This window comes from Barnesiella sp. B2-R-119 (assembly GCF_023656675.1).
Classification (GTDB): Bacteria; Bacteroidota; Bacteroidia; order Bacteroidales; family Barnesiellaceae; genus Barnesiella; species Barnesiella intestinihominis.
In genome coordinates this window covers 575,970-691,312 of record NZ_JAMOKL010000002.1, presented here as the reverse complement: position 1 = coordinate 691,312, position 115,343 = coordinate 575,970, and the positions used below count along the sequence as shown (strand labels likewise).

Annotated in this window: 89 protein-coding genes, 2 tRNA genes, 1 other RNA gene and 1 pseudogene (2 of these 93 cut by a window edge); 50 read left to right on the top strand and 43 right to left on the bottom strand. The window is 43.3% G+C overall.

Annotated features, from left to right (window positions below; genetic code table 11):
* Positions 1-210: the start of a CDP-alcohol phosphatidyltransferase family protein gene (locus NBH06_RS06140; protein ID WP_195491053.1), read on the bottom strand. The gene continues 486 nt to the left of window position 1, outside the view; the window shows 210 of its 696 coding nt (coding positions 1-210); its start codon is at positions 208-210; its stop codon lies beyond the left edge, outside the window.
* Between the two features lie 140 nt (positions 211-350).
* A complete protein-coding gene (locus NBH06_RS06135) occupies positions 351-1,199 on the bottom strand; it encodes an MORN repeat-containing protein (RefSeq protein WP_195491055.1) in 849 nt (282 codons plus the stop codon).
* Positions 1,200-1,505: 306 nt separating this feature from the next.
* On the opposite strand from NBH06_RS06135, the gene NBH06_RS06130 reads away from it, so the two are divergent.
* Positions 1,506-2,507, top strand: coding sequence for a malate dehydrogenase (locus NBH06_RS06130; RefSeq protein WP_046417125.1), 1,002 nt, complete (start codon positions 1,506-1,508; stop codon positions 2,505-2,507).
* A 95-nt stretch (positions 2,508-2,602) separates the two neighbouring features.
* On the opposite strand, the gene NBH06_RS06125 is transcribed toward NBH06_RS06130, so the two are convergent.
* The 3 genes from NBH06_RS06125 to NBH06_RS06115 all read right to left on the bottom strand — a co-directional run bounded on the left by NBH06_RS06125 (position 2,603) and on the right by NBH06_RS06115 (position 7,348).
* Positions 2,603-4,006, bottom strand: coding sequence for an arylsulfatase (locus NBH06_RS06125; RefSeq protein ID WP_195554952.1), 1,404 nt, complete (start codon positions 4,004-4,006; stop codon positions 2,603-2,605).
* A gap of 17 nt (positions 4,007-4,023) precedes the next feature.
* Complete coding sequence (locus NBH06_RS06120) at positions 4,024-5,604, bottom strand: GEVED domain-containing protein (RefSeq protein WP_250793338.1); 1,581 nt, start codon at positions 5,602-5,604, stop codon at positions 4,024-4,026.
* 70 nt (positions 5,605-5,674) lie between these two features.
* Positions 5,675-7,348 carry a T9SS type A sorting domain-containing protein gene (locus NBH06_RS06115; RefSeq protein ID WP_250793337.1) on the bottom strand — a complete coding sequence of 558 codons (1,674 nt, stop codon included), beginning with the start codon at positions 7,346-7,348 and terminating at the stop codon, positions 5,675-5,677.
* A 410-nt stretch (positions 7,349-7,758) separates the two neighbouring features.
* On the opposite strand from NBH06_RS06115, the gene NBH06_RS06110 reads away from it, so the two are divergent.
* Genes NBH06_RS06110 through NBH06_RS06090 form a run of 5 tightly spaced genes read left to right on the top strand, consistent with a single transcriptional unit; the run spans position 7,759 to position 11,802 of the window.
* The gene (locus NBH06_RS06110) at positions 7,759-8,961 is read left to right on the top strand and encodes a dTDP-glucose 4,6-dehydratase (RefSeq protein ID WP_250793336.1); all 1,203 of its coding nucleotides are present in this window, start codon (positions 7,759-7,761) and stop codon (positions 8,959-8,961) included.
* A gap of 22 nt (positions 8,962-8,983) precedes the next feature.
* Positions 8,984-9,862, top strand: a complete 879-nt coding sequence (gene rfbA, locus NBH06_RS06105; protein WP_250793335.1) for a glucose-1-phosphate thymidylyltransferase RfbA — start codon at positions 8,984-8,986, stop codon at positions 9,860-9,862.
* A complete protein-coding gene (locus tag NBH06_RS06100) occupies positions 9,852-10,271 on the top strand; it encodes a sugar 3,4-ketoisomerase (protein ID WP_008861506.1) in 420 nt (139 codons plus the stop codon). The genes rfbA and NBH06_RS06100 overlap by 11 nt, the downstream gene beginning before the upstream one ends.
* Positions 10,264-10,680, top strand: a complete 417-nt coding sequence (locus tag NBH06_RS06095; RefSeq protein WP_008861507.1) for a sugar 3,4-ketoisomerase — start codon at positions 10,264-10,266, stop codon at positions 10,678-10,680. The genes NBH06_RS06100 and NBH06_RS06095 overlap by 8 nt, the downstream gene beginning before the upstream one ends.
* Positions 10,681-11,802 (top strand): DegT/DnrJ/EryC1/StrS family aminotransferase, encoded by a 1,122-nt coding sequence (locus NBH06_RS06090; RefSeq protein WP_250793334.1) that lies wholly within the window; start codon positions 10,681-10,683, stop codon positions 11,800-11,802.
* Positions 11,803-11,875: 73 nt separating this feature from the next.
* Here NBH06_RS06090 and NBH06_RS06085 read toward each other — a convergent pair whose 3' ends face one another.
* Complete coding sequence (locus tag NBH06_RS06085) at positions 11,876-12,757, bottom strand: hypothetical protein (RefSeq protein ID WP_155012738.1); 882 nt, start codon at positions 12,755-12,757, stop codon at positions 11,876-11,878.
* A gap of 200 nt (positions 12,758-12,957) precedes the next feature.
* Here NBH06_RS06085 and NBH06_RS06080 point away from each other — a divergent pair, with 200 nt between their 5' ends.
* Genes NBH06_RS06080 through NBH06_RS06070 form a run of 3 tightly spaced genes read left to right on the top strand, consistent with a single transcriptional unit; the run spans position 12,958 to position 16,265 of the window.
* Entirely contained in the window at positions 12,958-14,331 is a 1,374-nt protein-coding gene (locus tag NBH06_RS06080; RefSeq protein WP_250793333.1) for a DUF5690 family protein, read from the top strand.
* 29 nt (positions 14,332-14,360) lie between these two features.
* On the top strand, positions 14,361-15,164 hold the full coding sequence (gene phnX, locus NBH06_RS06075; RefSeq protein ID WP_250793332.1) for a phosphonoacetaldehyde hydrolase: 804 nt from the start codon (positions 14,361-14,363) through the stop codon (positions 15,162-15,164).
* 12 nt (positions 15,165-15,176) lie between these two features.
* A complete protein-coding gene (locus NBH06_RS06070; RefSeq protein ID WP_250793331.1) occupies positions 15,177-16,265 on the top strand; it encodes a 2-aminoethylphosphonate--pyruvate transaminase in 1,089 nt (362 codons plus the stop codon).
* Between the two features lie 96 nt (positions 16,266-16,361).
* On the opposite strand, the gene tpx is transcribed toward NBH06_RS06070, so the two are convergent.
* The 3 genes from tpx to NBH06_RS06055 all read right to left on the bottom strand — a co-directional run bounded on the left by tpx (position 16,362) and on the right by NBH06_RS06055 (position 18,628).
* Positions 16,362-16,862 carry a thiol peroxidase gene (gene tpx / locus NBH06_RS06065; protein WP_021892744.1) on the bottom strand — a complete coding sequence of 167 codons (501 nt, stop codon included), beginning with the start codon at positions 16,860-16,862 and terminating at the stop codon, positions 16,362-16,364.
* A gap of 22 nt (positions 16,863-16,884) precedes the next feature.
* Positions 16,885-18,087, bottom strand: coding sequence for a thioredoxin domain-containing protein (locus tag NBH06_RS06060; protein ID WP_250793330.1), 1,203 nt, complete (start codon positions 18,085-18,087; stop codon positions 16,885-16,887).
* A gap of 73 nt (positions 18,088-18,160) precedes the next feature.
* Positions 18,161-18,628 (bottom strand): hypothetical protein, encoded by a 468-nt coding sequence (locus NBH06_RS06055; RefSeq protein WP_250793321.1) that lies wholly within the window; start codon positions 18,626-18,628, stop codon positions 18,161-18,163.
* A 296-nt stretch (positions 18,629-18,924) separates the two neighbouring features.
* On the opposite strand from NBH06_RS06055, the gene NBH06_RS06050 reads away from it, so the two are divergent.
* Positions 18,925-19,068 (top strand): hypothetical protein, encoded by a 144-nt coding sequence (locus NBH06_RS06050; protein ID WP_250793320.1) that lies wholly within the window; start codon positions 18,925-18,927, stop codon positions 19,066-19,068.
* Positions 19,069-19,381: 313 nt separating this feature from the next.
* Here the strand turns inward: NBH06_RS06050 and metH are convergent, their stop codons facing one another.
* The 3 genes from metH to NBH06_RS06035 form a co-directional block, all read right to left on the bottom strand.
* Positions 19,382-23,065: a methionine synthase gene (gene metH, locus NBH06_RS06045; RefSeq protein WP_250793318.1), complete on the bottom strand. Its 3,684-nt coding sequence runs from the start codon at positions 23,063-23,065 to the stop codon at positions 19,382-19,384.
* Positions 23,066-23,517: 452 nt separating this feature from the next.
* Positions 23,518-24,105, bottom strand: coding sequence for a crossover junction endodeoxyribonuclease RuvC (ruvC, locus tag NBH06_RS06040; protein WP_008861519.1), 588 nt, complete (start codon positions 24,103-24,105; stop codon positions 23,518-23,520).
* Positions 24,106-24,414, bottom strand: coding sequence for a DUF4286 family protein (locus NBH06_RS06035; RefSeq protein ID WP_008861520.1), 309 nt, complete (start codon positions 24,412-24,414; stop codon positions 24,106-24,108). It abuts the gene before it with no gap.
* A 192-nt stretch (positions 24,415-24,606) separates the two neighbouring features.
* Between NBH06_RS06035 and NBH06_RS06030 the strand changes: the two genes are divergently transcribed.
* Positions 24,607-24,680: transfer RNA gene (locus NBH06_RS06030), tRNA-Ala, on the top strand.
* 741 nt (positions 24,681-25,421) lie between these two features.
* Here the strand turns inward: NBH06_RS06030 and NBH06_RS06025 are convergent.
* Together NBH06_RS06025 and NBH06_RS13700 are read right to left on the bottom strand one after the other, a co-directional pair.
* Complete coding sequence (locus tag NBH06_RS06025) at positions 25,422-26,903, bottom strand: GEVED domain-containing protein (protein WP_250793373.1); 1,482 nt, start codon at positions 26,901-26,903, stop codon at positions 25,422-25,424.
* A gap of 937 nt (positions 26,904-27,840) precedes the next feature.
* A pseudogene (locus tag NBH06_RS13700) lies at positions 27,841-27,972 on the bottom strand (IS5/IS1182 family transposase); the annotation flags it as partial.
* A 434-nt stretch (positions 27,973-28,406) separates the two neighbouring features.
* Here NBH06_RS13700 and NBH06_RS06020 point away from each other — a divergent pair.
* Positions 28,407-29,252: a glycerophosphodiester phosphodiesterase family protein gene (locus NBH06_RS06020; RefSeq protein ID WP_407934817.1), complete on the top strand. Its 846-nt coding sequence runs from the start codon at positions 28,407-28,409 to the stop codon at positions 29,250-29,252.
* 79 nt (positions 29,253-29,331) lie between these two features.
* Here NBH06_RS06020 and NBH06_RS06015 read toward each other — a convergent pair whose 3' ends face one another.
* Genes NBH06_RS06015 through NBH06_RS06005 form a run of 3 tightly spaced genes read right to left on the bottom strand, consistent with a single transcriptional unit; the run spans position 29,332 to position 32,606 of the window.
* Positions 29,332-29,805, bottom strand: coding sequence for a hypothetical protein (locus NBH06_RS06015; RefSeq protein WP_250793314.1), 474 nt, complete (start codon positions 29,803-29,805; stop codon positions 29,332-29,334).
* Positions 29,792-31,270, bottom strand: coding sequence for a hypothetical protein (locus NBH06_RS06010; RefSeq protein ID WP_250793312.1), 1,479 nt, complete (start codon positions 31,268-31,270; stop codon positions 29,792-29,794). Before NBH06_RS06010 ends, NBH06_RS06015 begins: the two co-directional genes overlap by 14 nt.
* The gene (locus tag NBH06_RS06005; protein WP_250793310.1) at positions 31,155-32,606 is read right to left on the bottom strand and encodes a glycoside hydrolase family 16 protein; all 1,452 of its coding nucleotides are present in this window, start codon (positions 32,604-32,606) and stop codon (positions 31,155-31,157) included. Before NBH06_RS06005 ends, NBH06_RS06010 begins: the two co-directional genes overlap by 116 nt.
* A 362-nt stretch (positions 32,607-32,968) precedes the next feature.
* Between NBH06_RS06005 and NBH06_RS06000 the strand changes: the two genes are divergently transcribed.
* Together NBH06_RS06000 and lgt are read left to right on the top strand one after the other, a co-directional pair.
* Positions 32,969-33,865, top strand: coding sequence for a diaminopimelate dehydrogenase (locus tag NBH06_RS06000; protein WP_250793308.1), 897 nt, complete (start codon positions 32,969-32,971; stop codon positions 33,863-33,865).
* A 291-nt stretch (positions 33,866-34,156) separates the two neighbouring features.
* Entirely contained in the window at positions 34,157-35,005 is an 849-nt protein-coding gene (gene lgt, locus NBH06_RS05995) for a prolipoprotein diacylglyceryl transferase (protein WP_040296064.1), read from the top strand.
* 278 nt (positions 35,006-35,283) lie between these two features.
* Here lgt and NBH06_RS05990 read toward each other — a convergent pair whose 3' ends face one another.
* Genes NBH06_RS05990 through NBH06_RS05965 form a run of 6 tightly spaced genes read right to left on the bottom strand, consistent with a single transcriptional unit; the run spans position 35,284 to position 44,436 of the window.
* Positions 35,284-36,852, bottom strand: a complete 1,569-nt coding sequence (locus NBH06_RS05990; RefSeq protein WP_008861530.1) for a PCMD domain-containing protein — start codon at positions 36,850-36,852, stop codon at positions 35,284-35,286.
* A 7-nt stretch (positions 36,853-36,859) separates the two neighbouring features.
* Positions 36,860-37,714 carry a hypothetical protein gene (locus tag NBH06_RS05985; RefSeq protein ID WP_021892730.1) on the bottom strand — a complete coding sequence of 285 codons (855 nt, stop codon included), beginning with the start codon at positions 37,712-37,714 and terminating at the stop codon, positions 36,860-36,862.
* Positions 37,711-38,448, bottom strand: coding sequence for a hypothetical protein (locus tag NBH06_RS05980; RefSeq protein WP_008861532.1), 738 nt, complete (start codon positions 38,446-38,448; stop codon positions 37,711-37,713). Before NBH06_RS05980 ends, NBH06_RS05985 begins: the two co-directional genes overlap by 4 nt.
* Complete coding sequence (locus NBH06_RS05975) at positions 38,441-40,549, bottom strand: PCMD domain-containing protein (protein ID WP_250793306.1); 2,109 nt, start codon at positions 40,547-40,549, stop codon at positions 38,441-38,443. Before NBH06_RS05975 ends, NBH06_RS05980 begins: the two co-directional genes overlap by 8 nt.
* Position 40,550: 1 nt before the next feature.
* A complete protein-coding gene (locus tag NBH06_RS05970) occupies positions 40,551-41,822 on the bottom strand; it encodes a DUF4493 domain-containing protein (protein ID WP_250793304.1) in 1,272 nt (423 codons plus the stop codon).
* A 13-nt stretch (positions 41,823-41,835) separates the two neighbouring features.
* A complete protein-coding gene (locus tag NBH06_RS05965) occupies positions 41,836-44,436 on the bottom strand; it encodes a DUF4493 domain-containing protein (protein WP_250793302.1) in 2,601 nt (866 codons plus the stop codon).
* 710 nt (positions 44,437-45,146) lie between these two features.
* On the opposite strand from NBH06_RS05965, the gene NBH06_RS05960 reads away from it, so the two are divergent.
* The 3 genes from NBH06_RS05960 to NBH06_RS05950 all read left to right on the top strand — a co-directional run bounded on the left by NBH06_RS05960 (position 45,147) and on the right by NBH06_RS05950 (position 48,106).
* Positions 45,147-46,469, top strand: coding sequence for a UDP-glucose dehydrogenase family protein (locus NBH06_RS05960; protein ID WP_250793300.1), 1,323 nt, complete (start codon positions 45,147-45,149; stop codon positions 46,467-46,469).
* Between the two features lie 384 nt (positions 46,470-46,853).
* A complete protein-coding gene (locus NBH06_RS05955; RefSeq protein ID WP_250793298.1) occupies positions 46,854-47,489 on the top strand; it encodes a DUF4923 family protein in 636 nt (211 codons plus the stop codon).
* 119 nt (positions 47,490-47,608) lie between these two features.
* A complete protein-coding gene (locus tag NBH06_RS05950) occupies positions 47,609-48,106 on the top strand; it encodes an outer membrane beta-barrel protein (RefSeq protein WP_046411418.1) in 498 nt (165 codons plus the stop codon).
* Positions 48,107-48,762: 656 nt separating this feature from the next.
* Here the strand turns inward: NBH06_RS05950 and NBH06_RS05945 are convergent.
* The 4 genes from NBH06_RS05945 to NBH06_RS05930 form a co-directional block, all read right to left on the bottom strand.
* Positions 48,763-51,387: a valine--tRNA ligase gene (locus NBH06_RS05945; protein WP_250793296.1), complete on the bottom strand. Its 2,625-nt coding sequence runs from the start codon at positions 51,385-51,387 to the stop codon at positions 48,763-48,765.
* A gap of 178 nt (positions 51,388-51,565) precedes the next feature.
* Complete coding sequence (locus tag NBH06_RS05940) at positions 51,566-52,750, bottom strand: MalY/PatB family protein (protein WP_155012706.1); 1,185 nt, start codon at positions 52,748-52,750, stop codon at positions 51,566-51,568.
* 41 nt (positions 52,751-52,791) lie between these two features.
* Complete coding sequence (locus NBH06_RS05935) at positions 52,792-54,069, bottom strand: porin (RefSeq protein WP_021892721.1); 1,278 nt, start codon at positions 54,067-54,069, stop codon at positions 52,792-52,794.
* Positions 54,070-54,389: 320 nt separating this feature from the next.
* Positions 54,390-54,476, bottom strand: a tRNA-Ser gene (locus NBH06_RS05930).
* 156 nt (positions 54,477-54,632) lie between these two features.
* Between NBH06_RS05930 and mltG the strand changes: the two genes are divergently transcribed.
* Complete coding sequence (gene mltG, locus NBH06_RS05925) at positions 54,633-55,673, top strand: endolytic transglycosylase MltG (protein WP_250793288.1); 1,041 nt, start codon at positions 54,633-54,635, stop codon at positions 55,671-55,673.
* Positions 55,674-55,976: 303 nt separating this feature from the next.
* Here the strand turns inward: mltG and NBH06_RS05920 are convergent, their stop codons facing one another.
* From NBH06_RS05920 to NBH06_RS05910, 3 genes are all read right to left on the bottom strand, one after another.
* On the bottom strand, positions 55,977-56,126 hold the full coding sequence (locus tag NBH06_RS05920; RefSeq protein WP_195331743.1) for a hypothetical protein: 150 nt from the start codon (positions 56,124-56,126) through the stop codon (positions 55,977-55,979).
* 52 nt (positions 56,127-56,178) lie between these two features.
* The gene (dnaB, locus tag NBH06_RS05915) at positions 56,179-57,735 is read right to left on the bottom strand and encodes a replicative DNA helicase (protein WP_250793285.1); all 1,557 of its coding nucleotides are present in this window, start codon (positions 57,733-57,735) and stop codon (positions 56,179-56,181) included.
* 106 nt (positions 57,736-57,841) lie between these two features.
* Entirely contained in the window at positions 57,842-59,140 is a 1,299-nt protein-coding gene (locus NBH06_RS05910; protein ID WP_046411431.1) for a histidine-type phosphatase, read from the bottom strand.
* 141 nt (positions 59,141-59,281) lie between these two features.
* Here NBH06_RS05910 and ispE point away from each other — a divergent pair, with 141 nt between their 5' ends.
* The 6 genes from ispE to dnaJ all read left to right on the top strand — a co-directional run bounded on the left by ispE (position 59,282) and on the right by dnaJ (position 66,670).
* Positions 59,282-60,100, top strand: coding sequence for a 4-(cytidine 5'-diphospho)-2-C-methyl-D-erythritol kinase (ispE, locus tag NBH06_RS05905; protein ID WP_046411433.1), 819 nt, complete (start codon positions 59,282-59,284; stop codon positions 60,098-60,100).
* Between the two features lie 45 nt (positions 60,101-60,145).
* Positions 60,146-60,712, top strand: coding sequence for a Crp/Fnr family transcriptional regulator (locus tag NBH06_RS05900; RefSeq protein WP_046411465.1), 567 nt, complete (start codon positions 60,146-60,148; stop codon positions 60,710-60,712).
* Between the two features lie 110 nt (positions 60,713-60,822).
* Positions 60,823-61,974 carry an acyltransferase family protein gene (locus NBH06_RS05895; RefSeq protein ID WP_021892716.1) on the top strand — a complete coding sequence of 384 codons (1,152 nt, stop codon included), beginning with the start codon at positions 60,823-60,825 and terminating at the stop codon, positions 61,972-61,974.
* 69 nt (positions 61,975-62,043) lie between these two features.
* The gene (locus NBH06_RS05890; protein WP_486831104.1) at positions 62,044-64,617 is read left to right on the top strand and encodes a glycoside hydrolase family 84 protein; all 2,574 of its coding nucleotides are present in this window, start codon (positions 62,044-62,046) and stop codon (positions 64,615-64,617) included.
* A gap of 271 nt (positions 64,618-64,888) precedes the next feature.
* Positions 64,889-65,500: a nucleotide exchange factor GrpE gene (locus tag NBH06_RS05885; RefSeq protein ID WP_046411438.1), complete on the top strand. Its 612-nt coding sequence runs from the start codon at positions 64,889-64,891 to the stop codon at positions 65,498-65,500.
* Positions 65,501-65,518: 18 nt separating this feature from the next.
* A complete protein-coding gene (gene dnaJ / locus NBH06_RS05880; RefSeq protein ID WP_008861551.1) occupies positions 65,519-66,670 on the top strand; it encodes a molecular chaperone DnaJ in 1,152 nt (383 codons plus the stop codon).
* A gap of 78 nt (positions 66,671-66,748) precedes the next feature.
* Here the strand turns inward: dnaJ and NBH06_RS05875 are convergent, their stop codons facing one another.
* From NBH06_RS05875 to bla, 3 genes are read right to left on the bottom strand one after another with little or no spacing between them, the layout of a single operon-like run.
* Positions 66,749-66,946, bottom strand: a complete 198-nt coding sequence (locus NBH06_RS05875) for a hypothetical protein (RefSeq protein WP_008861552.1) — start codon at positions 66,944-66,946, stop codon at positions 66,749-66,751.
* A 13-nt stretch (positions 66,947-66,959) separates the two neighbouring features.
* On the bottom strand, positions 66,960-67,601 hold the full coding sequence (locus NBH06_RS05870; RefSeq protein ID WP_046414651.1) for a hypothetical protein: 642 nt from the start codon (positions 67,599-67,601) through the stop codon (positions 66,960-66,962).
* A 5-nt stretch (positions 67,602-67,606) separates the two neighbouring features.
* On the bottom strand, positions 67,607-68,509 hold the full coding sequence (bla, locus tag NBH06_RS05865) for a class A beta-lactamase (protein ID WP_250793283.1): 903 nt from the start codon (positions 68,507-68,509) through the stop codon (positions 67,607-67,609).
* A 485-nt stretch (positions 68,510-68,994) separates the two neighbouring features.
* Here bla and NBH06_RS05860 point away from each other — a divergent pair, with 485 nt between their 5' ends.
* The 7 genes from NBH06_RS05860 (at position 68,995) to NBH06_RS05830 (ending at position 83,491) form a co-directional block, all read left to right on the top strand.
* The gene (locus tag NBH06_RS05860; RefSeq protein ID WP_229090843.1) at positions 68,995-72,231 is read left to right on the top strand and encodes a SusC/RagA family TonB-linked outer membrane protein; all 3,237 of its coding nucleotides are present in this window, start codon (positions 68,995-68,997) and stop codon (positions 72,229-72,231) included.
* Positions 72,232-72,263: 32 nt separating this feature from the next.
* A complete protein-coding gene (locus tag NBH06_RS05855; protein WP_250793281.1) occupies positions 72,264-74,027 on the top strand; it encodes a SusD/RagB family nutrient-binding outer membrane lipoprotein in 1,764 nt (587 codons plus the stop codon).
* Between the two features lie 19 nt (positions 74,028-74,046).
* Positions 74,047-75,975 carry an Ig-like domain-containing protein gene (locus NBH06_RS05850; protein ID WP_250793279.1) on the top strand — a complete coding sequence of 643 codons (1,929 nt, stop codon included), beginning with the start codon at positions 74,047-74,049 and terminating at the stop codon, positions 75,973-75,975.
* A 116-nt stretch (positions 75,976-76,091) separates the two neighbouring features.
* Positions 76,092-79,838, top strand: coding sequence for a LamG-like jellyroll fold domain-containing protein (locus tag NBH06_RS05845; protein WP_250793278.1), 3,747 nt, complete (start codon positions 76,092-76,094; stop codon positions 79,836-79,838).
* Between the two features lie 139 nt (positions 79,839-79,977).
* Positions 79,978-81,648 (top strand): T9SS type A sorting domain-containing protein, encoded by a 1,671-nt coding sequence (locus NBH06_RS05840; protein WP_250793275.1) that lies wholly within the window; start codon positions 79,978-79,980, stop codon positions 81,646-81,648.
* 504 nt (positions 81,649-82,152) lie between these two features.
* Positions 82,153-83,097 carry a tRNA-dihydrouridine synthase family protein gene (locus NBH06_RS05835; RefSeq protein WP_195632536.1) on the top strand — a complete coding sequence of 315 codons (945 nt, stop codon included), beginning with the start codon at positions 82,153-82,155 and terminating at the stop codon, positions 83,095-83,097.
* A 157-nt stretch (positions 83,098-83,254) separates the two neighbouring features.
* Positions 83,255-83,491 carry a putative signal transducing protein gene (locus NBH06_RS05830; RefSeq protein WP_008861561.1) on the top strand — a complete coding sequence of 79 codons (237 nt, stop codon included), beginning with the start codon at positions 83,255-83,257 and terminating at the stop codon, positions 83,489-83,491.
* 56 nt (positions 83,492-83,547) lie between these two features.
* Here the strand turns inward: NBH06_RS05830 and nhaC are convergent, their stop codons facing one another.
* The 3 genes from nhaC to NBH06_RS05815 all read right to left on the bottom strand — a co-directional run bounded on the left by nhaC (position 83,548) and on the right by NBH06_RS05815 (position 87,075).
* Positions 83,548-85,032: a Na+/H+ antiporter NhaC gene (gene nhaC, locus NBH06_RS05825; protein WP_250793273.1), complete on the bottom strand. Its 1,485-nt coding sequence runs from the start codon at positions 85,030-85,032 to the stop codon at positions 83,548-83,550.
* Between the two features lie 218 nt (positions 85,033-85,250).
* Complete coding sequence (locus tag NBH06_RS05820) at positions 85,251-86,528, bottom strand: outer membrane beta-barrel protein (protein WP_250793271.1); 1,278 nt, start codon at positions 86,526-86,528, stop codon at positions 85,251-85,253.
* Positions 86,515-87,075 (bottom strand): RNA polymerase sigma factor, encoded by a 561-nt coding sequence (locus NBH06_RS05815; protein ID WP_046413092.1) that lies wholly within the window; start codon positions 87,073-87,075, stop codon positions 86,515-86,517. Before NBH06_RS05815 ends, NBH06_RS05820 begins: the two co-directional genes overlap by 14 nt.
* A 161-nt stretch (positions 87,076-87,236) precedes the next feature.
* Between NBH06_RS05815 and NBH06_RS05810 the strand changes: the two genes are divergently transcribed.
* The 7 genes from NBH06_RS05810 (at position 87,237) to NBH06_RS05780 (ending at position 93,551) form a co-directional block, all read left to right on the top strand.
* Positions 87,237-87,989 carry a NigD1/NigD2 family lipoprotein gene (locus tag NBH06_RS05810; RefSeq protein WP_021892697.1) on the top strand — a complete coding sequence of 251 codons (753 nt, stop codon included), beginning with the start codon at positions 87,237-87,239 and terminating at the stop codon, positions 87,987-87,989.
* A gap of 658 nt (positions 87,990-88,647) precedes the next feature.
* Positions 88,648-89,604: a methylenetetrahydrofolate reductase [NAD(P)H] gene (gene metF / locus NBH06_RS05805; RefSeq protein WP_250793269.1), complete on the top strand. Its 957-nt coding sequence runs from the start codon at positions 88,648-88,650 to the stop codon at positions 89,602-89,604.
* A 15-nt stretch (positions 89,605-89,619) separates the two neighbouring features.
* The gene (locus NBH06_RS05800; RefSeq protein ID WP_046413090.1) at positions 89,620-90,741 is read left to right on the top strand and encodes a DNA polymerase III subunit; all 1,122 of its coding nucleotides are present in this window, start codon (positions 89,620-89,622) and stop codon (positions 90,739-90,741) included.
* Positions 90,742-90,760: 19 nt separating this feature from the next.
* Complete coding sequence (locus NBH06_RS05795; RefSeq protein WP_021892694.1) at positions 90,761-91,129, top strand: MmcQ/YjbR family DNA-binding protein; 369 nt, start codon at positions 90,761-90,763, stop codon at positions 91,127-91,129.
* 96 nt (positions 91,130-91,225) lie between these two features.
* Positions 91,226-91,623, top strand: a transfer-messenger RNA (tmRNA) gene (gene ssrA / locus NBH06_RS05790).
* Between the two features lie 251 nt (positions 91,624-91,874).
* Positions 91,875-93,074, top strand: a complete 1,200-nt coding sequence (locus NBH06_RS05785; RefSeq protein WP_250793267.1) for a site-specific integrase — start codon at positions 91,875-91,877, stop codon at positions 93,072-93,074.
* Positions 93,075-93,281: 207 nt separating this feature from the next.
* Positions 93,282-93,551: a hypothetical protein gene (locus tag NBH06_RS05780; RefSeq protein WP_250793371.1), complete on the top strand. Its 270-nt coding sequence runs from the start codon at positions 93,282-93,284 to the stop codon at positions 93,549-93,551.
* 67 nt (positions 93,552-93,618) lie between these two features.
* Here NBH06_RS05780 and NBH06_RS05775 read toward each other — a convergent pair whose 3' ends face one another.
* Complete coding sequence (locus NBH06_RS05775) at positions 93,619-94,230, bottom strand: hypothetical protein (protein ID WP_250793265.1); 612 nt, start codon at positions 94,228-94,230, stop codon at positions 93,619-93,621.
* A 51-nt stretch (positions 94,231-94,281) separates the two neighbouring features.
* Between NBH06_RS05775 and NBH06_RS05770 the strand changes: the two genes are divergently transcribed.
* From NBH06_RS05770 to NBH06_RS05730, 9 genes are all read left to right on the top strand, one after another.
* Entirely contained in the window at positions 94,282-95,172 is an 891-nt protein-coding gene (locus tag NBH06_RS05770) for an AAA family ATPase (RefSeq protein WP_250793263.1), read from the top strand.
* 34 nt (positions 95,173-95,206) lie between these two features.
* On the top strand, positions 95,207-96,181 hold the full coding sequence (locus tag NBH06_RS05765) for a DUF3871 family protein (RefSeq protein WP_502800948.1): 975 nt from the start codon (positions 95,207-95,209) through the stop codon (positions 96,179-96,181).
* Between the two features lie 798 nt (positions 96,182-96,979).
* Positions 96,980-97,618: a hypothetical protein gene (locus NBH06_RS05760; RefSeq protein WP_250793259.1), complete on the top strand. Its 639-nt coding sequence runs from the start codon at positions 96,980-96,982 to the stop codon at positions 97,616-97,618.
* A 4-nt stretch (positions 97,619-97,622) separates the two neighbouring features.
* Entirely contained in the window at positions 97,623-97,841 is a 219-nt protein-coding gene (locus tag NBH06_RS05755) for a hypothetical protein (protein ID WP_250793257.1), read from the top strand.
* A gap of 15 nt (positions 97,842-97,856) precedes the next feature.
* On the top strand, positions 97,857-98,246 hold the full coding sequence (locus NBH06_RS05750; RefSeq protein ID WP_250793255.1) for a hypothetical protein: 390 nt from the start codon (positions 97,857-97,859) through the stop codon (positions 98,244-98,246).
* 144 nt (positions 98,247-98,390) lie between these two features.
* Positions 98,391-99,053 (top strand): hypothetical protein, encoded by a 663-nt coding sequence (locus NBH06_RS05745; RefSeq protein ID WP_250793253.1) that lies wholly within the window; start codon positions 98,391-98,393, stop codon positions 99,051-99,053.
* A gap of 72 nt (positions 99,054-99,125) precedes the next feature.
* Complete coding sequence (locus NBH06_RS05740) at positions 99,126-100,226, top strand: hypothetical protein (protein WP_250793251.1); 1,101 nt, start codon at positions 99,126-99,128, stop codon at positions 100,224-100,226.
* A 369-nt stretch (positions 100,227-100,595) separates the two neighbouring features.
* The gene (locus NBH06_RS05735) at positions 100,596-101,633 is read left to right on the top strand and encodes a hypothetical protein (protein ID WP_250793249.1); all 1,038 of its coding nucleotides are present in this window, start codon (positions 100,596-100,598) and stop codon (positions 101,631-101,633) included.
* Positions 101,634-101,640: 7 nt separating this feature from the next.
* Positions 101,641-103,797, top strand: a complete 2,157-nt coding sequence (locus NBH06_RS05730) for a hypothetical protein (protein WP_250793247.1) — start codon at positions 101,641-101,643, stop codon at positions 103,795-103,797.
* A gap of 255 nt (positions 103,798-104,052) precedes the next feature.
* On the opposite strand, the gene NBH06_RS05725 is transcribed toward NBH06_RS05730, so the two are convergent.
* Together NBH06_RS05725 and NBH06_RS05720 are read right to left on the bottom strand one after the other, a co-directional pair.
* Positions 104,053-105,264 (bottom strand): VapE domain-containing protein, encoded by a 1,212-nt coding sequence (locus NBH06_RS05725; protein WP_250793244.1) that lies wholly within the window; start codon positions 105,262-105,264, stop codon positions 104,053-104,055.
* On the bottom strand, positions 105,258-105,530 hold the full coding sequence (locus tag NBH06_RS05720; protein ID WP_250793242.1) for a helix-turn-helix domain-containing protein: 273 nt from the start codon (positions 105,528-105,530) through the stop codon (positions 105,258-105,260). The genes NBH06_RS05725 and NBH06_RS05720 overlap by 7 nt, the downstream gene beginning before the upstream one ends.
* Positions 105,531-105,967: 437 nt before the next feature.
* On the opposite strand from NBH06_RS05720, the gene NBH06_RS05715 reads away from it, so the two are divergent.
* Positions 105,968-106,333, top strand: coding sequence for a hypothetical protein (locus NBH06_RS05715; RefSeq protein WP_046413088.1), 366 nt, complete (start codon positions 105,968-105,970; stop codon positions 106,331-106,333).
* Between the two features lie 90 nt (positions 106,334-106,423).
* On the opposite strand, the gene NBH06_RS05710 is transcribed toward NBH06_RS05715, so the two are convergent.
* The 4 genes from NBH06_RS05710 to NBH06_RS05695 form a co-directional block, all read right to left on the bottom strand.
* Entirely contained in the window at positions 106,424-108,010 is a 1,587-nt protein-coding gene (locus NBH06_RS05710) for a glycoside hydrolase family 31 protein (RefSeq protein ID WP_250793240.1), read from the bottom strand.
* A gap of 440 nt (positions 108,011-108,450) precedes the next feature.
* Entirely contained in the window at positions 108,451-111,855 is a 3,405-nt protein-coding gene (locus NBH06_RS05705) for a LamG-like jellyroll fold domain-containing protein (protein ID WP_250793239.1), read from the bottom strand.
* Between the two features lie 658 nt (positions 111,856-112,513).
* Positions 112,514-113,068, bottom strand: coding sequence for a 30S ribosomal protein S16 (locus NBH06_RS05700; RefSeq protein WP_046413082.1), 555 nt, complete (start codon positions 113,066-113,068; stop codon positions 112,514-112,516).
* 103 nt (positions 113,069-113,171) lie between these two features.
* Positions 113,172-113,540, bottom strand: a complete 369-nt coding sequence (locus NBH06_RS05695; protein ID WP_046413080.1) for an arsenate reductase family protein — start codon at positions 113,538-113,540, stop codon at positions 113,172-113,174.
* Positions 113,541-113,858: 318 nt separating this feature from the next.
* On the opposite strand from NBH06_RS05695, the gene NBH06_RS05690 reads away from it, so the two are divergent.
* Together NBH06_RS05690 and NBH06_RS05685 are read left to right on the top strand one after the other, a co-directional pair.
* Positions 113,859-114,743, top strand: a complete 885-nt coding sequence (locus tag NBH06_RS05690) for an AraC family transcriptional regulator (RefSeq protein WP_008861579.1) — start codon at positions 113,859-113,861, stop codon at positions 114,741-114,743.
* Between the two features lie 297 nt (positions 114,744-115,040).
* Positions 115,041-115,343, top strand: the 5' portion of a protein-coding gene (locus NBH06_RS05685) for a glucose-6-phosphate isomerase family protein (RefSeq protein WP_046412676.1). The gene runs 261 nt beyond the window's last position; 303 of the gene's 564 nt are visible here — the first part of the coding sequence; its start codon is at positions 115,041-115,043; the stop codon falls past the right edge of the window.

Genomic DNA, 115,343 nt, shown 5'->3' with positions numbered 1-115,343 from the left:
CAACCCGAGAGAAGAAATCCACAGGTAGTTTTTATCTATATGAGCCAATACGAATCCCACTGCGCATACGAGAGCTCCTACTACGCCGGTATATGTGAGGAAGTCCGAAGTAACCCATGCCGGTTGTCGTTGAGCCAGCCAAACCAAAACTTTTTTCTCTGCTGCATTGAGCACGGAAGTCTGTATTCTTTCAGATGTTTCTTTTCCCATTTCCTAATTTTTGTACAAAAGTACAGATTATTTAGCAAACCGAGTAAAAAAAGTGTATTAAATTATTCATGTTTTTGAAAGATTCGGGTATTCTGCGGAGAGCAAGGCGGGTAACTAAAACAAGTTCTTGGGTTCTGTTTTTATCCCATGAAGTTGTCGTCATGCCATCGACCGGTGTCATATCGACCGTCCGGGTAATACATGGTTCCATAGCCTTCTTTACAGCCGTTGACGAAATCACCTTCGTATTGTTCTCCGTTTTTGTAGAAGAATACACCCTTTCCGGTAAGTTGCCCGTTTACGAAGTCGCCTTCGTATCGCTCTCCGTCAGTCCATATATAGATTCCTTTTCCATGACTTATCCCTTCTACGAAATCGCCGTAGTAACAGTCCCCGCCTTTGTGAATGAAAACACCTTTTCCGGTACGTTTTCCTTCGATAAAATCTCCTTCATAGCGATCTCCGTCGGCCCAGAAAAAGAAACCTCTTCCAGAGGGTAAGCCGTCGACAAAGTCTCCTCTGTAATATTCTCCGTCTCTCTGGGTATAGATCCCTTTCCCGGTCTGTTTCCCGTGATCGTAATCTCCTTCGTAACAACTGCCGTCCGACCATGTAAAAACGCCTTTCCCATGTTGTTCCCCGTTTACGAAATCACCTTCGTAGCGTTCTCCGTTTGCCCACGTGTAGATACCGCGACCTTCGAATTTGCCGTTTGCAAATTGGCCCTCGTATCGGTTTCCGTTTGGCCAAGTATACATACCGGATCCCTCGAACTTTTCATTGACGAAATCTCCTTCATATCGTTGTCCTTCCGGGAATGTCATTATACCTTTGCCTTGTATTTTTCCGTCTTGAAATTCTCCTTCGTATATAATCCCGCAGAGGTCGGTAAGTGTGCCCCAACTGGGTTTGCCATCTTTGAGAACTCCTTTGAATGTACCGTCCGGGAGGCTGATACCCTCTCTCGGTGTTTCGCTGTAATAAGTCATGGTATTCTTTTATTATGATATCTTCAATCGCGTATTCGAGATAACGATATGCGAATATAGGAAAATACAGTCGATTTTCCAAACCTCTCGGCAGAAAATTATATGGGTCGCGTGACGGATAAAATGATTGTGATTTAATATGTATATATCTTATAATGAATGTATTGTGTCCGGTTTTAACCGCAGGGCTGTTTATGCCGATAACCTTTTGTTATGAATGGTAAAAAAGAATGATAATCAAAATCAGGTTTCGCTTGTTATATTTGTAACGGAATAAAGAAAACTCATCATTTAAATATAACGAATATGGAATTTTTGACGAATGAAAAACTCACGATCGTGGGTGCTGCCGGTATGATCGGTTCGAATATGGCACAGACTGCATTGATGATGCGTTTGACTCCCCATTTATGTTTGTATGACCCTTATGCTCCGGCTTTGGAAGGTGTTGCCGAGGAATTACGTCATTGTGCATTTAAAGGGGTAGATATAACCTTCACGAGCGATGTGAAAGAAGCTCTTACGGGAGCTTCGTATATCGTATCTTCCGGAGGGGCTGCTCGCAAAGCAGGAATGACAAGAGAGGATTTATTGAAAGGAAATGCCGAAATTGCCGCTCAATTCGGTAAGGATATACGCAGCTATTGTCCCGATGTGAAACATGTGGTCGTCGTTTTCAATCCGGCCGATATTACGGGGTTGATCGTATTGCTTTATTCGGGTTTGAAACCGTCTCAGGTATCCACGCTTGCGGCGCTCGATAGTACGCGTTTGCGGAGCGAGTTGGCAAAATATTTCCATGCGGTAGCCGATGAAATCGAAAATTGCCGTACCTATGGAGGGCATGGCGAGCAAATGGCGGTTTTTGCTTCGACGACAAAAGTAAAAGGAACTCCGCTCGCCGAGCTTATCGGAACGGAAAAATTACCGGCCGAAGACTGGGAGAAGATACGCCAGCAAGTCGTTCAAGGAGGCAAACACATTATCGATTTGCGAGGACGCTCTTCTTTTCAGAGCCCGGCCTATCTTTCTATCGAGATGATTGCTGCGGCAATGGGTGGAAATCCTTTCACGTGGCCGGCAGGTGTTTATTTGTCTGACGGGAAATTCAACCACATACTTATGGCGATGGAGACGATTCTCGATCGTTCGGGAGTACATTATAACCCGGTGTATGGTACGCCGGAAGAAGATAAAGAATTGGAGCGCAGTTATAAGCATTTGTGCGATTTGCGTGATGAGGTGATAGCGATGGGAATCATTCCCCCGGTTTCGGAATGGAATAAACTGAATAAAAATATCGAATAAACAGCGTTGTCGAACCTGTGGGATCCTGTTATAAAAATAGCGGCTTCTTACGAGAAGCCGCTATTTTTATCTTTATATTATACAGGACCGGTAAATCAACGTCCGAAGTTAAATATGTCGGAGTGTATATGCTCCCGATCCATAATGACTTTCAACTCTTCCACTTTGTCGGGATAAGTATTAGCTAAATTATTGTCTTCATGCGGGTCTTCGGCAATGTTGTACAACTCATGAGTCGGGTTTCCGTTTTTGATATTTTGTCGAATCAGTTTCCAATCTCCGGCTCTTACGGCTTGGCGTCCGTTTTCCTCGTGAAACTCCCAATACAAGAAGTCATGTTGCCGTTGTTCTCCCTTTCCGGTCAGAGTAGGGAGTATGGACAATCCGTCCATCGCCTCTTCGCGCCAATCCGTATCTTCACCCAACAATTCTACGAAAGTAGGCATCATATCCCAGCCGGCTGCCATCAAGTCGCTTATAGAGCCGGCCTCGATAGTCCCCGGCCAATAGGCGATATAAGGCACGCGCATACCGCCCTCGTACAAAGCTCGTTTCAATCCTCTCAGTCGTTCCTCTGTGTTGAAGAAAGTCGGATCTGCTCCTCCCTCGTTATGAGGGCCGTTATCGCTCGTGAATATAAATAAAGTCTTTTCGGCGATACCCAGCTCTTCCAGTTTATCGATGATTTGTCCCACATACGTGTCCAATCGGGTAATCATAGCCGCAAATTGTGCGCGGGGATTAGTTGCTGTGCCATAATCTCCATTGTCGTACCACGGGTGGGGCTCTTGAAATTTACCTTTATACATATCGACGATACTGTCTTGCGGTTGGCACAGTTCGGCATGGGGAATCGTATATGTGAAATAACCGAAAAATGCCTTGTCCTTGTTGTCTTCGATGAATTTCATCGCATGTTCGTGTATGGCATCTTGCGAATAACGTCCGTTTTGATACTCTTTTTCTTGGTTGTTCCACAAATACTCCGGGTAGTAAGAGTGCGCTTTACGCTGACAGTTGTATCCGTAAAATACGTCGAATCCCATCTTGTTAGCTTCTCCGCCCGAACCGGGATAACCCATACCCCATTTACCGAAACAACCTGTCACATATCCGTTTTGTTGAAACAGATGTCCCAACGTTTCTACGTTCGGATCGAGAGGCTCTTGTCCTTCGGGTTGTATTTCTTTATTTCCCCGTATTTTGGTATGTCCGGTGTGTTGCCCGGTCATCAACGAAGCTCTTGATGGAGCGCTTACGGCTGTACTTGCATAAAATTGAGTGAAACTCATGCCTTTATTTACGAGCCTGTTCAGATTGGGAGTCGATATCATTTGTTGGCCGTAGGCCTCTATATCGCTGTATCCCATGTCGTCGCAAAGCAAGTAAATGACATTGGGGCGTTCTGTTGTGGCGACAGCATCTCTTTCTTGGGCGAAGCACAAACCCGAAGTAAGGAGCAGGCTGCTTGCAGGGTATATAAATTTATTGGTATTCATACGTTTTATAAAGGTGTTTAAAGTTTGCTATCGAGAAGTTTGAGTGTGGTCGTTTTCCCGTTTTCCGGTTCGATGACTAAGACGATAAATCTTTCGGGATATTTCAATTCCCCTTCGAAGACGGTATCGGCAGAAAAGTAATTTCCTAACAGTTGGCCGGAGAGGCTCACTGCTTTGATCGTGTTGCGTCCGTCCAGTCCGGTTATGCTCAGTCGTCCGTCGTAGAGGTGGGCTTTGGGTGCTACGCTTCTGTCTCCGTTTTCAATTCCTGTGGGGGTTTTTAAAGGCACTCGATAAAAATACCACCCCGAACCTGTTCCTATACCGGCGTTGTATAGAACGACTCCCCATGTACCGTCTTGGGCGTTTAACAGATAGGAATTGTCGCCTTCGTACTTGATAGAGTAGCTCCCGTTTTCATGACCGCTGGATTCGATTGTGAATTGACTCCCGAGAGTAGAAGCGGTAAAATATTCTTTTTCTAAGACTTTCGACCCGGATATTTGCAAGTTCGTCCCTTTGTTTACGATATATACCCGATTATTTCCGGCATCTTCCAACCGCCAGAGAAATTTGTCTGTTTGGTTCGCCGGTTTTTCCACCCTCAGTGCGGTGGAATAATCCCCACCTGTGTTCGTATCATAGGCGATATATCTCTCTTTTCGGTTGGCGTCGGTGTGAGCATTCATGATTTGATACCAAATCGGGTCTTCGGCCGTGCTTATTTCGGGGGTGGCTAATACGGGAACAGCGGCTTCGAATACGGCTATCAGGCTCGTACTTTTCGTTACGGTAAATGTGTAGACCGATTCTTCACTCACGATTTCATTTCCCTCTTGCCAACCTTTGAATTCTATGGCAGACTCCGAATTTTCATTGATAATAGCTTTTACGGTGACTTGTGTCCCTATTTCGTAACGGCCGGCGTCGTTTGCCGGTGTTTCGATAATGGCAGTTCCCAGTTCGTCGTTGTTCGATGATACGCTTATAAAGCGGTCGGTTCTATCCGATGCTTCCAAAACATACACTACGAAATCATATACCCGTCCGCTAATCGAGGCATCGGCCGAGGAGGGGGTTGTCGATTCTATTCTTATGCGTATGAGAGTTTTTCCGAGTTCTGCGTTTTCGGGTATCGCTATGGTCTGTACGAAACTTTTGGTGGAGGCTGCTACTTGGGCGGGTCGTGATTCCTTTTCGAATACACCGTCGCGGTTCCAGTCGGTGTAAGTCGAGAGGGTATAGTTCGACGGATCGACGGTCATAGTCGCATTGAACTCGAAAGTTTCGCCCGCGATCAATAAGGAAGTCTCTTTCGACACTATGGCGAAATAACTGCCGGGAGAGTTCGGTTTTGCATATCCCAACGGGTAGATGACTGCATCGCCCGAGGTCGTTGCCGAAGAGATATAGCCTCCGTTGGCAGATCCGGCCGGCATTTGGTATATGGGGCTTTTTTCGCTGATACGTCCCAGCCGTATCATGGTTTCGAAAGGGTTCGATGAAATGTAGTCGTTACTCGAATCGTCGGCGGCTATTGCCGGTATTGTCATTGTAGCAACGGTGGCCGCTGCCAGAAATTTAAAGAATATATTCATGTCTTATCTATTGGATATAAATACAAAAGCATAGGACAATATAATTTTATCCTATGCTTTTATATCAGAGTTATTTAATGAATTTGATCATTTCTCCGCCTACATTTGCGATATACACACCTTTTTCGAGGGCCGATACAGAGATTTCCGTTGCATTGTCTACTTGCAAGACAATCTGTCCCGACAAATTATAAACGGTGGTTTGGGTGGGATTGGGGGAAATCAAGAGTCCGGCGTGAGCATCGTAATAAACTTTACCGGAAGCTATTCCTTCGATTCCCGATGCCGGAGAGATGGCGATTTCGAAATCATAGGCAATACCGTTTCTTATCTCGTTATAGAATTCGGTAAAGACTTTCGAGGGCCAGTCGTTGGACCAGGGATCGGGCCCCATGTAAACGACGCGCATGCGATAGGTTCCGGGAGCGGTTTCGGCCGGAACGGTTATCGTTCTGTCCCAACCTTCTGTAACATTGCCGTCAGGATCGTCGAAAGTATTGTCGCCTGAGTTATTGCCTACGGCAGCGTAAATCTCGTTTTCGCCGCTGAATTCTTTATCGTTGTTCCAGTCTATGTAGAGTGTTTGGTAAGACCAGACGATTTCAGGCTCGCATACGATGTCTCTATATCCGTTGTTATAGGTGATATCCTCGTTATACTGCTTGAAATTCATGGAGAAGTTTTCAACACCCTCTTCGAGGCGGATCGGATTTTCGGTCTTGTCGATAACAGCTCCTTCTACTTGTGGTGTATGTAGTTTTTTATATTCGGTGAAGGGGAGTTCTTCTTGGGTTGCGCAGGTGAACAGAGTCTCGGTATTATCGCCTGCGGTATAAGAAACAGAGCCTAAATAACGGTTCTGTTGATTAAGGTCTGTGACGTAGAAACGGGTCATGATGGGATAATCCTTTTCGACGAATTCGGCGACGAGAGTTTTATCTTCTGTCCCTTCGTAAGAATAAGTGTGTCTGTAACTTATAACAGTTTCAGTTCCCTCTTCCACCCATCTGTAAAACATATAGTTGTCGGCTGCGGTCGCTTTTACGATAAGAGCTTCCGTTTCAGGAACCTCTACACTTGTCGACTCTTTTCCTTCTATGGATACCGATCCTTTTGCCGAGTCTGCCGATTTTACTGAGACGGTTTTGGTAGCCGTTGGAGGGGTGTATTGAGCCGGATAGAAAAACCAGCCCGAGGCTTGGTGTGTTCCCATTTCATAAACGGTTACACCGTAATCCCATGACGTATCTGCGGCGTTCAGATAAGCGGCTTCCGAAATCCCTGTGTAATCCAGACAGTATTGTTTATCGGCACACTGCTGTTGTCCTGTGGAAGCAGATGTGGCCAGTACCCAAACAGCACCCTCGTCTGCACTCATCTCTAACATCGTATTGTTGATAGCGGTAGCTTCTACTGGAACAACAATGCGCATACCGCTCGAATGAACCAGTACGCAGTAATTGTCGCCTCCGTCCGCTTTTTCCAAACGCCAGATGTAAGCAGCATCGGTTGGCGGTGTGGTTAGCTGGTCGGTACATAAATTCGAACCGTCCCATTTCATAAATCGGTTTTGTCGATCGGAAGCCGTGAGGTGGGACGACATCATTGTATACCATTTGGGGGATTCCGCTGTGCTTATTTCGGGTTCGACAACCCCTGAAATAGGAGTAACCTGTGCTACGGATAGATTTGAAACAAGTAGACCTGCTAAAAGCAGTAACGGATTAAATAAAGATTTTTTCATACATAAAGTGTTTTTAATGGGTAATTAAATGTGTTTGTTTATTTTTTAATGATATTAGTAACGAACGGTTGTCTTTTATATAATTTTATTATGGGTTATTTCTAACGGTATGTAATCGCTTATATATTTTATAACTAATATGAAGGTTTAATCCCTAGTGAGAAAATTGGTTTTTTATGATTTATCTCATAAATAGTAATATTATACTATAATTAATTATATATTTATAAGGTGAATTTCTCCCATCGACTGCTAAAAGTATTACTATATTGGAGGGGGAAGTCTGAGTGAATACCCTCGTAGAGGTTCTCGAATGTCGCTTGAAAAAAATTAAAACAGTTTCTAAATATTTCGTATTGGATTATTTCTTAAAAAAGTTGTAAATTGCAGCGAATTTTAAATTTCAGGTTATGAAAAGATATTTGGTCACCGGTGCGGCCGGATTTATTGGGGCGAACTTTTTGAAATATTTGTTGAAAAAGTACGAAGAAGATATATATGTGGTCGTTTTAGACAAACTTACGTATGCCGGGAATCTGGGTACTATTAAAGACGAAATAGCCGATTCGAGAGTGCGGTTCGTGAAGGGGGACATACGCAATGCCGAATTGGTAGCGAACATTTTTGCCGAAACCGATATAGATTATGTGGTCAATTTTGCGGCCGAATCGCACGTAGACCGCAGTATAGCCAATCCGCAGCTCTTCTTGGAAACGAATATATTGGGCACGCAGAATATGCTCGATTGCGCCCGCAAGGCTTGGTATAAGGGAAAAGATTCCGAAGGGATGCCTCTCTATGCCGAGGGAAAGAAATTCTTGCAAGTATCGACCGACGAGGTCTACGGCTCGTTGTCTAAGGATTATATCGACCCGCAGCCGTTGGAAATTACCGATGCCGATGTGCGCAAAGTGGTGACCGGACGTACCGACCTGCATACTTATGGCAAACGGTTCTTTACGGAGACGACACCACTCGATCCCCGTTCTCCTTATTCGGCTTCGAAGACGAGTGCCGATATGTTCGTGAGGGCTTACCACGAAACCTACGGCATGCCGGTGAATATTACCCGATGTTCCAATAATTACGGTCCCTATCATTTCCCGGAAAAATTGATACCTCTGATTATCAAGAATATATTGGCCGGTCAGAAACTCCCGGTCTATGGTAAGGGCGACAATGTGCGCGACTGGCTCTATGTGGAAGACCACGCTAAGGCTATCGATGCCGTATTGGAACGCGGCCGTATCGGCGAAGTCTATAATGTGGGCGGATTCAACGAAGAACAGAATATCAATATCGTGAAGCTCATCATCGGTATTATTGCCCGTATCATGCGGGAAGAACCGGAATATCGTAGGGTATTGAAGACCGATGTGAAGAATATTAACGAGGATTTGATTACTTTCGTGGGCGACCGTCCGGGGCACGACATGCGTTATGCCATCGATCCGTCGAAGATTGCCCGTGAATTGGGCTGGTATCCCGAGACCCCCTTTACCGTGGGGATAGAGAAAACTGTGCGTTGGTATCTCGATCATCAAGATTGGGTGGACGAAGTAGTCAGCGGCGATTACCAGAAATATTACGAACAAATGTACGGCAATCGTTGATTGCCCTAATAAGATACGAACGATGAAAGGCATAGTATTGGCCGGAGGCTCCGGCACGAGATTGTATCCCATTACTCGGGGAGTATCGAAGCAGATGCTTCCGGTGTATGACAAACCTATGATTTATTACCCCATATCGGTATTGATGTTGTCTGGTATTCGTGAGATACTTATTATCAGCACTCCTACCGATTTGCCCGGATTCAAGAGATTGTTGGGAGACGGCGGACAGTTCGGCGTGCGTTTCGAGTATGCCGAGCAGCCATCGCCCGATGGACTGGCGCAGGCGTTTATCATCGGGGAGAAGTTTGTGGGGAACGACACCGTGTGCTTGGTGTTGGGCGACAACATCTTTTACGGGCAGAGCTTTACCCGCATGCTGAGACAGGCCGTTGCCGATGCCGATAAAGGAATGGCGACGGTGTTCGGTTACCGGGTGGGGGATCCCGAACGTTACGGTGTAGTCGAGTTCGACGAAAGCGGACGGGCGATCAGTATCGAGGAGAAACCGGCAAAGCCTCGTTCCAACTATGCCGTGGTCGGTCTTTATTTTTACCCTAATCGGGTCGTGGAGGTTGCCAAGCAGGTGAAACCATCGGCACGGGGAGAATTGGAAATAACCTCGGTGAATCAGGTCTTTCTCCAATCGCAGGCTCTTGGCGTACAGTTGATGGGACGAGGTTTCGCTTGGCTCGATACCGGTACGCATGAATCGCTGTACGAGGCATCGAACTTTATCGAGACCATCGAACACCGACAAGGGCTGAAAGTGGCCTCTTTGGAAGAAATCGCTTATCGCATGGGGTGGATAGACAAGGAACATTTGCTCGGACTCGCCGAGCCGATGAAGAAAAACCAGTATGGACAATATTTGATAAGACTGGCGAACGATGAGCTTTGACCGGGTGAGATGGATCGAGTTGCCCAAAGTGGCAGACAAGCGGGGAAACCTGTCGTTCATCGAGAGTGCACGGCATATTCCGTTCGAGATAGCGCGTACTTACTGGCTGTACGATGTGCCGGGCGACGAGCATCGCAACGGCCACGCTTTCAAAGAACAGGAGGAGTTTATCGTGGCCTTGTCGGGCAGCTTCGATATCGTGTTGAATGACGGCACGGAGACTCGGCGCTATCACATGGCACGTTCGTATTACGGCTTGTATGTGCCCCGCATGATGTGGCGCGAGCTGGATAACTTCTCGACCAATTCGCTGGCGTTGGTATTGTCGTCGACTTTGTACGATGCCGGCGATTATATAGAAGATTTTGAAGAGTACCGCACTTTATTGAAAGGAAGGAATGATGAGTAAAAGAGCTTCGGTGGACGATTGCCGACTGATACGATTGCCCAAGCACGAGCGAGAGAATGGAAACATCACTGTGGTGGAGAATGACATCGACCTGCCTTTTGCCGTGAAACGGGTGTACTATCTGTATGATGTGCCGGGCGGAGAGGAACGGGGCGGTCATTCACACAAGCAACTTTACCAGTTGTTGGTGGCGGCCGGTGGATCGTTCGATGTAATTCTCGACGACGGCATCTCCACCCGTACGGTGACTTTGAACCGACCCTCCTACGGGCTGCTTATCGTGCCGGGTATCTGGCGGGTACTCAATAATTTCTCTTCTGGGTCGGTCTGTTTGGTGCTGACTTCCGATTATTACGAAGAGTCGGATTATATTCGCGATTATCAAGAGTTTAAAGAAATTAGCCGATAGATGAAATATCCCCAATTATCCCTACGAGAATCCAATGCTCCTTATATGGAGGAGATGAAGACTGCCGCCGCCGAAGTTATCGAGGGCGGGTGGTATATCCGGGGGAAGTACGTGTCCCGGTTGGAAGAGCAATTATGTGCATATCTGGGTTGTCGCTATGCGGTAGCTACGGGAAACGGGTTGGATGCCTTGCGTTTAATGTTACGTGCATACATCGAGATGGGAGTCATGCAGCCGGGTGACGAGGTTATCGTGCCCTCGAATACCTATGTGGCTTCGGTTCTCGCCATTACCGACAACGGGCTAGTACCTGTGTTCGTCGAGCCGTCGGTACACACTTACAATCTCGATACTTCTTTGGTGGAGCGGGCTGTAACAGCTCGCACGCGGGCGATTATGGTCGTCCATCTGTACGGTCGGGTTTGTTGGGACGAATGTCTGAAAGACGTAGCTGCCCGTTACGGGTTGAAAATTGTAGAGGATAACGCTCAGGCTTTCGGTGCGGTTTCGCCGGTGGCGGGATTGCAGGGCTCGTTTCACACCGGAGCTTTGGGCAATGCCGCCGGATTGAGTTTCTATCCGACCAAAAATTTGGGCGCATTGGGCGATGCGGGGGCAGTGACGACCAATGACGGGGAACTGGCCGAAGTGGTCCGAGCATTGGGTAATTACGGCTCGGCAGAGCGGTATGTGAATCTTTATAAGGGGGTGAACAGCCGCATGGACGATTTGCAAGCTGCATTCTTATCGGTGAAATTGAAATATCTCGATGAGGATAATCGCCGTAGGGTCGCTGTCGCAAAGGCATATTCCGAACATATACATGGCAAGGAAATCGTACTTCCCGAACCGGGAGGTGAGGGAGAACACATTTGGCATCAGTATGTCGTACGATGTTCCGAGCGGGACCGGCTGAAAAACTATTTGGAATCGGAAGGGGTGGGCACTCTCATTCATTATCCCATACCTCCACACAAACAACAGTGTTATCGAGAATACAATCAATTGCCTCTGCCTATTGCCGAACAGCTTGCCGATGAGGTATTGAGTCTGCCGATGTCGGCTTATCTAAACGAATCCGATGTGCTTGAAATAGCGAGGATTATCAATCGATTTTCTTAAACTTTTTGTTTTTAATCACTCTTCGAAGCAATGGAACAGAGAGATAAAAACTTTTTTTCGTGTGTACCGGATACTAAATTTCCAACATTCTTTTTTCTCTGTCCAGATCTTTTGCATTCAGTAATGGAGAAGGGACATTGCATGTTTTGATGTAGTCTCCCGGTTGACAAGTATAATCGTAATAAGGACGTATCTCGTCTGTTAATTCTTCGGGTGATACGAGGCGACCTTTTAAAAGCAGGAAATCGTCGATGTTAGTACTGTCGGAATGCTTGATGAAAAGGATGCGCCGTGCAATAGGATTGCGGTTATAATCTAAACATAGATAGAGACCTTTCAGCATATGGGGAAAATCATACATAGGTAATTGTAGATAAATGGTAAATAAAGCCATTTGCGGCATTTCCCGTTCATTGAACATAATGTAGGCATTTTGGTGATTGCTGAACATACCTATGCCGCAATGAGTCGTATTATATGTGTTCATGTGCATTACTCTTACGTAAGAGTTGTTTTCGGAAGCAGAGATTAGATAAGGCTCTACTTTCAATGAGTGCGATGAGGACGATAAACTGTAACTGATATAAATTCCGCTGTAATTATATACCTCTTGCACCGAGTTTTGCATTTCTTCGGTTAGCATGTTTAAAAAAGGATTTGCTTTTTCTTCTGCACCGGTATTGGGTTCCAATCGGAAAAGTTGTGTTTTCAGTTCTTGTAAATTGCCTAACAACCTCTTTTTTGATATATTGTTCACTTGTGAAAGGGCATAATCCAACGCATCTTCTTCATTTTCTCCTTTATTGATGCCACTCAAATAGGTGGGTAATACGCTGGAATATAAAGAAGATAATACGCTGGCTGCCATGTTGGTATAGTCGGCGATTTCCTTCATTTTTACACCTTGATTCCGCAAATACTCTATTCGTTTATATATGTCAAGCAAATCGTTCATAAGCATTGAAATTTCTATCGAACCTTAAAATAATTATACAAAGAAACTAAACTTTTATTATGTTTTCATTGCATAAATATTTCATTAATGTTACGTTATAAAACTCTGAAAATATGGTGTTTATAAATAATAGAAATTCATTTTTGGGCTTTTGAAGTTGCGTTACATTTGTCGATGAAATCAAGAATATAAGAGATCTGATGAATATAAACGGACTAAAAAAAGGTATTTCTTCTAACCGAAAGTTATCCGATGTACTTTTTATCTTTTGGGCGGGCGGTGCGGCTTTGTTGTCTTATTCGTTAGTATATGCTTTACGTAAACCGTTTACGGCGGCAACATTCGATGGACTCGATTTTTTTGGCATGGATTATAAAACCGTAACAAGCATTGTACAGATTTTTGGTTACTTTCTATCGAAATTAATAGGTATTAAGGTAATTTCGGAACTGAAAAAAGAAAACCGGTTACGATTTATCATTTTGTCGGTAGCCGTTGCCGAATTATCTCTTGTGTTGTTTGGTTTGCTTCCCCGGCCATTCAATGTATTCGCTCTCTTTTTTAATGGACTTTCATTGGGTTGCATGTGGGGGGTGATATTCAGTTTTTTAGAAGGTCGCCGTGTCACCGACCTGTTGGCCAGTCTTATGGGATTGAGTATCGCTATTAGTTCGGGTACGGCAAAATCCATTGGTTTGTTTGTTATGGAAAATCTGCATATTAGTGAGTTTTGGATGCCTGCTTTCATCGGTGCTTTTGCATTTCCTTTGTTATCGTTATTGGGCTGGTTGATGACACGTCTTCCTCAACCGACAGAGGAAGACAAAAAGTTACGAACCGAGCGAGTGACGTTGAACCGGGAGGGGCGCATGCATATTTTCAAAAGTTTTATGCCGGTATTGTTACTGCTATTTTTCGCGAACTTGTTTATCACTGTTTTACAGGATATCAAAGAAGATTTTTTAGTAAAGATCATTAATGTGGAGGCCAGCGGTTTATCTTCGTGGGCTTTTGCCAAAATAGATGCGACAGTGACACTTGTTATTTTTTGTGTTTTTGGTATAATGTCATTGATAAAGAACGATATGAAAGTATTGTGTGCACTGCTTGTATTAGTTACTTGCGGTACATTGACACTTAGTTTCATAGCCTTCAATTACAATACGCTCGAATTGTCTACTACTACATGGCTGTTCCTGCAAAGTTTGTCCCTTTATACGGTATATCTCAGTTTTCAAACGCTCTTTTTCGAACGTTTCATCGCTTGTTTCCGTATTAGAGGAAACGTAGGTTTTTTTATTATAACACTTGACTTTATCGGTTATATGGGTACGGTATTGGTATTGGTGTTGAAAGAGTGTTTTAAGCCAAATATCGATTGGTTGCATTTCTATAATCTGATGTCGGGATATGTAGGAGTTACTTGTGCTATGGCGTTTATGGGGGCACTCGTCTATTTGCTGGCACGTTATCGCCGTGAACGTACAGTTTGTGTTGGAAAGAACAGATTATTTATTACGCAAAACTGTTTCGGACTATCACCCAAGATAGCGAATACTCAACAGGTAAAATAAATAAAAACAATCATAAATCACTAAGAATCATGAAGAAAGTAGAGTGTATTATCATGGATTGGGCAGGGACCTCCGTCGATTATGGTTGCATGGCTCCCGTTGCTGCTTTTGTCGAAAGTTTCAAAAACATTGGTTTGGAGGTCACCCCGGAAGAAACGCGGGCATTTATGGGGTTGACGAAAATAGAAGAAATTCGAGCTTTATTTGCGATAGAACGAGTGGCCGAGGATTTTCGCTTGAAGTTTGGACGAGATTATGACGACAGTGATGTACAAGGTCGTTATAATGATTTTCAGCGTGTATTGTTTGCTACTTTGGAAGATTATTCGGAACCTATTCCCGGCGTCGTCGAAACCATTATGCAGTTGCGGAGTCAGGGCATCAAGGTTGGCTCGACAACCGGATATACCCAAGCAATGATGGACGTGGTAGTCCCTGCTGCGGCTCGGAAAGGTTATGTGATAGACAATTGTGTAACCTCAGATCGGTTACCTGCTGGGCGTCCTTACCCGTATATGGTTTACCAAAACATGATAGGTTTGGCTGTCTCTTCGGTCGACTGTGTATTAAAATATGGCGATACGATAGCGGATATTAAAGAAGGTGTCAATTCGAAGGTGTGGACAGTGGGTGTTATTCTGGGTAGTAATGAATTGGGGCTTACCGAAGACGAGATTTCTAAATTACCTATGGCGGAACTGGAAAACAGGAAAGCTGTTGTTCGTACTCGTATGTTAGATGCAGGAGCTCATTATGTAGTGGACGACATTACCGGGTTGCCCTCTGTAATACAAGATATAAATCGAAGAATGAATGATTCCAATAATTTTTAAAAACTAATTGATATGAAACCGTACATATTATTAACTCCCGGTCCTCTTACTACTACCGAAACTGTGAAGGAAGCTATGATGACCGATTGGTGTACATGGGACGAGGATTACAATGTACATATTGTGGAAGAGATACGAAATTCGCTTGTGGCATTGTCTTCTCGGCAACCCGATGAATATACCTCCATTTTGTTGCAAGGTAGCGGCACATATTGTGTGGAGGCAGTTATAGGAAGTACTATTAAGCCGGGAGATAAGCTCCTTATATTAAGCAATGGAGCTTATGGAGATCGCATGGGAAACATTGCCGAATATCATGGGATAGATTATGATCTGTTGGCTTTTGATGAAACAGAGCAGATATCGGTAAGTTATGTAGACGACTATTTAGCCCACAATGCCGATATTACTCATGTAGCCATAGTTCACTGCGAAACAACAACGGGCATTTTCAATCCGTTAGAGGACATTGCTCACATAGTCAAGATGTATGGCAAGCGACTGATTGTAGATGCAATGAGTAGTTTTGGAGGCATTCCCATCGATTTGCAAGAGTTGGGTGTCGACTTTATGATAAGTAGTGCTAATAAATGTATACAAGGAGTTCCCGGCTTTGGATTCATCATCGCTCGTAAATCTGAACTGATGCGTTGCCGTGGGGTGTCTAAATCCCTTTCTCTCGATATTTACGATCAGTGGGAAACGATGGAGAAAGGTCATGGTAAATGGCGCTTTACTTCTCCTACTCATGTGGTGCGGGCATTTAAACAAGCTATGGAAGAGCTTACGGAAGAAGGGGGCGTAACCGCACGCTATAAACGATATTGTGAAAATCACGATGTATTGGTAAACGGTATGCGTACACTCGGATTCGAAACCTTGTTACCCGATGAGGTACAGTCGCCTATCATTACTTCGTTCCTTTATCCACATAAAGGATTTGATTTCAAATCGTTTTATGTGCAGCTGAAAGAAAAGGGTTTTGTTATTTACCCGGGGAAGATTTCTAAGGCAGATACATTCCGTATCGGTAATATCGGTGATGTATATCCAGATGATTTTGTACGTTTGATAGAAACGATCAGAGGTTGTCGGTATTAAAACAGCAGGTCTGAAACAGAATAACATTGTGATCCCTTCCTTTATATCGTTTTACATTCGATATAGAGGAAGGGATTCAGTTGTGTGGGTCGAAGTTTATTTCAACGCTTTTATAGCGGCTTCATAGTCGGGTTCTTGTGCGATTTCGGGGACGAGTTCGGCGTGAATGACTTTTCCATTTTCGTCAATGACTACGACCGCACGGGCCAATAGTCCGGCTAACGGGCCGTCTACCATTTCCACACCGTAATCTTTTGAAAATTCGGGCGAACGGAATGCCGATGCGGCAATTAAGTTTTTAATGCCTTCGGTCGTGCAAAAGCGTGATTGGGCGAAAGGTAGATCTTTGGAGACGGCCACGACGGTCGTATTGTCCAGAGATGCTGCCAGCTCATTGAATTTACGCACCGAAGTAGCACAGACCGAAGTGTCGAGACTTGGAAAGATGTTCAGTACAATGCGACGTCCTTTGAGGTCGTGACAATAAAGTTCAGTCAAGTCGGATCGAGTAAGTGTGAAGCAGGGAGCTTGGCTTCCTACTTTCGGCAATTTACCGTAAGTGTGTACGGGTGTGCCTTTGAAAGTGATTTTTTCCATTGTTGTTAATTTATAGATGAAACTATTTGTTTTTCTGCGCTTGTATGGGCCGGTCGTGTAGTATTTGCCTGACGGCGAGTTCGAGTTCTTCGGCCAGTAGCGGGGAATATCCTATTTTTACGAATCGTATCGTGCCTTCGGGGTCGAGCAGGAAGAGGGTGGGGTAGCCTGTCACGCCATACTCGCTGGCTGTTTTTCCGGTATATTCCAGTATGATGGCTCCCGAACGGTTTTCTATGTTCTCGGGTTGTTTCTCTATGTAGAGTATAACCGGCGTCAGATTTTCTTGCAAGGATACGGATTCGGCTATTTGCAGGGCTTGTTTGCAAAATTCGCCTCGTTCGTCGAGGAATAAGAGCAGGCAGTTTTGTCCTTTCAACTGATCGGAAGAAAACCGATGTTCACCCCATTTGTGGGAAAACTCCGGACTTTTCTGTCCTACCCGGTCGGAGGCTGCATAAGTGCCTTCGCGGAATCGGAGGAATATTTCTCCGTAATTTTTCAGCAGGTTGGTCTCACCGAAATAGTCGGAGGGGAATTTCGTATCCGTATCGTTTCCCGAATATTTTACAGTAACGGTTTGCGAACCTAAATGACCCGGATTATTTTCGGTTTCCCGATATATGGGCATTCCGTCGTGGGTGTCGAATGTATAGAGTATGGTTCGGGACAATTCGCCCTTTATGGAGTCATTCACGAGTATGGCGTCGCACAGACGGTCCTGCACGAGCGTGTCGGGGAAAAATTGTACGAGACAATCTTTTTTTCCGACGAATGTTTTTAATTGTCGGGATATTTCAACCGGGAAAAGTTCGGTGAACAGTCCCGAACGGTGTACTCCCGGATTGTTACCTTTATGTGCGAACGGTTCTTTGTCTTCGCGATGATGATATTCTCGTAGCCGATCACGGTCGAACCGGAAGTAATCGCCGTTGTCGTAAGCCATAAAATTGGCATACGGGCATGTATCGTTCTCGGCTTTGTAATCGATTAAGTATGAATATCCGCAAAGTGTGTCGATTGGATTTTTTCGATAGGAGAGTTCTGCCCGATAGTTTATTTCCGAATCGGTGAGTGGTAATGTCACTGTATATGTGAACTCGGTCCGATAGTTTTGAATGGAATCGAGTTTATGCCATATTTTGTCCGGGGATTGTCGAGCCGAACCGGGGAGGAGACCCATGAATAATATTCCAAAGAGGAGAACGAAAAGACGGTGTGGCATAATTTTATACTGTTATATCTATTGCAAGATAACAATTATTTCTCGCATTTTGTTCTCGGTCTTTACACTTTTTTCAAGGTTGAGAATCCTCTAATTGCGGGTGAGCCGGATTGTTTTTCTCTTTATTTTCTTTTTGTTTCAGATAACGGGCATAACCGGCTCTTAAAAAGTCGTCTATGTCGGTGGGTAACACATCGGCTTCGGGAGGGTACATCTCGTCGCTGTCCTCCAACAAGTCGAAAAGGTTGCCCGGATTGTCGGGCGTGTAATCCGTTTCTTCGCTTCCGGTATTTTCATCGGTTACCGGTATTTCGTCGATATACTCTTTTCGCTTTTCCGATTTCTTTTTAACGGGTTTTGTTTCATACTTTTTGGCGTAGCGTTCGAGTGTGTTGATATACCCCATCAATGTTTTCACTTCGTTGGGTTGTGTCATTACATCTAATGTGAGCAGTAGCTCGTAGTATCGTAACAGGATTCGATACCGGAGTGTTTCTATCTTCAACCGTTGTTTTTTCAAAATTTGTTCTTGTGTTTCCATACTTCTGTTTTTTAGGCAAATGTATGGTCTTGCCATCTTTGATTTATGGCATGATTGAACTTTCTTCGGAGGGTTTGTTCTTGGAATTTGTGTGCCTTTTGTTTTATCCTCTTGTCCTGCGGACACTCCCCCTATATTTCCTTACGGAAACACTGCTTTCCTTGCCGATATTTTCTAATCCCTCTATTAATTAACCCCTCCGTCACTTCGTGCCACCTCCCCTATATTTTTGCGTTGCAAAAACACAGAGGAGGAGGGTAAATAACCCTCTATTCATTGCAGAGAAGTGCGCCTATATGGCATTACGACAACTCGTAAGGCTACGGGACACGGCAGGGGGATTGAAAGTGGCGTTTCAGTTTCGGTATAAGGATAGCATTTGTACTTCTCCTCTGTGTGGCGGTAGCCATACAATAAGAGAGACACCGAAGGAACGGTAGTTTCTGTGGAGAGGGGTTGGGTAAGATTACAAAAGTTTTGCTTGTGGGGGCTAATCCCTCCGCCTTTCAGCACTCCTTCTATATTTCCTTACGAAAACACTGCTTTCCTTGCCGACATTTTCTAACCTCTATATTAAATTAACCCCTCCGTCACTGCGTGTCACCTCCCCTATATTTTTGCGTTGCAAAAACACAGAGGAGGAGGGTAAATAACCCTCTATTCATTGCAGAGAAGTGCACCTATATCGCATTACGACAACCCGTAAGGTTTACGGGACACGGCAGGGAGGAGTTTAAGAGTACCCCTCTATTATTATACCGATAGCCATTTGCCGGTCTCTTCGGGGGTGAAGCCTCTTTGGTGGGCATAGTGTTCGCGCTGGGTTTCGTCGATGTGCCCGATGTGGAAGTAGCGGGCATCGGGGTGTGCGATGTAGAGTCCGGCGACAGAGGCATTGGGCATCATGGCGCCGTTTTCGGTGAGGGTTATTCCGATACGCGAGAAGTCTAACGCTCTGTCCCAATCGAAGAAAAGGGAATGGTCGGGCAGGGAGGGATAGCCTACTGCCGGACGTATACCCCTATACCGGCCGGAGAGGAGGGACTGCAAGTCGAGGTCGGGTTCATCGGGGGCGTAACCCCAAAATTCTCGACGTATTTGCCGGTGCAGCCATTCTGCGGCGGCCTCGGCAAGACGATCGGCGAGAGATTGGAGCAGGAGGGCGGTATAGTCGTCTCCGTCCCTACGCAAGAGCTCTATGCGACGTTGTATCTCGTTTCCGGCGGTGATGGCGAATAGTCCGGCATAATCGGGTTTCCCGTCGTTGGCGGGGCGAATGAAGTCGCTTAAAGAATAGTAGCTGGCATTGGCTTCGGATTTACGCACTTGTTGCCGCAGGCAGGGTATGTCGAAATCGCCGTCGGGTAGCCGCAGTCGTATGATATTGTCGTAAGAGGCGGCTTCGGCAAGTAGATAGCAGGCTTGTGGAGAGGTGTTGTTTTCTGCTTCGAGGGTGTCGAGCAGACGATTCGCCTCTTTGTAGAGCTGCATGGCTTCGGCGGCTTTGGCTCTCTCGGCCGATGGGAAAGAGGCGAGCCAGACGGCTTTGCAGTGGTCGCACCCTTGCATGTCGGCTATGGAGGCATAGCCTGCGCCTATTTTCCATACGGAGAAGAATGCCCGCCAGTTGATGAAAGGTCGTATGTCGCCGACAGTGACGGGGACGGTGTGCAATCCCATTTGTCGAGGCCGGGGGGCGGTATATGTGTCCCAATCTATGCAGGGGGCGTATCTTTCGGCTTCGGATAGGGTGACTAAATCGACCGGTTTCAAGGAGTTGCGCAGTGCTTCTTGTTCGGTGCGTATGCTGCGGATAAACTCCTCACGAGTTTGGGGATTGAGCAGTTGTGCGGCGATGAGCGGATTTTGCGATGCGTCGCCGGCATGTATGACCGCACCGCTATAACACGGGGCGATTTTGACGGCCGTGTGGAGTTTCGAGGTGGTAGCTCCGCCTATGATGACCGGTGTGTGCAGTCCTGCTTTTTCCATTTCGGAAACGACGTGGCACATTTCTTCGAGGGAGGGGGTGATGAGTCCGCTCAACCCTATGAAATCGGCTTGTTCGGCAATGGCTCGCTCCACGATTTTTTCGGCCGGAACCATCACGCCGAGGTCGATTACCTCGAAGTTGTTGCAGGCGAGAATGACGGCGACGATGTTTTTACCGATGTCGTGCACGTCGCCCTTAACTGTGGCTACAATGAATTTTCCCCGTTTGGAGGTTTCTCCATTGCGGGTATTTTCCTGCTCGATGAGTGGTTGCAATATGCCCACTGCCTGTTTCATGGTGCGGGCGCTCTTGACGACTTGGGGAAGGAACATTTTCCCGTCGCCGAAAAGTTGTCCCACCCGGTTCATGCCGTCCATGAGAGGTTGCTCGATGACAGCGAGTGCCGAGCCGTATTGACGGACGGCCTCTGCGAGGTCGGTTTCGAGGTGTGTCGATATGCCTTTGACGAGAGCTTGTTTCAGTCGGTCGGCGACAGGTTGCCGATGGCGGTCTTCGTCGATATTGTTTTCTTTTTTGACTGCTTCGTCCCGATGTTTCTCGGCGAAGTCGATGAGGCGTTCGGTCGCATCCGGCCGACGGTTCAATACGACATCTTCGATGAGCGCAAGAGTTTCGGTCGGCAGATCGTCGTAGGTAATCGATGTGGCGGGATTGACAATCGCCATGTCGAGCCCGTTGCGGATAGCATGATAAAGAAAGACGGCGTGCATGGCTTCGCGTATGAAATTGTTGCCTCGGAACGAAAAGGAGAGGTTGCTCACGCCTCCGCTCACTTTCGCTCCCGGCAGGTTTTCGTGTATCCAAGCCGTAGCCCGAATGAAGTCTACCGCATAGTTGTCGTGGCTGTCGATTCCGGTAGCTATCGCCAATACGTTGGGATCGAATATAATGTCGCAAGGCGCTAATCCTGCTTCTTCGATGAGGAGTTTGTAAGCCCGGGCGCAGACTTCGATTTTCCGCTCATAGGTATCGGCTTGGCCTTTTTCGTCGAAAGCCATGACGACTACCGCTGCTCCTAACCGTTTGATTTCACGGGCATGCGCGAGGAATATTTCTTCTCCTTCTTTCAGACTGATGGAGTTGACGATGGCTTTTCCTTGCAGACATTTCAAGCCGGCGGAGATAACCTCCCATTCGGAAGAGTCTATCATTACAGGAACCCGATAAATATCGGGCTCGGAGACGATGAGATTCAAGAAGTCTACCATCTCTTTGCGGGCATCGAGCATAGCATCGTCCATGTTGATGTCGATGATTTGTGCGCCGGCCTCGACCTGTTTGCGTGCGATGTCGAGCGCTTCGGTATAGTTCTTTTCGTGAATGAGCCTCAGGAATTTGCGAGAGCCTGCCACGTTGCAGCGTTCGCCTATGTTGACGAAATTGTTTTCGGGGCAGACAACGAGGCCTTCGAGCCCGCAGATGTGCAGACGATTGTCTTTCGCGATGGGACGGCGGGGCGAGGCATTTTGTGTGATTTCCCGATAGCGGGCTATGTGCTCGGGTGTCGTTCCGCAACAACCACCCACGATATTTACCAGTCCCTCGTCGATAAATTCTTTTATTTGTGCAGCCATCGATGCGGGCGTTTCGTCATATTCGCCCAACCGATTGGGCAGTCCGGCATTGGGGTAAGCACTGATGTAATAGGGGGAGATCGATGCCAACCGATGTAGATAGGGTTTCATTTCTCTTGCTCCGAACGAACAGTTCAAACCTACCGAGAGAATTTCGGCATGGGAGACTGCCGTAAGAAAGGCTTCGAGTGTTTGTCCCGATAGCGTTCGCCCGCTTTCGGTGACTGTTACCGAGAGCATGACAGGAAGCTCTCGTCCTGTCGCTTTCATAGATTCCTGTGCAGCAAAAAGGGCGGCTTTGGCATTGAGCGTGTCGAAAATGGTTTCGATGAGCAGAAGATCCACGCCACCTTCTATCAAGGCCGTGATTTGCTCCCGATAGGCTGTCGCGAGTGTGTCGAAGTCGAGATTTCGCAAAGCGGGATTCTCCATATCGGGGGACATGGAACAGCTTTTGTTCGTGGGCCCTATCGAACCGGCCACGAATCGGGGTTTATCGGGTGTTGAATAGTCGTCGGCAGCCTTCCGGGCTATGCGGGCGGCTGCCCGGTTTATTTCCTTTACCTGACTTTCCAAACGGTAGTCTGCCATCGATATGGCGTTGGCATTGAAACTATTCGTCTCGATGATGTCGGCTCCGGCTTCGAGGTAGGCACGGTGTATCTCGTCGATGAGGTGTGGCGCGGTGAGACAGAGCAAATCGTTGTTCCCTTTTAATTCCACTGCCGAATCGGGGAACAACGAACCTCTGAAATCTTGCTCGTTCAGTCCGTAACGTTGTATCATCGTTCCCATAGCTCCGTCGAGAATGAGAATGCGTTGGTCGAGTAGTTGTTTCAATGTCTGCATATATCTCGGTCTATGATTGTCATATAACGAAAGATAAGAATCGGATAAAATGAATATGTTCGTTTTTTACCGAACCGTAGTCTGCTTTTCGCATTTGCCGAAGATACGGAAAGCTGGGAACAGCGACAAACGAAAATCTCATTTCCGACTTGGCTATGCCGAACCGTGTCCTATCTTCGCAGTTACAAATATAGGGATAATTGTTGTTTTGTCTACCGAAATATTTGTTGTTTGAAGTGGAGTATGCAGTGGATTATTCTATTTTTGACCTTATTTTGTAGAGAAAATATTTGAATTTTCTTTTGTGTTTAGATATAATGTTCGTGGGCTACTGATTCGTGTCACAGAAGGCAAGAGGGGCACGCCGTTGTATCGGACGTATATTTGTTTGAAAGAAAATCGAGGTGAGGAGATGCCGGTCGTTTGTCGTTCGATAAAATGATAGCTCCCTGTTATTTTGGGTCGGATTTCTTTCCAGACGATACTTTATCGGGATTTTTGTTGATGAAGTCTTTCCAACTGTTGTAGCTTTTTTCGAGATGAGGCCGGTTGGTCTGGTAGAAATGGCAGAGAGCGGCGGCCAATCCGTCGGTGGCATCGAGAAGGGGTGGCATATTTTCATCGGGGATATGCAGAATGCGCTGTAACATGGCGGCGACTTGTTCTTTCGATGCACTTCCGTTTCCGGTAATCGACATTTTGATTTTTAACGGAGCGTATTCGGTAATGGGAATGTCGCGGGAGAGCGCGGCTGCCATAGCGACTCCTTGCGCTCGTCCGAGTTTCAGCATGGATTGCACGTTCTTTCCGAAGAATGGAGCTTCGATAGCCATCTCGTCTGGAAGATATTGTTCGATGAGGCCTAAGACCCGCTCGAAAATGCGACGTAATCGCAGATAGTGACTTTCGAATTTGTTTAATTGAATCACGCCCAGAGTCATCAGTTCGGGGGTGTTACCGACGATACGCAAGACTCCGTAGCCCATGACGTTGGTCCCGGGGTCGATGCCGATAATAATTCTATCGTTTGTCGTGTTCATTTATAAGTCGATTACTTCCAATAGGGTACTGAATCCCAATACTTGCTTGCCGAATTTCTTTTGCATATCGCAGAGTAGTGTTTCTCCGCACTCTTCGTGCCAACGTTCGAGCGTATCGGTATCGGGCGATTTGAATTGCAGGGAAAGACTTATGCCTTCTTCCTCATTCTCAGCGAAAATACGGGTCAGTTGCGGTTCTTGTAAAGCTCCGTGTTCCAGTACAGCCGGAATATAGAAATTTTTTAACCAACTTATAAATTCATCTTTCCGAGAGTGATCGGCGTGGTATGTGGTGTTGAATATAATCATAGTGGTATGGGGTTATCTTGTTGTTCGGAGAACCATATTATTCTTTTGACAAAGGTAAAAAAAATGGGGGCAGGAGCCAAATAAATTTGGCTCCTGCCGAATGCCTGTTGCCTCGGTCTATCGTGAAGGTAAAAAAACTTCTCAATATTTTGTACAGTCGTAAAAATAGTTTTATCTTTGCACCGCATTAAGGGGGTATTAGCTCATCTGGCTAGAGCGCGACACTGGCAGTGTCGAGGTGAGCGGTTCGAGTCCGCTATACTCCACATCGTTATCCGTCTTTTGAGGTACAACAGTTTATTCCCCGGTAAAACGGGGTTTCTTTTTTTATGGGGGGCAAAAGAGATAATACAAAGCAATAGGGGTAATCACATAGTTTCTGTCGAATGTGGCTTGCAATTATTGTATGCTTTTGCTGTACTGCTCATCGAGTTGTTCTTTATCTGTATGTTTATCATGCTTTTGTGCGTATCAGACAAAACCACATGGACAGTCTTCACTTGGTCGTGTATGGTTTTCCGTGTATATTCCAACCCCTCTCCCCCAGAAACGGTAGTTTCTGGGGGAGAGGGGTTGAGGAAAGTTTCATAGTAATTTCTGATTATGAGATTAACCCCTCCGTCCTTCGGACACCTCCCCTATATTTTGCGTTGCAAAACACAGAGGAGGAGGTTTAAAATATCCTTCCGATAGTAGAACATAAATCCTTATTCAAAGAGTCGACTTTCTTATTTTCAGAATATAGGGAAGAAGGGTATATGTCTGATATAAACCGGCTGATGAGATACCGTTTTCAACCCCTCCGCCACTTCGTGCCACCTCCCCTATATTTTTGCATTGCAAAAACACAGAGGAGGAGGGTAAATACAATCCATTTCGTTCGTTAAAATTTGGGTCTATCCCTACTAAATTTCTACTGAGTTTTATACCCGATCAATAAAAAAATCGTATCAGCTTATTCTATCAATAAGCTGATACGATTTTTAACCTATTATGATCTTCCGGGGCTATCGAACGACCGGTATTTTTACATTCTCTCGGCTTCCATCGGCATGTACAATACAACAAATATAAATGCCTGTTTGCAAATTGTCAAGGCTCATATTCGTCGTATAACCATCGACATTTTGCATTTTCATTACAGCACCGTTCATATTCACCAAAGATATACTCGATAAAGCTTTGTCAGTTTGTACCACCAAGTAGCCTCCATATGTATAAACTACTGTCGAAGCTAATGTTTGGAGTTCTACTTTTGACTCCCGGTCGTTATTCAGATATACTGGTATCTTCACAATTCTACTTACAGCATCGTTATTGGCTAACACGATTTGTGCTTCATATAAAGTATTTCTCTGTAATTGGGTTGCATCTAATGATACGGTGAGCGTTTCCATCACAGAAGGAGCGACAGAGAATTCATATTTATCAAGCGAGAGCCAGTTGATAGTCGGGGTGCGATTACCCGTTACATTCGCGCGAATACAGAAGTTACTATTTAAACCTAAGTCTCCTGCTGACCACCATGTATTGCCAAGTTTAACCATATCGCCGAAGCCATTTTGTACATGACCGCCGTCGATACCAATCACGAAGTCTGTCGGTTCAAAGCCATCTATATTAACACCTATCCATAAATCGGTATTCCCTATCGTCAGAGGTTGTTCGAGCACAATATGATTCCAAGACTGTGCTATTGGGGAAAAAGTCTGTCTCATCAATTCATTTCCGGCATTTGACTGTGAGCCTTGACCGAAAATTACCACTTGAGCTTTGTCAGGTACGTCGTTTATATATACATCGACACTACTGATTTGCATACCCGACAATCCAGCAAGCATATTGCCCGGAAAATACTGTGCATATACAGCCGAAGAACCACCGCTGAGCGATACTTCGCTTTCGAGCCCGTTGTCATAGCGCAATACGAATTCTGCCTGCGACTCGGTTTCTTTCGCTTTAACCGAATGGGATTTTGCAGATTTTGTAAATCTCCAAGAAGGTTTGCTATTTTTTGTAGCAAAAGCCGACTGTTTGCTGCCCGGAGAGTGAGGTAGAGCATAAAGTACCGATGCTGTTCCTGTAAGCTCTGCACTACCTTCGTTCTTTATTTCTAGCGTTACCGGTCGTACGTCGAACGATTGGTACGAATCGATGATACTTAATCCGGGTATAATGATCGGTGAATTGTCGGAATGTTCCACGACCAGTGTATAGTCTTCTGTTTCTCCATAACCATATTGACCGCAAGCGCTAAGAATGTCTTCATAAGAAGCTATGATTCGTAGGCGTCTTTCTCCCGGCACGACTACCGCCTCGTCTGGAATGGATACTTTAATAGTTCCCTTAGGAAGATAACCGATAAACTCGCCCGCTTCATCGAACGAACCGTTTCCATTCCAATCTACCCATGCACCTATATATAGACTTCCGCCTTCACACTCTACGTTCAAATCTAGCACTTCACCGGGTTTAATGCTTGTCTTCATATCAGAAAAATCGCTGTATACGTTACCCTCGCTTGGGTTGCTAATGCTTCCAATTTTGACTGAGGTAATGTATTCGTAACTTGCATCCGTCGAATACGATTCGCAAACTATCCCTTCTTCCCTTTTTGTAATAGAGAAAAACATGGATTGATGGGCTGTTTGTTCATCGCCTTCCGTGACATTGCGTATTTCGATATTATGTTTACCCGGTTGCGAACAATCGATCCGTTGGTCAAACGTGTGTTTGTAGCTCTCCATAGAAGCTAGTGTCACACCCAGTTCTTCGGTTGCCAGTAATTTATCGTCTAAATATAATTGAAGTTTCGCATCGGATATAGCTTGCTCACCGATATTCATTACTTCCACCTGTACCTTTTCATATTTGTCGCTTGCTGTTTCCAAAGGAGATAATAAACGTTCGAACTTCAATGCTTTTTGTGCAATGTAGTCGCCGTCGCCCGTTAAACAGTAACACATGGATAACTGAGAGGTCATATATTCTTCGTAAGCCTCCATCCAAATTAAACCTATTCCGGGGACATTGCTACATGTGAACACACTGAAAGCACAATTATGCGTTTCGTTGTCTACTTTGGCGGCTGCTACCGAAAAGAAACCGCTTTCTAGACAGATTGTTTCGTCCAATTCAACCGAAAATTCGTAAATACGTGCCAAATCATCATATTCGCTTGCACTCACTCCGGTGAATTTGCCCAAGACATCGAATTCTTTGCGGTAGACTTCTTTGCCGGGGTAACCATCGGCTCCCATTTCATAAAACGCCACTTCAAAACGGATCGATTCTGTCATTTCTCCATCTTCGCCGATGCCGCCACGGTCGGCGCAAGACAACCAATTATAATTTCCTTCGTCCCAAGACAAGAATCTCCCTAACCAGCGAATTCCGTTCACTTTCTGATAGCATCCAGAAAAGGATTGGTAAAATTTGGTAGCTTTCATTTTTTATCGTATCTTTGTCAAGCATAGGGTACATAGGACTTTCACTATATATGAGTTTGGTCACCCATAATATAGGGAATAATTCTATTTGTACGCTGTGCTTTAACATTTTGATACGATTTTAAGAGAATGAAATAAGTTTAAATCACTTCAATATAAATATGTCTGTATAAAAGGAAAGGTATGTACAAAAAACTCTTATGAAACCTTATTTATGGGGTAAGTTTTTTGTGTAAAATTGTATGCTGTCTAACAAATTTCTGTAACTTTGAATTTTAAGAACGATAATACTAATCGTTAAATATTATAATTGAGTATTATGAATAGATGTTTTTATCACTGGATTTCTAATATTTAATGAAATAGTTTATCTCTCATGTTGGGTTTACGTCGTTTTCTGCTTTTTTTCGTAAGCGGGAAATCTATGATATGGGTATATAACAATTATCGTAAAGAAAATAATAACCATAAATTGAAATGAAGGTGAAACATTCGAGATTTTCGGTCGGAGTGATCCTGTTTGCATTAGCGATGCTTCCGACAATGGCGCAAGAAAGAGCAGCCCAAATTCGGGAAAAATTGTTGAATCGGAATCTCCACTCTGTAATCGTGGTATCGCATCGAGCAGACTGGCGTAATTTCCCTGAGAATTCGTTGGAAGCTATCGAGAGTGCAATTCGCATGGGGGTCGATGTCGTTGAACTCGATTTACAGCGGACGAAAGATGGAAAATTGATATTGATGCATGATTCTAAACTCGATCGTACGACGACCGGGAAGGGTAAGGTCTCGGATTGGACGCTCGATTCTATTAAAACATTACGGTTAAAGAACGGTTGCAATATCAAAACAATACACAAGGTTCCCACTTTGGAAGAGGCTTTACTTGCCGCAAAGGGGAAAATAATGATTAACTTGGATAAAGCCGACCGTTATTTCGACCAAGTTTATGAATTATTGCAAAAGACCGGTACGACCGAACAGATAATCATGAAAGGCGGTAAGCCGGCGAAAGAAGTGAAAGCCCGATTCGGGAAATATCTCGATGAGGTAATTTATATGCCTATTGTGAATCTCGATAAAGAAGATGCAAAACGACAGATAGATGTGTTTGTCGAGGATATGCGGCCGGTCGCTTTCGAATTGTTGTTTGTCAAAGACAGCAACCCATTGCCCCGAATGCTTGCCGATTCGTTGAAAGGGGAGTCCCTTATCTGGTATAATACTTTGTGGGACACAATGGCGGGAGGACATGACGACGATATGTCGCTTGCCAATCCTGACGAGGGGTACGGTTATTTGATCGATGTACTCGGCTGTCGTATCATACAGACCGACCGTCCGGCATATTTGCTCGATTATCTGCGGAAACGAGGGTTACACGATTGATTTTTGTTTATTGGTAAAAAATAAATCCATGAAGATTCCGGATTCTTCATGGATTTGTGAGAATGAATAGAAGTTTTATTTATTCCCAGAGATCGGGTATGGGAGAGTGTCCAACGGCGTTAGGCGCTTGATGGAAAGGTGTTTTTGTACCGGAATGTATTTCATATAGCGATTTGGCTGCTTCGATAGCCGCATCGACCATATAGGGATAGGGCCTGTCGGTAACGTCGATAAAACCGCAATTGTAATTCTCCCCGTCGGTGCGTCCGTTGATGTTCTGATCGATCCATCGGAACCAGCCTGTACCGATGAGCCCTCGGTGAGCAAAGGCGTTTTCGGTATAATACTGAAAAGCATCTCCTCTTTCTTTTTGTGAGTTCACTTGCCACAGGGATTGTGCGAGTCCTCTGTCGACTGTCCCGAAGTGGTACTCCCCGATAATCATCGGTAACCCAGAGATTTCCAAAGCATGATTCATTTTTTCGTGGTCGGGAGATAGAGCGTAGCAGTTGAAACTCAAAGCATCGAACGACTCTTTACTAATTCGTAGCAATTCGTCGTCTAATTGCTCTATGTAGCCATCTTATTCCTAAGTTCAGATGATTGGGATCGTTCTTCTTTAACGATTTGGATATGGCTTTCATGAGTTTCTCGAATGTATTGTATATAAAAGTTTTGCGGGTGTCGGGTGTATCGCCGGATTCTTTCAGAAAATTTTGTAATTCTGTTTTGATGGGGCGATCTTTTCCATTCAGAATTAAGGAACACAGGCGATTTTCTTTCGAAATCCAAGCAGGTTCGTTTCCGATGAAATAGCCTATTAACCAATGATTGTTTTTGTATTTTGCCACATTACGGGCAATCGCTTCGTCCATCTTTTTTTCAATTCCGTTGTCATATACGTCCATCAATCCCATCAGTTCGTTTTCGAACCCTATGTTTTCCAAAGGTAGAATGAATGCTTTTCGATTCTTGTCATATATAGTTTTATCCGACCGGTTTGCAAGGGTATTCAATCCCCACTTGTCCATTCTTTTGATTGTCATTTCGGCAGCTCGGTCGAGATAATTTTTTCCGTATCGACGATATAGGTTCCAGATACCGAAAGAGGCTGTATGTGTTTCGGGCGATATATTCTCGGATTCGATGAAAAGTTCTCTGGACGGAAGTTCTTGAAACATATTTGTGCATTTGTCGGTGTTTTTCGTGTAGTAGTCTCCGACGGGGGCGACGCAATCGACCCCATAGGAGAGGAACAAATATCCGTCCGGGTCGATGAGCCACCAACGATCGTCGATCTGTTCTGTCCTGAAAAAGCCCGTCGATTTTACTCGTTTGTTCAAATAGCCTCCATAACGGGAATAGTTGAAATTTTCTGTTTCGTTAATTTCGGTTTCTTCTTGTAGCCATTCTTTTTGAAGTTGTTCTTCGGAGTAAATTTTTCCTTCATAGTCGCCCAAGTTCCATTGACCGAACTTGTCGAAAGCGGGCTTATTCTCTAAGTACCTGTCGCCGGGATCGTCTTTTGACAAAGCGATCGATCGCAGTTCGATCGTAGGGTTATCGATAGGGGCTCTCATGCGTATGCCTATTGAATCTACTCCTGTCAAAGAGCCTCTTTTCCCTCCCAAGTTGATCCAGCCTGTTATTCTCGGTTGATTGGAAGTTGCTGCTATATCGTGTTTGGCAACGGGTAGTTCTCTGAAAAATCTCAGTGGAATGGTTAATTTGTTCCATGCGTTGGGAACATATGATATAAGTCGTAGTTCGTTGTATCCTGAGTCGGTGGTGAATCCTAATTGAAATCGCTGTGGCGTGGTGGAACGAAATTCTATGGTTACATAGTCATACTCGTCCCAATCGGCAGGTAGTTGGGGTACGATGTCTTTTATCGCGATTTTTTTACCCGACACGATTTTCTTGCTGTCGAATTGGAATTTTACAGAATCGTTGGTATGGCATGATGTCAAACCGAGAACGAGGGAAATGATTCCGTAGGATAACAGTCTGTTTTTCATGATTGATGGGATTTGTGATTTTTATTTTTTTTTTTTTTTCGGGAAGTGGTATGGAATATTGAATGTCGTTTTCGGCGAATACTCGTACGTAATCTACATACATATCCGATGCATTCCCGAAGCGTTCGAGGTCGATAGGCCAACCGCTTATTCCTCCAATTGCGTAGTTTATCAGGAAGAAAAGCGGTTTTTCTTTTGATATGTCGTTCGTTGTATGCCTCAGTACTTCGATACCGTCGAAATAGTATATCGTTTCGTCTCGTCCTACATATAGACCATAGGTGTGGAAGGTGGTGGACCAATATGATTTTCCACCCAGTTCTATGATGGGAACTCGTTTATTAAAGCGTTTTTTATATGTCCCATCGGGTTCTTTTTGTCCCCAAAAATGGCTCGTGATGGAGTAGCCCGGGTGGTTGGGGTTACCTTTTCCTACCCCTCCATAGGCTTCGACAATATCCAGTTCGTCTCCATTGAGGCCTCGGTCGATACTGGTGAGAGTCCAAAATGCAGGCCAAGTACCGGGTGCAGACTGGGCGGTAAACCTACATTCGAGATAACAGGGGGCTTTTGTGAAAAATCCTTCACCGTCCATATTTACAGACGATATTAGTCCTGAGCTTCCTTTTGTTCCGGCTCTTTTACGGGCTTTAATTTTCAAATAGGTGTCGACTTGTTCGAAAGGATTATCAGAACCGTCGACATCGGAAAATGGCCAACCGCTGAAATCTCCGTATCGGGGCTTGTGAGCGCAGTACCGGGCGTTTTTGCCGTCATTGGATATGGATAATTCATTATCGAAGTCATCTTCAAATACGAGTTTCAGTACTTTGGCCTGAGAGGGAACGGTATCCGGTATACCGTAATTCCATTTTTTACCGGCTTTGTTGTAGAGCTGTAACTCAAATACATCTTTTTTCCCCTCGTTGTTACTTGCGTATATGCGGATATTTGTAGGGCCGTAGGGGAAGTCCCGAGCTGGAAAGACGAAGGAGACCTTTTCAGCTCCTTTTGTTTCAATTCCTCCCGGGGTGAGATTTACATCGTGCCCCCATTTATTGGGTTGTCCTGTCGTGGGTTGTTGCCAACAATAAGCATATACTCGATTCATTCCCGGTGCTCTCAATGTGATTTTTGTGTCGTCGGTGATAACTGTACGTAATCGAGGTGTGATTATTTCGATCGATTTCGTCCACTTGTCGTGAGTCGTATCGTTTCGGCTGAAATTGAAATCGGCATAGATGTTTTGATTGTGAGATGTCTGAGCGGTTATAAAAAATATATTCAGAATGAACAGTATTACGGTGTATTGCCAAAGATTTTTTCTTGATTTCATAGGTTGAAGTGTCGTTTAACTGGTAATCAGATGTAAGTTCTTTTTTATAAAGACGATAAAGAGAGCTTTTTGTGTACTACTTTATCGATGTTTTTTTGTTCAAAAAGGGCTTTCCTTTCTATTCGTAATATGTCATTGTATTTCATAACGGGGTTTAACGAAGGGGTGAGACGGGTTCCCGAAATTTTCGAACTGTTTTTGGACCTTCTCATGGGGAAATGATGTTTACAAACTGAAAAGCGAGAAGGAATGTTTAGCTCTTTTTGTATGGAGTTTGGGGAAATTGTTAGAAATTTATATGCAAGAATTGACTTTTACGGATTTTTTGTATCTTTACGCCTCGTAATTTAAATGAATAGAATATGAAAAAGATTAGAGCTGCCATTGTCGGTTATGGCAATATAGGGCATTTTGTTTTAGATGCTTTGCAAGTCGCTCCTGATTTTGAAATAGCGGGTATAGTCCGTCGTCGTGTTTCGGAGGTTCCCATGGAATTGTCGGCTTATCCGGTAGTGTCTTCTCTCGACGAGTTGAAAGATGTGGACGTCGCTATTCTTTGTACGCCTACTCGCGAAGTGGAACATTTCGCTATCAAGGCTCTCGAAAAGGGTATACGAACCGTGGATAGTTTCGATATTCACACACAGATATGCGATTTGCGCAAAACGCTCGATGCGGCAGCGAAGAAATACAATTCGGTCGCTATTATATCGGCGGGTTGGGATCCCGGAACGGATTCGGTCGTGCGAGCCCTTATGGAGGCTTGTGCCCCCAAAGGTATCACGTATACTAATTTCGGTCCCGGTATGAGTATGGGACATACGGTCGCCGTGAAGGCTATCGCCGGAGTAAAAGCGGCTTTATCGATGACTATACCTTTGGGAACGGGTATACATCGTCGTATGGTTTATATCGAACTTGGAGAGGGTTATACATTCGAAGAGGTGGCTCACGCTATAAAGACCGACGATTATTTCACCCATGATGAAACGCATGTCATGCAGGTGGAGAGTGTCGATGCTTTGAAAGATATGGGGCATGGGGTGAACATGACCCGGAAGGGTGTTTCGGGAAAGACACAGAATCAGCGGTTCGAGTTCAATATGTCTATCAATAATCCGGCATTGACAGCTCAGGTTTTAGTATGTACGGCTCGTGCCGCTATGTTGCAACGTCCCGGTTGCTATACGTTAATCGAAATTCCTGTTATCGATTTACTGTATGGTGATCGAGACGAGTTGGTGCGTCGGTTGGTATAAGCTAAATGAATTTGTTTATTCGACGGGATTGTAACAAACAATAGAAGGGGAAATGGTTTTATCATTTTTCCTTCTATTGTTTTTCGTATCTTTGGTTGGGTTAAATATAGGCTGGGTCTTAGCAAATAGATTTGTTTTTATATTCGGCGTGTACTATCTTTGTACATACGAAGATAGGTTGCGGTTCGGTATAGCCAAATCGGAAATAAAATTTCCGTTTGTCTCTGCGCTCACCTTGTACTATCTTTGCCTCTGCCAATATCGGTAGGGTTTTATTTTTACTAAAATATGTTGACTGAATTTATTACATGGACTGCTAATCCGGCTCTTTACGACGGCTTTATCGAGATACGGTGGTACGGATTGTTTTTTGCTATCGGTTTTATTGTCGGTTACAACATGATGGAACGCATGTTTCGTCATGAGCAGGTGAACCTGAAATGGCTCGATTCGTTGTTTATTTATGTGGTAATCGCGACGGTTTTGGGCGCTCGCTTGGGACATTGCTTGTTTTATGCATGGGATTATTATTCGCAGCACCCCTTAGAAATATTGAAAGTGTGGGAAGGCGGTTTGGCGAGTCACGGAGGTGCGATAGGGATTATTATCGCCATTTGGCTATATTCCCGACGGGTTACTCACCGGAATATGTTGTGGACTTTTGACCGATTGGTCGTTCCGGTCGCTTTGGTCGCTGCGCTTATTCGTACGGGTAATTTGATGAATCATGAGATTTACGGACATGTGACGACTTTGCCGTGGGGATTCCGGTTCATACAGAATTTATCGGAGTGGATGAAGGGTGCTGCCCCTATTTTTACGGAACCGTCGCACCCTACCCAGATTTATGAGGCTTTGTGTTATCTGCTTCTGTTCGGGTTGCTCTTGTATATGTATTGGAAACGTAATGCGGAGGAACGGGAGGGTCTTATTTTCGGGACCTTTTTGATAGGCATATTTCTACCTCGTTTTTGTATCGAGTTTATCAAGAACAATCAAGAGGTGTTCGAGGAGACTATGTTGTTGAATATGGGGCAGTTGTTGAGTATTCCGTTCGTTATCGCCGGGGTGTGGTTGGTTATTCGTGCTTTGTCTCGACCGAGAGTGCCGATTAAATTTGCGAAGGAGAAGAAGAAATAGATTGTGCAAACAGTTTTATGTTTTTCTATTTCTAACCCCTCTCCTTAGGGACTATCGTTCCTTCGGTATCTTCCCTATCGCTTTGTGACTCCCCGTAATGTTGCGGGATAGGGCAGGGGCGAAGGTGATGGGATTCTTGTTTTCCAAGAGAAGTCTTATTGCCTTGTCTGCAAAAATCATACGAGATTTTCTATCATCGGCCTCGGTGTAGAGGCGGAGTGTCAGATGTGGTTTTTTCCCTTTTTCGGTTTTTCGGATTCACTGGGAACCTGCCGAAATCAGTAATCGTATTCGAGCGTGAAATCGTCTAAGAAGAGTACGCTACCGTCACCCCCGGTGAAATAGTCGCCATATTTACTAGCTGATGCTACTACTACGATATAGGTGGGAATCCGGTCGGTATCTCGATATTCGAGTTCAAGAGTGAACGGTGTGTATTCGGTTACGGATTTTCCGCTGTACATATCGGCATAAGCGATAATATGCGGATCGTTTTTATCGAATAGTTTGCGGTCACTTGGTTTTGTGCGTATCTCGACCGGTTCGCTCCAATCCCCGAGTGCTATGAAGATTTGGCAGGTATCGGGTTGTCCGATAAGATATTTCATCTCGTCGTTCGATTTATTTATCTCGACCGAGGTGTATTTGAAATATCCTTTTAGCCGTGTGGGGCGTTGGGTAAATTGTTTTCCGAAGTTGAGCACTCCGTTGGTTCCTTCTGTACGGAGGTAATTTCCCGTGTACATATTCCCGGCAGCCAGTTTCCCGATGGAACCTATTCCTACAAACTTGGTCGCTAATTTAGCTGCTTGTCCGGTTCCCGACCAAGTGTCGTCGGTGGGTTGTGTATTGCTGTCACCCAATGTAGTGGCTCCTTTATTGCCTGTATCCCAGAAGTTTTCGCTTCCTTCGGCCCATGGATTCCAGACTTTTCCTACTTTGTTCCAATCGTCGAAACTTCCGTTGGGAAGTTCGGCTGCGCTTCCGGTCGTAAATGTTATTTCGTTCCCTGTCAAGTCACCAGATACGGCTCGGCATACATAGGTCGTGTTGGCTTTCAAATGTATCATGCGAGCGGTGAAACTTCCTTTATCGTGTGTGACGTATTCGTCGGGCACTTTTTCCCATGTGCCGGCTGTCGCTTCTTTTATTTCGAATCCATTTTCGGCATCTTCTTTTCCGCTACCGTGTAGCCAAGCTACATTCGTCCAAGCATCGACCCCGTCGGTAGATATTTCGGATTCAGATGGTACGATATATAGGGTCCATTCTTCCATAATACCGTGGTATACGATAATGACTTTTTGGTATCCCAAAGAGAAATCGGTGAGTTTTTCTTTTTCGGGAGAATATGAGGTTATTCCCTGAGGGCCTAAAACGAGTTCGGTGATTTTTATGTTCGCTAAATCGATGTCTTTATTGACATAGGCAATGGCTCTGTGATTATGGGCATCGAATACCGGTGCTCCTATTTGTCCCTCTACTCTGAAACTTCTTTCGATATTTTGGGTGGCATTTATCGTCCATGTGTAGTCTTGATAGATGGAGAGGGTCAACGTGTAACTTTTGGAGAGGTCGATAATCGAATCGGAAGGAAGATCGGATACGGCTCCTTCGGTGAGATCGAGGGTTTCGATATGTACTCGTCGCAAATCGACCGTATCGGACAATTCCATTGTTACCATGCGTTTGTCGTTGTCGATAGCGGCTGTACCGATTTGTCCGTCGGCGGAGATCCCTAATATCTGCGCTTTGATGCGAGGGTAGGGAATATCGTTCTTAATACAAGCCGATAAGAGGAGTGTACATAAAAGAGAGTATATGATATGTATATAGTTTCGTTTCATTTTACTTCTATATGTGCAGGCACATGCCAATGTTGATGTTGAACAAGTTTATTTTGAAATCGGCTCCGCTCGATCTACGACTTCCGGTTTCTTCGTTATTCGTCGTTTGTTTGATCGTTCCGTATCGTAATCCGGCTACTCCGAACGAAACACTGGTACTGATGTTGTTCATGATAAATACGCAGAATCCCGGATTTAACCCCAATTTGATTTCAGATGTCGTTGTTTTGGTATTTTTCAATGACTCGTCGCTCCCTCTTACAAAGCGGTTCGAACCGCTTGAAAAGGCTAATTCCGTTTCGTTGAAGAAGCCGAAGCGCTTGTTTTTGTCGATTCCGATATATGCCCTATGGAATAGAGCGGCCGAGAAGGTCTCGCCTAAATAACGTATATCGCCCAAATTGAATTGCATATCGTCGTCGATGTCTATATCCAAATTGTCTAAGTTTGCACTTAAATGACTGTATCCGAGTTTTATACCTATACATTCGTTGTCTTTGATGAAATAGCCTACGAATGGGTTCAGGGTAGTTATGTTGCCTTTGAAATTAAAATCTTTGATGAAGATCAGGAGGTTATTGTCTTTACTGTCGAATTCTCCGTGCGAGAGAGTCAAACCTGCGATCCATTGCTTTTGGGGAATGAGCAGATAGTTTTTCAATCCCCGTTTGTATTTTTTTCTGCTGAGCCCGTGTTTTTCGGCGATCGTATCGGGCTCGGACGTGGCGACAGAAGTGTTTCTCGGAACGATGGTTGCTGTCTCGGGAATGACGGTTGTCGAATCTTGCACTTCGGCATGAAGCAATATTTGCCCGGGAATGAGTATTCCTATTAAAATCAATATGTATTTTAAGTTTTTCATAAATAAAAAGCGATACCTAAACCCAAAGAAAAGATGTTGACTTTGAAGTTTGCCATGTTTTGAGACCGTTTACCGGTATAAACTTGGTCGGTGGTCTGTTTGACATGACTGTAATTAAAACCTAATAAGCCGACGTTTACCTCGATGGCTGTGTAGTCATTGAGAAATGCCATGAGCCCCGGCGCTATTCCGATATTGAAGTTGAACGAACGCTCGAATGTTCCTGTGAGAGATTCTCCCGACCCGTTTACCATTTTCGATTCTCCACCACCCAAAGAGAGTTGCAGTTCATTGAAAAGTCCGAAGCGGCTACTGTTCCCGATACTGATGTAGTTACGCATGATCGCCATTCCCGAATAGGAGTGGCTCAGACTATACACGTTGTCCATGTCGAAGTTGAGATCGTCACCTATTTTGATGGAGGCATTGTCGAGTTTCGTCAGGCTTCGTTCATAGGCAAACCGACCTCCCAATCCCAAATTATCTTTGACGATGTAGCAAAACATGGGGCTCACTTTGAATGTGTAGCCTATACCGTCCATGTTTTCGATGACGAGGAACTGGTAGTTGTCGTTGCTATATTCGGAATAGGATATGGAATTACCTACTACCCATTGTCCTTTGGGTATGAATGTATTTAGTACAATACCTCGGTCGAACTCCTGAGCGTGAACCGTAGTAAGGCTTACCCCCAAAAGCAGAGATGAGCATATCGCAGAGATGAGTTTATTCATAAATCAATTCTAAATCGTCGAGCCACATGGTACTACCCGTGCTACCTGTAAAGTAGTCTCCGTATTTGCTGGCAGAGGCCACGATTACAATGTAGCTGGGAATACGGGTAAGAGAACGGTAATCGAGCGGAATTTCAAACTCCAAGAGACCACCGTCTTGACCTTGTGTCTGGGTTGTTAATTCTTGTTCGCCATAGGCGATTATTTTTTCGTCATTTTTATCGAACAAGTTTTTATCTTTTGTCGTGATACGTACCGGGGCATCCCAGTCTCCAAGTGCGATATAGACAATGCCTATATCTGTCGCGCCATTTGTAAGAGCATCTGTTTCGGAATAGTCTACGGTTCCCGGCGTGTATTTAATATATCCGCGAAGTTTGGACGGTCGCGAGGTAAATGTTCGTCCGAAATCGAGGATACCGTTCGTACCGTCTCTTCCGATAAACTGTCCGGTGAACAGGTTTCCGGCAGCAAATTTGCCAATACCCATGATACCAACGAATTGAGATTGTAATTTAACAGAGTATTTACCGCTGTGTTTGTAGGTCTCGTCGGGTGTAGTCACGTTTTTATTCATCGTCGCAGAACCGTGGTTCCCGCTATCCCAAAACATTTCCCCTCCTTGCGGGTATATTACCATTGCTTTGTCCGGGGTATGCCAATCTTCGAAACTGCTGTTGGGCAGTGTCGTCGCTTCTTCGGTAGTGAACGTTATTGTTTTTACCGAGGCTTGTGTTCCTGCAACGGCTTGATATTCGTATGTCGTTCCCGGTTCGAGTTGCGTTACCTCGGCAGACATACTTGTTCCCGACAGGACGGCAGGAACGGATATCCATTCTTGCGAACCGGATTTGCGATATTGGAAAGAGAGAGTTTCCGATGTTTCTTTTACCAAAGTCCCTGATAGCGTGGCTTTCTTTGCCCAGATACCGGATCTTGCCGGGGCTTCCGTAACGACTATGGCATCGGATACGACTATCGTCAAAACCCGAGTATTTTCTTTTTCATTTGTATCGACGGCTTTTATCGTGAAGATATATTCTCCGTCGGGGAGCGATTTTATAAAACTTTCGGACAGTGTGATTTTGGCATTCGAAAGGTCTTTATCTTCTTGATAGATGTGTTTAGCGCCGATGCCTTTGGTTTGAAATTCCGTGATGATGTTTTCGGAGGCCGACAGGAAATCGATGGTATCGGTCGAGAGCCCTAAGGAGGGGAATTGCTCACAAGAAAGTTTTACATTTTTCAATTTGGTCGCGGCATTCACCCAAATCGCAGCTTCTTTTCCGCTGTTCGTTTCGTAATAAAGCGGTTGGGTTATATCGAATTTGTCTCCGACAATTTGCGGACGTTGTGTAATCACTACATTATGGGTGGAGTCTACGGTCGATTCGTTTACTTTGACGTCGATGAATGTACCTCCGGTCGCTGCGTTGTCGGCGTTATAGCTGAATGTGAATGCGTATTTCGTCGCTTTAACTACGTTTTCGACAACTCCCGATTGGGTATAGTTTTTACCGTCTGTTTTTTTCCCTTCGAAACTCCATGCCAAGTTGCGGTCTTTCCCATTGAGCATATAGTATCCCACGGAATCTACGGTAGATTTTGTAAATGAGAGCTCGCCGGTCGTAGTAAATATTTTTACTTTATAGTCGGTTACAACGTTTGCTAACTCGGGCGAGAACGCAACCGTCGCCAACGTATTTGCAATAGTACATTTTACTTCGGCCGAGGTCGTTTCTCCGCTTTGGACGGCGAAGTCGGCCGATCCTGTATAATAGGGGGTATCGAATGCCGCCGGGACGGAGTCTCCGGCTATTACAAAGACATGATACTGTCCGCTTGCCAAGTTCAGTATGTCGGGCATGAGATTTTCTCTATCGTAATAACGAATGAGCCCTTTACTGCTGTATATGCGGGTTTGCATGGAGGCGTATATGCCCGGGTCGATAGCACGGGAAACGACAGCCACCTCGTCGGAAACTTTTACGTTCAGCCTTACCGATCCTTCGCCGAGGGTCATGTCTTCTTCTTTACAAGCCGATAGCAGTCCTACAAGGAGCAGTCCGCAAGTAAAGTATGTTTTTATATAGCGTTTCATATTATTCTGTTACGAGTATTAATGTTTCTGTTGTCGTTCCTTGCGCGTCGGTAGCCTTTATGATAAAGTTGTGAGTCCCTGCGCCCAATAATCCTAATAACGGCATAAAGTCGCTGATGTCGAAGGTTACTTTCGATTGGTTCAAGACGTTCGATCCAGTGGGGAATCCCAATCCTTCGATGGCTGTTTTCAAGTCGCCCGGATTTACCAAATCGAGATGCGAAGCCAATCCCATACCTGCAAGTTCGTCGGGAGTCAATGTCGGCGATTCTATATCGACTACAAGTCCTGTAAGTCCGTTCTTATCGGAGCTTGTAATATCTACGCTTACTTGTAATCCCTCGGTTACAGTGACCGGAGTCCCTAATTTTATAGTCGAGCTCGTAATTTTCGGAGCATCGGTAGGTTGGGGATCTGGATCAGGGTCTGTGCCGGGGTCGATGGGATTGGGGTCCTCAATAACTTCTTCGTCTATCGTGACATTCCCGAAATGGTCGATTATTTCACATGAGGCATCGAGCGTAACCGACGGTGTGACGCCTCCTGTCTCGCTTCCCGGTTCGGGTCGTTTGATATCGTAATGTATTTTACGCCATTCGCCGGCTTTTACATTGTCTACTTGTATGCGATTGACTTCTTCATAACCGTCGATCGTACCGGAGAAGGTGGCGATAAGCAAATTGCTCTCTTCGTCGGACCGAAAATAACCGGCACGAGATTCTTTTTTCATAAAATCGAGAGCTCCTTCTCCAACGGTGACCGATACTTTGCAATCTTCACCCATCAGTGTTTTTAAATCCTCGGAGTAGGAAACCGTGACTTTTATATTTTGAAGGGTACATACGAGCGTATCGATTTGTGTCACTCTGCTTTCTTCGATAGAAAAAGTTTTATCTGCATAGTAATAGGGTTTTTCCCATTCGGACGGTTGAACTTCGTGGGAAAATACTTTTAAATTATAATTACCGACGTTTAGTGTAACTATTTCGGGCGTTTCGCTGTATTTCCAATTATTTTCGAGCGTTTCACTACCGTTGTCCGTGCGGAATATTTGTACTGTAAAATCGCCTGTGTCGACAGCTCTGCTTACCGGTTTTTTCTCGATTTCTTTTATGTCATTATTGGGTATGGCATCGAAAGAAGAAAGATCGAGAGTTCCGGTTTTCCCTGAAATTTCTCCGGGTTCGGAGTCGTAGGTGAGTTTCTCACGGTCGCAAGATGTGCCTGCCAGTCCCAAGACTATGGTCAGAGCTATGTAGAATATCTTTTTCATATCGCTATGTAGTTTATTCATAAATGAAATTTAAGTTATCTATTGTCAGAGTCGCTCCCCTCGAATTGGATTCGTATTGGGAGTAGTAGTCGGTCGTTTTTATCGTTGCGGTTTCTTCACTTTGTGAATAGGAAGCATGATTGGACGACGTAATCATTATTTTCAACAGATTGGCTTTTTTGTCGGTAACGGTGTAAACCAATGGAACTGTAAATTCGGTATAGTCTGATGCTGCCGTAAGGTTAATAGTCCCGGACGCGAGTACTGTTTCTCCATTTAACAATGTTACCGAGATCACTCCTGTTTCAGAGGCATCGTTATTATCGGGAGTGTATTTATACCACCCTTTCATCGTCGAAGGTCGAGATGAAAAAGAGGTTCCTTCGTTATAAGATTCGGAATTACCGGAATAGGAGTAACTGCCTAAAAATAATTTACCAGCAGAACGATTACTCATAGAGGGAACATTTGTATTGTAATAAGTCGTATTAAAAGCTCCTCCTGTTTTGCTGGGTGTGGTTCCATTAGCATCCCATGCAACATTGCGTATTACCATTGCATTGTTTCCGTCTTGTGCGGAAAGGCCTTTGTAAATATCGGGTGTTTGTGTGCTCATTCCAAAACTGCGATATGAGCTCCAAGACAGAGTCGTATTATATGTTGAGGGAACTACAAACCATGACATTTGATTTGCTGCGGAAGTGTTACAGGTCTTTGCATTTACACTGCTCCAACCTGTGGGTTCTTGAATTGTAAAGCTGCAAGTGTTTTGATAATCCACAGGCCAAACGGAATACTTACCCCCTTGATTCATATCTTGTATCGATATTGTCTGTGTGAGTTCTTCAAAACTTCCGTTAGGTACGCCGGCTGTTGTTTCTGTCCGTATTGTACAATCTCCGTGATAATTGACATTTTCTTGTTCGTTGTTGCAAGTCCCTTTTATCTGGTAGCGTGTGTCGGGGGACAATCCCGTGAGGGTGTGAACATTGCCTTCGTGTGTAGAGGCGGCTTGGACCCATTGTCCGGTACTGTTGGTATAAAGCACAGCGTAGCAGTTCACTGCATCTTGGTATTGCGGATCGGCGGCTGTGAGCTTAACGATCGCCTTTTTCGCCCAAACGTCGTATTCTTCGGCTGATATCGTGAATTCGGGCGTGAGAACAGGAATGGAAGTCGCAGCCGTCTTTAATCCACCGGATAGAGAGGCTTCTATTTTTACCGGTTTGTTTGTGGCTTCGACGGATATTTTAACTTGGTATAGATTTTCCTCGGCCGATAGAACTGTCGAGGTACAATTTACTTTGTGGCCTTCGGGGTTAAGGTAACTGAATTGAACCAAATCGATATCGGATCCATCGTATAATACCGGAATTATGGCCGAAGAGCTACCCACAAAAACGGCTTCGGGTTCTTGTAGGGTGAATGTTAAAGGAAGGTTTTTCACCGATAAAGAAATAGGCGATTCGCTAACTTTTCCGTACAGGTCTTTTGCCGAAATAGTGAACATGTGTTGATCGCTATTGTCGATAATTTGTAATTGTGTGAATAGTTCTGTGAAGTCGATGAATCCCATTTTATTTCCAACTTCGGAGAATCCCTTGATTTTCAACCCTAATCGACGGAGTATTTCTGCTTGGTCTTCACTCATATTTATGAGGTCGATTTCTTGCGGCCACCCTTTGCTTTCGAGGCTACGGGAAGAGGTCGTAAGGGTACACCCGGCCAATCCTCCTTTGGCCGTGAGAGATATATTTACGTTTTTGTCGGCCGGATAATTAAATTCTTTTGCTTCAACCGGAATACCGGATTCAAAACCAGACAGGAGGAAAGAGGGAGCGGGAGCTACCATTACTTCATCGGATATGTCTATTTTGATAGGTTGTGTTTCGGTTGTCTCGTCGAAACTGATGTTGAGTTGTGCTTCACCGGCGTTGTTGTCGCTGATGTCGAGTTTTATTTTGTAGTGCTGACGAGCGGCTGCGTTGGGTATGGCTGCCGGTTCGAAAGTAGATTCGATCCCATTTTGTTTTTTCAAGTGGGTTTGAATCGTGATTTTCCCGGGTTTTACGTAGGCTGCTCTCGTCTCGGTTTTAGAAAATTCGATGTATTCTCCTCCGGTAGAGTGAATGGTGGTCGAATAATCGGCAAAGTATTTTTTGAAAGCGTCGGAATACTCGACGGTTACTTTTACATTAGCCAATGTACAATTGATTTCTACCGAACTATTTTCCCGGTCACGCACGGCTACCGGGGTTTCTCCGAGATAGAACGGCTTTTCGAATCCTTCTATATCGATATCTCCGTAGAAGGCACTCATCGTATAGGCTCCGACCGGTATTTTGGTGGTCGGGTCGAAATCGGCCAAACTATCCCATGCCCGAGAAAAACTACCGTCGGAAGAGACTAGTTTCAAGGCAAATTCACTTACATCGGGATTTTCGATTGTCGAGGCTGATTCTGCTGTGGAGCGGGTTGCAGGAACTACTTTATAATCGGCTGAAACTTGTACGTTGATTGCACCGTATCCGGAAGACCCTTGCTTATCCTCATTTGCGCATGATACTAACAATAGCATGGTTGCGCTATACAGGAAAATTTTTTTTAATTTCATGCTTATTTTATTTTTATTTCACCTATAAAGAGATATTAATAAACTCTTTATGAGCGGCTTCATTGTGTAAATACACTTATTTGCACAAATGAAAATCGGTTCAAAGGTATAAATTTTTTCTTAGATGAAACAGTCAATAGAAAGTTTTGTTAAGTATAATAATATAAATTAAGGAGATATAGGAGTTTTGGGCTACAAAATCCGGGGAATTTGCTAATATTTTTTTAGGGTCGGATTTTGTAAAAAATCGATTATTTTTTATTTTATAGTATTTAAATTTATTCTGTATTTTTATATGTAAAGATAGCTTTTTTCAACCCCTTCGTCCTTCGGCCACCTCCCCTATATTTTGCTGTGCAAAAACACCCCGTAATGCTGCGGAGCACGGCAGGGGAGGAATGTGGGTAATATCTCTGTTTTTATATTCTAACCTTTTCGTGCATTCTACCTATATAATTGTATTATAAATACCCCGCAATGTTGCGGGGTGCTGCGTTAGCAGTATAGGGGGAGAGACCGAAGGAACAAAGTTCCGGAGGAGAGGGGTTAAAAAAGATCGTTTGTACTTGTTCATTTTGTTCTCGGCTTGTACTATCTTTGCAAAATGTGAAGATAGTCAAGTTTATTTTTAACCCTCTCGCTCTGCGGGTACTCCCCACTATCTCGTTAAAGACGAACGGTGGGAGAGGGGCGATAAAAAATTGGAATATATGAAAATAGCGGTAGTAGGTACAGGCTATGTGGGCTTGGTTACGGGAACTTGTTTCGCCGAGATAGGTGTAGACGTTGTCTGTGTGGATATAGATGCCGAGAAAATAGCTCGTATAGAGCGTGGTGATATACCTATTTATGAGCCGGGGCTCGACGAGATGGTTATCAGGAATATGAAAGCCGGACGTTTGCGGTTCGCCACCGATCTATCGGCTTGTCTCGAAGGGGTGGAAATCTTGTTCAGTGCGGTGGGTACTCCTCCTGACGAAGACGGATCGGCCGATTTGAGATATGTGCTCGATGTGGCTCATAGTGTGGGACGGTATATGACCGATTATCTTGTTGTCGTTACCAAGAGTACGGTTCCGGTGGGGACTGCCCGAAAAGTGAAAGCGGCTATACAGAGCGAGTTGGATAAGAGGGGCGAAAAGATTGACTTCGATGTGGCTTCCAATCCTGAATTTTTGAAAGAGGGGAATGCGATAGCCGATTTTATGCGTCCCGACCGTGTGGTCGTTGGGGTCGAAAGCGAGCGGGCGGAGGCTTTGATGCAAAAGCTCTACAAGCCCTTCATGATCAACAAGTACAGGATTATTATTACCGATATACCTTCGGCGGAGATGATTAAATATGCGGCTAACGCTATGCTGGCGACTCGTATCAGCTTTATGAACGAAATTGCGTTATTGTGCGACGAGGTGGGAGCCGATGTAGGGGCTGTGCGCAAAGGTATCGGAGCCGATGATCGTATCGGCAGCCGTTTCTTGTATGCCGGCTGTGGATATGGGGGCTCTTGTTTCCCGAAAGATGTGAAGGCTTTGATAAAGACGGCAGAAGAGAATGATTGCGATATGCAGATTTTGAAAGCTGTCGAACGGGTGAACGAGTCGCAAAAGGAATTGCTTTATCACCGATTGTTCCGCTATTTCGACGGGAAAATATCGGGACGAAAATTTGCCGTGTGGGGGCTTTCCTTTAAACCGGAGACCGACGATATGCGCGAAGCCCCGGCTTTGATATTGATCGATAAGTTATGTGATGCAGGAGCTCATGTAAAGGTATATGACCCGGTGGCTATGCCGGAATGCAAGCGGCGGATAGGGAATAAGGTGGAATATGCCGAAAATATTTATGAAGCGGTTGCCGATGTGGATGCTTTGTTGATTGTAACGGAATGGAAAGAGTTTCGTTTGCCGGATTGGAAAACGGTTATCCGGTCTATGAAATCACCTGTGATATTCGACGGTCGTAATATTTATGATCCGTCTGAGATGAAAGAGTTGGGATTTGCTTATTATAGTATAGGTCGTCCGACGGTTTAAGGACTGTTCCGATAAAAAAGTAAGACAGGTATGCGTCCTATTGTGGGGCGGATACCTGTCTTTTTATAGTAGAAAGGGGCTGAGAGGAATATCCTTCTTCGTAATGGCTGCTCCTCCTTTTACCGTTACGGTTTCGGGAATCCTTCGGAGCGCCCTTTCTGCCTATAATAACGATATAGGAGTGTTTTGGTTCAATGTGGTCGTGCTTTTATTGTGATTTGTCTTATTTTTAATTTTTTTGTCGAAAATCTGTTTTTGAGGAACACTTTAATTGTTTGGAGCGTATCTTTGCAATGGAACAGAACTCGATATCGGTAAGTGAGATTAGATTGTTTCGAGATGTATTGTTTTTGTAAATAAATAATGTTGTAAAGAGATTTTATTATGAAAAAATGGGTGTGCAGATTATCTATCGTATGCTGCTTGTGTTTGTTTTTTACCTCTGTGAAAGCTCAGCTTTCGTTGGGTGGGTTTGGAGACATACTGAATTCATCGACAGTGAATAAGGTTGTGAGTGCTATTGTCGGTACAGATGCTTCGTTGACGGTTGCCGATTTAGCCGGTACGTGGAAATATTCGGCTCCTGCTTGTAAGTTCGAAAGCAGCGATTTCTTGAAATCGGCGGGAGGTGAGGTCGTGGCTGCATCTTTGAAAACAAAGTTGGCGACCTACTATACAAAGGCCGGTATCACGCCTTCGCGGGTTTCATTTGCTTTTGCCGATACTACTTTTGTAATGAAATATGGTAATGCGAAATTGAACGGTCATATTGTTAAAGACGAAGAGAGCGGAAGATTCGTGGTTACATTTACTGCCGTGGGTGGTTACCTTCCCATAATGGTTATGGATGCCGTTATAAACAAGAATGGCAATACGTTGGAAATGCTTTTCGATGTGGATCGATTCGTGAAGGTATTGACTACTATTGCATCGAAGTCTCAGAGTTCTACATTGAAAAGTGTCGGTGGATTGCTCGATGAATATGACGGAATATTGATGGGATTTGAACTAAATAAATGAACGAATTCCTAGAAGTGGTGGCGAAAAAAAGAACAAGAAAGAAGGAGAATAGAATAATGGGTGTGTCTCCATAATGGTTATCTTTGCTAATTATATTGTATAACAAAAAAATAAAAGAAATGAAAAAATTGTTTTTAACTTTGGCCCTTGTATTGGGCGTATCAATTGCGAATGCACAATTTTTTATCGGAGGTCAGTTTGGTATAACCCATGATGATGCAAAGGATAATACAACTTTTACGATTGCTCCCGAATTTGGTTATGCCTTTAATGATATGTGGACCGTTGCCGGTATGATTGGCTATACGCATATGGACAATTATAATTCGTTTTATATCGCTCCGTATGCCCGTTGGACTTTTTTTAAGAGAGACTTTTTAAGTTTGTTGGTTGATGGTGGTTTAGGTTTTTCCACCGGTAAATATAAAGGAGCAGACTCGGTAAATGGTTTTGAAATTGGTTTCAAACCGGGTATATCTTTTAACTTGACCGATAATTTTGCCTTGGTCGCTCATTATGGCTTCTTGGGCTATCGTGATAAATATAACGGAAATAGTGTTTCTGGTTTGTCTTTGAAGGGTAATGAATTGAGTTTCAGCTTGTATTATTGCTTTTAATATTTGAAACGAATCGATATTTCGACCGTCCGGTTTTTATCGGACGGTTTTTTTTATTCTTTTCGGTAGAATTGTAAGGTGAGAAGGTGTTGCCGAACTTCTTTTTTGCGAGATGACAAATCGGGATAGGTCAGCGATGTAGGGGGAGTGTATAGGGTGATTGTAGAATTTGAGCCTTTCTCCTTGCGGGTATTTCCCTTATATTTCCTGCCATTTCCGTTGAGCTAACCCTTCCGGCACTTTGTGACACCTCCCCTATATTTTGCGATGCAAAACACCCCGTAAGGCTACGGGACACGGCAGTGGAGGGGTATAGAAATCTTCCAGCGTTTTTGCTCTACTGGGGTTTTGAGTTCTCCGATGCTTCGTTTACTTCTCTTATCTGTTGCAGATGAGATGAGGAATGGGAGAAGCCGATGCCTGACTCTGTTTCCGTTATTGTCGGTATTTTTCGACATTTCCATTGAGTTAGCCCCTCCGTTATTCCGTGCCACCTTCCCTATATGTCCATGCCACAGGGGAGGAACTAAAAGACAATTCTCATTGATTTCCTATTGAGTCGTAAAGGGTGGGGCTGTTTTTTTTGTTCGGGTATGAAAATCCCGCTCTATCGAAATTAGATAGAGCGGGATTTTCATTTGTTGTATGGCCTTTTACTACTTTTTCAAGGCTGCTATGCTTTCTTCGAGCGATTTGATTTTTTCTTCGGCATCGGCTTTCTTTTTGCGCTCCATAGCTACTACGGCTTCGGGAGCATTTTGAACGAAGCGTTCGTTGCCGAGTTTTCCCATCACTGTTTTGAGGAATCCCTGAGCATATTTTAATTCGGCTTCGAGTTTTTTCAATTCGGCTTCTACATCGATGGCGTTGCTCATAGGAATCGCATATTCCGTTGCATGTACCCGGAACGAAGCGGCGGCCGGATCTTTTTCTTCGATTGTTTCGATCGTTGCCAGATTGGTCATTTTGGTCAATATGCAATCGTTCGAGTGATCGTGTGCGCCGATAATTTGCAGCGTGAGCTGTTCTTTATTGGCTATGCCTTTTTGCAAGCGGATCGTACGTATTCCCGCTACGACCAGTTTGGTCGTTTCGAATCGGTTTATGATTTCCATGTTGACCGGTTGGGGCTCGGGCATGCGTGCTGTCATGATGCTTTCGCCTTCTTTGCGGTCATACAGGTGTTGCCACAATTCTTCGGTGATGAAGGGCATGAAAGGATGCAACATACGGAGCAGTGCATCGAAGTACCGGAGTGTAGCATCGTAGGTTTTGCGGTCGATAGGTTGTTGATAGGCTGGTTTAACCATTTCGAGATACCAAGATGAAAATTCGTCCCAGAAGAGTTTGTATATAGCCATGAGGGCTTCGGACAGACGATATTTCCCGAACAGGTCTTTGACTTCTTCGAGCGTACGGTTGAGTTGTGCGTCGAACCATTCTACGGCAATGGCTGCCGTTTGAGGTTGGGGGAGGGTTTCATCTACGTTCCAACCTTTTACCAAGCGGAAGGCATTCCATATTTTGTTGTTAAAGTTGCGTCCTTGCTCGCATAACGCATCGTCGTATAGTATGTCGTTTCCGGCAGGTGCGGCCAACATGAGTCCCATGCGGACACCGTCGGCTCCGTAGGTTTTTATCAGTTCGAGAGCGTCGGGCGAATTACCGAGCGACTTGGACATTTTTCGTCCTATTTTGTCCCGTACGATTCCGGTGAAATAGACGTTGCGGAAAGGAAGTTTGTGCTCATACTCGTATCCGGCCATAATCATTCGAGCCACCCAGAAGAAAATGATATCGGGGGCTGTAACCAAATCGGTGGTCGGGTAATAGTAGTTTATCTCTTCGTTGCCGGGATTGTTGATACCATCGAAAAGCGAGATGGGCCATAACCACGAAGAGAACCATGTGTCGAGGCAATCTTCGTCTTGTCGCAGATCGCTCATTTGAAGGTCGGCCTTACCACTTTTCTCTCGGGCTAATTTCAACGCTTCTTCGGGTGTGGCAGCTACTACGAATCCGCCTTGCGGGAGGTAGTACGCCGGGATGCGATGTCCCCACCAAAGCTGGCGAGAGATACACCAATCTTTAATGTTTTCCATCCAGTGCCGATAAATGTTTTTGAATTTATCGGGGTGGAATTTGATTTCGTCTTTCATGACGGCATCGAGAGCCGGGGCTGCGAGTTTATCCATTTTGACAAACCATTGCATCGATAGTTTGGGTTCGATAACGACATTGGTACGTTCGGAATAACCCACTTTATTGTCGTAATCTTCGACTTTTTCGAGTAATCCAGCCTCTTGTAAGTCTTTGGCGATTTGTTTGCGAACGTCGAAACGATCCATTCCTACGTAAAGTCCTCCGGCTTCGCTGATAGTTCCGTTGTCGTTGAATATGTCGATACTCGGCAGATTGTATTTTTCTCCCAGCATATAGTCATTTACATCGTGTGCCGGGGTGACTTTTAAGCAGCCGGTTCCGAACTCAATATCGACATAGTCGTCCATGATAATAGGAACCACCCGATTTACCAGCGGTATGATGACTTTTTTCCCTTTAAGGAATGAATAGCGCGGGTCGTTGGGGTTTACACAAACTGCCGTGTCGCCTAAGATTGTTTCAGGTCGTGTGGTGGCAACGATAATGTATTTATCCTCGCCTTCGATAAAATAGCGCAGATAATAGAGTTTGCTGTGTTCGTCTTTATAAATGACTTCTTCGTCGGAGAGGGCGGTGAGGGCTTTGGGGTCCCAATTTACCATGCGGACTCCTCTGTAAATGAGTCCTTTGTTGTATAAGTCGACAAATACTTTCAAAACACTTTCGGAGCGGATTTCGTCCATAGTGAAAGCAGTGCGGTCCCAATCGCAGGATGCTCCCAATTTTTGGAGTTGTTTCAAGATGATTCCGCCGTGTTCTTCTTTCCATTCCCAAGCGTATTTGAGAAATTCTTCTCTGGAAAGATCGCTTTTTTTAATACCTTGCGCTGCAAGTTTATTTACCACTTTGGCTTCGGTGGCGATAGATGCATGGTCTGTGCCGGGAACCCAACAAGCATTTTTCCCTTCCATGCGAGCCCGGCGTACCAGAATGTCTTGTATCGTATTGTTCAGCATGTGCCCCATGTGCAGAATCCCGGTGACATTGGGTGGCGGAATGACAACGGTATAGGGTTCTCGACCGTCGGGCTTCGATTTGAAAAGACCGTTTTTCAACCAATAGGCATACCATTTTTCTTCTACGTCGGCGGGATTGTACTTCGTGGCAAGTTCGTTCATAAAGTCGTTCTTTCAGAATGTTCTATATTATTTCAAGATACAAAAGTAAAAAGGCTTTTGTACCAATCGGGTGCAAAAGTATAAAATATTTTCCGAAAAAGATATTCTTCGGAGTCAAAGGTGTTTATGGCATTTGTCTCGAAAAGAAAGTTTTTTTGTTTTCGACATGTTTCGTAAACTATCGTTTAAGCCCGTCCACGGCGGAACGTAGTTGTTCGAGCGCTTTTTGCAAAACTGCGCGAGGCGTACCTACGTTTAGCCGCATGTGTCCTTTGCCTTCGGGGCCGAACATTTCACCGTCGTTGAGTGCGAGTCTGGCTTTATCGACAAAAAGGTCGATGAGTGCATCGTGTTCGAGGTGAAGCCGTGTACAGTCGAGCCATACGATAAAGGATGCTTGCGGCCTGATGGCTTTGATGGCGGGAATATGACAATCGAGAAACTCTTCGACAAATAGTATATTTTGTTCGATGTAGGCTAACATTTGTTCGCGCCATTCTCTACAATGGTTATAAGCGGCTTCGGTGGCTATGGTCGCCATGAATGTGGGTTCGTTCAGCTCGTTTGCCGTGAGCCAGTCGAAGAAGCGCTTACGAATCGTTTCGTTGGGAACAATGGCATAGGAGCTGACCAAGCCTGCGATGTTGAACGTCTTGGAAGGAGCTCCAAACGATATACTGTTTTGAGCCGCTGTTTCGGATACCGAGGCAAAAGGGTGATGTTTGGCTCCGAAGAGAGGCATATCGGCATGAATTTCATCGGCAATGATGAGTATGTTGTGCCGTGCACAGATTTCGGCGATTCGCTGTAATGTTTCCAACGGCCAAACCACTCCTCCGGGATTATGAGGATTACAGAGAATGAACAGCTTGCATTGGGAGTCGATGATCGATTCAAGGTGATCGAAGTCCATTTCGTAGTGGGAGCCGTTCCATTTGAGCGGATTATGTACAACCTGCCGACCGTTACTTTCGGGGACGGCCATGAACGGTGTATAGACCGGAGTCTGTATGATGATTTTATCTCCGGGGTTACTAAATACATTGACTGCCAAGCCTATGCCCTTGACAATCCCGGGGATATAGGTGATCCATTCTCTTTTTACTTTCCAGCCATGCAGGTAGTCGAGCCAATCGATAATGGATTGCCAATAGCTCGCAGGAGCCTCGGCATATCCGTAAACCGGGTGTTGTAACCGGCGTACGAGAGCATCCGTTATACAGGGGGCGACCGCAAAATCCATGTCGGCAATCCATAAAGGAATGAGATCTTCCCGACCATAGCGCTCACAGAGAACATCGGTTTTCATAGCTCCGGTGTGATGCCGGTCGATAATTGTGTCGAAATCGTACTGAGAGGACATTTTATATACTGTTTAGGTGTTAGGTTGCTTATGTCGATTTGTCAAAAGCCGAGTTCTATCTGAAATCTTAATTGCCAGCGATTATAATCGGAATCGACAAATTCATTTTTGTAATTGTAAGACAGGTCGGCTTGTACTTTTAATCTGTGATCTATCAGATATTTCGTGACACCGAACGTCGATTGGTTGTGACTGCGATAATTGGCATAAGGCTGTACTTCTTTATCCGGCATGATGGTAGAGTTTCTCAATGCGATTTCCCAATTGGAACGAAAGAGATAACTTGCCTGTACGTTGAGCCCCATTCCAGTGAGGACATATTGTTCTACATTTTCGCCCGATTTAATGAGCGGAGAGGAAGATGATATACGCCCCATGAAATCGGTATAAAAAGCAAATCCTTGATATTTGAAGATGAAGTCGACAAAATAGGAAGAAAGGTTACGGGTCTGGTCAAACAGTAATTTGTCCCCATTGGAACCTTGTGCCCGAAGAGCTCGGTCGTTATAGCTGTATGCTCCCGCTAAAAGGATTTTGGGCGTTTGTTCTCGTTCATAATCGCCTTCCATAGCATCTCCTTTCCCGGTGAATCGTCCCAGTGGGAATAGTTCTATGCGTCCCGTATATGCGAGTCCACTCCCTTTATTGTTTCCCCAGTTTCTGCCTTCTCCGGTAGTAATAGAGGCTTTGGCCGCTAAATCCAAAGAGCCGAATAGATGTTGATTATATTCTCCGAAGATACCGAAATCGCGGTCGAGATTGAATTCGGAGTTTACAATGGAACGATCTACGAATTGTAGGGCACTCGAAGAGTTTATTCGGGCGCGATTCGCCCGTATTTTGGTTTGTCCGAAACCGATATTCCATGTCGAGTTGGGAACGTAGTAAATCATTGCGTCGCGTACGATGTTGTTGTTCCCATTGGGCAGCGTTTTCATATCGTAAGGCGAGAAGCCTAACTGAACCAAATAGGTGAGTTTGGGTGTATAGATATATCCATCGAAACGTAACCTGAGCCGTTTGACGCGGGCGTCGATATCTTGAGCCTCGAATTTCTCGTTGAAGTCGACATCGACCAAATTTTGCATGCGAATGCGCATCGTGAGTTTATAGCTTTTGTTTTTAGGTTGGAAAGATATACCGTTCCCGACTTCTATATCGGGCATGTGCATTCGTATTTTTTCTAATTCATCGGCATAATCGGTATCGGAGGTGCGGACCGTAGTCGAATCGTTCCCGATGATAAATGTCTTTGCGGATGCAGATAGCATGAATAGCGAGAGAAATATTCCCGATAGAAATAATCGTTGATAATTCATAACGTTGTTTGATTTGATTTTGAAATTCATGCTACAAAAATTGAATGTGATTTTGAAATAGATTTGAAATACTTGGAATATTATTAAAAATATTCATTTTTATTGGTGCATTTTGTTTCTTCGACAAGGTGTTTTTTCTGTGTAAATTTCGACAAAAGGAATATTTTTGAAATTTTTCATACCTTTATTTTAAATTGCTCCAAAATTACAACCAATGTGTCAATATTCCAAAGACCGTTTCTGAAATTTCGACAATGGGGGAATCGATTCAAATAAAAAAAGTCCATAGTGTATATATTACGCTATGGACTTTGCATTTGCGGAAGGAGGGGGATTCGAACCCCCGGTACCCATTCGAGTACGTCAGTTTAGCAAACTGGTGGTTTCAGCCACTCACCCATCCTTCCAAAGGACGATTTGTCGTTGACACCATTTTTTCAAATGCAGCGCAAAGATAAGCGGAATATTTGAAACAGCAAACTTTTTCGCATTATTTTATTTCGGGAATAATCGTTACTTTTGTCCCGTCAAGGTGCTTTTGCGCTGTGTATAATCGGATTATTATGTCGAATGTGAATAAAGGTATAAAGATATTTGCTTGGATAACAGGAGGGATTATTTTGATTCTCGCATGTTTGTTTATTCCGGTAATGAAGAGTTATTTGTATGATCCTGTTATTACCGAACAAACGGTGTGCTATGTTTATCCGAAGTGGAATGATGTTCAGCTCGATAGTGCTTTGCATTCGGTGATTCCAGATGAGAAATCGATCCCGAGAGTAAAACGTTTGCTGTCGTTTTATAAATTCGATCCTGATGTTCGTGTAGGGGCTTATCGGCTTCATGCCGGTATGACAGCTCGGCAAATGGCTTTGAAATTGTCGAGGGGAAGCCAATCTCCCATACGAGTTACATTTAATAACGTACGCACTCTCGAACAATTGGCCGAAAGGGTATCGGAGCAGTTGTTTTTTTCGAAAGAGGAGTTGTTGGCTTTGCTGTACAACGATAGTGTTTGTGCGGATTTAGGTTTTACGAAAGCGACTCTCCCGGCTTTGTTTTTGCCGGATACTTATGAGTTTTACTGGACTGTGACTCCCGAATCTTTTTTACAGAAGATGAAGCGGGAGTATCGCATTTATTGGGAAGGAAAGCGGGAGCAACAGGCAAAGCGGTGGGGATTGACTCCTGTGGAGGTAGCGACTCTGGCTTCGATCGTAGAGGAAGAGACTAACAAACGTGATGAAATGGGAAAGGTTGCGGGTCTTTATATGAACCGATTGCGTAAAGGCATGCCTTTGCAGGCAGACCCTACGGTAAAATTTGCCCACGGGGATTTTTCGCTGAAACGCATATTGAATGTTCATTTGACCATAGAATCGCCATATAATACTTATCGGGTTACGGGATTGCCTCCCGGCCCTATACGGATTCCTTCGAAACAGGCTATCAATGCCGTGCTGACACATACACCGAACGGGTATTTTTATATGTGCGCCAAAGAGGATTTTTCGGGCTATCATAATTTTGCCGTGACTTTGGCAGAGCATCAACGAAATGCAATTCGATACCAGCAAGCATTGAACAGACTCGGAATACGTTGATGGGGGAATGTAAATAGTAAAGCCTCGTCTCACGACGGGGCTTTACTACTTGAAATATATCAAAAACAAGAAAGAGGATAATGTTTATTACAGGAATAAACAAAGGATAATATAATACCAATGAAACACACAAAAAACAAGAATATTATCGTATAAATTAACTCTTCCAGACCGGAGATTTTGGCTCGACGGAAGCGACGCTTCGCTTCTTTTTCCCTAAGGAGAGCCGTTTCTTTCCCGGTTTCGATAATAAAACACACTTGTATTGCAAAAAGTTTTTATCCGGAGCGATTTTAGTATATTTTAATAATTCGATATTTCTTCTACGGGAGGAGGCATAGGGGGATCGGTATCATCGTCTATCCAAATGGCCAATGTGAGCCAATATAATAGTAGTGCGATAGCTATGCCTACACCTATCGCAGTCCAGATTTTTTGTCGTTTTTTCTCCATACTATATTAGTTATTCGAAAGAATAACATCGGTCGGGAGATAAAAGTTCTTTTCAAAAGGGTATATCGTTATTGGACGAACCGGGGGGATTCAGGAAATCGGGGTTCCCAGACAGTGGTGCTGCCGATGGTGTGCTCGTGTCGGGAGTATTGAACTTCGAGGTTACCGGTGCACTGAAATCGGTCAGTCGGGTGTCTTCGTCGTAATTTTGGAATCGAGCCAGATAAGAGACGAATTTCATATTCACGGTATCGGTCGCACCGCTACGGTGTTTGGCTATGATAAATTCTGCCAAGCCTTCGATGCTGTTTCCATTGGCATCTTCCTTAGACCGAGTATAATATTCGGGACGGTGTATAAAGCAAACCATATCGGCATCTTGCTCGATAGCTCCCGATTCACGCAAGTCGGAAAGTTGCGGGCGTTTCCCTTCTTTACCGTCTTTGTCGTTACCCCGGGATTCCACACTACGATTTAACTGGGACAGGGCGATGATAGGTATTTGAAGCTCTTTTGCCAATTGTTTGAGCGAACGGGATATGGTGCTGACTTCTTGTTCTCGGCTCCCGAAGGACATACCGCTGGCGTTCATCAGTTGCAAGTAGTCTATGATGATGATTTTGATTCCGTGCTCGCGAACCAATCGGCGGGCTTTTGTCCTAAGTTCAAAAACGGAAAGGCTGGGGGTATCGTCTATATATATAGGAGCGTTCCTCAGTATTTCGATACGAGACATGAGGCGTTCCCATTCGAACGGGGCTAACTGTCCGCTTTTGATTTTATCGCCGGGGATTTCGCATGTGTTGATGATGAGACGATTGACAAGCTGGACATTGGACATTTCGAGCGAGAAGATAGCCACCGGCGTGTTATAGCTGACAGCCATGTTCTTTGCCATAGAAAGGACGAATGCCGTTTTTCCCATAGCGGGACGGGCAGCGATAATGATGAGGTCGGAATTTTGCCAACCAGAAGTAATTTTGTCGATGTTGTGAAACCCGGTTTGCAGTCCGCTCAATCCGTCGCTTCGATTGGCTGCTATTTGAATTTGTCTGATAGCTTCGCTCAGTACCGGGTCTATTTGAGTAACGTCTTTTTTCAGGTTACGTTGGGAAATTTCAAAGAGTTTCCCCTCGGCTTCCTGCATAAGGTCATCTACGTCGTTGGTCTCGTCAAAGGCCTTGTTGAGTATTTCGCTGGAAAATTCGATCAATTCCCGAGCCAAATATTTTTGGGCTACGATGCGGGCATGGTATTCGATGTGCGCCGCCGATGCCACACGTCCGGTGAGTTCGGAAATACGGAGGGCTCCGCCGACTTCATCGAGCTTTCCGTCGAGTCGCAGTTGCTCGGTGACGGTGAGCATGTCGATGGGGCGTTGTTGTGCACCCAGCCGGGATATTGCACTATAAATAAGCTGGTTGGTCGGCTCATAGAAACACTCTGGCTTTAAGATGTCGCATACGGTGGTATAGGCATCTTTTTCGAGCATGAGAGCCCCCAACACGGCTTCTTCGAGCTCTTTGTCCTGAGGTTGTAGCTTGCCTTGTTCCGAAACTTTCGGAGCGTAGGCTTTTTTCTGGTGAGTGTAATTTCTTCGAGTTTCCATGCGGCAATTCTTTCCCGCTACAAAAGTAGTCAATCTTTCTGCTATCGGGAAATTTGGTGAGCGAATCTTATAATGAACTTTTCAACAAGCAGATATTTCCGATTAATTACAGGGCCGGTGTCGTATCGGGGTATTTCGCCATCTGCTTTTCACAATATTTTTGGAATAGCTCCCAATCGTAATAAGGTGCATATTCCGAATCGATGGGTAGTTTTATTTCTTGTTCATTGAACAATACTTTCACGAGTATTTTCCCATCGGTATTTTTATAAAGTATCCATTGGATATTCGTCGCCATAGGATTGTATTTGAAGTCTTGCCAAACCTCGGCTACTTTTTCGGGATCGGCTTCTGCAACGGCTGCATTCTCAATGCCTAACAGGGCGAGTAAAGGAATTGTATTTTCACCGTGTGCAAAACGTAAATTGGCTTCGACACCGTTTCCGTCGATCGCTGCTTGCGATGTAGCCAACATGTCTTTTAACAGAGGTTTCGCAATGGCGACAGGAAGTCCTTTCCCGGGAATGGAGTTTGTTTTACGCAGGTATTGCGATAGATTGTTTACGCTCCACAAATCGAATTTTTCTTCTTCTGTGAACCACGGATATAGGGATATGTCGTAGTCGGTATTCGGCAATATGATGGTTAACGCGTATAGGTGGGTCATGAATGTAATAGGATCGGGTATGATTTGTTCCCACCCTTTCTTGAATATACGGTCGATAAGCCTTGTGGGTGTATGCTTTTCCTGATAGGCTCGGAGTATCTTTTTCCATGAGCCTTTCGAGAGATATTGTTGGTATTCTTTTCCTTTGAAGAATCGCAGGGTATTGTCATATCCATTGCTGGGATCCATAGAAAACTCCGCAGTGGGGGTATAGCCTTTCATTTCTGCGACGAATGCCGCCATACTAGCCATGGAGCGTGGAACCGTGGTCGATTGTGCCACAAGGGTCACTTTGCCGTCCTGAGGTGTAAACGCCGGACGAAAGCGGTGATACATGCGACGAGCCATATCCCGGTGTTGTCGGGCTCCGAGCGGAGTGAGGTCTCCCCAGCGATGATTCATTAAATGGTAGATAGTGTCAATTTGATTACGCAGCAGTTTGCCTTCCCGGGTTAAAAGGTTCAAAGAATCGGCTTTATTCATTAGTTTGTACAGGTTCGGAACCATGCTTTTTGAATCGTGGGTGCGTGAACCGTGTCGAGCTATATGATCGATGTGAAACGGTATGAAATCCTTTGGAGCCGGGGTGTCTGTGGTGTCGTTGCAATAATAAACAGATGCCGTACTACCGAAAAATTGTGGATTTTGATGTAGAAAATCTTTTATAGAATTTTGCCCGAAAGAGATTGCAGATAGGCATAAAAGGATAGTACCGGCGGTGAGGGTTCTTTTTTTCATTTGTTTCTGTTTTTCTATTATGTCGGTAAAATTATAATAAATTTTCTCTTCGATGAAATTTTTATTCTTTTTTAGAGTGGAGTTGCCTATGTGACTGAGAATGGTTATTTTCGCAAAGATTCTCGAAAAACAAAGATATAGATGATTAGATTTCCCAATGCAAAAATCAATTTGGGGTTGCGTATCGTGGCCCGTCGTCCCGATGGTTATCACAATATAGAGACAGTATTTTATCCCATTCAGTTGCAAGATGCTTTGGAGATTGTTCCAACGTCGCAACAGGAGACGGAGTTGTCTTTGTCGGGAATTGTCATAGACGGCGATCCCCAGAATAATTTGGTGATGAAAGCGTGGCGAAGATTGAGCCATCGTTTTTCGTTACCCCCGATATCTATTTATCTCCATAAAGCCATACCCTTTGGTGCTGGGTTAGGAGGTGGTTCTTCCGATGCCGCTTTTTTGTTAGCGATGGTGAGAGATTATTTTCGTTTGCCGTTGAGCGATGACGAGCTTGACAAGGAAGCTGCTTCTCTGGGAGCCGATTGCCCATTTTTCTTGCATAATAAACCTTTATTAGCCAAAGGAATAGGCGATGAGTTCGAGCCGATCGAATTGTCGTTGAAGTCCTATCGAATCGTATTGGTAAAGCCTTCTGTCTCCGTGCCTACGTCGGTGGCTTATTCGTTGGTTACTCCGGTATTGCCGGAAGAGTCGGTGAGGGATACCGTTTCCCGTCCGGTCGAGGAGTGGAGAGGTAGATTGATCAATGACTTTGAAGAAAGTGTGTTTGCCCGATTTCCGGAAATAGGAGAGATAAAGGATCGTTTATATGAACAGGGAGCTGTATATGCATCTATGTCCGGTTCGGGTTCTTCGGTATTTGCCCTATTCGATAAAGAAGTCGATCTTGCCGATTGTTATCCGGGGTGTTTTGTTTGGACTGGAATTTGTGAAGTATAGCGTATAAAATCGTTTTTGAAAAAGAGAATGATCGAAGATTGTTACATGACCGGTATTATAGATAAGATAAATTCTTTATATCCGATTTCCGATGATACGATACGGACATTGAAAGAGAGCATGACTTTGTGCTGTTTTCCCAAGAAGTATCAGTTGATAAGGGCGGGCATGTATTGTAAATCGGCTTATTTTATAGGGAAGGGAATGACTCGCTCGTTTTGGTTGGTGAACGGAGAAGAGATAACGACTTCTTTTTCGTGTGAGGGCGGAATCGTGTTCAGTATGGACGAACTCTATTATAACAAGATGAGCGAAGAATTTGTGGAGACCCTTGAAGATGTAGTCGTTTATAGAATATCTCTGGATAAATTGCGTCGGCTGTTCGAAACGAATATCGAACTGGCTAATTGGGGACGGATTATCCATCAAGACGAGTATCGGCGTTTGCATCGCTCGCATAAGGAACGTTTGACTTTATCGGCAAAAGAACGGTATGAGGAGTTCAGACAGCAATTCCCTCAGGTGAACCAGCGAGCTCAACTTGGGTATATCGCATCGTATTTGGGTATAACACTCTCGACGCTCAGTCGTCTTAGGGGAGCCCGAAAATGACCTTTCGGAGGATTTTTTGACATAGGACAAATTTTAAATTATATAAGTCCTGTAATTTTGTCGTAATATTAATCATCACTAAAATCAAAAATCTAAATTACCAATTCATTATGCAACAAATTTCTTCTGCTGCGTTTTCAGATACCAAACCTCATTATGAGTTGCTTGACGGATTACGTGGTGTAGCCGCGCTTTTGGTCGTGTGGTATCATGTCTTTGAAGGGTATGCTTTTGCCGGTGGTACTCTTATAGAAAGCATCAATCATGGATATTTGGCCGTGGATTTCTTTTTTATTTTATCGGGATTCGTTATCGGTTATGCCTATGACGATCGTTGGGGAAAGAGTCTAACGGTAAAAAATTTCTTTAAGCGGCGGTTGATTCGTCTTCACCCGATGGTTGTCATGGGTGCAGTTTTAGGTGTGATTACGTTTTGTATACAGGGTAGCGAACAGTGGGACGGGACTCATGTGGCTACGTCGATGGTGATGTGGGCTTTGCTTTTCGCGATGTTTTTCATTCCGGCCTATCCGGGTGCAGGTTATGAAGTTCGGGGTAATGGTGAAATGTTTCCTTTGAACGGTCCCAGTTGGTCATTATTTTTCGAGTATATCGGTAATATTTTGTATGCTTTGTTTATTCGTCGTTTGTCTACTAAGGCGTTAACTGTTTTTGTCGTATTACTGGGAATCTGTCTGGCTTGTTTCGCTATCTTCGATGTATCGGGGTATGGCATGATAGGGGTAGGCTGGACGCTCGATTCGGTGAATTTTGTGGGTGGACTGTTGCGAATGCTTTTCCCGTTTTCTTTGGGACTGTTGTTGTCTCGTAATTTCAAACCGGTGAAAGTGAGAGGGGCATTCTGGATATGCTCTTTCGTATTGTTGGTTTTGTTTTGTGTTCCTTATGTAGAAGGGGTCGAACCTATATGTATGAATGGTCTTTTTGAGGCATTTTGTATAGTCGTGGTATTTCCTGTTCTCATTATATTGGGTGCGTCGGGAAACACGACCGATAAAACATCTACGCGGATATGTAAATTTTTGGGAGATATTTCTTTCCCGCTTTATATCACGCATTACCCGTTTATGTATTTGTTCTATTCTTGGTTGATTGAGAACCAGTATTTTACATTCGGGGAAACGTGGCAAGTAGCCTTGTGTGTTTATGTATGGAATATATTGGTAGCCTATCTTTGTTTGAAACTTTATGACGAGCCGGTGAGACGGTGGTTGAGCAAGAAATTTTTGAAAAAACGCTAGGGATAACCCCGTTAATGGGGTTTATTTGATAGATAGTAAAATTTCCATGCTTAAATTAGTTTTATGAAAATGATAGATTGTAGAAAGTCGTTGATGGTATGCATCGGTTTGTTGATGTGTGGAACCTTTTCGGCACAGGAATCGGAGTTCGATTTGGCATTGCAGAGATCGGAAGCACAAGACGTTTTTGCTGTGCCGGGTAAAAAATTGGATCATAAAGGGATAATTATTAACCCTACTCCTCATAAATTGGTTCTCGACCCAACCGGGAGGCTCGATATTTCGGGTGGAGTGTGTCTAAAAGATAAGCATGGAAAATTTTCCGAGGATTTGGATTTTGTCACTTTTAACAAGAAGGGGGTAAAACTCTCCGTCGATTTTGGTTCGAAGGCTTCGGCTAAGTATGGGGTAAAACCTGTTTCGGGTGCATATCGCATGAATATCGGAAAGAATGGTATATCGATCGTCGGTTATGACGAGCGGGGAGCTTTTTACGGTTTGCAGACCCTTCGCCAGTTAGTCGAGAGTCCTGCGACTGTAACGGGCGAATTACCATATGTGGAAATCGACGATTACCCCGATTTGAAATACCGGGGAGTAGTAGAAGGATTTTATGGAACGCCGTGGTCTCATGAGGTGAGAATGTCTTTGATAGATTTCTATGGAAAGTTCAAGATGAATAGTTATTTGTACGGTCCGAAAGACGATCCGTACCACAGTTGTCCGAATTGGAGGCTTCCATATCCCGAAAAAGAGGCCGGAAATATCAAAGAATTGATAGAGGCTTGTAAACGTAATCGGGTCGATTTTGTCTGGGCGATACACCCGGGACAAGATATTAAATGGAACGAGGAGGATTATCAAAACCTCGTTAATAAGTTTAATTTGATGTATGACCTCGGTGTACGGGCTTTCGCCCTCTTTTTCGACGATATATCGGGCGAAGGGACAAATCCGGTGAGACAGACGGAGCTTTTGAATAGATTGACTAAGGATTTTGTGAAGTCCAAAGGCGATGTAGCATATTTAACGGTTTGTCCGACCGATTATTCCAAACTTTGGGCAAACCCCACACCGCAAGGAAGTCTTGCTATTTATGGAGAAACTCTTGATCCGTCGATAGAAGTGTTTTGGACAGGAGACGTAGTATGCAGCGACTTAACACCGGAGACTTTGGATTGGGTTAATTCCAGAATTAAGCGGCCGGCATATTTTTGGTGGAATTATCCGGTTACCGACTATGTGCGCAATATTATTTTGCAAGGACCTGTTTATGGCTTGAATACTTCGTTGGATTCTAATGATCTTTGCGGAATAGCAAGTAATCCGATGGAACATGGAGAGGCTTCGAAATTGGCTTTATACGGGGTTGCCGATTATACATGGAATATAGCGGCTTATAATCCTATCGATAATTGGGAGAGAGGACTCGGCGAATTGATGCCGAAAGCAAGGGAGGCCTACCGGACATTCGCTATTCATTCTTGCGATACGGAGACCGGTTATCGCCGCGATGAATCGTGGGAAACCAAGACTTTCAGAATCGGTGATTGGAATGAAACGGAGGCTCAGGCTCTTTGGGCAGAATTCGATAAGGTAGAGAAAGCTCCTGCCGAAATAGAAAAAGGTTGCACTAATAAAGGTCTGATGAGTGAGTTGACTCCGTGGCTCCAAGAATTCGGGAAGTTGGGTACGAGAGGAAAACGGGCTTTGGAACTTGCCCGTGTTTATCGTGATGGTAAAGATGATGCCGATTTTTGGAATAAGTATATTCGGAACTTGATGAGTAAGAAGGATCGAGAAGATTATGAGGCTCATAAAAGCGGGACCATGAAACTGCAACCATTTTATGAAAATGCTATGGACGATATGGCATACGGCTTTTTAACTCGGTTGTCGGGCGAGACTCCTATCTGTTATAGGGGTATAGGTTCGTTCCATAATGCGAAAACCACGTTGAGCAAGTTAATGTTTGATCACGATACTACGACTTATTATACATCGGGAATCGCTCAAAAAGCCGGCGATTGGATTGGGGTTGATTTGGGAAGTGTCAAAGATGTGACCGAAGTTTCTATTTTGCAGGGGCGTAATTCTGTGGACGATGTCGATTATTTCGACCATGCCGTAGTGGAATATTCGATTGATGGTAAAGCATGGACTCCGTTGACGGAAGAGTTGAATAAACAGTATATCGTTCGTTGGAACGGGGAGCCTGTAAAGGCCAGATATGTTCGATTGAAAAGACTCGAATCTACTCGCACGAATTACGCATCGGTTCGTTCATTCGAAGTGAATCCTCCCAGAGTGGAACATTTGGGTTTCAGCTTAAAGTCCGACGATGTACAGCAAGCTCTTTATGCGTTTGATCAGCAAATAGGCACAAGTTATCGAAATAATGGAACTTTTTCTTTCGGGGTCGCTCCTCGGACCGAGGGATATACTTTGTTGGTGAATGAATTGCCGGAGGCGGGGAATGGAGCTCCTGTCGTGCATTTGAGACAGTTTAGGCCCGATGGTTCGTTGGCGGTTGAGTCGGTTATCGATTCGTCGTTTTTTAAGGTCGAGTTGGCCGAGGGAGTTTCCGAAGTACAAATAGAAGGGCCAGTGGAGATATTCGAGATAGTGCCGAAGTTTGATTAGTGTCGGATTTTTACGTTTAAAGAACAATTATTATTTTTGAACAGGATATAAAAAGAGCAGGGCAAACCTGCTCTTTTTCTTTTGGAGAAAGGGAATTGCTTTTTTGCAGGTAATGGATAGAAATGAAAACATTGGGAAGGTGGCAGTGCACTCTGACAAAAGTGCAGTTTGGGCTTGTTTGGCAGTGTTTTTGATACTATAATGGTGCTCATTGGTAATGATGATATGAGCGTGATGAAAATGAAAATGTAACAAAAGAAAAATTATAAATATGGCCGAAAAGAAAGAATGCGAAAAATCGCAAAATATTGTAGATGAGGCTTCTGAAAAGGAGAAGAAAGAGTCGTTGAACCAAGAACCCGAAGTTTCGGAAGAAACAGGTTCCGAGGAGGGCGGTGAAGAAGTCGAGGCTGATGAGGCTGCCAGATTGTCAGCCGAATTGGAAACTTTGAAGGCGACTATCGAGAAAATGCAGAAGGATTATTTGCTATTGATGGCCGAGTTCGATAATTTCAGGAAACGGACGTTGCGTGAGAAATCGGAGTTGATCAAGAATGGCGGTGAGAATTGCATGAAAGCTATTCTGCCGGTTATCGACGATTTTGAACGCGGATTGGCAGCTGTGGAAGAAAGTAATGATTTAGCGGCTGTGAAAGAGGGAATGAGCTTGATATATAATAAATTCAAAAGCTATCTAGAACAAAACGGCGTAAAGGAGATTCCTACGGAGGGAGCGGATTTCGATACAGAATATCACGAGGCTGTGACGATGTTCCCGGCTTCGGATCCGGCTCAAAAAGGTAAAGTGATAGATACCGTGCAAAAGGGATATACGCTCAATGACAAAGTTATTCGCTTTGCCAAAGTCGTGGTAGGGGAATAAATTATAGGACAGGGAGCAATGGAAAAAAGAGATTATTATGAAGTGCTGGGTGTCGCTAAAAATGCGACGGCCGAGGAGATAAAAAAGGCATACCGTAAAAAAGCTATCCAATATCACCCGGATAAGAACCCCGGAAACAAAGAGGCTGAGGAAAAGTTTAAAGAGGCAGCCGAAGCGTATGAAGTATTGAGTGATGCGGATAAGCGGGCTCGTTACGACCAGTTCGGGCATCAAGGGTTAGGTGGTGCTGCCGGTGGCGGTTTCAGTGGCGGCGGTATGTCTATGGAGGATATTTTCTCGCATTTCGGCGATATTTTCGGTGGTGGATTCGGCGGATTCGAAGGCTTCGGGGGCGGCTCACGAGGGGGACGTCGTCATGTCAATAAAGGTTCGGATTTACGAGTAAAGGTGAAACTGACATTGAAAGAGATCGCTACCGGTGTCGAGAAAAAAATAAAGGTTCCTAAGTATGTGAGCTGTTCTCATTGTAACGGTACGGGTGCAGAGAACGGTACGGCTTATACGACGTGTTCGAAATGTAACGGGTCGGGAGTAGTGACACGGGTACAACAGACTTTTCTCGGAGCTATGCAATCGACGACTACGTGTCCCGACTGCGGTGGAGAGGGCCGTATTATTACGAAGAAGTGTCCGCATTGTGCTGGGGAAGGTATCGTACGTGAAGAAGAGGTAATCACGTTGAATATTCCGGCCGGGGTATCCGAAGGTATGCAACTCTCTATGGCGGGCAAAGGGAATGCTGCTCGTCATGGCGGTGTAAATGGTGATTTGTTGATTTTAATCGAAGAGGAACCGCATCCCGATTTACTGCGCGACGAGAACGATTTGATATATAATTTGCTGCTCGATTTGCCGACTGCCGTATTGGGCGGTTCTATCGAAGTTCCTACTCTTGATGGTAAGGCTCGTATAAAAGTGGATCCCGGTACTCAACCCGGAAAAATATTCCGGCTTAGGGGAAAAGGATTGCCTTCGGTTAATCGTTATGGAGTAGGTGACTTGATTGTAAATGTATCGGTTTACATTCCAGAAAACCTCAATGCCAGCGAAAAGAAGCATTTCGAGGATTTGAAAACTGCACCCAATATACAGCCTACACTCACAGCTAAACAGCGAATATTCAGTAAATTGCGTCATATGTTTGAGTGAAAACGACGATGATATAAAATGAAAGCACCGTATATCAATAATATACGGTGCTTTCATTTTATATTGGGGAATAGTTCTTTACATTCCTTGTATAACGTAATAGGTGTAGATTAAAAAAATGATTCCTACCGATAACCCGATGAATGACCATCGGGTGAATAATTTGTCTTTGCCTATAATTCCATAACATAATCCGATTATGGAGCATAGGGTAATGCCTATCGGAAAAATGAAAAACCCTATTGTGATGAATCCTATGAGCATGATAATGCCCATTATGATTAGTATTTTACTCCTCGTTATTTCCATTTTTGTAAAATTTGAATGTTTCCTCTGTGATTTCGTAATCTAAGTTGAGGAGTATGGAGTCTTTTTCGCGGGGAGAGAGCGTAGAATCTTCTTCCCAGCCATACTCCTTAGCCAATTCTCGAATAGCTTTTATTTTTTCTTGATCTGAATTGAATACCCGTTTCTTCTTGTGTAACTTAGCTTCTACATATTTCCGGAGGGTTTCTTGTGCTCTGAATTGTTCGCCTCGGGTATAGTCGAATGACTTTAAGCTATCGATGTCTTGCAGTTCGTCATATAGCGTTAATGTCCAAAATAGGTTTTTGTCGGGCAATCGGGTGATGATACAGGGAATGATTTTTTTCCCCATGTTTAGTAATTGCGGAAATTGTTCCAATTTTTTCGCATCATTCGTGTTGCTGCTGAGGCGGGTTATCGGGTTGGTGTTGTGATTGTTTACCCATGCGTTGAAAAGACTGTCGAATTTTTCTAAGTCATCTCCTGTTAAAATCGTATCGGTATCACAGTCAGCAACGATAATTTCGGTAGATCCGTTAGCCCCGCCGATAACAGAAGCGGATTTCCCGGAACAACCGATGGTTAAAAGATAAAGTAGAATGATGTATGTGAAAGGGCGTTTCATGTTTCTTATTTTTGAACCGCGGAATTGTAAATGATTCTTGCGATATCGGCGATAATTTGTGCATTGGTTTGGTCGCTCTCACGAGAGTCTTTGATGAAAATAGCGAGAAAGCATAATTTTCCGTTCGGGAGATAGATTACGCCGGTATCGTTGTCGCCGATTTTTGTTCCGTCGTCCAAACGGTCGGAGCTGCCTGTTTTGTGTCCTAAGGCAATATTATCGGGCAATCCGGCTTTTATTTTATCTTTTCCGGTAGAAGTTTCTATCAAAATATTTTTTAGAAATTCGGTATGTGTTTCATTCAGTATCGGTTCGTTGTAGAGTTTTTCCAATAGTTGAAGTGTAGACGAAGGTGTGCTCCAATTGTTATAGCAATTGGATATGCGAGAGTGCATGGTTTCTTCGGTTTCGGTGAGATTGTAGTTTGTGATACCTAATTTGTCGATTCGGTCTTTCACGATATCGATACCGCCGAGATAGTCTATGAGAATGTCGCAAGCGTTGTTGTCGCTTTGAGAAACGGCATAGCGCATGAGGTCGGCGTAAGAAAGATAAAAGTTTCTTTCGGGGTATAATTCTCTTAGCGGGCTATAAGTGTCTTTGTGTATTTGAGACGATTCGATGAAGCGTAAAGAGTCCGGAGCGATACATTCGTTTTCCATTTTTTGAAGAGCTGCTATGGCAACATGGAGTTTAAAAACACTCATTAGCGGATACCGATGTTCGTCGTTGAATGTAAATGATTGCCCATCGATCGAGAATGCAGCGCCGACCGTTGCATTTTTCCCTTGTATGGCTTGAAGAATTTTTTGTTCGATGGCTGTTTTTTCCAAGCTAATGGCAGCGATAGGGTGTAGCCCTATCCATGAAAACAGAAAACAGAATAGAATTATTTTGTTCTTGGGCATGATGTTTTGCTTGTTTTAAGTTGAGTAAAGATATAATAAATTTAATCATGTATTCCCGGCTTTGTTTAATTTAACAGGGGAGGGGTATCGGTGCGTGTTTATCGAAAAGTCTTGTTCGGGAGTATTTTTCATTCGGTGTTGAGGGGTGAGAGGTTGATAATGGAGATTTTATTGTATGAATAGATTTTTCTCTATTATAATATTAAATAAATATATTGTATTAAGAAAATTTTTGTGTGTTTATTTATCTGAATATAAATAAAATAAAGATTAATAAACGTGGTTTTATTTTTTTGTTTGTTCAAAAAAAATAGAAAAAAATTACGAATCTCACTAGGGATATAGTTCGATTTAGGGTTAATATTATTGATACGGTATGTAAAAATGTTTCGTGATATTTGCTTGTACGAGATATATGAGATATGAGAGAGGAATATATTAAATATAAATTTTATGTTAAATGTTAAATGAGTGAATCTAAAAGCATGAAAAAAAATCAGAAGTGTAAAATTGGGCTTTTGGCGTTTTCTTTGTCTTTTTTTGTTCCGTTTTTTGCTAATGCAATAGATCAAGGGGCAGGAAAGGTTACTGCAAATGTAACCCAGCCAAGCAAGCGTACTATTAAAGGCGTGGTTTCCGATGTCACGGGAGAACCGCTAATCGGTGTAAGTGTATTGGTGAAGGGAACTTCGATAGGAGCTTCTACTAATATAGACGGTGTTTACTCGGTAGAGGTCCCGAATAACAATGCCGTGCTCGAATTCAGTTATGTTGGGTATCAAAAGGCCACTTTGTCGTTGGCGAACGCTTCCTCATACGATGTCGTTATGAATGAGGAGACTCGGGTTTTGCAAGAAGTCGTGGTAACGGCGATGGGTATATCGAGGGAGTCCAAAACGCTTACCTATGCTACCCAGACTATCAAGAACGAGGAGGTGACCCGTATCAAGGATAATAACTTCATTAACTCGCTGCAAGGAAAGAGTGCTGGTCTTACTATCGTTCCCAATAATTCGGGAGCGGGCGGTGGAGCTTCTAAAATTGTGCTTCGCGGTTCCACTTCTATTCTCGGAACCAATCAGCCGTTGATCGTTGTCGACGGTGTACCTATGCAAGACGGTATGGGTACGCAGGCGACCGACGGTATGATTCTCGGTGGCGGACGTAGCGGCGATGACCTCTTGTCGACGATCAACCCCGAAGATATTGATAACATGACGATTTTGAAAGGCCCGAATGCCGCAGCTCTTTACGGTAGCGCAGCCAATAACGGTGTGATCGTTATCACGACCAAATCGGGGGCTTCGGGTTCTGTCAAGGTGAATGTGTCGAGCACCACGTCGATCGAGACGATAGCCATGTATCCTCGTACCCAACAGATCTACGGTATCAGTGGCGGAGACCAATGGTCGGCGTGGGGTCCTAAGATCGGTACACGTTCGGCCGACGAGGTGGCTTCTGCCCCGTATCTGATGAATTCTGCACGCAATGCCGTAAAAGACTTTTTCAACAAAGGCGTGACTACGACCAACGGCGTTACGTTGAGTGGCGGTACGGAAAACTTCCGAACTTATTTTTCTTATAATAATACCTATCAAACGGGATTGATACCGAACAATAAGTTTACCCGTAATAACGTGATGTTCAAGGAATCTTTCTCGTTGTTCGACAAGCGTATCAATATCAACACGAGCCTTAACTGGATACATCAGAAGACCGATAACGCTCCTGTCGTGGGTAAGGCATTGAGCGCTCTCTATGCTTTGTACCGTACTCCGGCCGATATCGATATGCGTTATTTCAAGCATAACTATAAACACCTCGGTACGGTGGCCGACAATATCGTGAGCGATCCGGAGAAAGGTAATCCCAAATTGATCGGACAACCGGTTCAGACATGGTACTGGTATGACCAGTATTTGAATAACCCCTATTGGGTGGCCAACATGTATAACGATTATTTGAAGCGCGACCGTTTGTTGGCAAATATTACTTTGGATGCCAAGATTTGGCAAAATATTAAATATCAGACGCGTTTCAATGTCGATTATGTGACTCAGAATAATCTGAACGAGGAGTATGCCGGTATGAACCGGGTAGGCTTCGATTATGTAGGTGGTAAATATTACAATGGAGATTCTCGCTCGAGCGACATTTATAATGACCACATGCTCACTTGGAACGACCGTTTCAATGATAAAATCGATGTGAATGTGGCTGTGGGAACCAGCTTTTCACGTCATTACGATCGTAACACGAGCATCACTACGGCGATAGATACTTGCGGTGTGCCCAATGCTTTCGTTCCTCAGAATAATAAACACAGCCGTCCCAACAACCCTAACGGAAGTGCTACATCGGCTTCGGACAGTTGGAATAACAAGGATTGGAGCACGGCACTCTTCGCTACGGCTTCGGTCGGATTATTCGATAAAGTTTACCTCGACGGTAGTTATCGTTTGGAGTGGGCACAGTCGTTCCAACAGTTCACGCAAGGGAGCGGATATAAATCGTTCGATTACTATTCGGCCGGTGTGAATGTGCTCATCGACAAGTTTTTGCCTCGCCGGGATTGGCTCAATCAGTTGAAATGGCGCGGTAGTTGGTCGGTGGTAGGTAACCCCATTCCCAACACCTTGTTCGCCCGTCAGAGCTACGATTTCTCCAACGGTACGATCAGTACTCGTCCTCCTTTGTTCGACGATCCTCAACCGGAGACGACCACTTCGTTCGAGACCGGTTTGGACGTTTGGATGTTCGAAAACAAATTCAACTTCGACCTTACTTATTACAATTCGACGTTACGTAACCAGTTCTTGTATGTCACCACTGCCAATGGCGAATCGAAGCCGGTCAACACAGGTAAGATACGCAACTATGGTTTGGAATTCCAAGCATCTTATCGCTGGAACATCAATAAGGATTGGAGATGGCAGACTGGATTCAATATCGCATGGAATGACAACCGTATCCTCGAAACTTACAAAACCGAGAGCGGCGCTCCCTACGAAGTGCAAATGGGTCCCAACGCTTTCAAGATTAAATACGTAGAAGGCGGACGCTATGGCGATATTTATGTCAACTCTTTCGCCCGCGATGAAAACGGCCATATCAAAATCAATGATGCCGGTAATTACGAGAATGCCGTTCCCGTGATGGCTTCCGGTAAATACGAGACCAAAGTGGGCAATATGACTTCGCCTGTCACTCTCGGTTGGAACAATACATTTACTTGGAAAAACTTCACGCTCTATTTCTTGATAGACGGCCGTATCGGCGGTAAGGTGATGTCATTGACCGAGGCTGATCTCGACCTATACGGCCTTTCCGAACGTTCTGCACAAGACCGCTTGAACGGAGAACGGGTTATGCAAAACGGAAAGGAATATATTCTCAAACCTCTACCCGACGGATCGGGGAACAAAGTTTCGGTCGAGAACTACTATACGACCATCGGTGCTCTTCCCATGGAAGACCATGTATATAATGCCACCAGTTTGCGCATGCGTGACATCTCGTTGAGCTACGACATGCCCAATTTGTTCGGTAAGAATCAAGGTATGACCGCTCAGTTCTCGGTGAAGAATGCGTTCTTTATCTATAAAGATTCTCCCGTGGATCCCGACATCTCGGTATCGGCCGCCAACGGTTACTCCGGTATCGACTGTTATTCTTTGCCTACGACGCGTAGTTTTGCGTTGACATTGAAATTCAATTTCTAATGAAGAACGATTTAATATAAATAGTCATCAATATGAGAAAAACAATATATTCGATCGGATTCCTCGTTATCGAATCCGTGTTTTCAGTAGGTTTGTTCACTTCTTGCGGCGATCAGTTTCAGGAGGAGTATCCGTGGTTGATCGGTAAGCAGGAGGAGATGGACAACAGTAACGAAGAGGGGGCGGGAGCTACCGATATTACTGTTCTCGAGAAGGAGTTGAAAGGAGCTATTCCGTTCATGATCAACTATTCGCACGAACCTACCGGCACGTGGGCTCCTCACAAGTATCAATATTACAGGGCGAACAGTATTGACAACTATGCAGGATACTGGACGACTACCAAGAGTACTTTTGCTTTCGGTGGTCCGTTGCCTACGCTTTATACTTTCCCCAACGATTATTTGGGAGGCCCTATGGATAACCAGATTTTCACACAGTCTTACAATGCCATTCACCACGCTACCGAATTGGGTAAACCCGAATGGCGTGCCGTGGCGTTGATTATCCAAGCCTATCAAGGCCACGAAATCGTCGACTTCTATGGCGCGGCTCCTTTTAGCGACTGGCGTAATTTGAAACGTACTCCGCCGTTGACCTATGAAAAGGGCGAGGACATTTACAATTTGATTTTCGACGATCTCGACGAGGCTATACGCATATTGAAAGAGCGTCAGCCGTCCCGCGAGGAGTTCGCCAAGATCGAGGATTTGACTATCAAGACGCTCTCTAATGGAGATTGGCGCATGTGGGTGAAGTTTGCCAACTGTATTAAAATGCGTATGGCCATGAACATGGTGAAAATCAATCCGGGTACGGCTCAGTCCAAATTTGAACAAGCTGTCACCGACGAAATCGGTGTCCTCACCGACACTGATGCGAAGGATATAGCCTATTATCAGGAGCAAAACGCTTGTGCTTTGTGGCGTATCGGTAACGAGTGGCACGATATTCGTTTGGGCGCTTCGTTTGAAAATATTCTCAAACGTTACAATCACCCGCTGCTTACCCGCTGGTTCGATACCAATGCATATCCTATTAAAGAGAAGTCTACGGGTATACAGGCTCCCATCGATGTTTACGGCGTGCGTGCGGGTATCAGCATGCGTAACAGCAATACTACCGGCAAGGATAAAGGCGGCTACGGGCCGTTTGCCACTTTGTCGGGTGAGTTCAAGTATATGCATCAGTCTTTCTTCAAACGCACGGAGAGCATTTTCTTGCTTGCCGAGGCCGCTTTGAGGGGCTGGAATGCGCTCGGCCGTGATGCTCAGAGTTGGTATGAGGCCGGTATCCGTCTTTGCTTCCAAGAGAATGGAATCACCGACGGAACCGTCATCGACGAATATCTTGCCCAGACTGCGGCGAAGGATATCGATTATGTCGATCCGTATAACAACGAGAACAACATAGCCGGTCGTGTGAAAGTGGGTGTGAAATGGGATGCGAGCGACTCGAAGGAGGTGATGCTGGAAAAAATCATCACTCAGAAATATATCGCCAACTTCCCCATGAGCGCCGAGGCATGGACGACGTTCCGCCGCACGGGATATCCCCGTATCTTCCCGGTCGATGTGAACAACATGAAAGACCAAGGCGTCGACACCGAGTTGCAATTACGTCGTATTCCCATCGAGGAGACAGCCAACAATACGTTGGAGATCGCTTCGCTCGTACAGGCTCTCGGGCAACCCAACACCGGCGCTTCGCGTGTTTTCTGGGATAAACAGACCGAAACCCGAGGCGAGCAAAGCCCCGATAACGAATTTACATTGGTAATTCCGGTAAACTTTTAATCTATAAAACATTTGAAACATGAAACGATATAGCTTTATATTCTTTTTGGCGAGCTTCCTCGGTGTGACTTCGTTCACCGCATGTGAGGAGGAAGCTACGCTCGACGGTGCGACCGAGGTGTATATTACCATCGATCCCATGGACATTAATTTGAAATTGGGCGATACGGTGAGGATTTCGGCGACGGTTACCAATGTGAGTGGGAAAGTGATCGAGACTCCTGTCTCTTGGTCGATAGAAGACCAGACGGTCGCTGCCTTGCTGGGTGATACCGCTGTGGTGGCTTTGGATGGCGGTCAGGAAAAAGAGACCCGGCTCAAAGCCATGTTGGAGAACGGCAAATATGCCCTTACTACCGTTACCGTGTCGCGCAATTTGCCCGACGGTGTGATGTGTATTCCCAACGACAGCACCTTCACCGAAATGACTTCGAAACGTAGTTACAATACGGCCCACGATTCGGTGCTGTTCTCTGTTTCTCCCAAAGAACTTCTTTATGATTATGAGCCGGTTCCTACTCTCGAAGGGCTAACCGCTTTCGATCCGGTGATGACGATCGACACCGTGAGAGGTCTCGTAGCCGTGCACTATGCAGCTCCCCGTGCCTCGGGGAAGGGAAAAGTCACCCTTTCCATCGGTGATGCTTCCACGGCCAAGTCGGCATCTTGCGATATCATGTTGGCTCCCCAGTTGTTGGCTACTTTCTATGGCAAAGGTTTCGAAAATATGCCCTATATAAATACCCGTCCCAGTAAGGAGGTATTGTCGATGTACTTTGCCTATACGTACGAGGCCGAAATGGACATCAATTCGGAAGATACCGTGCGTATCGCCATGAACGTGCAGTCGGGCGCCAAAGAGGATATCGAGGCGGGCTACGATGCCTATCGTTGGGAAGTCGTTTCGAGTAATGGGGTATTGATTACGGGCAAGACCGAGGAATATGTGAAAGGAGAGGGATTCGATGCCGTGCTTGCGTTGCGCTCGGGTTCGGAGGAAGGCGAAGCCGAATTCCATTGTATTACTCCCGACACGGTGTTCGTAGCGACGTTCCGTGTGCAGGACTTTAAGACTCGTTATCCGGTGGAGGAAATTACGGTCGACCACGATCCGATTTCCATGCCTGTGGGAAGTGTGTTGAGACTTACGACGGGAGTGATTCCCGCTTCGTCTTATGCTTATCACAAGCCGGTAGTCAAGGCAGTCGATCCTTCCAAAGTTCAAGTGGGTGAATATAACGGTAATGTCATAGAGCTGAGGGGACTCGCATTGGGCGAGACCGAGCTGGTTCTTACGGCCAACGGCAAGGAAAAAAGGGTTCCGGTGAGTGTCACCGAGGGTATCTTGTCTGTTTTGTGGAAATCGGGTAATGCGCGTACTCTTTTCGAGGGACAGACTGTGCAATGGGGTATCGATGCCAAAACTTTGTCGGGAGGAGAGAATCCTTATGACGTGACTTGGACTTCATCTGCTACCGATGTGCTCACTGCCGAGCAAGCCGGCGACGATAACACACAGGGGACGATTACGGGTATTAAGGCCGGTAAGGCAGACGTTACTGCCGAGGTGGCTGGCGTATCGTCCGAGAAGGCCGAGGTGAAAGTGATCGCTCTACCTGTCGATTTGGAATTGAACGCCTCCAACACCGTGAAAGAAAACTCGGTGGTTTATGACGAGGGCGGCGATTTGGTAGTGTTCATTTCGCCCACATCGGGTTATGGGCAAATCATGCTTACGTTGACCGATGCCTATAAGGGTGGCGGTTATGCAGGACATTACGATATTCCTGTCGGTACGGTAGTCGATATAGACGGAGCTCGGGCCGAGGTGATGGGCCGCATGGATATCTCGGGCAGCGGCGACGAGACAACCGTTTCGTTCTCGATTACGGGTAATGTGGGAAGTCGCACTCTCTCTATCGAAGCCGATAGTGTCGTGGTGTTGTAAAAAAAGAGTCGTTTCGGGATAGGAGGCCGCTAAAACGCCTCCTCTCCGCGGAACTTGAAGATAGAAAAAACTTTTTGAGAATAATTCAAATTTTTATTAACCAAAAAAAATTTTCCATGAAAAAAAATCTATTTTTATTATCTGGAATTTTAGTTCTTTCATTTTCTTCGCAAGCACAAGAATTGAAAGAAGATTACATGACGTGGCCGGAGAGTTCGAAACTCGGTCAGTATGTTAGTAGTTGGGTTCCCGGCGAAGATTTGTTCGAGGACGAGAACTTTTATGTTTCCCGTGTGAAACCCAAAGAACGTTTTCGCAATGCGGCCACGCAGATCGACGAGACGCTCACCGAGGCCAACGACAGAAAACTCGTTTTCTGGGTTCCGGTAGGAAATGCCAGCAATGGTAACACCAATGCGCGTCCTAACGGTAAGTTCGATTCCGAGGCTTTCAGTACTTGGTCATACGTTACTCATTACGGAGACTGGACGGCTCCACACGGGTGGGTCCCCGGTGGATTCGCCGATGTCGCCCATAAAAATGGTGTAGGTGTTTCGGGTGTGGCTTCCGTTCCTTGGGGAGGTATAAGTTCAGAGTGGTCCTCTGGTTTTTCCACGTTGGTGGGCATAGAGGCAGAGAAAGTGGCTAAATTCCTCCATTATCATGGTGTGGACGGTTTAGGCTATAACTCGGAGTTCAGTACAGGTTCTTCTTTTATTTTGTCGGGATTGCGTGCATTGCACGAGACAGTTCACAAATACCTTACGGAAAAAGGTAACCCGGTGGTCGAGAACTTCTGGTACGATGGAACCAATGATAATGGACAGATTACTTTCGATAGTGGTCTCGGTAATCATAACAACGATACCTTCGGCGATGGCGAGCATATCCGCACCTCGCTTTTTCTCAATTACAATTGGCATGGAGTATTGGGAGGGTTGACCCAATCTACTGTAGATACCTATGCCCCCGGTCGCAGTTCGCTCGATCTTTATGCCGGCTTCAACATGCAGGGCGGTGATCCTTCTACGTGGAGAACTCTCAAAGACTATAATCTCTCTATCGGTCTGTGGGGCGCTCACGATTATAATATGTTGTGGGCCGACCGTGCCAATAACGGTAGTACAGATGTAGCCAAGCAAACATATTATCAACATCTGATCGAGCAGTTCTTTACCAACGGTAACCGCAATCCCATCGATAAAATCGAGGTTTACAATCGTGGTAACCATCACCCCGATGACAAGTGGTTCGGTATGTCGGCTTTCATGACGGCACGCAGTTCGCTCAAATGGGATCTTTCCGAGGAACCGTTTATTTCTTATTTCAATTTGGGTAACGGTCGTTTCTTGAACTGGATGGGCGAACGTCAGAACGATAACGAATGGTACAATATCGGTGTACAGGACTATTTGCCTACTTGGCGTTGGTGGTTTGCATCCGATTTTATGGGTAAAACGGCCGACAAGGTAGTGGAAAATGGCTTGGAGGCCAAGTTTACTTACGACGATGCCTATGTAGGCGGTTCGTGTCTGCGCCTCTTCGGTTCTGTGGACAATGAGTATTTGCATTTGTTCAAGACCGAGTTCGCTTTGTCCGCAGGCGATGTGATTACGGTTCGTTACAAATTGGTAGGCGGTCAGGCCGATGTTAATTTGGCACTTTCTGCCAAAGGCGACGAGCAAACGATTTTGCGCGAGAGCGGTTTCAAGGTATTGACTGTCGCCGATGAGGCCGACGATGAAGTGTGGGTGGAAAAGACGTTTAAAGTGAGTGGTGTTTTGGCTATGTTGGCCGGTAAGGAAATCGCTATGATTGCCCTCCATTTCGAAAATGCCAAGAACCTCGACTTATACCTCGGTGAATTTTCTATCACCCGCGGTGCTATGCCTACACCGGCGGCTCCCGAGATTAAGATTGCCAAAGTTCTTGCATCTCACTACAAAGGTGTAGATGGTAAGGTGATCTTTAACATGGATAACGACAAATTGCCGGGTGAGCCGGTTTATAACCTCGACGTGAATGCTTCGATGTTCAAACTGTATGCTCAACAAAAAGGTGGTGAGCCTCAATTCATGGGTATCACTACTTCTTGGGCCGGTATGTATTTCTCTGTTCCTACCGATTTGCAGGGCGAACAGGAGATTCGTTTCGGTGTCGCAGCCGTTTCGGTCGATATGAAGTCCGATTCCGAGATCGCATGGAGCGATTATATGAGTATGGGCGAATATACGGTTACCGACGATATACAGATAAATAAAACTACCATCAAGCCGGGCGAGAGCTTTGAAATTTCGTATGTCGATCCCCGTCACGCCGCTGCCGACTGGAAATTGCTCAACAGCACCGGTGAGGTCGTAAAAAAGGTAAGCAATACGACTGTATTTACCGTATCGGAAGGTATTAAAGAAATAGGCGGTTATGATCTGCAAGTTATTTGCGGCGGCGAAACGACCACTTATGGTTACTATGTGCAGATTACCAGCGAAGCCGTGGGTGCGTTGCCCGAGATTCAATCGCTGACTATCGGCGGGGAAGCTGTGGCAGAAGATGATGTGAAGATCGACGTGGACGAGGCGCTGACGTTGGGCTATACCGGAAGGAAAGCCAATGGAGCTTCTTCGCGCGGTATCGAGATCAATGAAGGTTGGGTAGGCGGAAGAATGTCCGATTTGTCTATCGGTAACGGTCAAACGTTCTCCGTGTCGGCTTGGGTTCGTTTCACTTCGATACCCGAAGGGTCTTGTTTCTTCAGTGTGGAAAATCGCGCATCGAGCGCATGGCCGGTGAACAACTGGGGCTGGATGTGGTCTGACTTGTCATCTACGGGTAAACTTAACAGTTATACCTTCCGGACCGCTACGTACAATGGCGCTCCCGAGTTGAAATATACGTTCCCCAACGCAGTCGTAACACCCAATGCATGGAATCACGTGGTATTGACATTCGAGTATAACGACCAGTCGCAATTCCGCTCCAAATTTTATCTGAACGGTGTGCTCCAAGAGTCAACGTGGGTTTTAGATGGAGCTTCGGGTACGACCGAAACATGGGCTAATGTGAATTATTCTATCACGACTTCAGATTGGTTCTGTTTTGCCGGAGGCCGTGGATCGGAACCTGTTTTCAATAATGGTATTATCGACGATCTGTTGGTTTGGAACGGAGCCATGACTCCCGAGCAAGTGCAAAACGTGAAGAACGGTCTGGATGCCAACAGCCTTCCCCAAGAAGTGATGGCTTACTGGGATTTCGAAACCGATGCCGATGAAGACCACTACTTTGCAGCCAAAGGTTCGGTTGCAGGGGCTAAAGCCTGTTCGTTCAAGACGGAAGCTCTTGGTAGTGAAGGCGCCGGTCGTCAAGTCGCTCAGAATCCTCTGTATATCTCAGGTTGTCCGTTTGTGCCGGGATCCACTTTCAAGGTAGAGACTCGTCCGACTTGGACAGCCAAACGCGGTGTCCTCAGCGAATCGACCGGTACCGACCTCGAAGGTTCCACGAAACTGACTTATAGCAAACCGGGCGATTATACGGTTACTCTGACTCTTGAAAATACGCTCGGGGCCGATACCAAGAGCTATCCTGTATTCAAAGTAGGCGATGTAGACGGTGTAGAAGAGAGCATGGCCGGTGAGTTGCGCACGTATACCGTAGAGGGTATTCTCTTTGTAGAATTTGCCGAGGACGGAGACTACCAAGTGGGCATGTACAATGCCTCGGGAATGCTTGTCGCACAGAAAGATGCCGCTGTCGTAGCCGGTCAAAACATGAGCATCTCTCTCGGAGCCAAAGGCGTTTATGTGGTGAAGGTGATGAAAGAGGGCAAGGTGGTTCGTACGGTCAAAGTGTTGAATCGTTGATGTAATCTCTCACTTTCTTTTTAAGAGGGTGATCTCAATAGCGGACCGAGCCCTATCATTTAGGGTTCGGTCCTTTTAACAAATTTTTAATCGGTAGAAAATTTATTTTTTTTGCGATTATTTTTAATATTAATATATCATGAAAAAGAGTTATTCGATTTTTTTATCTACACTGTTTTGTTTTTTGTTTTGTAGTTTGAGCGCACAGGATGCGCAGTTGAATGCGGCGAGTCGTAAAGTGATTATCGAGGCTCCGGCAGAGCCCGGTACTCATTTGGAGGTGGCTTATAGGCCTGCGGGTTTTTTTTTCCCGAGTTATGTGCAGTCGGGGCAGCAAGTAGACGTGGGTACTACGCTTATCATCGATGCTTATTCTGATAATCCGACCAAATTGCCGTTGGTTGCCGTACGGGTGAACGGGGAAGAAATCGAAAAATCGGGATCGGGATATACGTATGTTATACCCGAAGGCGAAGGGGATATTGTGATTTCTGCGGAATTCGGTCTTCTTTACCAAGTAGATTTCTCTTATTCCTTGAACGGGCGCATAGAACTTTATGCGGCGGGTTCGGAAGAGCCGTTGACGACGGGAACTCGTGTGAACGGGAATGTGGAGATAACGGTGAAAGTTATTCCGGACAGCGGATGCGATTTGCTTTCTCTCGTCGTGAACGATGAAAATGTAACCGGCCAACTCGCGAACAATGAGTATAAGTTCGTATTGAAGAAAAACACTTCAATTACGGCGGCCTTCCAGAAAGCCTATCGTCTGACGGTGGAACCGTTCGAGCATGGTAGTATGCGGGTGGCTATTTCTGATAAAGGAGATTTGAGCGATGTACCGTCGGACGGTAAGATTTTTGATGGGCAAACGCTTATCTTGTGGTGGCCGACAGTCGAAGAAGGGTATGAAGTAGGTTCCGTATTGATGAACGGGACAGATATAACGGAGCAGTTTTTCTCAGGAACGTATAACCATGTGGTGAAAGGCGATGTGAACGTTACCGTGACGATCCGAAAAAAAACGTATGGATTGACGGTTAAGGATTTCGTGGGAGGTACGATAAAAGCGGAATTCGAAGATGAGGGGGTAGTGACCGATGTGTCGGCCGGTGGCAGAGTACCGGAAAATGCGACCTTGAAAATTTATGAACCGGTACTTGATGAAGGATACGAATTGGTTTATGTGTCGCTGAACGGATCGGATATTAAGGATCAGTTTAAAGATGGTATCTATTCGCTGACGATGAAAGAAGATGTGATGCTTGTTGTAAAAGCCAAAGAAATCGATAAAATGTTCAAACTGACTATCGATGAAATCGAGGGTGGCAGCATAGATGTACAAGTGTATGTCGGTGGAGATTTGGCCGATGTCCCGGCCGATGGGAACATCAAGAACGGAACCATGCTGATGATTTCCGAACCGGTGCTCGAAGACGGTTACGAATTGGTTTCCGTCATGTTGAACGAAGAGGATATAACCGCTTTGTTCGAGGAAGGCGTGTATTTCCATACCATGCGTCAAGATGTGACGATCTCCGTAAAGACCAATTATGTTTCGGGCGTGGAAGAAGAACAGGCCGACCGGGTGAGAATTTATCCTAACCCGTTTGCAGAAAGTTGCGTGGTGAGCGGTGTTGCCGCAGGTACATCGGTTCGCGTGTTCAACATGACGGGAGCTTGTGTGTTCTCGAAAGTCGCCGGAACGGGTGAGACCGAAATTCGTTTGTCGGGACTTGCTTCGGGTGTCTATATCTTGAAGTTGGAGAAAGACGGCGACAGCTCTTGCCATAAACTGATTCGGAAGTAAGAGCCGATTTCTCGGTCGATAGTAGAATTTTTTATTCGATAAACTTGTAAATAGGGAAGGGGAGTGCAACTATGGCACTCCCCTTTTTTTGACGGAGGGGTTGAGAAGATTACATAAGAGTTTTTTGATTGCAGGTTTTAACCCCTCCGTCCTTCGGCCACCTCCCCTATATTTTGTGTTGCGCCACCCCGCAATGCTGCGGGGCACGGCAGGGTGAGGAGTGAGACATCTTTGTTCTATTGTTGTTTCGGCTTCTCCGTTACTACGTACCGTCTCTCCTATATTTTGCTTCGTGCCACCCCGCCATGCCGCGGGACACGGCAGGGTGAGGAGGGGGTGAATGCCCTGTAATGCCACAGGACATGGGAGAGGTTGAGATGTATTCCGCTTTTGCCCCTTACACTGATTTTATAAGCGACACAGAGGAAGAGGGGTAAAAGAGGTATTTTTATTCGGCAGTCCGCCGAATTTGTTTTTGTATTCAATTTGTATTATTTTCGCCATATGTCATTACCTGTGTATTTTGCTCCATTGCAAGGTTATACCGATGTGGTTTATCGTAAGGCACATGCCGCTTTATTCGGTGGCATCGCCGCTTATTATACCCCTTTTGTGAGAATCGAGAAGGGAGATTTCCGACGGAAGGATTTACGAGATATAGACTTTGAAAACAACCGGGGTGTGCCGGTCGTTCCGCAGGCGATAGCCTCAGAGTCCGATGAACTGAGACGTATTGTGGATTGTATGGCTTCTCTTGGCTATACTCGGGTCGATATAAATTTAGGGTGTCCTTTCCCGATATTGGCTTATCGTCATAAGGGGTCGGGTATATTGCCGTTCCCTGACGAGGTAGAGCGATTGTTGCGGCCTTTGGAATCGTATGACTCTTTGGAATTTTCGGTGAAGATGAGATTGGGGTGGGAGGAGCCTTCGGAGGCATTGAGGCTATTACCTCTGCTTGAAAGTTTGCCTTTGCGGCAAATCACGCTTCATGCCCGACTGGGGAAACAGCAGTACAAGGGTTGTGTGGATATGGAATCTTTCGGTCGGTTTTACGATGCTTGTCCTATTCCGTTGGTTTATAACGGAGACTTGACCACGGTAGAGGAGATGGTTGCCGTGGAGCGGGAGTTTCCCCGGTTGTCGGGGCTTATGGTCGGCAGAGGATTATTGGCGAAACCGTGGCTGGCAGAGGAATATGGAAATGAAAATTTTTCGAGTGAGAACTTTTATTGCAGGGTGGCTTCGTTGCACGAGCGTGTTTTTACCGATTATAAAACTCTATTGCAAGGAGAACATCAGTTGTTGACTCGTATGATGTCGTTTTGGGAGTATCTTTTACCAGATATGGAGAAGCGATTGAGAAAGCGTTTATCGAAGTCCCGGAATGTAAAAGATTATACAGAGGCCGTAAACTTGCTCTTTTCTTCGTTGGAGGGAAAAAATTAAAACTGCCTTCGACCTATTTTACAGAAAAATTGTTATCTTTGAAACAAGTCCAAGATGGGATGCGGTTCGGCATAGCCAGATCGGAAATGAAATTTCCGTTTGTCTCTGCGCTCACCTTTCACCATCTTTGACAAAAGTCACTAAAAATTGGAGCCCTATGGAAAAAGAGATCGTATTATATCGTACATTCGATTCTCCGGTCGAAGCGAATATCGTAAAAGATGTATTGGAGACAAACGGAGTTCCATGTTTTTTGTCCAACGAGATATTTTCGAGTGTCTTGCCTTTGACAAATTCGGAAGTGGGAGCCATCAGGCTGAATGTCTTTGCCGAAGACGTGGAGAAGGCCGATACTATTTTAAGTACGACACAACTTCCTGAATCGGAAAAGTAGCAGGGGCTGAGTAACCTGTTTCGTTTTTTCAGTACCCATAAAAATCGAAACAGCTTTTATGCCGCTTGTTTTATCGGTTTCGAATTATTCCCGGATAGTTCGGACGAAAAGGTTTGTTTAATTTTGAATCCGGTAAAGGCGATGATCATAGACATTAACGGGCTTAGCAGATTGAAAAAGCAATAAGGCAGATAAGTGAGAGTGCTTACTCCGAGAACGGTTGCTTGTGTCATTCCGCAAGAGTTCCACGGAATCAATACCGATGTTACAGTGACCGAATCTTCCACGGTACGGCTGAGGAGCCGGCTTTCCAATCCTCTATTCTTATATAGTTCTTTGAAGAGGTTTCCGGTCAGTATGATGGACAGGTATTGGTCGGCCGTACAAGTGTTGAAAAAAAGTCCGGAGGCGACGGTGGAGCATACGGCACTTTTCGGTTTACGGACGAAACGGACGAAAACGTCGGTAATGCTACGGATCATACCGCTTGCCGACATGACACCACCGAAACACATGGCGCATATAATGAGCCAAATGGTATCCATCATGCCTCGCATTCCCCGGGTGGCGACGAGCGCATCGATTTCGGGTTGTCCGGTCGATAAAGAGGTGCTGCCGAATACGGAAGTCATCAAGGCTTTGAATCCGGTGGTGAAGTCTAGGGTTTCACCTTGTGCGATTTGCAGGAGAATATGAGGTTGGAAGATGAGTATGCATATTCCTGCAATGACCGAGGATATAAACAGTGTGATAATGGTGGGAAGTTTTATGAGTATAAGGATTCCTGTAATGACAGGAACGAGGAGAAGCCAGGGCGATAAATTGAATTTTTGCGCTAATGTATCGGCAAACAGGGCTGTTTGTTCGTGAGCGACATTTCCCTTTAAGAATCCGGCAATCGTAAAAATTATCAGCGTAATGATTATCGAGGGTACTGTCGTGACGAGCATATAGCGTATGTGTGTGAAAAGTTTCGTCCCGGTGGTGGACGAAGCGAGTACTGTCGTATCGGATAGCGGAGAGATTTTATCACCGAAATAAGCCCCCGAAATGATAGCGCCGGCAATCCACCCGGCTTCGAATCCTTGTGCCTTTCCTATCCCGAGCAAGGCGACACCGATGGTGGCGATGGTTGTCCAAGAGCTCCCGGTAACGACGGAAACGATGGCACAGATGAGACAGCAAGATGCCAAAAATATCTGAGGGGTGAGGGTGTGTAACCCGTAATATATGAGTGTGGGAACTACGCCACTGAGCATCCATGTGCCGGAAATGGCTCCGATGAGTAGCAAGATGATGATGGCCGGTGTCACTTTCTTTATGTTTTTAGCCATGCCTTCTTCGAGAGAACTCCATTTATAATTGTATTTTATCATGGCTATGCCTACACATACGGACGAAGCGATCAGAAGCGATACTTGGCTTCCACCTAAAAGGGCATCTCCACCGAAGATAGGGATAACCATAGCCAACAGTGCGACAAGAACGAACAATGGAATCAGTGAAATGACGGGAGTGGGTATTTTGTTTTTTTCGTCCATATTATTTTTTCTTTTTATTCGAGCTTGCAAAGGTAATCATAATGCATATATATTACCTTTATTTTCTTCTATTTTTGAATAAATAAACAGTAATTATTGTATATATAAATATTTATTCATTTTTGAATAAAAAAGAGGATTGTCGGTATTCTACTTTTTCGACGGTATGTAGATTGGAATGCTTTGTTTGGAGAGAAGTGTAAAAATTGAGCGGAAATTCAGAAATTGAATCGAAGTCCGGCTTGCAGATTGATGTTAAAGGGTTTTTCTTTACGAATAGTCGAGATGTCCGATCCATCGTCGAAGTAATAAACAATACCGGGTTCGGCATAGAGGCTTATATGCGATGCCAGTTTGAAAGATATTCCGACCGATGCCAATACGGACCATTGCAATTGGTTTATGTGCAGAGTCTCGTCGTTGGAAAACGGCGGACGATTGTTCATTTCGTATTGTGCGGAGAGTTCTCCGTGAACACATTTTTCCAACATTCCGCCTCCCGATAGGTAGAGATTGAAATAGCGCTTTTTTAAGAAATTCCAGTTTAGTTTTAACGGTATTCCCAAATAGTGTAGTTGCTGGTTTTGTGTATAGTATGCAGCTCCTCCGGCAGTCAAGTCGGACGAAAGATAGGTATATACAAGTCCCGTTTCTAATGCCAGTCGATTGTTCAGTTCTTTCTGGACTGTAATTCCAACCGATACGGGAAAGTGGTGTTTAATGTCTGTTTTGGGTTGGCTATTGATATTTTGCAGCATGATATGTTGGTAGGGTGTTGTCACCGGCCCTTCGGAGTTCGAAAGATTTTTTTCGGAGGGGAGACTTGCCATTTCGGCAGAGGCATAAGGGGCTAAATTGCTGAATCCATTTCGATTGTCGGCTGACGCGATTAGGTTATTCCCCAGAGATACGCCCAAAGACCAAGTGCTTTTGGGTTTGGTTTTGGGTTGTGTATGCGTATGTATGGTTGTCATGCTGGTATTCTCATTTCTCGATGAAAATAAGCCAGTCTGTGCGTTGTCTCGTTTTTTCTCCGGAGTTGATTTTTCCGGTTCGGAAGATTCCCGTTGTTCGATGTGTCGCGATTCGTTTATTTGAGATGGCGTATGGTTTTCCACATCGGTACGGTCGGGTGTTTGCGGTGCTCGTATCGGTTTATAAGATTGGGCTATTATATCGAGTGGTTTCTGTTTTATCGAGGGTACAGTATTTTGCATTCGAGATACTTCCATTTGCTCCGAGCCGGATATTTTTGTTTGAAGCGGGAGATTGTTTAAGTCGGTAGTCGGACGGAGGAATTGTAACCCGATAAAAGTACATAACAAAAGTGTAATACAAGCGGCTGCCCACCAAATGGTTCTTTTCCGAAGGGGGATACGACGTGGAGCGAGCTCTTTGGAAAGTTCTTCCCAAACTTCTGGCGGAGGAGTAACCGAATATTCATCGAGCTGCTCTTTCCAGCTGTCTGTCCAATTTTTAGTTTTATCCGTTTTCATATTGTGCCCAATATTGTTTAATTCGATTCATCAATATCGTTCGTGCCCGATGTAATTGTGATGAGGAGCTTTTTTCGTTTATATGAAGTAGGTTTGCGATTTCTTTATGTGATTTGTTCTCGAATGTGAACAGATTGAATACCGTGCGGTATCCGTCCGGCAATTCCGAAATGAATCGAAGAAGCGTTTCCTGAGGTATGTTTTTTACGATTTTGTCGTCGTCTTCATATTCCGGGTCGGCTATTTCGGGAGCGGTTTCGATGTCGAGCTCGATATGTTGTGTTTGCTTGCGAATCGCTTCTAATGCTGTATTTACCATAATACGGCTCAACCATGCTTTTAATGAGCCTTCGCCTCGGTAGAAAAATTTATCCAAAGAGGTAAAGGCTTTAAGGAACCCGTCATGTAAAAGATCTTTGGCGAAATCTCTGTTCCCGGAGTAACGGATACAAAGTGCGAACATTTCACCGGCATAGCGTTGATACAGCTCGTTCTGTGCCGTCATATCTTTCCGCTTGCAACACTCTACCAGCTCTGCTTCGTTCATTTTTCGATGATTCCTGTTATTTATTAAATGCAACGATGTAAAAATACTGCATGATAGGTGATAGAAAAATTGTTTTTAACTCTTTAACAAAATTCGGTGCAGTATTTTTGAATGGTTTACGTTTACCTCATAAAAGTGGATAAATTAAAAAACAGACGAATATGAAAATGAAAAAGTTTTTATTGGTAGGATTATTAGGTGTTGTGACATTGTGCGGGCTGTCGTCTTGTGACGATGATGACGATGGCGGATACGTTCCGTTTTCCTATGCGGTGGGCGATATGGTCGTAAAAGACGGGAGTGAGCCATATATCCAGTTGGATAGTAAGCAAACACTTTTCCCGTCGAATGGCAGTCGTTTGCCTAATTATTTGTTGAAAGATGGAAAACGGGTAATCGTGAACTTCTCTTTTCTCGAAGGACAGCGGGAGGGATATGATTATTATATTCTTATCAATGATATAGATTCTGTGTTGGTTAAGAATGTTATTCCCATCACTCCTGAAACGACCGATAGTATCGGTAACGATCCTGTGAATGTGTTGGATATGTGGACGAGCGATAAGTATCTGACGGTTCAGTTCGAAATGCGTGGTCTTGGTCGCGAGAAACACATGATTAATTTGGTTAGGAATTATTCTTTATCTCCTAATCCCGATGGAGACGGTTATTTACAATTGGAGTTGCGTCATAATCGTTTGAATGATCCTGAGATAGACCATATTTTATGGGGGGTGGCTTCGTTTAGATTGGAGGATTTGAAACTGGAAAATCCCGATTTGAAAGGGTTGAAAATAAAAGTACGTAGTCCTTATGGAACGGAAGTTCGTACTTGTGATTTCGAGAAGGAGGATTCAGGAGAGGATGCAATTTCTGGAACTCAGGAGAAGAGTGTTTCTACTTATGTCCGATAGAAATAGTTAAGTAAATAGGTGTTGATTGCCGGGAGCAGAATTGATATTTTGCTTCCGGTTTTTTTTATTGTGAAATAAAGGCTTATAAGTTTTTTGGATAGGTACAAAAAAAATTGATTGTCTCACGACAACCAATCTTTGTTAACCTTAAATCTAATACCATGAAAAACACATTGCAAATATAGGGGTAAATATGTTCTCAAACATAATATTTAGACAATAATTTTCTTGGATTTAATTTGTTTTAACTAATGTAAATCGATTTAGTCGTAAATGTATACGGTCTTTAACATTTTTGGCGAGACTGTAAACAAATATTCGCTGTTCCCGGATATTTCCTTATATTAGAATGAGATAGGAATAATTCAAAAAGGGGAAAAGGATTTGTTTGTTTTATCCTTTTCACATTTTTCGTTTGCGGTGTCGGACGAGTTTGTTAAAGATGGACTGTATTCGGTATATCCAAATAAATTTGTTTCTGCTCTTGGTTTACATTATCTTTGTCATAACGAAGATAGGATGTGGTTCGACATAGCTAATTCGGAAATGAGATTCCCGTTTGCCTCTGCGCTCACCTTTCACTATCTTTGTCTATTGTTGTACGAGTGGTAAGAATTAAAATAGGTATTAGATTAATACCCGATTAAATGAAAAATAAATGAAGGTTTCCGATTTGATAAAGAATAGCGGGAGTACAGGATTTTCATTTGAAATATTGCCTCCATTAAAGGGTAGCAGTATCGAGAAATCTTTTAAAGCGATAGACACGCTACGGGAATTTGCGCCGTTATATATTAATATAACCACACATCGCAGTGAATTGGTTTATAAGGATACCCCCGATGGGTTGTTTCGCCGGGTCTCGGAACGTAGTCGTCCCGGTACAGTAGCGGTAGCGGCAGCTATAAAAAATAAATATCAGATACCCACTGTTCCTCATCTCATATGCAGTGGCTTTACAGCTCTCGAAACAGAATATGCTTTAATAGATTTGAATTTTTTGGGGATATGCGATTTGCTTATTTTGAGAGGTGATAAGGCTAAGCATGAGAATCGATTTATTGCTGCTTCCGGTGGATATGAACATGCTATTGAATTGGAGCAGCAGGTGAATCGTTTTAATGAGGGTTATTTCATAGATGGCACTCGAATGGATTTGGTCAGTACAAGGCAATTTTCATACGGAGTGGCGGGTTATCCCGAGAAACATGACGAATCTCCTAATCCCGACGAGGATATGAAATGGTTGAAGGCAAAGGTGGATGCAGGAGCCGACTATATAGTTACCCAGATGTTTTTCGATAACGAAAAGTTTTTCTCGTTTGTAGACCGTTGTCGGGCAGCAGGGATTACCGTACCCATTGTCCCGGGATTGAAACCTATCTCGAAGGCTTTGCAATTGACATTGTTACCTCGTGTATTTCACGTAGATATACCCGATATGCTGGTTCGGGAGATTGTTAAGTGTAAAGACGATTCGCAGGTTAAGCAGGTAGGGATAGATTGGTGTACAGCTCAATCGCTCGAATTGAAAGCGAAGGGAGTACCCAGTATTCACTATTATTCGCTTATGGCGGTCGATAGTGTTTATCAAGTGGCGAAGTCGGTTTATTAACGGAGGGATCGCGCAATGTTTTTTAAAGACGTTATTGGACAGGAGGAGGTAAAGCGAAGACTTTTACGTTCTGTTGACAATGATCATGTGGCTCATGCCCAGTTGCTTTGTGGACCGGAGGGTGTCGGTAAATTTGCTATGGCTATGGCTTATGCCCGGTATATACATTGCACGAATCGTCAGAATGGGGATGCTTGCGGTGTATGTCCGTCTTGCCGGCAACATACGGCTTTGACTCACCCGGATTTGCATTTTGTATTCCCGATGGTCAAAGTGGATAAGAAGAAACGGATATGCGACGATTATTTGCCCGAATGGACTGAGTTTTTGAAGGAGAATACCTATTTCGGGATCGATTCATGGTTGAGGTATATTAATGCCGATAACAAGCAGGCCGTAATTTATGGAGAAGAGAGTGAAAGTATTTTGCGGAAGATGTCTTTAAAGAGCTATGAATCTCCGTATAAAATAATGATTATATGGCTGCCGGAACGCATGAACGACACTTGCTCCAATAAATTGTTGAAATTGCTGGAAGAGCCTTATCCTGGTAGTGTGTTTTTGTTAGTCAGCAATAATCCCGATAGAGTGCTGGGGACTATACGTTCGCGTTCGCAGCTTATCGAGATTCGATCTTTGTCCACGTCGGTTATAGCCGAGGCGTTGCAACGCCGGTATGGGATAACGGAGCAGGATGCTATTTCGGTGGCCCATGTCGCAGAGGGTAATTATTTGAAGGCTTGCGAGTCTCTTCAATTGAATGAGGAGAATAAATTGTTTTTCGATTATTTTGTACAGGTCATGCGATTGGCCTATGCTCGGAAAATAAAGGATTTGAAGATATGGAGCGAGGAAGTGGCCGATTTGGGACGCGAACGTTTGCGTCGATTTCTTTCCTATGCCCAACGAATGATACGTGAGAATTACATCTATAATTTGCATGTTCCTGCATTGACCTATATGAATCGGGAAGAGGCTCAATTTTCTTCGCGTTTCGCTCCGTTTATTCATGAACGTAATGTACAGGCTATCATGAAACATTTGAGCGATGCCGAAAATGATGTCGGGCAGAATGCTAATGCCAAGATTGTTCTTTTCGATCTATCTATAAAACTTATTATGCTGTTGAAAAGCTGATGAGGAGTCGAGATGTGAAATGAATGTAGAAGAATTTAGGGAATATTGTCTTTCGTTGAAGGGTGTAGAAGAGAAGATGCCTTTCGTGAATGTTGCCGACCGATATAGCCGTGATGTTTTGTGTTTCTATGTGGGCGATAAATGGTTTTGTTTTGTGAATGTTGAAGTGTTCGATTTTTGTTGTATTAAGTGCGACCCGGTGGAATCGGGCGAATTGCAGGCTCGTTATATGGGAGTAAAGCCGGGGTGGCATATGAATAAAAGGCATTGGATTAGCGTTTACTTTAATCGAGATGTTTCGGACGAGATGGTCAGGACGTTGGTGAAAAAATCTTATGATATGGTTGTCAAGCGTTTGAATCGTAAGGAGCGGGAAAGACTATTATAGAGAGAGATGTCTATTTTTTTGAAAAAACAGGTCTTTTTCTATTGAAAAAATATTATCTTTGCCGTCCCGGATAGAAAACACCGGGAAACTACCACTGGGGCTGACCGGTTTTGACAGCGGGTAGAAGTGGTGGGTAAGCATGCAGAGCGTTGTTGCCCCGCTCTATAATATCAGACAACAAAAATTTAACTGGCGAAAATAACTACGCTCTTGCTGCTTAATCGAAGTACAGTAGATTAGCTTAATCTCCGCAACAGTTGTGGAGACAAGACATCACCCGGTTGCTGTTGTTCCGAAGCGTTCCGAAACGGTGGTGCAATAATATCGGAAATAGTCAGAGGCCAGTTTCGAGCTGATGATGAAAATTTAGAAACTAAGGTGCAGATTGGTGGCTTCGGTCTTGTCTGTACCCGACAATCAAAGCGAAGATAAGCATGTAGAAAGCTCATTAGTTCCTCGTTTGGACGAGGGTTCGAATCCCTCCAGCTCCACAAAAGTTTGATGAAAAAAAATGAAAAATCCTGCAACTTATTGAATTGCAGGATTTTAATCTATGTAAGATAATGAACTAAAATGAATATGAAGGAAAGTTTTTAATTGGATATATCGTTGGACTTAAAAAAGTCTATCTCAAAGTCCAATTAGTTTCATCGTATTTCGTTGATATTCAGTATTTTGCACTTGTTTAATCCTCTAATTATTAAGACCTTTGCATCATTAAGACAACAATTAAAAGTGATGTAATATGGTATCAATTTTATTCTTTATTAAAAGGAAAAAACTTTTGAAGGATGGAACTGCATCTATCTTTGCAAGAGTTACATTTAACAGGCTCTCAGCCGAAGTTGCAACAGGGAAAAGTGTGGTGCCTACCCAGTGGGTAGCAACTAAGGGTAGAGCAAAGGGAAATACATTAGTTAACAAGCAAGTAAATTCATTTCTTGATCAAATGGAATATACTTTGCATGATTTGACTCTTCAAATTCAGAGAGAGGGTAAGCAGGTAAGTGCAAAAGAAATTTTAAACAGATATAAGCACCTTAATGCACCCAAACCTAAAACTGGTATTTTAGCTCTTTATGCTGAGCATAATCAAGAGTTGGAAGAATTAGTGGGTATATCAGTAGCATTGGCTACTTATAAGAGACATGAAACCTCTTTGAAACTTTTTCATGAGTTTTTACTGTACAGATATCAGGTGGAAGATTTAGCTGTTAGTGAAATTGATGTGGAAATACTTCAAAAGTATCAACATTATTTGATGACAGTAAGGCATAACAACAATAATACTACAGTAAAATATATTAGAAATCTTGGGAAAATATTAAACTTAGCTGTTTCAAGAAAACTTATAACTGCTTCTCCTATAGAGGAGTTGAAATTAAAAATAGAACCAGTTGATAAGGGATTTCTCACACAAGAAGAACTTACAAAGCTTGCTGATAAGGATTTTAGTATTGTCAGGCTTGAACAAGTAAGAGATGTGTTTTTATTTTGCTGTTATACAGGACTTGCATATATTGATGTATATTCATTGACTACCAGTGATATAGCGGAGGAGAATGGTAGGTTGTGGATTAGAAAGGCGAGGCATAAAACCAGTGTAATGTGCCATATACCCATATTGAAACCTGCTAAAGAGATTCTTGATAAGTATGCGTCATTACCTTATAAAGATGAGAAATTACTTCCTGTATTATCTAATCAAAAAATGAATGCTTATTTGAAGGAGATAGCTGGTATAGTGGGTATTAATAAAGATTTGACAACTCACCTCGCTCGGCACACATTTGCTACAACTGTTACTCTTGCTAATCAAGTTTCTATTGAGAATGTATCTAAAATGCTGGGCCATTCTAGTATTAGAATGACACAGCATTATGCAAGAATATTAGATGCTTCGATAGAACATGAAATGTTGAACGTGGAAAAATGTTATGAATGAGATATCAACTATACTCCTTACTTCCAATGATGGAAATAGGGGCTTATCATTAATGCAGATTAATTAATGAATAACTAAATTTACTGAAAATTTTTTTATTTTTTTCTTCCATCTTATAATCAAGAGCAAGAGTTACACCATCAAAACACCCGCCCCATCATTCAGGGTGGGGATAGTCCCCTCCCACAACGATTAAAATCAAAAATGATGGAAAGATTAAAATTTATTGAAACCATGTCTATTGCAGACTTCAAAGCAAAAAAGGGAGTGGAAAGGATCGAAGTGAAACAGAACCCCCAAAGCGGGAAATGTTTCATCGTCTTTGGTATCGAGACAGGAGCGGTAAGCGATAAATTCAACAAAGGTCTACTTACTGACCCTGTAATTTCAAAGGTGGTATCACCTGAGGACGGGGAAATGTTTTTCATGCTTCATCAGCGAGGTGAGGGAGGTGCGCATGTTTTAGCTGTGCTATAATTCAACAGCTTGGCAGCAAAAGAAAAAGGTTAGTTGTCTACGATAGGACTTCTGACCTTTTCTTATTCTATACTAATTTATTCCAAATAACCGGATTAGTTATGATGTTTGCTATAATACTAGCTGAAATGCTTTCGCCCCAAGATTTCACCTTATTGAGGATCTTGGATTTGGCTTTCTCTGGATTAGATTCCTCTTGAGCTATGGATTTTAATTCTTTAAGTTGTTTACCTGTTATTTCATCCTTAATAGCTTCAAGGAAAATGTCTATGGCAAAACCTTGCTTCTGAGTCTGAGATTGATCCTGCGATTGATGAACATTGACATTTACAGATTTATCAATAGTTGGTTTTGTTTCTTCTTTTTGGGGTAATGATGGGAATAATATACATGACTGTAAAATACCAATCATGCGTTCAAATATTTCAGGAGAATTATGCTGCTTTTTCAACTCAATAGCTGCATTTTCAAAATCTTTGATACATCTATCACCAGGAAAATTAAGAGATAAAAATCTTATCACAAGACTTTTCCATCGTTCATATTTGCAATATTCGGGGATTTCATAATCCACAAACGTACATATAATATTACTCGGATATTCGATTTTATAAATTTGAGACAATATAAGTTCTCCGTCAGAGATGAGTTTGTCAAGTGTTATAGTATCAGTATCCATTATGTAAATCTTTTAATACAAAATTAAAAAAATTCTCTATACAAACAAACTATGCAGTTAAGAAAATCATCGAAAAAGCAAGCGAAGATAAAGCTAGCACTTCAAGGCTGTGCCGGGTCAGGAAAGACCTATTCAGCCCTACTTTTAGCCAATGGTCTCTGCCAAGACTGGACTAAGATCGCAGTCATAGATTCGGAGAACGGGAGTGCAGACCTGTATGCACATTTGGGAAATTACAATGTACTTCCTCTTCAAGACAATTTTACACCGGAGAGCTACATCGAGGCCATACAAATTTGTGAAAACGCAGGAATGCAAGTCATTATCCTAGATTCCATCTCCCAATGCTGGGACAATTTGTTGGAATATCATGCCGGTCTGCCCGGCAACAGTTTCACCAACTGGCAGAAGATTACTCCCAGAATGAACGCCTTCATGCAGAAGATATTGCAGTCAGACAGGCACATCATCTGCACCATGCGTTGCAAACAGGACTATGTGCTCAACGAGAGGAATGGCAAGATGGTGCCTGAAAAAGTGGGTTTGAAAGCCGTCATGAGAGATGGAATAGATTATGAGTTCACCATCGTATTCGACATCAACATGAAGCACCAGTGCATGGCGAGCAAGGACAGGACCAACCTTTTTGCAGGCAAGCCCGACTTTATGATTACCCCAGCTACTGGGCAGATCATTCTCGACTGGTGCAATGACGGGGTGACCGTCGAAATGATCAGAAGCAAGATAAACAATAGTCAATCCATTGAAGAACTGACCACCGTTTATCACCAATATCCAGAGTGGTATCAGCAACTCACTTCTGACTTTATGCAGAAGAAGGCCTTTCTTCAAGACCAGAGAACAAACAATCAACCAATCAATTATTCACCCAATTTCGTAAAATATGGAAACGATACAGTTACAGCCGGTCAGGTCAGATGAAATTTATCCAAGCAGGAAAAACGAAACATTAAGAATGTCACGACAGGATATTGTCGATGTAGAACCGATTTTGTCAAGAAGAGAAGTCAAAAGGCTACCTTTCATTGAAGCCAATACCCAAGAAGTCACGATTGAACATCTGAAAGAAGATTGTATCGTTCCGGTGTTCAGCAAGGACAATGAAATCACTATTTCCCATCCCTGCTTTATAGAGACTGTATGGGAAGCAGCCGGCAAGGTATTTCCTAATGAAAGAGTCAGAATGCCTGAAATACGAGTAAGCCATATTATCAAGGGCAGAATACCCGAAGCCATTCACAAGCCCGCGAAAGACTTGCTGGAAGAAGACAAGACCATCTATTACGAGAGAATGATGTTTTGTTTTGAAATCCCCACCATACACGAGGATATTGCCGGGAACAGGCTCAACCTTACGGTAGGCGGCGTAAGGGCTTATAACCAAGAGAACCTTTACAGCAAAAAGGGAATGGAAAAGTTCAAACTCTTCATAGGCTTCAAGAACATGGTATGCTGCAATATGTGTGTCAGCACAGACGGTTTCCAGTCAGAAGTGAGGGCAATGAGCAGCCAAGAACTGTTTACTTCGGCAATAAAGCTCTTTCAATCGTATAATGCGGCCAAGCACCTTTATTACATGGGCGCTTTCAAGGACAACTATATGACAGAACAGCAGTTTGCCCAATTTTTGGGCAAGAGCAGATTATACCAATATCTTCCACCTGAGCAGAAGAAAAAACTTCCCCCAATGCTTATGACCGATACCCAAATAGGGCTGGTGGCGAGAGCATATTATCAAGATGATAACTTTTCCCTTCCAGACAATGGTAAGGAAATCAGCATGTGGAATGTGTATAATTTGCTTACGGGGGCAAACAAATCTTCCTACATAGATAACTTTTTGGATCGGGCTTACCATGCCACTCGGCTTTCGGAAGGGCTGAACCAAGCCTTGCATGGAGAGGGGGAATACACTTGGTTCATTCAATAGAAAATGACTGGTCATAAAGAGGTTCTGAAAGAACCTATCCATTATGGTAGGAAATCCTGATTTGTACATCTAACCCCAAATTTTTATATATAAAGACTGGGTTAGGTGTACATTTTCCCTTAAAAAAGAGGTTATCTATTATGGTCAGGAAGAGGATTGGCTTTAATGAGTCTGGGAATGCTGATAATATCAATATCCTTTTCCTCTTCCTGACACTGTTTGTTTAGTGTATCAGGTAATAATTGTGAAAAAGTATGTCCTTATCGAGAGTAGTTGGATAACTAATCATCATATGGATAGTTCTCCGCATTCTGGCAAAGATGTGGACCGGAAACAGCCCATACCTCGATTTAGATTTTTTCAAGCTAACAGGTTGTGCCCTTTTAAGAAAGGGTTACATACCCTACTTTTACGAGGAATAAGAGTACTTTTGCATATAGTTTAAGGAACGGCCCATTCCTATGGAGTCTGATATGTCTTAGTTTACTTTGAAAAAAGTAGTTGTCAGAGTATTGTTTGTTTCCGAATAATCGTAACTTTGTGGAAACAAACAAATAACGGGACAATGAAATAAAAGTTTAACAAGTCATATTAGAAAAGAAGTGTTTGCTTCTGCTTGATGTATTCTGAAAATCGCCAATTAGAGGAATATAACCATCACGGCATGAGAGTGAATGCTCCCTCCATAGGGTGTGGGCTTTCCTTGTTGTATGGTTATAGGTGTTTGGCGATACCTCAGAATAGCAACAGGTAAAGTCTGCACCTTTCTTTTTGTGGTATGGCTACAAAAAAGAAAAAATGGAACGAATTAAGAGACAAGTTCAGAACGCCATTCAGCTGTATGAGCGTCAAGACATCACCGCCTTACAACAACAGTTATATGAACTGTATTCCAACTTCAATCAAATTGGCGGAGGGAAATTAATCATTAATTATCCGAATAAAGACCAACTAGCAGAATGCTTTACCATGATGCTTCGATTCGATTGGATAAATGATAATGACATCCGCGAGGTTTGGGCGGAAAATGGATTTTACTGTATCATAGAGTATCTGAATAAACAAGCAAATACACCCATCGACACAGCAGTTGGCGCATTGAATCTTTTTTTGCATTTATGTGTAGCGAGAAAAGATCTTAAGCCCAAAGTGCAAGAAGTATTGAACAAGGCTGTAATGTTGATGAATCCTGTTTTCAAAGACCATTACATCAACAATAGCGCAGATTATCTTATCGACCAATTCTTATATCTGTCAGCAAAAATGATACAGCCGCTGATGAAAATACACGGTGACATATTGCAGGGAAGTTACAAAAAAGAATACGATAACATATTACTGAATAGAGATATTGAACAGTGCTGCAAGCCAAATTCGATAATAGAAAAGGCATCTTTCATAGCAAATGTAATAGGCTCCGTATTGATAGAGATGTAAAAAGATGACAAAATATCCGATATTAAATCTTTGTAAAATGAGCAATAAAGACAATGGGAAAAAAGGAAACACAGGGTGTTTTATCATAACATTCTTAGTCATTGCTGCTGGTATTCCTTCGGCTTTGGCACATGCGAAAGAGGGGCCTATTGGCTCTGTGGTAATCTTGATTTTTGGGATAGCTGTAGCGTGGTATGTAGCCAAAGCTCTTAGTGATAATTGAAATGCAAAAAGCGATATGAAATTTTCCTTGACATTAGGGACAGGCTTACCGCTTATTATTTCCTCTGACAATCTGTGTTTTCTTATTGACACAGGTTCAACCCATAACACCTTATTCAGCTTTGTATATGAACATTTCAAAGACAGATTCAAGGTATTGGAGGAAAGACGCAACATAATAGGGATTGATGGAGTACAACATGAAGCTCCGACTATTGAAGCAATATTCAATTTCGAGGGTATGAGTTACACCTCCTTCTTTGCCATACTAGATGCCTCAGAAGCAGTCGTGCAGGTGCAGGAAGAGACAGGTGTACAAATTCATGGTGTACTAGGCACTCAGTTCCTTGTTGAGAACAAATGGATTGTTGATTTTGAAAAACTCACTATCAACAATGTCAAGTGAGGAAATATTTATTGAGATTAAAGTCTCAGTCTTTACATTTCTTCCTGACAAAAGAGAGATATTTAGCTTGCCGGCCTTGAATTATTAAAAAAAGGAATAGAAATATGCCGTCGGATACTGAAATAAGAATCAAAGATTTTTTGTATGATATGTATTTATGATATGAATTTTGGAGTTAAAGGACGAGCCTTTACTGATTTTTTACAGTCTGTCAGCAGTGGTATTATTTATGGTGATAAACGTAAAAAGCTTGTACACTCAGATAAAAATACGCAATGTATTGTTGAGTATACGCACATTTTATTGGATAAAATACATTTTCGAGGGAACTACACACTCGGTTTTCAATTGGATTATCCCTCGGGATACTACCTTCGAAATAAAACCTATCCCCAAATACGTATGGAATGCTTATTCCCATACATTGTTCCCGAAGAATCTCCCGAATTTGTGTGGCAAATGTATCTATTGACTAATGCGGACAAAATATTACATGGAATAAACGATTATGTGTCCAGTTACTGTGAGTTGTTATGGATGTATTCAGATGAGTACTTAAACACTTTCAAATGGGAGCCGAATATTAATGAGTTTCTAGACCCTAAACTGGTTTTACATGGTACTTATGCTAAGGTCGAATGCTGTTGGATAGAATCAAATGAGATGGGATTATACAAAGATATTTGTGAATATGACATTCGAGATGAAACTATTGAAGAGAAAAGCCATACAACACAGTTATTACTGCCACCTTGGGGCAGTGACGATTATTATCAGGCGGTACTTGACAAATTATTGCCCTTTTAAGGTGTTTGTATTTCCCTTTGAAGGAATCTGATTCGTAACTAGAAAACAATAAATATTTAAGATACACCAAAAATGAAAAAGAAAACCGTAATGATTATGTGTGCCGTATTTACCATGTTGACAAGTATAGTAAGTTGTTCTGAAAAAGCACAAAGATCAGCAGATACAATTCCTGTTGATACCTTACAGGCGTCTTTGATAATTGAGGATTCCACACCTCTCAATGATGCTGTTGGTAAATTAAGCGATTCCATCAGCCATGTAAAAATTAATCCTACGGATAAACAGGATCACGACGGGCTAATGTTTTGGACTTCCGACAAAATATGCAATACCAATCCGGAGCTGGTGTTGTTGCTTGATACTTTGTACAGATATACAAGAAGTAAAGGCGAAAATGAAAGTGTTAACGTTAAAGAAACGCTAAACTGGATGAAAGCATATCGAAAGCAGTTATGCGACTACTATGATAGGAATAAATTGGGTAGTGATACGATTACAGGCTATGAGAAGGCTGATACTGTATTGAATCACGCAGAAAGGCTATGGGATATAGATAAAGACGAGTCAACGATGGGTAGGATTGTTTATAATAGCACTTATTATTCATGGATTATATTCAAACAATATAATTCATTGATAGAACTTTTAGATTTGTGCGAGAATGACAAGCAGAAAAGTTTACTCATCAAGGAACAAGAAGCATGGGAGAACCTGGAAAAGGAATTCATAAAGTTGTTTTTCTGTTGTGTAGATTTGTGTTATTGGGAAGGTAGTATTAGTGGTGTTATTAGTAGTGCCGGAGTTTGCAGTGTATGGGAATGCCATATAAAAATGAACAATAAAGAATTGAATGATTTAAGCGATAATGAAATATTAGGGGAAGATTCTGGTGTATTTTTATCTTGTGCCGAAGATTTATTTATAAGTTCTTGTAGTACAGCTATAAAGAAATATTATGAATGTGGAGAAGACAAAAATTATCAGAAAGTATATAAAAATGCTATTCAACAAAATAAGAAATTAAAACCTTTATTAAGAAACTGGATTAAAACAAGAAATGCATGGACCGATGAAATACGTAGGGATAGTCTTTTTGACCGGTATGAAAGAAATACATCGGCAGTTTTATTGGGATTAGCAAATATTCTCAGTTCAATTGATGATTTATGAAGCCAATAAATGCTGAACATCTATAAGCCTGAATATGATTAGCAATTATTCATTTAATTTGTTTTTCTTTCTTGATGAGAAATTGGATAAGACTGTTATACTACATAATCAAAACAGTTATGAAACAGAAACAAGAAACTTAGGACTCCTACAAGTGCAGCCTTTGGCTTAATACAAACTTTGCCATTGTTGGTTAATAGTTGGTTTATTGACTTTTTTATTGTTTATCAATAATTGACGTGTAATATAATACCAGTTGTGTTAATATGAATATGATTCTTAATCTCTGCCCTTTAAAGAAGTTGGCAGGAAGTGCGGAACTCGGGTATATATAGTTTGAAGCCGGAAAACTTTCAAAACAAACGGAACATGAAAAGAAAGGGAGCAATAATAATTTTAAGTACTATACTTGCCACATTGATATGCGTGGCCGGTTGTTCCTCGCCGCCAGAAACGTCAAGCGGACATGAAAAGGCGGGAGCGTGTAATGCCATATACTATTGGAAGACACAATTCCAACTGGATAATCATACCAAGTCTTTTATTGGGAAACATGATATCCAAAAGATGTACATTAGATTTTTTGATGTCGACTATGGGCAAGACAGGGATGGTGTGTTTAAGGCAATACCCATTGCCACGACTATTTTTCGTGATACCGTGCCAGTCGGCATAGAAGTAGTCCCTACTGTTTACATAACAACCAAAGCTATAAAAGCCGATACCACGTTTGCACGGTTGATGTATAAAAGGATTATGGCCATGGCAAAACGAAACAAGATACGAGATATACATGAGATTCAGGTAGATTGCGACTGGACAGAAAGTACCCAAGTCTCTTTTTTCAAACTGTGTGAGGTTTTGCGAGACATGCTGCATAAAGACGGAATAAAACTTAGTGCCACTATCCGTTTACACCAGTTAAAAAAGGAATGCCCCCCTGTGGATTGTGGGGTACTTATGCTGTATAATACAGGATCATTGTACAATCCAGATGGAAATTCCATCTTGAACTATAAAGATGTGGAACCTTATCTGAAAACAGAATTGGAATATGCTTTGCCGTTGGATTTTGCTTTCCCTGTCTATTCTTGGGGAATATGGATGCGGAAAGGTGAGTTCAAGTCCATTCTTCACAAGACAGATTTTACAGATACACTGTATTATAGAAAAGCCGATAAACGGAAATATATTGTTTCGCGAGAGCACTATGTGGAAGGTCATCTCATTAAGGAAGGTGACATAATCCGTTTGGAAACATCTCCTTTGGAAGAAATATTGAAAGTAAAGCGGTTGGTAAATTCCAAAATCAATCAACAGCCCCATTGTATAGTATTGTACCATCTTGACTCTTTGAACATTTCCCAGTATTCTGAAGAGGATATCCATTCAATCTACAAAAGATAACTTGCTTATGAAACAAATTCTCCTTACCCTGTTGTTGATATTCTCCTATCAATATGCATTAGGCTGCGGTCCTTCTGACAGGCTATATATACCTGAACAATATTACTACACATTCCGTGTTTGCGGCGATAACATGGAAGGAATAAAATTGCCACAGCTTGATTTGAAACAAGATGCCAGAAAGCAGATGGAAGAAAATTGCCTTTATTGGGCAAAACAAACTTCAATGGAAATACCCGTTTCTGATATAAAGGCGGTAGTCTACCAGTGGGATTATGAACAGCTGGAACAGCTTTATACCAATATAACCGAAGGAAACCCTCATTATTCAGGGGACAATGCTTTTGCAGATTGGCTCACCAGACATCATGACTTGGAAGCTATATCATATCTGCTTCTTGCAAAAAGATGCGAAATGATACGCAGCCAACAAGTGTCCGAATGGTATTATCCCGTGGACGGAGATGATGAATGCAGTATGTTGATGGAAGTCATGATACAAGCAAAGGCATATGGCTCCCGAAGGTTTCTTGACCGTTATACCCTTCAAATGATAAGATGTCTTATATCCATGCGTCAGTACGATGAATGTTTGAACCTCTGGATAGAGAGAAATCAATATTTTCAGGAAAAGGTGATTCGGAATATGGCCAAAGGATATGTGGCGGGGGCATTGTTCCATTTGGGAGAAGTGGAAAAAGCCAAGGAGATATTCATTGAAGTAGGTGATATTTGTTCCTATCTGTTCTGTTTGCAAAAGGACGGACAACTTTATGATAACTTGGATTTGCTGTTGTTATTATATGAAAAAGACATCAATGATGAAAGGATATTCCCAATTATACAAAATATAATTCATGGCTTTGAGGCTTTGGACAATAGATTTACAAACGATGACTATAACATTCGTCGTAACAAGTGTTTTCGCGCATTAAATAAACTCTCAGTAGAAGCTATTTCCAGAACCTCACCCAAATATCTGGCGGCATGGCACTATACAGCCGCTTATACTTATGACAAGCTGAACAATTCGCAAAAAGCATTGAATTTCATAAACCAAGCATCAAAGTACAAAGCTGAACAAGACTTAAAAGATGCCATTCGTGTCTTTCACCTTTACCTGACAGCCAAGAATGCTCCGCAATACGACAGCAAGCTGGAAAATTATCTTTATGGAGAATTGCTTTGGTTGGACGATAAGATAGCTTTTTCTAATGATTTTGACCTATATTATTGGAACGACATGATGTGCAAAATAGTCATTTCACAGGTAGTGCCTAAATGTATTTCTTCTGGTTATAAAGTCCGCGCATTGCAATTTTTGAATTATGCCGATTACCGTTTATTAAAAATGCTGGGAGACGAAGAGGATTCAAAAAAAGTAAAGGTTAGGAGAACAATTAATGAGCAAAGCTATCATTATGAATACAATGCGTATGATTATAGGACGAACTTCTTTATTAATTTGGATTCCATTGGGGTAAAATATATCAAGCGATTAGTATATAGAATGAAAAAACCATTATGTCCATTAGACTGTTTTTTATACAAATACAGTTACAACGACATGAATTACCTTTACGAAATTATTGGTACCCAACTGATTGCAAGCATGAGGTATAAAGAGGCCATACAATATCTCGCATTGGTATCTGACGACTTTATCAAGAGCAGGAACATATATGCACCTTTTGAATATGACGCATTCAGCAATCTTGAGTACAATACCGTCGGCAATAATAGAATACGAAACCAACCAGGAAAATCCTATAAGCTTGACTTTGCAAGAAAGATGTATGCTTTGGAACAAAGTATAAAGAATGCGCGGAATCTCAACGACAAGGCGGAATTTATGCTTGAATATGCCCGAGGGTTACAAAATTCCATAGGACATTGCTGGAAACTCACTTCTTATTATGAAGGATGCTGGATATTTTATCCTTTTTATAGCCGATATCAAATTAATTTACATGACAATATATTCAAGTATTCCGAGATGATAAAGAAAAAAGCTTTCCTGCTGTTTACAGATACGGAAAGGGCAGCATGTGCATTATATAAATGGAACATGTGTGAGGCGGTAGTGGCAAGATACCCCAACACAAAAATGGCAGAGTATGTACGGGGACATTGTGATGAATTGGCTGATTATAAAGGATCTTGATAGAAATTTTATGTGTTTTTCTAATAGAATAGTAAAATAGTCGATTTACAATAATAACTCAGTCTGTGCTTGCACTTATTGTTTCTCACCCCAAATAAGCCATTAATATAGTTAGACCTATATAAATACATTAATATTAGTAACTTATATGCTTACAATCATTTTTTTAGCGGACAGCAGTAATAATTAAAAAACAAGTTACCTTGCTTACCCAAAGTAAGTGTAGGCAAGGTAGCTTGTTTGAAAATGATAAACTTAATTTTTTGATTTTACAAGATAGCCATATACACCATCTCTTTTTATTCTTTCTATTTTCATGTCTCTTAGAACATGACCCAATGCCTGGATAGAAAGTGTCTTATGACCAGTTTTTTGAACTAACAACTTTTGTATTTGGGTAGTAGTTAAGAATAAAGATTCTCCTTCTTCTTCAATACTACATTTGTCAAAATGATTAATGAAAGCCTCCTCTTCAACTGATACATCCCTAAATTCAGCATTCATTCTGTTAAGTTCTTCAATCTCGTCTTCATCAAACCAAAATTGAAAATCAGCTCTATAAAGATAGAGTAGCTGTGCAAATAGCTGATTTATAGGTATATTGTGCTGTAAATTAATGCTTTTAGCTTCAAAACATAAAAATCTTCTATTACCTGTTAAATCTTTTAAGAAATGCTTCCTATTGACTGTACCTGCAAATGAAGCTCTCTTTCTATAATATTGACTGATAGTGGTATAGGCTCTTCTCATGCTTGTTCCCTTTTGGGTCATGAGCTGTTTAATTCCATCCATGCTTTTATCGGACAAGTTTTCAAGTTCGTCCATCAAAATAAGTACACATTCTGAAATTTTAACATTAGTTTCCTTGTCCTTAGTCAAAATATACCCCTCATGGATATACTCTTGGAACTCAATTGGTAATATTGTATGGAACCATGTGGTTTTTCCAATTCCTTGTGCGCCAGAGAGAATGATGGCTGTTTGGTTCATCGCATTCATATCAATCAAGGAGGCAACCATTGCTACCATCCACTTTTTGAGACACTTGGCAAAGTGTAAAGGCTGAGTGGTTCTTACAGTTTGGGCTAATAAATCGACGTAATCAATACCGTCCCATTCTGGTAGATTATCTAAATAATCTCTAAATGGATCAAATTGGGGAACATAATCTGATTTTAAAATCATCAATAATGTGTCCTTTGAACATCTAACATTTTGAGTTTTAATTCTTTTCAATATACTGTTGAACTCATAATCTTCCAAATAATGGAATTGCTCTTCAACCCCCTTAATTTTTACTAATAATCTTTGGGTGATTAAATTGAATCTAAACTCATAATGTTTTGTCAAATAAGCTTGTATTTGCTCTATGCTTGAATTAAATTCCTCTTCTTGTTTCTTATTAACAGGTCTTACTGTCTCTTGTGCATAGAGAGATGGAATTACTACAGGGAGATTATTCAACATAATCCCTCCTTTCTGGATTCAATGGAAGCCATTAGCATTTCATGGGTCATGTATAGTTTGCCCCCGAAGTTGACAAAATTGATGAGACCTTTGGCTCTCCAGTTAAATAATGTTCTTTTAGTTACTTTGAAGATTTGCTCCAAATCAACTAAATCATAAAGGATTGAAGAAGTGTCCTTTCCTAATTTTCCTGTAACTTGGCAATTCTCTGAACTGGTTACAGACGCATTAGGAGCGTATCCATAATGGTTTTCATTATTGCTCATAGCCCCTTATTTTTACTTTGTGGCAGGACAAAGTGTTTATAATCAATATTAATACATTCACCCTGCCGTGAATGTTGTTGCAAAGATCTGTGATAAAAATGAATTCTCCAAATTCTATTGCTGGAAATTTGGCCAATTTCTTTGTTTTTCATAGTTTTGCATTAGAGAAGGTCATTAAATAGAATTAGTTGAGTTTGTTGGACTTTTCATTGGACAGTGAAATGGCTTATAATGTAACTTGCTGATATGTTGTAGTATATCGATTTTAGTTCATGAGCCTCCAGCTCCACGATAAGCATTAAGAGACAGTGAATGCTAACGGATAGTACTGAATTGAAAAGGTTCTGTCCGTTTGTTGTATCTGTTGAGTGTTTTTAAAGTCTTTCTTTCATATCGTTGTTGAGAAGTCTTTTAATATTGTGAAAAATAAAAGAGCGATGGCTGGTAAAAAAGCAAACAAGAAACAGGTGCACCCACATCTTTCGGGAGTACAAAAAGCCGTAGTGTCTTTTGCCAATATGTTTGAGAAAAACCGTCGTATAAATCGAGAGGCGCAACGAGTCATTAAAAGAAAAACACCTCAAAAAGTCAGGACTTTACTTTATGGGAAAAGAGGTAGGAGGATTGAAGAGCGTTTCTTCTGTGTTGTCTGTGGAAGTTCTTATGGGGAGGGGTGGAGATATAAATTGGAGGAGGATACCTATTTGTATTTGTGTTCTCGGTGTAAAGAGGTCGTTCGGCCACAGTTGACGGTAAAAGCCATATATTCATCGAATTTCGAAGTTCAAAGAAAAAAGCATTGAGGTTAGTTATTGTAGTGGATAGCCGATAAGTTTACTATAAAAAAAGAATCCATATATGTATATGGATTCTTTTTTACATTATCCCAATTCTTATTTCACTCGTTCATAATAGGGGAGACGATCGAGGGGGACATCTATCTCTATTTTTTTCGGACCCTTGAATGTTTTTCCTTGATCGTCGCGCCATGTGCCTTTGGGAAGATTAACGGTACGATGAGTGCCTTCGGTAATCATGGGGGCTATCATATATTTGTCACCGAGCATGAACTGATCTTTGCATTCGGTGAATCCGCTATGTGGAAAACTGTATTCCATGTGGCGCAAGATAGGCTCTCCGGTCTCGGCAGCATGACGGGCACATTCATAAATGTAGTCGCCCATCGTGTGATGTAGCTGTGCGTATCGTGCACAGATTTCCATATTCTCACGATTGAGGATTCGCCACGGGGCAACTGAAAATTGCATCATGGGCATGAGGGCATGGACTTGGCATGATCGTACAATGAGTTCTTGGTTAAATTCGTCTTCTTTAATATCGAGAAAAGAGGAAAATTGCCCACCTCCGATCATATCGGGACAGGCATAGGGATAACCGAGCATACCGCAAATTGCCATGTTGGGTATAAGCATGGATACGGCATACCACGAATAGTCTTTGTCTCCTATGCGTTGCACTAATGGCAGGCCTCCGGTTTTCCAAGCGGCTCGAAATTCATTGAAAGGGTAGGAAAGTCCCAGTTCGGCCCATCGTTGGGAGAAAATGTTTTGGTCGGCATTCTTGTCGTAGTAGTCGTACTCTCCGTTAGCCAAGATGGCTATATCGCCTGCGTCGAATTTGAACCCGTCGATCCCGTATTTTCCCATACATTCGTTTAGGGTTTGTTTTAGTGATTCGACAGCTGCCGGATTGGTCATGTCGTAGCATGCACTATATCCGTTCCACCAATTTACAACGGCAGGTGTGCCATTTTTGTTTTTCAGGAGAAATCCTTTGGCTGCCAAGTCTCTGAATTCGGGAGAATCGGCCGATACAAAGGGTGAAATCCAAAGCATGACTTTGAATCCGAGCCGGTGCAATTCGTCTGTCATGGCACGGGCATCGGGGAATTTTTCTGCTTTAAATTCGAAGTTCCCATAATAGCGTTGCCAGTTGTCATCGATCATCAAGATTCCTTTGGGGAATCCGTTTTCGATGATGTTATGAGCGTAGTTCAGAATGTCTTCTTGATTTTGATTATACATGAGTTCTATCCATGTATTGTATTGTGGTTCTTTAAAAAAGAGTGCTGGCGGAGTTTTTCCGTTTGCCGGGAAATGTGTTTTTGAGGCATGAAGATAGGCATCGCGAAGGTTTTTCCCAGCGGTTGTCACTTGTGGGGATTCATAATCTGATTCGATAACGAGCGTGTCGTTTACCAAGCGGAAACGGAAAGGTTCGTCACTCCATACATAACGTCCTTGCGAAGATAGGAGCAGGGGAGAGGCCTCGTTGTTGAAATTGACTTTTGTCAAATCATAGAGGGGCGTATTCGATGCAAAGGGCATTTCGTTACCTATTCCCACGAAGCAGCCCCACCATTTTTCATTATCGATGGGCGCGATGTGTTTGGTGTGCGGTTGGGCTTGTAGAAGAAAAAATGAACCCAAAAGGAAAGTGAGTAATGATATTTTTTTCATGATATAAAATGTATTAATGTGTGCACGAATCTACAAAATTTTCATGAATCGGCAAAAGACTTTATTTCTACTCTTTATGTTTGATGCAGGTGTGATATGGGTAGGAATATGTCGTAGTATAAAGCGAAGTCGTGAAATATTCTTTTTAGAAGCTGTTTTAAATTTATTGAGAAATAATATTATCATTGCAAGCAGGTATGTTCCGGCCATATTGAGCCCCTGTCTCGCATCTAGAATCCCTTGTTTTTTGTCAATAGCCCGCTATTGACTGCATGTCTCGGACTCCAATCAGCTTCAACATAGGGCTCAATCTGTCTCGGAATAAATTTAAAACAGCTTCTTAGTTTTGGCTTGTTCATTTCTTCGATAAAAAAACAAGAGAGGCGATGCTGCAAGCTATGCATCGCCTCTCTTTGTGTGGTTTATTCTCTTACAGATTTTTATTTCTTGATAAATTTCATGGCTTTATCGGTATCACCCATCGTTATTTTAACGATATAACAACCTTTCGTCAAATCGGCGACATTTACGGGGGCTTCTTCCGTAACTTTAACCAATTTGCCTGTCAAATTATATATGGCAATGGTCGCATTTTCGTCGATACCGTTTACATAAAGTATTCCGGCTTGGTAGTAGAGCGATATAGACTTTATGCTTTCTTTGTCTATGCCTACAATCGTTCCGAATGTTATGTTATAAGTATGGTTGCTGTCTATGGCTCCTATTTCGTAAATATTGTTACTAATTTGGTCTAACAGCGATTCTCCATTGGAAGAAGTGAAAGTTTCTATCTTATAATTTTCTTCGGGGATAAAAGTTAGTTTGACAAATGTGTTGTTTAGAATTTCGGAACCACTGGCATATACATTACTTTCGTCGTCGGAGATGGTGACAGAACCATTTCCGGTAATATTGCAAGTAACTCTCCATGTCGGTATTTTCGAGAACACAGCACATATTGTCATATTATCGGAAATTGCGTTTACTGTATATATGTTTTCTGCAAGTTCGTCTATCTTTTCTTCTTCGTTCACGAGGAATGACGTTAATTCATATCCTTCGTTTACGGTTACTTTGAAAGTTAGCTTTGATCCTCGTATAATTTCGGAACCGAATGCGGTCGCTTCTTCGGCATCATTAACGAACATTTCGACGTTACCACCGGTTGCGGTTGTATTGGTTACGATTACTTTATTGGAGAATACCACTGTTACTTCTGTGTCGTCTTCGATGACAAAAGTCGTTCCGCTATTTACTTCGCCATTTACCAATACTTGCGATAATACATATCCTTCTTCCGGTTCGGCTATGACTGTCAATGCGCTGAACTGGTCTACCTCTCCACTTGTTACTTCTTCATTTTTAGCATTAACTACTTTGAATGTTCCCCCTTCGGTGGGTTGAGTGATGGTGAGATTATTGGTCGGGAATGTATGACCGGCTACGATTTGTACTTGAATAAAGTCGCAAGTATAAACTTCTGCGCCCCAGTGGGGAGCACCAGTATGTACCTCGGTTGTACCTTCTACTACACCGGCGGGACAGCTACCGAATGTTCCTTTGTTTTCCAATTCGGCTTCCGAATCATTTTCGATTTTGTAATAGGCCACTAATTCTTCGGGCATATTCTCCTGGTCGTAACCGCCGCGAATGGATTCCTTTACTTCTTTTTCGGTCAATGTTTTGGACCATACCTGAACTTCGTCCACATAGCAGGAGAATCCACCGTTCCCCACGAAGAATACACACTCGTCTTGTAATAGACCTATACCATGCCCTTCTCGTTCTCCACCTTCTACAATTGTTCCTAAATCGCCGGTTCCTAATAATTTTCCGTTTTTGTATAGTTTGATTTCTTTATTGGAATCATCGACTGTCACGGTAATAAATGCCCATTCATCAGCGGTCAAGGTTGCTTCGGTCGTTACATCGGCTATTCCCGGACAGTTACCTTTGTCTTCCCATGCACGGGCTTTCAATTTTAGGACTCCGTTTTCGAGTACAACACCAAATGTTCCTACGGCTCCATAGTAAGGTGCTTGTCCGTGTCCCATTACTTGCCCATTTGTGCTGACTGTTTTCACCCAAGCGGACATTGTGAAATTACGGGCACGATGGTCTGAACCTGTTATATTACCGTTATTCCATGAATTATTCTCTCCATTTATGTGTTCGCCTAATACTTTATCATCAAAACGGAATTGGTATTTATTATTACCACTTATTGCAGGGACTAGTACAGCTTTGGGGCCTTCGATTTGGAATGAGACTGTGACAGTCGTATTTTCGTTCACCGTGTAATTATCTCCGTTGGTGAAATCGGTTCCGTTTACTTGGAGGGAGAGAATTTCATAACCGGGATCGGCAGTAGCCGTAATTGTCAATACCGTGCCTTCTTTTATACCAGTATTCTCTCCTGTGGTAAGAGGCTCGGAACCGTTCATTACGCTTAGTTGTCCATTTTCTACCAGAGTCGGTAGCGTAACCGTGTAATAAGTAATATCGGTCAAGTTGACAATGATAGTCGTGTTTTCTGTTACCGTGAAAATGTATGATCCGTTTTCTTCTGCTTCGGCTGGTTGCTCGTTAATCAGTACGGATTCTATCTTCTTGTTTTCTGGCAATGAATTGAATGTTATGGTTAATTCTGTGCCAGAGGCTATCGATTCTAAGTTCTCGATAACTTCTTCTCCTGCTGTAATTTGATAATCTACTCCTTCGTCGACGGTAATTGTTACTTTATGCATAACGATTTCGACAAATGAAACAGTAATAGTTGCATCTTCCGTTACAGTATATGTCCCACCGTTTTCAATCGGTTGACCGTTGATATTCAGGGATTCCAAACGATAATTATCGGCAGGTGTCGCCGTTATGGTTAAAGTAGTCCCCGATGCTACGGTATTTTCTCCTGCCGAAAGAGGAGTCTCGTCGTTGGTCACGCTCAGTGTCCCGTTTTGTACTTCTGTGGGTAATGTAACTGTATAACTACCAGTGATTGTACGCCCTTCGGCTAATGTGGGGGCATATTCCGTAAAAGAGGTTTGCGAGATATATCCTCCGTCGGAACTTGTTTGTCCTCCACCTAATTTAGTATATTTGGCGGTTGTAGAAGATTGGGCAGAATCGACGACTTTGTTGGAGAATTGTCCAGTTGTACCCGGAGTAACTTCGTTGAAGTCATACCATACGGTTAAACTCGACAGGTTTTGGGGATTTTCGTAGGCTTGTGCAACTTCCTGAGCCGTCAAGGCTTTGTTGAAGAATTGGAATTCATCGCAGAGACCCGAAAACCCGAATCCTCCTAAGAAAAAGATGCAGGGATCGTCTCCAAAAAGTTCCAATTGTTTGGTGTTATTTTTTGTCGTTACGAGAACTCCATCTTTGTATACACAAACATCAAAATTACTGTTATCATAGACGAGGGTGAGGTAGGTCCATTCGTTTAATGCTACTGCGGTATTCAAAGTGGAAGTTACCGTATTACTTGCACCAGAAATGATTTTAAGAGTTCCCGTTTCAGTGGTGGCTAAAATCAAACTTCCGTTATAATTTGTGTGTGCTTGGGCGCCGTGTCCCATAATCACATTTCCTTTGTTATTGCTACCGCTGTTCATGAATCGATCCATCTTCACCCAAGCTGAAATAGTGAATGATTTGCCGGTACGGTCTGTGTCCCCACCGGAGCGGTCGCCTAAAATGGTTTCGGGAATTTGCAAGCGATAGCCGTTTACATTATTTGTACTGGCCTGAGGAATAGAAAGAGCTTTGTTCTCTTCGGCATAGCTATTAAGAAAAGGCAGAAGAGTAAACAATAAAGTGAATAACATGTAGTGTTTTTTCATGATAAACAAATATTTAATTAAACAAAAAGTAATTCTGAAAATTGAATGATATGTTTTTATTTTTTCATGATATGTATATACATATTTTTGAGCATTTTTTATGCGCTATATAATATTAACCTTAAATCGAGGGTTATCCCTAGTGAAAAAGTGAATTTTTTTTATTTTTTTTGAGAAAGTAGAAAATGAATACGATAAGAATCGTGCAGGTGAGATGTTCTTAGGAGCTTTTTTATCGTGTTAAGAGAACTATTATAGACCGATTGGCGATTGTTTGGCCATGTTACTCCCCCTCTCCCCCCTGTGTTTTGCTGCGCAAAATATAGGGGCGGTTTCCTCTGGACGGAGGGGTAGAAAATACAGGGGGAGGTGATAAGAGCTTGGTCATCTCTCCCTGTGCTCATCGCAGATGAGATAGGGAGAGTGCCCGATAGTGTTATGGGGCACGACAAGGGAGGAGTTCTAAAATATCTCCGATAATGAAAACTGAAATATCCCGTAGTATTACGGAGAACAGTGTTCGCAATAGGGGAGAGAATATACATGAACGATCCCCGTTAATTAACGACTGAGCCGTTAAAATACTTTTGGGAAGAAGAAAAATAAAAACGGAGTATCCAGTGAGGGATACTCCGTTTCAATATGCTGTCTAAAATATTTATTCAGCACTTTCGGATGCAGGAGCTTCTGCAACGGCATTAGCTTCTTCTTCGGCTTTTGCAGCGGCTTCGGCCTCTGCCTTAGCGGCAGCCTCGGCTGCTTTTTTAGCAGCGACAACTTCGGCTTTTGCTTTGTTCTTTTCGGTTTCTTCTTCTAGACGTTTTTTAGCAGCAGCGTCTTTTGCGGCAGAAACTTTGGCTTTCTCAGCGTCAATAGCCGATTTTTTGTTCTTCAACCATGCTTCGAAGCGTTGTTCTGCAACCTCTTCGGTAAAAGCACCTTTTTTTACACCGCCCAATAAATGTTTTTTCATCAATACACCTTCTTTGGAAAGGATATTACGTACAGTGTCGGTGGGTTGAGCACCGGTTGTCAGCCAATACAAAGCTCTTTCGAAATTCAAATTTATTGTAGCAGGATTAGTGTTCGGATTATAAGAACCTATCCTTTCAATAAACTTACCATCACGTGGTGCCCTGCTATCGGCGATTACAATTTGGTAAAATGCGTAGTCTTTGTGACCAAAGCGTTGTAATCTGATTTTTGTTGCCATTTGAAATTTTTTAATTGGTTATTATTTGCATTAGCGGCGCAAAGATAGTATTTCTTTTTGAACCGTGCAAATAGGCATGCGCCTAATTTTTTTGAGTATGAGATTATTTCGTCTCGGATAGCAAAACGTCTTGCCATAACTCGGCATTGAATCCGACCAAGACCTGTGAGTCTGTTACGAGAAGGGGACGTTTGATTAGTTTTCCATCGGAAGCCAATAGTTCTATCAGTTCTTTTTCGGGAATTGTACTAATGCGGTTTTTCAAATTTAATTCTCTATATTTTTGTCCGCTCGTATTGAAGAATTTTTGTAAGGGTAAATTGCTGCGGGTTATCCATTCGGTTAGTTCCCCGACAGTGGGCGGTGTTTCGACGATGTGCTTCGATTCTATATCAATGTCGTGATCTTTTAGCCATTTTGCTGCTTTTTTACAAGTGCTGCACGAGGGGTATTGAAAAAATAAAATTTTCATAGGTATTTGTTTTTAGAAATAATTTTTGAATGACAAAGATAGCGAAAGGTGAGTGCAGAGGCAAACGGAAATTTTATTTCCGAATGGACTATGTCGAATCGCATCTCATCTTCGTATCTACAAATGTACAAAAAGGCATTGTTAATGCTTCTTTTTTATTTTCGCTATTATAATATTATAGTTTATCTTTGCCATACTATCACTTTTTATAAGTTAAAAATAAAAAATGGCTTATACCCCGACAAAGTTGGTTGGGATATTGTTTTGGCTCTCGATGTGTGATTTTAGATGAACTGCTTTTAATAACTGTGCTATATTATGAAACCTTTGTATCAAGAACTTCCTTTTGCCGTCGATAATTATATCAATTTCTATCGGGAAGATTTGCCCCATTTTATCGTGCCGTGGCATTATCACCCCGAAATAGAAATCATGTGTATTGAAAAAGGGTGGGGCACTCGTTTTGTAGGTGATCATATCGGAGGATATGAAGAGGGCGATGTTTGTATGATGGGTCCTCAGTTGCCGCATGAGTGGAGAAACGATAAAGAATTTTTCGACTCGGATTCTGGTTTAAGGGCGACTTGTCATTGTGTTTATTTTCGTAAAGAGTTGTTCGAGGGTATATTGATACGATTGCCTGAGATGGCGAATATTCGTGAGTTAATAGAACGTTCGAGACGGGGAATAAAATTTACCGGTGAATCGCGTGAACGGATCGCGCGATATATTCGACGCACGTTTAATCAAAATGGAATCGAGCGGGTAACTAATTTACTCACACTTTTGGAAATGATGGCAGAAGCCGACGAATATGAAATTTTAGCGAGCGTAGGTTTTACCCAGTCGGTCAATTCTTCGGATTTTGAGCGATTCAATAAAGTTTATCGTTTTTTGGTGAAAAATTTTAATAAGCCGATTAAACTTGAAGAGGTGGCTGCTGTTGCCGGACTGACTCCTACTGCTTTTTGTCGGTATTTTAAGGAACGTACGAAAAAGACTTTTGTACAGTATTTGAATGATATGCGTATAGGGCATGCCAAGAAATTTTTGATAGAAGGCAAAATGAAAATTTCGACTTTGAGTATGGAGGTCGGATTTAATAATTTGTCGAATTTTATAGAGCAGTTTAAGAAGTCAACCAACATGCTTCCTTCTGAATACCAAGAAAAATATGGGGTGAAAAAGAAAAAGGCGATTTGACCTTTTTAATAGCTTTTTATATAGATTATTTATGAGGACTGGGAAGTCTTTCTTGTAATTGATATTGACTTTTTGATACGTTGAGTACTACTCGATTATAAAAAGTGTTTTTTAATTTGTTTTTTATGTATCGCTTAAAAACCTCCAAAAAAGCTTCCTAATAGATATAGAATATTATCATTTTTATGCTCCTCTAATCGGTATTTGGTAAAATACCAAAATTCTCGGCAAATATAGTGAATAGAGCAGGCCAATTGTCACTCTATCTTTGCCATATCGATAATAACATGAAAAATAATGGAGAATATGGAAATTGTATTTCCCCGATTATTCTTTACGGGGAACCGATTATTGGGAGAGAGAGTCGAGAATGTGAGTCGTACTCTGGGAGATTTGCGTGGTATTTTTGCCGATGTCGATGCTTTTTCTCGTATGCCGCAGAATATACTGGCTTATGAGGTGAGTAGTTTTTTGCCGGAACAGGAGGGTACTCCCGGCGGATTATATTTCGGGATTACTTATTTGCATCCGGGAAAAGTGGGAAACGAGTACTTCATGACTAAGGGACATTTCCATGCGAATATCGATCGGGCGGAATTT

Coding starts and splice junctions, on each gene's coding strand:
- NBH06_RS06080 (WP_250793333.1), top strand. CDS start 12,958: ATGAATATAAACGGACTAAAAAAAGGTATTTCTTCTAACCGAAAGTTA.
- NBH06_RS05935 (WP_021892721.1), bottom strand. CDS start 54,069: ATGAATTATCAACGATTATTTCTATCGGGAATATTTCTCTCGCTATTC.
- NBH06_RS06060 (WP_250793330.1), bottom strand. CDS start 18,087: ATGCCACACCGTCTTTTCGTTCTCCTCTTTGGAATATTATTCATGGGT.
- NBH06_RS05705 (WP_250793239.1), bottom strand. CDS start 111,855: ATGAAAAAACACTACATGTTATTCACTTTATTGTTTACTCTTCTGCCT.
- NBH06_RS05770 (WP_250793263.1), top strand. CDS start 94,282: ATGCAGTTAAGAAAATCATCGAAAAAGCAAGCGAAGATAAAGCTAGCA.
- NBH06_RS06050 (WP_250793320.1), top strand. CDS start 18,925: ATGGCATTACGACAACTCGTAAGGCTACGGGACACGGCAGGGGGATTG.
- NBH06_RS06110 (WP_250793336.1), top strand. CDS start 7,759: ATGAAAAGATATTTGGTCACCGGTGCGGCCGGATTTATTGGGGCGAAC.
- NBH06_RS06070 (WP_250793331.1), top strand. CDS start 15,177: ATGAAACCGTACATATTATTAACTCCCGGTCCTCTTACTACTACCGAA.
- NBH06_RS05960 (WP_250793300.1), top strand. CDS start 45,147: ATGAAAATAGCGGTAGTAGGTACAGGCTATGTGGGCTTGGTTACGGGA.
- NBH06_RS05955 (WP_250793298.1), top strand. CDS start 46,854: ATGAAAAAATGGGTGTGCAGATTATCTATCGTATGCTGCTTGTGTTTG.
- NBH06_RS05810 (WP_021892697.1), top strand. CDS start 87,237: ATGAAAATGAAAAAGTTTTTATTGGTAGGATTATTAGGTGTTGTGACA.
- NBH06_RS05875 (WP_008861552.1), bottom strand. CDS start 66,946: ATGGGCATTATCATGCTCATAGGATTCATCACAATAGGGTTTTTCATT.
- NBH06_RS05990 (WP_008861530.1), bottom strand. CDS start 36,852: ATGAAACGAAACTATATACATATCATATACTCTCTTTTATGTACACTC.
- ruvC (WP_008861519.1), bottom strand. CDS start 24,105: ATGAACACGACAAACGATAGAATTATTATCGGCATCGACCCCGGGACC.
- NBH06_RS05740 (WP_250793251.1), top strand. CDS start 99,126: ATGAAAAAGAAAACCGTAATGATTATGTGTGCCGTATTTACCATGTTG.
- NBH06_RS06025 (WP_250793373.1), bottom strand. CDS start 26,903: ATGAAGACAAGCATTAAACCCGGTGAAGTGCTAGATTTGAACGTAGAG.
- NBH06_RS06035 (WP_008861520.1), bottom strand. CDS start 24,414: ATGATTATATTCAACACCACATACCACGCCGATCACTCTCGGAAAGAT.
- metF (WP_250793269.1), top strand. CDS start 88,648: ATGAAGGTTTCCGATTTGATAAAGAATAGCGGGAGTACAGGATTTTCA.
- NBH06_RS06125 (WP_195554952.1), bottom strand. CDS start 4,006: ATGAATACCAATAAATTTATATACCCTGCAAGCAGCCTGCTCCTTACT.
- NBH06_RS05845 (WP_250793278.1), top strand. CDS start 76,092: ATGAAAAAAAATCTATTTTTATTATCTGGAATTTTAGTTCTTTCATTT.
- NBH06_RS05940 (WP_155012706.1), bottom strand. CDS start 52,750: ATGTCCTCTCAGTACGATTTCGACACAATTATCGACCGGCATCACACC.
- NBH06_RS05950 (WP_046411418.1), top strand. CDS start 47,609: ATGAAAAAATTGTTTTTAACTTTGGCCCTTGTATTGGGCGTATCAATT.
- NBH06_RS05795 (WP_021892694.1), top strand. CDS start 90,761: ATGAATGTAGAAGAATTTAGGGAATATTGTCTTTCGTTGAAGGGTGTA.
- NBH06_RS05835 (WP_195632536.1), top strand. CDS start 82,153: ATGTCATTACCTGTGTATTTTGCTCCATTGCAAGGTTATACCGATGTG.
- ispE (WP_046411433.1), top strand. CDS start 59,282: ATGATTAGATTTCCCAATGCAAAAATCAATTTGGGGTTGCGTATCGTG.
- NBH06_RS05775 (WP_250793265.1), bottom strand. CDS start 94,230: ATGGATACTGATACTATAACACTTGACAAACTCATCTCTGACGGAGAA.
- NBH06_RS06085 (WP_155012738.1), bottom strand. CDS start 12,757: ATGAACGATTTGCTTGACATATATAAACGAATAGAGTATTTGCGGAAT.
- NBH06_RS05725 (WP_250793244.1), bottom strand. CDS start 105,264: ATGTTGAATAATCTCCCTGTAGTAATTCCATCTCTCTATGCACAAGAG.
- NBH06_RS05840 (WP_250793275.1), top strand. CDS start 79,978: ATGAAAAAGAGTTATTCGATTTTTTTATCTACACTGTTTTGTTTTTTG.
- dnaB (WP_250793285.1), bottom strand. CDS start 57,735: ATGGAAACTCGAAGAAATTACACTCACCAGAAAAAAGCCTACGCTCCG.
- NBH06_RS06130 (WP_046417125.1), top strand. CDS start 1,506: ATGGAATTTTTGACGAATGAAAAACTCACGATCGTGGGTGCTGCCGGT.
- NBH06_RS05715 (WP_046413088.1), top strand. CDS start 105,968: ATGGCTGGTAAAAAAGCAAACAAGAAACAGGTGCACCCACATCTTTCG.
- NBH06_RS06095 (WP_008861507.1), top strand. CDS start 10,264: ATGAGTAAAAGAGCTTCGGTGGACGATTGCCGACTGATACGATTGCCC.
- NBH06_RS06010 (WP_250793312.1), bottom strand. CDS start 31,270: ATGAAAAACAGACTGTTATCCTACGGAATCATTTCCCTCGTTCTCGGT.
- NBH06_RS06115 (WP_250793337.1), bottom strand. CDS start 7,348: ATGAAAAAATCTTTATTTAATCCGTTACTGCTTTTAGCAGGTCTACTT.
- NBH06_RS05695 (WP_046413080.1), bottom strand. CDS start 113,540: ATGAAAATTTTATTTTTTCAATACCCCTCGTGCAGCACTTGTAAAAAA.
- NBH06_RS05820 (WP_250793271.1), bottom strand. CDS start 86,528: ATGAAAACGGATAAAACTAAAAATTGGACAGACAGCTGGAAAGAGCAG.
- NBH06_RS05985 (WP_021892730.1), bottom strand. CDS start 37,714: ATGAAAAACTTAAAATACATATTGATTTTAATAGGAATACTCATTCCC.
- bla (WP_250793283.1), bottom strand. CDS start 68,509: ATGCCCAAGAACAAAATAATTCTATTCTGTTTTCTGTTTTCATGGATA.
- dnaJ (WP_008861551.1), top strand. CDS start 65,519: ATGGAAAAAAGAGATTATTATGAAGTGCTGGGTGTCGCTAAAAATGCG.
- NBH06_RS05785 (WP_250793267.1), top strand. CDS start 91,875: ATGGTATCAATTTTATTCTTTATTAAAAGGAAAAAACTTTTGAAGGAT.
- NBH06_RS05975 (WP_250793306.1), bottom strand. CDS start 40,549: ATGAAACGCTATATAAAAACATACTTTACTTGCGGACTGCTCCTTGTA.
- NBH06_RS05980 (WP_008861532.1), bottom strand. CDS start 38,448: ATGAATAAACTCATCTCTGCGATATGCTCATCTCTGCTTTTGGGGGTA.
- NBH06_RS05690 (WP_008861579.1), top strand. CDS start 113,859: ATGAAACCTTTGTATCAAGAACTTCCTTTTGCCGTCGATAATTATATC.
- NBH06_RS06135 (WP_195491055.1), bottom strand. CDS start 1,199: ATGACTTATTACAGCGAAACACCGAGAGAGGGTATCAGCCTCCCGGAC.
- NBH06_RS05890 (WP_486831104.1), top strand. CDS start 62,044: ATGATAGATTGTAGAAAGTCGTTGATGGTATGCATCGGTTTGTTGATG.
- rfbA (WP_250793335.1), top strand. CDS start 8,984: ATGAAAGGCATAGTATTGGCCGGAGGCTCCGGCACGAGATTGTATCCC.
- NBH06_RS05970 (WP_250793304.1), bottom strand. CDS start 41,822: ATGAAAAAGATATTCTACATAGCTCTGACCATAGTCTTGGGACTGGCA.
- NBH06_RS05945 (WP_250793296.1), bottom strand. CDS start 51,387: ATGAACGAACTTGCCACGAAGTACAATCCCGCCGACGTAGAAGAAAAA.
- NBH06_RS05760 (WP_250793259.1), top strand. CDS start 96,980: ATGGAACGAATTAAGAGACAAGTTCAGAACGCCATTCAGCTGTATGAG.
- NBH06_RS05830 (WP_008861561.1), top strand. CDS start 83,255: ATGGAAAAAGAGATCGTATTATATCGTACATTCGATTCTCCGGTCGAA.
- NBH06_RS05965 (WP_250793302.1), bottom strand. CDS start 44,436: ATGAAATTAAAAAAAATTTTCCTGTATAGCGCAACCATGCTATTGTTA.
- NBH06_RS05920 (WP_195331743.1), bottom strand. CDS start 56,126: ATGGAGAAAAAACGACAAAAAATCTGGACTGCGATAGGTGTAGGCATA.
- metH (WP_250793318.1), bottom strand. CDS start 23,065: ATGCAGACATTGAAACAACTACTCGACCAACGCATTCTCATTCTCGAC.
- phnX (WP_250793332.1), top strand. CDS start 14,361: ATGAAGAAAGTAGAGTGTATTATCATGGATTGGGCAGGGACCTCCGTC.
- nhaC (WP_250793273.1), bottom strand. CDS start 85,032: ATGGACGAAAAAAACAAAATACCCACTCCCGTCATTTCACTGATTCCA.
- NBH06_RS05800 (WP_046413090.1), top strand. CDS start 89,620: ATGTTTTTTAAAGACGTTATTGGACAGGAGGAGGTAAAGCGAAGACTT.
- mltG (WP_250793288.1), top strand. CDS start 54,633: ATGTCGAATGTGAATAAAGGTATAAAGATATTTGCTTGGATAACAGGA.
- NBH06_RS06055 (WP_250793321.1), bottom strand. CDS start 18,628: ATGGAAACACAAGAACAAATTTTGAAAAAACAACGGTTGAAGATAGAA.
- NBH06_RS06020 (WP_407934817.1), top strand. CDS start 28,407: ATGGCGCAAGAAAGAGCAGCCCAAATTCGGGAAAAATTGTTGAATCGG.
- NBH06_RS05710 (WP_250793240.1), bottom strand. CDS start 108,010: ATGAAAAAAATATCATTACTCACTTTCCTTTTGGGTTCATTTTTTCTT.
- NBH06_RS06000 (WP_250793308.1), top strand. CDS start 32,969: ATGAAAAAGATTAGAGCTGCCATTGTCGGTTATGGCAATATAGGGCAT.
- NBH06_RS05815 (WP_046413092.1), bottom strand. CDS start 87,075: ATGAACGAAGCAGAGCTGGTAGAGTGTTGCAAGCGGAAAGATATGACG.
- NBH06_RS05735 (WP_250793249.1), top strand. CDS start 100,596: ATGAAAAGAAAGGGAGCAATAATAATTTTAAGTACTATACTTGCCACA.
- NBH06_RS05750 (WP_250793255.1), top strand. CDS start 97,857: ATGAAATTTTCCTTGACATTAGGGACAGGCTTACCGCTTATTATTTCC.
- NBH06_RS05745 (WP_250793253.1), top strand. CDS start 98,391: ATGATATGTATTTATGATATGAATTTTGGAGTTAAAGGACGAGCCTTT.
- NBH06_RS05900 (WP_046411465.1), top strand. CDS start 60,146: ATGACCGGTATTATAGATAAGATAAATTCTTTATATCCGATTTCCGAT.
- NBH06_RS05765 (WP_502800948.1), top strand. CDS start 95,207: ATGTCACGACAGGATATTGTCGATGTAGAACCGATTTTGTCAAGAAGA.
- NBH06_RS05860 (WP_229090843.1), top strand. CDS start 68,995: ATGAAAAAAAATCAGAAGTGTAAAATTGGGCTTTTGGCGTTTTCTTTG.
- NBH06_RS05855 (WP_250793281.1), top strand. CDS start 72,264: ATGAGAAAAACAATATATTCGATCGGATTCCTCGTTATCGAATCCGTG.
- NBH06_RS05755 (WP_250793257.1), top strand. CDS start 97,623: ATGACAAAATATCCGATATTAAATCTTTGTAAAATGAGCAATAAAGAC.
- NBH06_RS06005 (WP_250793310.1), bottom strand. CDS start 32,606: ATGAAATCAAGAAAAAATCTTTGGCAATACACCGTAATACTGTTCATT.
- NBH06_RS06120 (WP_250793338.1), bottom strand. CDS start 5,604: ATGAATATATTCTTTAAATTTCTGGCAGCGGCCACCGTTGCTACAATG.
- NBH06_RS05780 (WP_250793371.1), top strand. CDS start 93,282: ATGGAAAGATTAAAATTTATTGAAACCATGTCTATTGCAGACTTCAAA.
- NBH06_RS05895 (WP_021892716.1), top strand. CDS start 60,823: ATGCAACAAATTTCTTCTGCTGCGTTTTCAGATACCAAACCTCATTAT.
- NBH06_RS05910 (WP_046411431.1), bottom strand. CDS start 59,140: ATGAAAAAAAGAACCCTCACCGCCGGTACTATCCTTTTATGCCTATCT.
- tpx (WP_021892744.1), bottom strand. CDS start 16,862: ATGGAAAAAATCACTTTCAAAGGCACACCCGTACACACTTACGGTAAA.
- NBH06_RS05720 (WP_250793242.1), bottom strand. CDS start 105,530: ATGAGCAATAATGAAAACCATTATGGATACGCTCCTAATGCGTCTGTA.
- NBH06_RS06100 (WP_008861506.1), top strand. CDS start 9,852: ATGAGCTTTGACCGGGTGAGATGGATCGAGTTGCCCAAAGTGGCAGAC.
- NBH06_RS05885 (WP_046411438.1), top strand. CDS start 64,889: ATGGCCGAAAAGAAAGAATGCGAAAAATCGCAAAATATTGTAGATGAG.
- NBH06_RS05850 (WP_250793279.1), top strand. CDS start 74,047: ATGAAACGATATAGCTTTATATTCTTTTTGGCGAGCTTCCTCGGTGTG.
- NBH06_RS05730 (WP_250793247.1), top strand. CDS start 101,641: ATGAAACAAATTCTCCTTACCCTGTTGTTGATATTCTCCTATCAATAT.
- NBH06_RS06090 (WP_250793334.1), top strand. CDS start 10,681: ATGAAATATCCCCAATTATCCCTACGAGAATCCAATGCTCCTTATATG.
- NBH06_RS05700 (WP_046413082.1), bottom strand. CDS start 113,068: ATGGCAACAAAAATCAGATTACAACGCTTTGGTCACAAAGACTACGCA.
- NBH06_RS05870 (WP_046414651.1), bottom strand. CDS start 67,601: ATGAAACGCCCTTTCACATACATCATTCTACTTTATCTTTTAACCATC.